Annotated in this window: 93 protein-coding genes and 2 other annotated features (1 of these 95 only partly in view); of the genes, 8 read left to right on the top strand and 85 right to left on the bottom strand. The window is 40.4% G+C overall.

Annotated features, from left to right (window positions below):
* Positions 1–309: ATP-binding protein (locus BUQ87_RS04520; protein ID WP_159434266.1), on the top strand; the 309-nt coding region annotated here is incomplete at its 5' end.
* Positions 310–802: 493 nt separating this feature from the next.
* On the opposite strand, the gene BUQ87_RS04510 is transcribed toward BUQ87_RS04520, so the two are convergent.
* From BUQ87_RS04510 to BUQ87_RS04455, 12 genes are all read right to left on the bottom strand, one after another.
* The gene (locus BUQ87_RS04510) at positions 803–1,441 is read right to left on the bottom strand and encodes a hypothetical protein (RefSeq protein ID WP_038268281.1); all 639 of its coding nucleotides are present in this window, start codon (positions 1,439–1,441) and stop codon (positions 803–805) included.
* A 129-nt stretch (positions 1,442–1,570) separates the two neighbouring features.
* A complete protein-coding gene (locus tag BUQ87_RS04505) occupies positions 1,571–2,704 on the bottom strand; it encodes an acyl-CoA dehydrogenase family protein (protein WP_038268279.1) in 1,134 nt (377 codons plus the stop codon).
* A 146-nt stretch (positions 2,705–2,850) separates the two neighbouring features.
* Positions 2,851–3,891 carry an electron transfer flavoprotein subunit alpha/FixB family protein gene (locus BUQ87_RS04500; RefSeq protein WP_038268276.1) on the bottom strand — a complete coding sequence of 347 codons (1,041 nt, stop codon included), beginning with the start codon at positions 3,889–3,891 and terminating at the stop codon, positions 2,851–2,853.
* 25 nt (positions 3,892–3,916) lie between these two features.
* Positions 3,917–4,705, bottom strand: coding sequence for an electron transfer flavoprotein subunit beta (gene etfB, locus BUQ87_RS04495; protein WP_038268272.1), 789 nt, complete (start codon positions 4,703–4,705; stop codon positions 3,917–3,919).
* Positions 4,706–4,748: 43 nt separating this feature from the next.
* Positions 4,749–5,882, bottom strand: coding sequence for an acyl-CoA dehydrogenase (locus BUQ87_RS04490; protein ID WP_038268270.1), 1,134 nt, complete (start codon positions 5,880–5,882; stop codon positions 4,749–4,751).
* 159 nt (positions 5,883–6,041) lie between these two features.
* Positions 6,042–7,172, bottom strand: a complete 1,131-nt coding sequence (locus BUQ87_RS04485; RefSeq protein WP_038268267.1) for a 2-hydroxyacyl-CoA dehydratase subunit D — start codon at positions 7,170–7,172, stop codon at positions 6,042–6,044.
* On the bottom strand, positions 7,172–8,395 hold the full coding sequence (locus BUQ87_RS04480; RefSeq protein ID WP_038268264.1) for a 2-hydroxyacyl-CoA dehydratase subunit D: 1,224 nt from the start codon (positions 8,393–8,395) through the stop codon (positions 7,172–7,174). Before BUQ87_RS04480 ends, BUQ87_RS04485 begins: the two co-directional genes overlap by 1 nt.
* Positions 8,396–8,410: 15 nt before the next feature.
* Positions 8,411–9,211, bottom strand: a complete 801-nt coding sequence (locus BUQ87_RS04475) for an acyl-CoA dehydratase activase (protein WP_038268261.1) — start codon at positions 9,209–9,211, stop codon at positions 8,411–8,413.
* Positions 9,211–10,452, bottom strand: coding sequence for a CaiB/BaiF CoA transferase family protein (locus tag BUQ87_RS04470; protein WP_038268258.1), 1,242 nt, complete (start codon positions 10,450–10,452; stop codon positions 9,211–9,213). The genes BUQ87_RS04475 and BUQ87_RS04470 overlap by 1 nt, the downstream gene beginning before the upstream one ends.
* Before the next feature lie 105 nt (positions 10,453–10,557).
* Positions 10,558–12,189 (bottom strand): AMP-binding protein, encoded by a 1,632-nt coding sequence (locus BUQ87_RS04465; RefSeq protein WP_038268255.1) that lies wholly within the window; start codon positions 12,187–12,189, stop codon positions 10,558–10,560.
* 445 nt (positions 12,190–12,634) lie between these two features.
* A complete protein-coding gene (gene brnQ / locus BUQ87_RS04460) occupies positions 12,635–13,960 on the bottom strand; it encodes a branched-chain amino acid transport system II carrier protein (RefSeq protein ID WP_038268252.1) in 1,326 nt (441 codons plus the stop codon).
* Positions 13,961–14,210: 250 nt separating this feature from the next.
* Positions 14,211–15,230 (bottom strand): D-isomer specific 2-hydroxyacid dehydrogenase family protein, encoded by a 1,020-nt coding sequence (locus tag BUQ87_RS04455; RefSeq protein WP_052636446.1) that lies wholly within the window; start codon positions 15,228–15,230, stop codon positions 14,211–14,213.
* A gap of 832 nt (positions 15,231–16,062) precedes the next feature.
* Between BUQ87_RS04455 and BUQ87_RS04450 the strand changes: the two genes are divergently transcribed.
* Complete coding sequence (locus BUQ87_RS04450; RefSeq protein WP_038268249.1) at positions 16,063–17,250, top strand: pyridoxal phosphate-dependent aminotransferase; 1,188 nt, start codon at positions 16,063–16,065, stop codon at positions 17,248–17,250.
* A gap of 215 nt (positions 17,251–17,465) precedes the next feature.
* Here BUQ87_RS04450 and BUQ87_RS04445 read toward each other — a convergent pair whose 3' ends face one another.
* The 9 genes from BUQ87_RS04445 to BUQ87_RS04405 form a co-directional block, all read right to left on the bottom strand.
* The gene (locus BUQ87_RS04445; protein WP_038268248.1) at positions 17,466–17,663 is read right to left on the bottom strand and encodes a YwbE family protein; all 198 of its coding nucleotides are present in this window, start codon (positions 17,661–17,663) and stop codon (positions 17,466–17,468) included.
* A 137-nt stretch (positions 17,664–17,800) separates the two neighbouring features.
* Complete coding sequence (locus BUQ87_RS04440) at positions 17,801–18,001, bottom strand: cold-shock protein (protein WP_038268246.1); 201 nt, start codon at positions 17,999–18,001, stop codon at positions 17,801–17,803.
* A gap of 737 nt (positions 18,002–18,738) precedes the next feature.
* Positions 18,739–20,175 carry an adenylosuccinate lyase gene (purB, locus tag BUQ87_RS04435; protein WP_038268243.1) on the bottom strand — a complete coding sequence of 479 codons (1,437 nt, stop codon included), beginning with the start codon at positions 20,173–20,175 and terminating at the stop codon, positions 18,739–18,741.
* A gap of 130 nt (positions 20,176–20,305) precedes the next feature.
* Positions 20,306–22,456 (bottom strand): type IA DNA topoisomerase, encoded by a 2,151-nt coding sequence (locus BUQ87_RS04430; protein WP_038268239.1) that lies wholly within the window; start codon positions 22,454–22,456, stop codon positions 20,306–20,308.
* Between the two features lie 98 nt (positions 22,457–22,554).
* Positions 22,555–23,013, bottom strand: coding sequence for a YbaK/EbsC family protein (locus BUQ87_RS04425; protein WP_038268237.1), 459 nt, complete (start codon positions 23,011–23,013; stop codon positions 22,555–22,557).
* 160 nt (positions 23,014–23,173) lie between these two features.
* Entirely contained in the window at positions 23,174–24,628 is a 1,455-nt protein-coding gene (locus BUQ87_RS04420; RefSeq protein WP_038268234.1) for an alanine/glycine:cation symporter family protein, read from the bottom strand.
* Between the two features lie 98 nt (positions 24,629–24,726).
* Positions 24,727–25,980, bottom strand: a complete 1,254-nt coding sequence (locus tag BUQ87_RS04415; RefSeq protein ID WP_038268230.1) for a serine hydroxymethyltransferase — start codon at positions 25,978–25,980, stop codon at positions 24,727–24,729.
* 251 nt (positions 25,981–26,231) lie between these two features.
* Entirely contained in the window at positions 26,232–26,936 is a 705-nt protein-coding gene (locus tag BUQ87_RS04410) for a response regulator transcription factor (RefSeq protein WP_038268227.1), read from the bottom strand.
* 12 nt (positions 26,937–26,948) lie between these two features.
* Positions 26,949–28,427, bottom strand: a complete 1,479-nt coding sequence (locus BUQ87_RS04405; RefSeq protein ID WP_038268225.1) for a histidine kinase — start codon at positions 28,425–28,427, stop codon at positions 26,949–26,951.
* 277 nt (positions 28,428–28,704) lie between these two features.
* On the opposite strand from BUQ87_RS04405, the gene BUQ87_RS04400 reads away from it, so the two are divergent.
* A complete protein-coding gene (locus BUQ87_RS04400) occupies positions 28,705–29,337 on the top strand; it encodes an SGNH/GDSL hydrolase family protein (protein ID WP_038268222.1) in 633 nt (210 codons plus the stop codon).
* Between the two features lie 155 nt (positions 29,338–29,492).
* Here BUQ87_RS04400 and asnS read toward each other — a convergent pair whose 3' ends face one another.
* From asnS to BUQ87_RS04370, 6 genes are all read right to left on the bottom strand, one after another.
* Complete coding sequence (asnS, locus tag BUQ87_RS04395) at positions 29,493–30,878, bottom strand: asparagine--tRNA ligase (protein WP_038268219.1); 1,386 nt, start codon at positions 30,876–30,878, stop codon at positions 29,493–29,495.
* Between the two features lie 81 nt (positions 30,879–30,959).
* Positions 30,960–31,207, bottom strand: a binding site (T-box leader).
* Positions 31,208–31,283: 76 nt separating this feature from the next.
* Complete coding sequence (locus tag BUQ87_RS04390; RefSeq protein WP_052636444.1) at positions 31,284–31,481, bottom strand: hypothetical protein; 198 nt, start codon at positions 31,479–31,481, stop codon at positions 31,284–31,286.
* A gap of 4 nt (positions 31,482–31,485) precedes the next feature.
* The gene (locus BUQ87_RS04385; protein ID WP_038268216.1) at positions 31,486–32,595 is read right to left on the bottom strand and encodes an RNA ligase RtcB family protein; all 1,110 of its coding nucleotides are present in this window, start codon (positions 32,593–32,595) and stop codon (positions 31,486–31,488) included.
* Between the two features lie 735 nt (positions 32,596–33,330).
* Positions 33,331–34,947, bottom strand: coding sequence for an ABC-F family ATP-binding cassette domain-containing protein (locus BUQ87_RS04380; protein WP_038268213.1), 1,617 nt, complete (start codon positions 34,945–34,947; stop codon positions 33,331–33,333).
* A 125-nt stretch (positions 34,948–35,072) separates the two neighbouring features.
* On the bottom strand, positions 35,073–36,074 hold the full coding sequence (locus tag BUQ87_RS04375) for a CapA family protein (RefSeq protein ID WP_159434265.1): 1,002 nt from the start codon (positions 36,072–36,074) through the stop codon (positions 35,073–35,075).
* Positions 36,075–36,103: 29 nt separating this feature from the next.
* The gene (locus BUQ87_RS04370; RefSeq protein WP_038268210.1) at positions 36,104–38,386 is read right to left on the bottom strand and encodes a DUF3160 domain-containing protein; all 2,283 of its coding nucleotides are present in this window, start codon (positions 38,384–38,386) and stop codon (positions 36,104–36,106) included.
* Positions 38,387–38,723: 337 nt separating this feature from the next.
* Between BUQ87_RS04370 and BUQ87_RS04365 the strand changes: the two genes are divergently transcribed.
* A complete protein-coding gene (locus BUQ87_RS04365) occupies positions 38,724–38,921 on the top strand; it encodes a cold-shock protein (RefSeq protein WP_038268207.1) in 198 nt (65 codons plus the stop codon).
* 55 nt (positions 38,922–38,976) lie between these two features.
* Here BUQ87_RS04365 and BUQ87_RS04360 read toward each other — a convergent pair whose 3' ends face one another.
* The 3 genes from BUQ87_RS04360 to brnQ (BUQ87_RS04355) form a co-directional block, all read right to left on the bottom strand.
* Positions 38,977–39,828 carry a hypothetical protein gene (locus tag BUQ87_RS04360; RefSeq protein WP_052636440.1) on the bottom strand — a complete coding sequence of 284 codons (852 nt, stop codon included), beginning with the start codon at positions 39,826–39,828 and terminating at the stop codon, positions 38,977–38,979.
* Positions 39,829–40,061: 233 nt separating this feature from the next.
* Complete coding sequence (locus tag BUQ87_RS15130) at positions 40,062–40,211, bottom strand: hypothetical protein (protein ID WP_159434264.1); 150 nt, start codon at positions 40,209–40,211, stop codon at positions 40,062–40,064.
* Positions 40,212–40,371: 160 nt separating this feature from the next.
* Positions 40,372–41,688 carry a branched-chain amino acid transport system II carrier protein gene (gene brnQ, locus BUQ87_RS04355; RefSeq protein WP_038268204.1) on the bottom strand — a complete coding sequence of 439 codons (1,317 nt, stop codon included), beginning with the start codon at positions 41,686–41,688 and terminating at the stop codon, positions 40,372–40,374.
* Positions 41,689–42,433: 745 nt separating this feature from the next.
* Between brnQ (BUQ87_RS04355) and BUQ87_RS04350 the strand changes: the two genes are divergently transcribed.
* On the top strand, positions 42,434–43,360 hold the full coding sequence (locus tag BUQ87_RS04350) for an ATP-binding protein (protein ID WP_159434263.1): 927 nt from the start codon (positions 42,434–42,436) through the stop codon (positions 43,358–43,360).
* A 210-nt stretch (positions 43,361–43,570) separates the two neighbouring features.
* On the opposite strand, the gene BUQ87_RS04345 is transcribed toward BUQ87_RS04350, so the two are convergent.
* Entirely contained in the window at positions 43,571–44,749 is a 1,179-nt protein-coding gene (locus BUQ87_RS04345; protein WP_038268198.1) for a pyridoxal phosphate-dependent aminotransferase, read from the bottom strand.
* 262 nt (positions 44,750–45,011) lie between these two features.
* Here BUQ87_RS04345 and BUQ87_RS04340 point away from each other — a divergent pair, with 262 nt between their 5' ends.
* On the top strand, positions 45,012–46,082 hold the full coding sequence (locus BUQ87_RS04340) for a polysaccharide deacetylase family protein (protein ID WP_052636438.1): 1,071 nt from the start codon (positions 45,012–45,014) through the stop codon (positions 46,080–46,082).
* Positions 46,083–46,220: 138 nt separating this feature from the next.
* Here BUQ87_RS04340 and BUQ87_RS04335 read toward each other — a convergent pair whose 3' ends face one another.
* The 4 genes from BUQ87_RS04335 to asnA form a co-directional block, all read right to left on the bottom strand.
* Entirely contained in the window at positions 46,221–46,904 is a 684-nt protein-coding gene (locus BUQ87_RS04335; RefSeq protein WP_038268195.1) for a GntR family transcriptional regulator, read from the bottom strand.
* 100 nt (positions 46,905–47,004) lie between these two features.
* Positions 47,005–48,012: an isocitrate dehydrogenase (NAD(+)) gene (locus BUQ87_RS04330; RefSeq protein ID WP_038268192.1), complete on the bottom strand. Its 1,008-nt coding sequence runs from the start codon at positions 48,010–48,012 to the stop codon at positions 47,005–47,007.
* A gap of 13 nt (positions 48,013–48,025) precedes the next feature.
* Complete coding sequence (locus tag BUQ87_RS04325; RefSeq protein ID WP_038268189.1) at positions 48,026–49,951, bottom strand: aconitate hydratase; 1,926 nt, start codon at positions 49,949–49,951, stop codon at positions 48,026–48,028.
* Between the two features lie 612 nt (positions 49,952–50,563).
* Positions 50,564–51,574 (bottom strand): aspartate--ammonia ligase, encoded by a 1,011-nt coding sequence (gene asnA, locus BUQ87_RS04320; protein ID WP_187655960.1) that lies wholly within the window; start codon positions 51,572–51,574, stop codon positions 50,564–50,566.
* An 80-nt stretch (positions 51,575–51,654) separates the two neighbouring features.
* Positions 51,655–51,918 (bottom strand) — a binding site (T-box leader).
* Between the two features lie 229 nt (positions 51,919–52,147).
* Between asnA and BUQ87_RS04315 the strand changes: the two genes are divergently transcribed.
* Positions 52,148–52,453, top strand: a complete 306-nt coding sequence (locus BUQ87_RS04315; protein WP_074210036.1) for a DUF5665 domain-containing protein — start codon at positions 52,148–52,150, stop codon at positions 52,451–52,453.
* A 126-nt stretch (positions 52,454–52,579) separates the two neighbouring features.
* Here the strand turns inward: BUQ87_RS04315 and BUQ87_RS04310 are convergent, their stop codons facing one another.
* Together BUQ87_RS04310 and rd are read right to left on the bottom strand one after the other, a co-directional pair.
* Positions 52,580–52,957 (bottom strand): desulfoferrodoxin, encoded by a 378-nt coding sequence (locus BUQ87_RS04310; RefSeq protein ID WP_143182396.1) that lies wholly within the window; start codon positions 52,955–52,957, stop codon positions 52,580–52,582.
* 25 nt (positions 52,958–52,982) lie between these two features.
* Positions 52,983–53,144 (bottom strand): rubredoxin, encoded by a 162-nt coding sequence (rd, locus tag BUQ87_RS04305; protein WP_074210035.1) that lies wholly within the window; start codon positions 53,142–53,144, stop codon positions 52,983–52,985.
* A gap of 415 nt (positions 53,145–53,559) precedes the next feature.
* Between rd and BUQ87_RS04300 the strand changes: the two genes are divergently transcribed.
* On the top strand, positions 53,560–54,297 hold the full coding sequence (locus BUQ87_RS04300; protein ID WP_038268180.1) for an NAD-dependent protein deacylase: 738 nt from the start codon (positions 53,560–53,562) through the stop codon (positions 54,295–54,297).
* A 47-nt stretch (positions 54,298–54,344) separates the two neighbouring features.
* Here the strand turns inward: BUQ87_RS04300 and BUQ87_RS04295 are convergent, their stop codons facing one another.
* The 48 genes from BUQ87_RS04295 to smc form a co-directional block, all read right to left on the bottom strand.
* Positions 54,345–55,793 (bottom strand): putative glycoside hydrolase, encoded by a 1,449-nt coding sequence (locus tag BUQ87_RS04295; RefSeq protein WP_052636437.1) that lies wholly within the window; start codon positions 55,791–55,793, stop codon positions 54,345–54,347.
* Positions 55,794–55,832: 39 nt separating this feature from the next.
* Positions 55,833–56,699, bottom strand: coding sequence for a MurR/RpiR family transcriptional regulator (locus BUQ87_RS04290; RefSeq protein ID WP_038268177.1), 867 nt, complete (start codon positions 56,697–56,699; stop codon positions 55,833–55,835).
* 110 nt (positions 56,700–56,809) lie between these two features.
* Positions 56,810–57,583, bottom strand: a complete 774-nt coding sequence (gene surE / locus BUQ87_RS04285; RefSeq protein ID WP_038268174.1) for a 5'/3'-nucleotidase SurE — start codon at positions 57,581–57,583, stop codon at positions 56,810–56,812.
* Positions 57,580–57,762: a hypothetical protein gene (locus BUQ87_RS15125; RefSeq protein WP_038268172.1), complete on the bottom strand. Its 183-nt coding sequence runs from the start codon at positions 57,760–57,762 to the stop codon at positions 57,580–57,582. Before BUQ87_RS15125 ends, surE begins: the two co-directional genes overlap by 4 nt.
* Before the next feature lie 12 nt (positions 57,763–57,774).
* Positions 57,775–58,209: a hypothetical protein gene (locus BUQ87_RS04275; RefSeq protein WP_038268169.1), complete on the bottom strand. Its 435-nt coding sequence runs from the start codon at positions 58,207–58,209 to the stop codon at positions 57,775–57,777.
* Positions 58,172–58,939 (bottom strand): pseudouridine synthase, encoded by a 768-nt coding sequence (locus BUQ87_RS04270; RefSeq protein WP_052636435.1) that lies wholly within the window; start codon positions 58,937–58,939, stop codon positions 58,172–58,174. The genes BUQ87_RS04275 and BUQ87_RS04270 overlap by 38 nt, the downstream gene beginning before the upstream one ends.
* A gap of 107 nt (positions 58,940–59,046) precedes the next feature.
* Positions 59,047–59,574, bottom strand: a complete 528-nt coding sequence (scpB, locus tag BUQ87_RS04265) for an SMC-Scp complex subunit ScpB (protein WP_038268406.1) — start codon at positions 59,572–59,574, stop codon at positions 59,047–59,049.
* Positions 59,564–60,298, bottom strand: coding sequence for a segregation and condensation protein A (locus BUQ87_RS04260; protein ID WP_077216650.1), 735 nt, complete (start codon positions 60,296–60,298; stop codon positions 59,564–59,566). The genes scpB and BUQ87_RS04260 overlap by 11 nt, the downstream gene beginning before the upstream one ends.
* A 7-nt stretch (positions 60,299–60,305) precedes the next feature.
* A complete protein-coding gene (locus BUQ87_RS04255) occupies positions 60,306–60,902 on the bottom strand; it encodes a site-2 protease family protein (RefSeq protein WP_052636433.1) in 597 nt (198 codons plus the stop codon).
* Positions 60,903–60,988: 86 nt separating this feature from the next.
* Entirely contained in the window at positions 60,989–62,653 is a 1,665-nt protein-coding gene (locus tag BUQ87_RS04250) for a ribonuclease J (protein ID WP_038268157.1), read from the bottom strand.
* 203 nt (positions 62,654–62,856) lie between these two features.
* Complete coding sequence (locus BUQ87_RS04245; protein WP_038268154.1) at positions 62,857–63,294, bottom strand: Fur family transcriptional regulator; 438 nt, start codon at positions 63,292–63,294, stop codon at positions 62,857–62,859.
* A gap of 116 nt (positions 63,295–63,410) precedes the next feature.
* Positions 63,411–63,572, bottom strand: coding sequence for a hypothetical protein (locus BUQ87_RS15395; protein ID WP_169738184.1), 162 nt, complete (start codon positions 63,570–63,572; stop codon positions 63,411–63,413).
* Between the two features lie 27 nt (positions 63,573–63,599).
* Positions 63,600–65,462 (bottom strand): ferrous iron transport protein B, encoded by a 1,863-nt coding sequence (gene feoB, locus BUQ87_RS04240; RefSeq protein WP_038268151.1) that lies wholly within the window; start codon positions 65,460–65,462, stop codon positions 63,600–63,602.
* 11 nt (positions 65,463–65,473) lie between these two features.
* Positions 65,474–65,692: a FeoA family protein gene (locus tag BUQ87_RS04235; protein ID WP_038268148.1), complete on the bottom strand. Its 219-nt coding sequence runs from the start codon at positions 65,690–65,692 to the stop codon at positions 65,474–65,476.
* A gap of 203 nt (positions 65,693–65,895) precedes the next feature.
* Positions 65,896–66,153: a DUF1292 domain-containing protein gene (locus BUQ87_RS04230; protein WP_038268145.1), complete on the bottom strand. Its 258-nt coding sequence runs from the start codon at positions 66,151–66,153 to the stop codon at positions 65,896–65,898.
* 20 nt (positions 66,154–66,173) lie between these two features.
* Complete coding sequence (gene ruvX, locus BUQ87_RS04225) at positions 66,174–66,596, bottom strand: Holliday junction resolvase RuvX (protein ID WP_038268143.1); 423 nt, start codon at positions 66,594–66,596, stop codon at positions 66,174–66,176.
* Positions 66,597–66,605: 9 nt separating this feature from the next.
* Positions 66,606–68,741, bottom strand: a complete 2,136-nt coding sequence (locus BUQ87_RS15120; RefSeq protein WP_207647171.1) for a hypothetical protein — start codon at positions 68,739–68,741, stop codon at positions 66,606–66,608.
* Positions 68,742–68,777: 36 nt separating this feature from the next.
* Positions 68,778–69,035: an IreB family regulatory phosphoprotein gene (locus BUQ87_RS04215; protein ID WP_038268141.1), complete on the bottom strand. Its 258-nt coding sequence runs from the start codon at positions 69,033–69,035 to the stop codon at positions 68,778–68,780.
* 129 nt (positions 69,036–69,164) lie between these two features.
* Complete coding sequence (alaS, locus tag BUQ87_RS04210) at positions 69,165–71,804, bottom strand: alanine--tRNA ligase (protein ID WP_038268138.1); 2,640 nt, start codon at positions 71,802–71,804, stop codon at positions 69,165–69,167.
* A 194-nt stretch (positions 71,805–71,998) separates the two neighbouring features.
* On the bottom strand, positions 71,999–73,072 hold the full coding sequence (mnmA, locus tag BUQ87_RS04205) for a tRNA 2-thiouridine(34) synthase MnmA (RefSeq protein WP_038268136.1): 1,074 nt from the start codon (positions 73,070–73,072) through the stop codon (positions 71,999–72,001).
* 106 nt (positions 73,073–73,178) lie between these two features.
* On the bottom strand, positions 73,179–73,616 hold the full coding sequence (nifU, locus tag BUQ87_RS04200; RefSeq protein WP_038268134.1) for a Fe-S cluster assembly scaffold protein NifU: 438 nt from the start codon (positions 73,614–73,616) through the stop codon (positions 73,179–73,181).
* Entirely contained in the window at positions 73,609–74,805 is a 1,197-nt protein-coding gene (gene nifS / locus BUQ87_RS04195; protein WP_038268132.1) for a cysteine desulfurase NifS, read from the bottom strand. Before nifS ends, nifU begins: the two co-directional genes overlap by 8 nt.
* A 12-nt stretch (positions 74,806–74,817) precedes the next feature.
* Positions 74,818–75,258 (bottom strand): RrF2 family transcriptional regulator, encoded by a 441-nt coding sequence (locus tag BUQ87_RS04190; protein WP_038268130.1) that lies wholly within the window; start codon positions 75,256–75,258, stop codon positions 74,818–74,820.
* A 201-nt stretch (positions 75,259–75,459) separates the two neighbouring features.
* Positions 75,460–78,897 (bottom strand): pyruvate carboxylase, encoded by a 3,438-nt coding sequence (locus BUQ87_RS04185; protein WP_038268128.1) that lies wholly within the window; start codon positions 78,895–78,897, stop codon positions 75,460–75,462.
* A gap of 372 nt (positions 78,898–79,269) precedes the next feature.
* Entirely contained in the window at positions 79,270–80,550 is a 1,281-nt protein-coding gene (locus BUQ87_RS04180; protein WP_038268124.1) for a replication-associated recombination protein A, read from the bottom strand.
* A 47-nt stretch (positions 80,551–80,597) separates the two neighbouring features.
* Entirely contained in the window at positions 80,598–81,377 is a 780-nt protein-coding gene (codY, locus tag BUQ87_RS04175; RefSeq protein WP_038268122.1) for a GTP-sensing pleiotropic transcriptional regulator CodY, read from the bottom strand.
* Positions 81,378–81,549: 172 nt separating this feature from the next.
* A complete protein-coding gene (gene topA, locus BUQ87_RS04170) occupies positions 81,550–83,616 on the bottom strand; it encodes a type I DNA topoisomerase (RefSeq protein WP_038268119.1) in 2,067 nt (688 codons plus the stop codon).
* A 94-nt stretch (positions 83,617–83,710) separates the two neighbouring features.
* On the bottom strand, positions 83,711–84,802 hold the full coding sequence (dprA, locus tag BUQ87_RS04165; protein ID WP_038268118.1) for a DNA-processing protein DprA: 1,092 nt from the start codon (positions 84,800–84,802) through the stop codon (positions 83,711–83,713).
* Between the two features lie 4 nt (positions 84,803–84,806).
* Entirely contained in the window at positions 84,807–86,333 is a 1,527-nt protein-coding gene (locus tag BUQ87_RS04160; protein WP_038268116.1) for a YifB family Mg chelatase-like AAA ATPase, read from the bottom strand.
* A 19-nt stretch (positions 86,334–86,352) separates the two neighbouring features.
* Entirely contained in the window at positions 86,353–86,700 is a 348-nt protein-coding gene (locus BUQ87_RS04155) for a YraN family protein (RefSeq protein ID WP_038268114.1), read from the bottom strand.
* Positions 86,701–86,702: 2 nt separating this feature from the next.
* The gene (locus tag BUQ87_RS04150) at positions 86,703–86,981 is read right to left on the bottom strand and encodes an EscU/YscU/HrcU family type III secretion system export apparatus switch protein (RefSeq protein ID WP_038268111.1); all 279 of its coding nucleotides are present in this window, start codon (positions 86,979–86,981) and stop codon (positions 86,703–86,705) included.
* 4 nt (positions 86,982–86,985) lie between these two features.
* Positions 86,986–88,413, bottom strand: a complete 1,428-nt coding sequence (locus tag BUQ87_RS04145; RefSeq protein WP_038268109.1) for a hypothetical protein — start codon at positions 88,411–88,413, stop codon at positions 86,986–86,988.
* 44 nt (positions 88,414–88,457) lie between these two features.
* Entirely contained in the window at positions 88,458–89,237 is a 780-nt protein-coding gene (locus tag BUQ87_RS04140; protein ID WP_038268107.1) for a ribonuclease HII, read from the bottom strand.
* Positions 89,238–89,458: 221 nt separating this feature from the next.
* Positions 89,459–90,397, bottom strand: coding sequence for a TRM11 family SAM-dependent methyltransferase (locus BUQ87_RS04135; RefSeq protein ID WP_038268105.1), 939 nt, complete (start codon positions 90,395–90,397; stop codon positions 89,459–89,461).
* Positions 90,398–90,654: 257 nt separating this feature from the next.
* Entirely contained in the window at positions 90,655–91,605 is a 951-nt protein-coding gene (locus BUQ87_RS04130) for a DUF429 domain-containing protein (RefSeq protein WP_074210034.1), read from the bottom strand.
* A gap of 720 nt (positions 91,606–92,325) precedes the next feature.
* Positions 92,326–93,603 (bottom strand): DUF2254 domain-containing protein, encoded by a 1,278-nt coding sequence (locus BUQ87_RS04125; protein WP_052636429.1) that lies wholly within the window; start codon positions 93,601–93,603, stop codon positions 92,326–92,328.
* Positions 93,604–94,053: 450 nt separating this feature from the next.
* Positions 94,054–94,923, bottom strand: coding sequence for a class I SAM-dependent methyltransferase (locus tag BUQ87_RS04115; RefSeq protein WP_038268103.1), 870 nt, complete (start codon positions 94,921–94,923; stop codon positions 94,054–94,056).
* 70 nt (positions 94,924–94,993) lie between these two features.
* Positions 94,994–95,806 carry a DODA-type extradiol aromatic ring-opening family dioxygenase gene (locus tag BUQ87_RS04110; protein ID WP_038268101.1) on the bottom strand — a complete coding sequence of 271 codons (813 nt, stop codon included), beginning with the start codon at positions 95,804–95,806 and terminating at the stop codon, positions 94,994–94,996.
* Positions 95,807–96,425: 619 nt separating this feature from the next.
* Entirely contained in the window at positions 96,426–97,301 is an 876-nt protein-coding gene (gene ylqF, locus BUQ87_RS04105; RefSeq protein WP_038268098.1) for a ribosome biogenesis GTPase YlqF, read from the bottom strand.
* A 69-nt stretch (positions 97,302–97,370) separates the two neighbouring features.
* Positions 97,371–97,712, bottom strand: coding sequence for a 50S ribosomal protein L19 (gene rplS, locus BUQ87_RS04100; protein ID WP_038268096.1), 342 nt, complete (start codon positions 97,710–97,712; stop codon positions 97,371–97,373).
* 93 nt (positions 97,713–97,805) lie between these two features.
* Positions 97,806–98,498 carry a tRNA (guanosine(37)-N1)-methyltransferase TrmD gene (trmD, locus tag BUQ87_RS04095; protein WP_038268095.1) on the bottom strand — a complete coding sequence of 231 codons (693 nt, stop codon included), beginning with the start codon at positions 98,496–98,498 and terminating at the stop codon, positions 97,806–97,808.
* Positions 98,498–99,016 (bottom strand): ribosome maturation factor RimM, encoded by a 519-nt coding sequence (rimM, locus tag BUQ87_RS04090; RefSeq protein WP_038268093.1) that lies wholly within the window; start codon positions 99,014–99,016, stop codon positions 98,498–98,500. The genes trmD and rimM overlap by 1 nt, the downstream gene beginning before the upstream one ends.
* Positions 99,017–99,063: 47 nt before the next feature.
* Entirely contained in the window at positions 99,064–99,294 is a 231-nt protein-coding gene (locus BUQ87_RS04085; RefSeq protein ID WP_038268091.1) for a KH domain-containing protein, read from the bottom strand.
* A gap of 26 nt (positions 99,295–99,320) precedes the next feature.
* Positions 99,321–99,593, bottom strand: coding sequence for a 30S ribosomal protein S16 (gene rpsP / locus BUQ87_RS04080; RefSeq protein WP_038268088.1), 273 nt, complete (start codon positions 99,591–99,593; stop codon positions 99,321–99,323).
* A gap of 41 nt (positions 99,594–99,634) precedes the next feature.
* Positions 99,635–100,978, bottom strand: coding sequence for a signal recognition particle protein (gene ffh / locus BUQ87_RS04075; protein WP_038268086.1), 1,344 nt, complete (start codon positions 100,976–100,978; stop codon positions 99,635–99,637).
* A complete protein-coding gene (gene ylxM / locus BUQ87_RS04070; RefSeq protein ID WP_038268084.1) occupies positions 100,975–101,340 on the bottom strand; it encodes a YlxM family DNA-binding protein in 366 nt (121 codons plus the stop codon). The genes ffh and ylxM overlap by 4 nt, the downstream gene beginning before the upstream one ends.
* A gap of 149 nt (positions 101,341–101,489) precedes the next feature.
* Positions 101,490–102,749: a signal recognition particle-docking protein FtsY gene (ftsY, locus tag BUQ87_RS04065; RefSeq protein WP_074210033.1), complete on the bottom strand. Its 1,260-nt coding sequence runs from the start codon at positions 102,747–102,749 to the stop codon at positions 101,490–101,492.
* Positions 102,750–102,760: 11 nt separating this feature from the next.
* A protein-coding gene (gene smc, locus BUQ87_RS04060; protein ID WP_038268081.1) for a chromosome segregation protein SMC crosses the window boundary here: on the bottom strand, positions 102,761–105,583 show its 3' portion. Its footprint extends 741 nt past the window's final position; 2,823 of the gene's 3,564 nt are visible here — the last part of the coding sequence; the start codon falls outside the window, past its right edge; its stop codon occupies positions 102,761–102,763.

Below are 105,583 nucleotides of genomic sequence, written 5' to 3'. Positions count from 1 at the left end.
AAAACGCTTCAAAAACCAGATATCCTTGTAATAGATGAACTGGGATACAATGAGATGCATGGTGAGATAGCCCACTACTTCTTTCAAATCGTCTCTGAGCGCTATGAAAAGGGTTCTTTGATAATAACATCCAACAAGTCATATGGCTATTGGGGAGACATATTCGGAGACAATGTAGTTGCGACAGCAATTTTAGACAGGTTGCTTCATCACTCAATGACTATAAATATCAAAGGTGAAAGCTATAGAATCAAAGAAAAGAAGAAAGCTGGATTTTTCAACTCAAGTAGAATGAGTAAAGAAGAATAACCGTATGTGACATTTATGCCGCGAAAGCCTGTTTATAATGAGAAGCAGACCTGTTAGCCTAAAAGATGCATCAACAGGGTACTTAGATGTCTCCGATACTGAAAACAGGTCTGCGAGTCTTATTGTAAACAGGATCGTGGAATAAAATCGACTGAGTTTACGCATAGTTTTCGGTTGAAAACGGTAATTTTCGAACGGAGATTTTCGGAAAAATAGAAACGCTATTGACACTATAATGTTTCTTCTCTTCTCCATCTGTTTTTTCTTTATTTTGCTCATAAGCATACCCCCTCTTCAAAACTAAAATTATAATATCAAATACCATTATTGTCAAGCTTTTAATCAGTATAATTCCTATCGATTATTTCAATTTTGCCATGTAGGGCTATAAATGACCAAAAGGCCGCATACACTATTAAATGCCGGCCTTTTTGCATTATTTGCAACTTAGGATGTATCTTTCGTCAACTCTATTTTCTAAATAAAACCCTTTTTATTTTTTCTTAGCAAAAGCAAGTATCCCTCCCAAGGCAACCGATAGGAACGCTGCTAGCAGCACTCTGTATTCACTTGGCACTATGAATACAATGGTGTGAGCTGGAACCCAGAAAAACGGTATGGTCTTCAAGACTACAAAAGAGATAAACTCCGACCAGTTGACTTTTTTAACTACTGAGTTTATGGTTACGCCCTCTTCTCCATCTAGCCTCATGTCAATATATGTATCCGTCATGCGATGCAGTGACATAAAAGCAGGACCAAAAGTTCCATTCATAACAAGGCTGGTTAGAAAAGCCGTGAAAACAGGAACGCCCATTCCCGGCAAATAGTGACTTTTCTGAGCGGCTACCACACCACCTGCAAATAGCGGCAAAGACATGGTTATAAGCATACCTAGCGCTCCCCACACAATCGCCCTGTATAAAACGCCCCTAGGTAAACTCCATTTTTCAGTGATGATCTTCAGCCCCACTACCTCTCCAAAGGTAGCCAGCACGAAAAATTTAACAAATCCACCCATATAAGGATGCATTGATGAAAATCCTAAAAATTGATCCCTTGTTACTGGAATTAACAGTATTAGAAAAAAGCCTGCAAAAAGTATGCTCCAAAAAAAATTCTTTACTTTCATATGATATCTCCTTCGACATTATTTTTTAAAGAAAATACGAATACCATTTTCTTTAAAAAATGTAGATATAAACAGGGATTGCCCCTTCATTTAGCTTATTGCATATATTCAGTTATATTTTTCAATTTATTATTTCAATAGTTTTGAAGCAATAACCATTTGTTGAACCTGGGATGTACCTTCATAAATTGAAATAACGCGAACATCTCTATATAGTCTTTCGATTGTATATTCTTTAATATAACCATATCCTCCATGAATTTGGAGTGCCTTGCTTACAATATCCTGCGCCGCCTCTGATGCAAAGTATTTCGCCATTGAAGCGTCCTTGCTTGCATCCTGACCAATATCCTTTTTATAAGCAGCATTATATACCAAAAGACGTGCCGCATTCAGCTTCGTTTCCATCTCAGCTAGCATAAACTGTATACCCTGGAAATTTGCTATTGGCTTTTTGAATTGCTTTCTTTCCTTTGCGTATTTAACCGCCTCATCCATGGCTGCCTGTGCTATGCCTATGGCCTGAGCCGCAACACCTATACGTCCTATGTCAAGAGTCTTCATAGCTGTCGTAAAGCCTTGGTTGACCTTTCCCAGTATGTCTGACTTGTGAACCCTTACGTTTTCAAGTATTACATCGCTTGTTGGACAGCCTATCATACCCATCTTTTTCTCTGGCTTGCCCATGGATACGCCGTCAAGCTTTGCATCCACAACAAAAGTGGTAATACCCTTTGTTCCCTTGGACATGTCCGTCTTGGCAAAAATCACAACATAGTCTGCAATAGGCGCTGCTGTAATAAATGTCTTTCTTCCATTTAATATGTAGTAATCGCCATCCTCTATAGCTGTCGTTTGAAGAGAGCCTGCATCAGAACCCGCTCCTGGCTCTGTAAGTCCAAAAGCAAATATTTTTTCCCCGCTGATCATAGGAACCAGGTATTTTTGTTTTTGCTCTTCTGTTCCAGCTATTAAAAACGGCGAGCCCATAAGTGAATTTGGTGAAGACAGGAAAATACTAGCTACCCCTGACTTTCTAGCGATTTCTTCCATAATAATAACATATGAACGAAAATCCGCCTCAGCGCCGCCGTATTCTTTAGGCATTTTTATCCCAAAAAAATTCGCCTTTGCCATTTTTTCAAAGACTTCCCTTGGGAATTCTCCCGTCTCATCCACCTGTGCTGCAATAGGCGCCAATTCTTTTTCAGCAAACGTACTTGCAAGCTTTCTTACTAGTTCATGTTGTTTTGTAAAAAGCATAGTCTCCTCCTTCATATCATAAAGATATTTAAAAGATTTAATTGGCAACAGGTTTAACTTTTTAAATTCCAAAAAATTATCTTCCATTTAACAAAGTAGTGAAACCATTAATGGTTTCACTACTTTGTATTCTATATATTAAATTCTTATGCTGTTTTTAATGCGTTTACTAAATCTTCACCCTTGTCCAGTGCTTCCATAAGCTTAGGAACCACTTCGTATAGGTCTCCTACTATGCCGTAGTCGGCAACATCGAAAATCGGTGCGCTTGCATTCTTGTTTATAGCTATTATTATGTCAGAGCTTTGCATACCAGCTATGTGCTGTATTGCTCCTGAAATACCGCAAGCTATATATATTGTAGGCTTAACCGTAGTACCTGTTTGACCTACTTGGTGAGAGTGATCTATCCATCCCTCGTCCACTGTAGCACGAGAAGCTCCTACTACTCCGCCCATTTTGTCTGCAAGTTGCTTAAGTAGTTCAAATCCTTCGGCTTTTCCTAGCCCTTTTCCTCCAGCTACTATTACGTCAGCGTCTGTAAGCGATACTAGTTCTTTAGCCTCTTTTACAATTTCAACCACTTCTGTTCTTACATCTTCTTTAGCAAGTTTTATATCAAGCGCTATAACTTCGCCTTTTCTTGACTCATCCATTTCTGCCTTGCTCATAACTCCCGGTCTCACAGTAGACATTTGAGGTCTGTGGCCCTGGCAAACTATTGTAGCCATTATGTTTCCGCCAAAGGCAGGACGAGTTTGAAGTATCTTTTTGTCTTCTGGATCTATTTCTAGTTGAGTACAATCTGCAGTAAGTCCTGTATCTACTCTAGCCGCAACTCTTGGAGCTAGGTCTCTACCTATGTGCGTCGCACCCATAAGCACTATTTCCGGTTTTACTTCGTAAATTGCATCTGAAATCACTTTTGTGTATGCATCTGTAGTGAAGTTTTCTAGAAGTGCATTGTCAGCAACATATACCTTGTCAGCTCCGTATGCAATCAGCTCTTTAGCCATATCTTCTGTGTTGTATCCTAGAAGTATTGCGCAAAGCTCGCTACCTGTTTCTGTCGCTAGTTTTCTACCTTCTCCAAGAAGTTCTATTGATACTGGCATTATTTTACCTTGTCTTTGTTCTGCGAATACCCATACATTTTTATATGAAGAAAGATCTTTTACTATTGGCATGGTGTTTCCCTCCTATTTGTATATGTTATATAAGGTGTTTTTGCTTAAGTGCTACAACTAGCTTTTCAGTCATCTCTTGCACTGAGCCTTCAAGCATAACGCCTTGTCCCTTTGGCTGCGGTACGAATGATTTATGAACTCTAGTTGGAGATGCCTTTAGTCCAACTTGGTCGTTTTCTATTCCAAGATGATCAAATCCCCATACTTTTATTTCTTTTTCTCTGAATGAGTCGTATATTCCCTTTACAGTCATATATCTTGGCTCACCTAGTTCTTTTATTGCTGTAAGAAGTATTGGAGTTTTCGCATTTATCACTTCGTATCCGTCTTCAAGCTGTCTTTGTATCTTAAGCTCGTTTCCGTCTATTTCAAAGTTTTGTACATATGTAACCTGGCTTATTCCAAGTCTTTCTGCTATTTGTGGTCCTACCTGAGCAGTATCTCCATCTATAGCCTGTCTGCCTGCGAATATTATGTCGTAGTCGCCCATTTTATTGATTGCTGCCGCTATTGCGTTAGAAGTCGCCCAAGTGTCTCCACCTGCGAATTCTCTGCCGCTTAGATGTATAGCGTCATCTGCCCCCATAGCAAGGCACTCTCTTAGCATATCTTCTGCCTGAGGTGGTCCCATTGTAAGAACTGTAACATTTACATCATCATATTTATCTTTTAGAGCTAGTGCTCCTTCTAGTGCGTTTGCATCATCTGGGTTAAGTATACTTGGAACACCTTCACGGATAAGAGTTCCCTTTACAGGATCTATTTTAACTTCATTTGTATCTGGAACTTGTTTTACACAAACGATAACTTTCATTTTCATCCTCCTCATAATACTATTGATATATTTTAGGCTTTATCTACTTCAAAAGGCTTCCTGCTATTACCATTTTTTGAACTTCCGATGTACCCTCGTATATAGAAGTTATTCTAGCATCTCTGAACAGTCTTTCTATAGTGTACTCCTTGATATATCCGTATCCTCCATGTAGTTGAAGGGCTTTCGATACAACTTCCATAGCTGTTTCAGCTGCGAAGAGCTTAGCCATCGATGCATCTTTTGAAGCGTCTAGTCCCATATCCTTTTTAAGTGCCGTGTTGTATGTTAACAGTCTTGCAGCATTTAGTTTAGTTTCCATTTCCGCCAGCATAAACTGTATTCCCTGGAACTGCGCTAGATTTTTTCCGAACTGCTTTCTCTCTTTGACGTACTTTGTAGCTTCGTCCATAGCTCCTTGAGCTATACCTATCGACTGGGCAGCTATACCAAGTCTACCTGTGTCTAGAGTTTTCATAGCCGTTAGGAATCCTTTGTTTTCTTTTCCTAGAAGCTTGTCCTTATGAACTCTTACGTTTTCAAGTATTACATCACTTGTTTTAGATCCTCTTACTCCCATTTTGTCTTCAGGTTTTCCTACGCTGTATCCTTCCACATTGCTGTCTACTAGGAAAGCACTTATTCCCTTTAGGCCCTTTGTTTCATCTGTTTTAGCGAATACTATAGTGAAGTCAGCTATAGGTGCGTGAGTGATGAAAGTTTTTCTACCGTTTAGTATATAGTAGTCTCCATCCTTTTTAGCAGTTGTCTGTATTGCTCCTGCATCAGAACCAGCTCCCGGCTCAGTAAGACCAAATGCTCCTATTTTTTCCCCTGTTATCATTGGTGTAAGGTAGTCTCTTTTTTGTTCATCTGTTCCAACGCTTAATAGAGGAGCTCCCATTAGTGAGTTTGGTGAAGATACATATGTTCCAGTGCTGGCACATTTCTTGCAAAGCTCTTCCATAACGATAACATAACTTCTGTAGTCAGCTCCAGCTCCACCATATTCTGTAGGTGTAGTTATTCCGAAGAAGTTAGCTTTCGCTAATTTCTGTATTACTTCTTTAGGATATGTAGCCGCTTCATCTACTTCTGCAGCTATTGGTGCCAATTCTTTTTCAGCAAATTCTTTAGCTAGTTTTCTTATTAGTTCATGCTCTTTTTTAAAAATCATGGCCTACTCCTTTACTTTTCACATTATTTTTTAATCAATTGGGTTTGAAGCACTATTTCGTGTGCAACATTGCAGTAAGGATTGAATATTTCTTATATAAGAACTATACCTGGCAGTCAATAAAACTTCCTTTGGTCTACACATTATGTCTGCTTCAGGCTAGTTGCTTAACATATCAGAAAACGTTTGTACCATAGTCCTTGCTTGCTCATAATTTCTCATCTGCTGATCGATTTCAATCATTATCGACGGGATTTCATGCTTGTCAAATGATTTTTTCATAATAGGATAATCATATTCTTCCGGATCACAGAACTTTGTCATAAGTACGATTACGCCGTCTGCATCGTGTTTTTTCACTTGATCCACAATCATGTCTCCACGCTTTTTATCTGGGTCATAAAGCACCGAGCAGCCTTCCATTACAGAAAGTTGTCTTGCAAGTGCTTCCATAGGATCATCACAATTCGGAACATCTGTTCTGAATTGGCGAGATTCATGTGCGATATCATCGGCAACAACAGCTATCTTGTGTTCTTCTAGTATTTTCAAAATGCTTGGACTGTCAGCGATTATACCTGTTGTAACAACCTTAAGCCCATCCCACTCTTTTTGTGGCTGCGCATTGCACTCTTTAACAATCTCCCTGACCATTTTTGTATGCTCTGGCTTTTCCATGAAATACCCACTCTTTATAACTGCGCTTCTTTGAGCAGGTGTTATTAGGTGTGGATACTGCGCTGCCGTATCAACAAATTCTCTCATAGCTTTTCTGTGTTCATTATAGACATCAATGGCTGCTTTCAACTTGTCATCAGTTATTTCATTTCCCGAAATCTCCTCAAGTCTGTTTTTTATATTAGTATATTGAGTCTTTAAGAATTCAACGCCAGCCTCCATCTTTCTATTTTGAGGATGAATCACTGGTATGAACTCAACATTTTTAACTCCTTGCTTCCAGTTTTGTCCCATGCACTTTAGAGAGTCACAAAGCACGGGAATCATAACAGCCGACAGCTGATCCAAGTCTCCTCTAAGGCCCATTTCAAGACTTGTTTGCAAAATGGAACAGATGAATGCAGGAAAATACTCTTTTGCCTGTGAAACCTCTTTCTCTGCTCCCCAAATACCGAAGGGCACCATGTCCGCTGCGTAAACAAGCTCCTCTGGACAGTATATTGGCATGCAGCCTATGGCTTTTTTTCCTTCAGATGCATATTCGTTTAGTCTGTTCATAGGGCTAGATGCGATTTTTCCAAACTCTTCTAAAAGTCCTGCAACTCTACTCATTATAGGTTCCCTCCCTTCTTATTGGCTTCCATAACTTCGTATAGTCCTTGTACTCTAGTGTCATATTGTGCTTCTGAGAAGTTTCTAGGATCTGCCTGATCTCCGTCGAATGTCACTGTAGGGATACCCGTTTCTTCGCGAAGTCTCCTGTCAAGCTCATACATGAATCCACTCCATAGCTTGCAGCTTCTGTTTGTATGAATAACTGCTCCTTCGCATTTGTTTTTAGTAACGGCATCTACTCTCATTTTGAGTGCACGTTCAAAAGAAACTGCATTAGGCACATAAGAGTAAGCCTTCATCATCTCGTCTACATTGTTGTAAATCACACCGAAAGCATCTGCATACACAGTTCCCACCATGTTGATGTTATGCTGCATTAGTGTAGTCAGCTTGTGGCGCAGATACGGCCAGCATGCTATACCTTCGAAAAGTATGCGGTGTTTTTGCTCTCCTCTGTAAGTTGATGTTCCATCTTTAACCGCTTGTGCGTATTCCTTCTCCAGAAGCTGGAATGCATCAACAGATTCCTGTTTTCCACGGGCGCAAACGGCAACCGCCATGTGGTTGAAAAGGTCAAATCCGTTAAGTGGTGAAGGGTCATACTTTGTATATTCAGTCGCCCCAAGCCACGCTTTTGAAGATTCTTGTGAAATTCTCATGACTTCCTCGAATCTCTCCTGTGAAAACGTCTTCCCGGTTATTTCTTCAAGCTGTGAAATCGCATGGTCGAACTGCGCTCTTATATATTTAACTCTGTCGTCAGATGTTTCAAATTCAGTGTTGTATGGTATGTCGATTAGTATCATTGGTATGTCAAGCTCTTTTGATATGTTTTCATACCATTTGATCATCTGGTTGCATATATTGTTACAGCAAAGCACGAAATCCGGCTGAGGCATGTCCATCTCTTTGCATTCCTTGATATCCATGTATGCAAGGCTTATTCTAGCATAGGCGCATATGTCATTTGAGTATCCGTTTGCTTCGGAATGCTCGCACATCTTGAGGCCTGCTCCTTTTGCAGATATTGCCGCTGCCTGGTTTTCAGGATATACTACTGGTACGCCCAATGTCTCACAAATTTCTTGAGGGAAGTTAGAGGCACACCAGCCAACCTTCTCACCTCTGTTTTTCGCATCCCATGCATTTTTGTAATGCTGGTCTAAAATATCTCTCAAGAGATATTTCGCCTTAACTGGCTTTTCATTTGTTTCTGACATCTTTTTCACTCCTTATTATGCAGACTTATTTTTGTCCTCTAAAAGTTCATATGCATATAGTGCTGCTCCCAGGGCACCCACAAGCTGTGCCATAGGCGTTGTCTCTATGGAAACATCTAGTTCCCTCTCAAGAGCCTTTACAACTCCTGCGTTTTGGGCAACCCCTCCAGTCATAACAACCTGAGAAGCAACTCCTACTCTTTTGGCAAGTCCCGCTACCCTGCTTGCAACAGAGTTATGTATGCCTGCCACTATATCACTTATAGCCACCCTATTTGACAGGTGAGATATTACCTCCGACTCGGCGAACACTGTGCAGGTTGAGCTTATATCCACAGGATTTTGCGACTGCTCACCAGTCTTTGCAAGGTCTGATATGTCAACCTCAAGTACATGTGTCATAACATCCAGGAATCTACCTGTACCTGCAGCACATTTATCATTCATGACAAAGTTCATCAGTTTCCCGCTGGGAGAAATTTTAAGTGCCTTGGCATCTTGTCCACCAATGTCTATTATGGTTTTAACATCAGGGAATATAAAATGTGCACCTTTTGCATGGCAGCTAAGCTCGCTCATTTGCTTGTCGGCATGCGTAAATGTATTTCGTCCATATCCCGTCGCCACTACTGCCGTTATTTCCTCCATGCTCTTGTTGGCCTTTTCAAGAGCCTCAGCCACAGCCCTCTTGGGGCCGCTCGTTCCAGCCCCAACAGATATGACCGCACTGCCCTCAACATAAGAGCCGTTCTTTAATATGATGCATTTTGATGCCGTAGAACCAATGTCTATTCCCATCGTGTATTGATCTGACATTACTTATCGCTCCATTTGTAAACTAGTTTGTTTTCTTCCATTGCCTTTATTTCTTCTTCGCTGTATCCCATCTCTTTAAGTATATCTATTGAGTTCTCTCCAAGAAGAGGTCCTCTTTCGTATTTGCTAAGACCAGTTTCTTCGAATGTAACTGGAAGACGTACTAGAGTTCTTGTATTGCCGTTGTCGTATTTCATTTTGTATAGATAGTCATTGGCCCATGCCTGCTCGTCTTCTAGGAGCTCTTCCCAAGTTTGTGCTATCGCAAAAGGAATGTCTGCTTCTCTGAATATAGCATCCCATTCATTTTTATCTTTTTGAACGAGTTGAGCTGCTACTATGTCGCACATTTCTCCAGCTCTTCCCTCTCTAGTAAGATTTTCTATCTTGCTGTATCTTTCATCTCCTATAAGGTCTTCTCTTCCTATTGCTTTCATGTATCTGTCGTAGTACAGGTCGTAAGGTGGCATGCAAGTTTGTATGAAGTGGTCATCCTTTGTCTTTTGCGCTACAAGGAAAGGATTTTGCGTTTGCTTGCGGTTTATAGGATATTGAAGGCCGTGGTCAGGGTACTGAGCCGCCTGAAGCATCATTCCTACAGTGTATATCGCACTTTGGAAAAGACCTGTAGAAACCTTTTCTCCCTTGCCTGTCATCTTTGCACGGTAAAGGGCTGCCATCGTTCCTGCCGCTAGGAACATACCCGCCTGGTGGTCTCCCAGTCCTGGTATAACGTTCATAGGCACAGTTCCTTTTTCATAAAGTGTTCCTGTTATGCCTCCTCTTGCAAAGAAAGCTGTAAAGTCAAAGCCTGGAAGGTCCTTGTCTGGTCCCTTTTCACCGTAGCCTGTTATTTGTGAATAAACCAGCTTAGGATATTTAACCTTTAGCGTTTCATAGTCAAGTCCCGCTCTTTTAAGGGCTCCTGGACGCCAGTTTGTAAGGAATATATCCGCATCAGAAATAAGTTTGAAAAGTACTTCTTTTCCCGCTTCATTCTTCAGGTCAAGCGCTATACTTCTCTTGTTTGCATTTTCAAGGTCGAAAGTTGTATTTTCATATTGGTCTAGAGGTCTTCCCTCTGTTGGAGCTGTATAACGAAGGGCATCTCCTCCTAGTGACTCAACCTTAATAACTTCAGCACCCGAATCTGCCAAAAATCTTCCACACGCCGGCGCAGCTATGAAGTTTGCCAGTTCTACAACCTTGATACTTTCTAATATCTTTTCATTTAAACTCATTTAAGTTCCCTCCTGTTTTTTATGTATTCGTTTCTATGAATTATTCTATATATTTAAATCAAAGTTTCCTATATTTAGACAAAGCATGTCAGAAAACTGATATAGTTAAGAAAATGAAACCTTCTTAAGTCTTTTAATCATCTTTTCTTTTAAAACATACTTTTGTATTTTCCCACTGGATGTAATCGGGTACTTTTTACAAAACTCAATATATTTTGGTATCTTGTAGCGAGCCAGCTTGTCGTTTAAAAATCGCCTGATTTCTTCGATTTCCAAATGACACCCTCTCTCCAGCTGAATAGAAGCTGCTATTTCTTCGCCATAGTGCTTCTCTGGTACACCATAGACTTGAGCGTCCTTGACACACGGGTGCATAAGTAGGCATTCCTCGATCTCTCTGGGGCTTATGTTTTCTCCTCCCCTGATGATAGTGTCCTTAAGTCTTCCGCATATGTGATAATATCCTTGCTCATCTACAAAAGCAACGTCTCCCGTATGCAGCCATCCCTCGCGGTCAATAGCCCTTTTTGTCAGGATCTCATTCTTGTAATATCCCTTCATCACATGGTAGCCCTTCGTGCAAAGTTCCCCCGAAGCGCCTCTAGGGCATTCCTTCCCTGTGTGAATATCCACAATCTTCATTTCTACATAGGGCAAAGGTTTTCCCACGGTCGACACCCTTTTTTCAATCGGATCATCCGCAAGAGTCTGTGTGCATCCTGGAGAGGATTCTGTCTGGCCATATCCGATTTGTACTTCTTTCATTCCTAGTTTATTAATAATTTCTCTTATTGTATCTTCATTACAAGCCGCTCCGGCAACAAGACCTGTGCGAAGTGTAGAAAAATCATATTTGTTAAATTCTTCATGTTCCAGTATTCTGATAAACATAGTTGGCACGCCGTGAAGAGCCGTACACTTCAGATTAGTTATCGCCTTCATGACCTCCACAGGCCTGTAGCATTCTACTAGAACCATCGCTGTCGCACTTCCTATGCACATTAGTATTCCTGCTGACAACCCAAAACAGTGAAAGAATGGAACTGCCAGGCAAAGACTGTCTTTATTGTTTAGCTTAAGAAGCTGTCCAGTGTAACATGAGTTGTTGATCAGGTTATGGTGTGTAAGCATTACTCCTTTTGGACTGCTCGTAGTCCCCGAAGTGAACTGGATGTTAATGACATCATGGGTATCAAGCTCCATCATTCGATGCTCAAACTGCTTATCTGTAGTTTCGCTTGCCGTTTCAATGACCTGTGAAAGCTCTATTGCATTTTCACACTCTTTGTCCCCAAAATGTATGAAATGTTTTAGCTGGCGGCCGGTCTTATTTATCCCCTTTTTAGCCCTGCCTATGATCTCATTTACAATTTCTATGTAATTGATGTCTCTGAAGCCATCCATAAAAACAAGAGCTTTTGCGTCTGATTGTTCAAGCAATCTTTCAACCTCTTCAAGGCGATAATTAATATTCACAGTAATCGTACATACTCCAATCTTGCTTGCAGCCAGAAAACAAAGTATCCATTCGACCTTGTTCGTACTCCAGATAGCCATATGGTCACCTTTTTCCAATCCAAGGGCCATCAGCCCCTTTGCATACTCATCCGACAGCTCGTCCACCATCTTCCAAGTCAGCTTTTTTTCTTCTTTCTGAAACACAATTGCTGTGTCGTTAGAAAAAGTACTTGCAGTATTTTTGAGATATTGTCCGATTGTAATATTTTTCAAATCCATAATAACACCTCGAATTTTTTATTGTGCTTTTGACTTAATCATCCCTAAGCTCAATCTGTAAAAAGATATTCGTAATCACAAGTACACATTAAGTAATTGTAAATTCCATATTATTCATATAGCGTTCTAGAACGCGTTCTATTTTTTTTACAACTTCATTATATGAAATATTCACTTTCCTGTCAATGATAATTTCTAAATTTTTAACAAAATCATTCTTTTTTTTACCAATTGATGCACCGCCTGTGATATGTAAACAATAAACAATATTCCTCGTTCCATAGAAAGATTTCTTGATTCAATTGAGATTGTGAGTTAGGCTCTATACATCTTTACTTGAAATTTTTCATAAAAAAGAGTAACCTAGGTGAAAACTAAGTTACTCTTTTTTATCTTTTGTATTCTCAAGGCAAATTCCCCTTGAGATATGCTGTAACCCCTTTATCTAAGCAGTTCTGTTTTCTCCTGCCAGACCTTCTCCAGGTTGATTTTTCTGTGTCATTTTACCGTAAATCATAAATGCAATACCTAGAACTATAGATGGAACAATCCAAGGGAATCCATTCGCATATAGAGGTAATTTTTGTATCAAAACCATAGGGCCATTCAATATATTGAACGTACTGTTTAGTGTCATAGTCAAGCTGACTATGAAAGCCCCTAGGACAGAACCCCTGTAAGTATGGTCATTTGGTATGTGTTCGTCAAACAATGTTGTTAATATTAAAACAATTATAAGCGGATATACAGTACATAGAATTGGAACCGCTATGCTGATTAGACCTTCCACACCGAAATTCGAAAGAGCAAAACTGCATACTACTACGGCGATTGCCACAGCTTTGTATGATAATTTGCCATTACTTATGCCGCTGAAGTAGTTTGCCGCTGTAGCAGTAAGACCTATTGAAGTAGTCAGGCAGGCCAAAGATACTGCAACCGCTATCGATATTGTACCGGCAGTTCCGAAGATTTCATTTACAAGGCCCAGTAGCAGATCAACTCTTGGCATATCACTGCTGAATATAGCGCTTCCAGCTGCTCCTACATATGTCAATCCACCATATATAAAGGCTAGCAGTGCCGCTGCAACTAGTCCTATTCTGGTAGTCATATGCTGCTGTTTCTTTCTGTCCTTGTATCCCCTAAATATCAAATCCGAAAGCACTATTCCCGCCATAAGCGATGCACCCAGAGCGTCCATTGTCTGGTAACCTTCCTCAAAGCCCTTTAGGAAAAAGTTTCCAGGCTGAGGTGCTACTATCTCTCCTATAGGATTTATCACACACGCACCTATTATAACGGTAAGTATAACTAGCAGTGCCGGAGTCAGATATTTTCCTATCTTGTCAATTACGCCACTTTGATTGATTACAAGCATATATGTGATTACAAAGAAGATTAGCGATGTTATTAGAAGCGGTGAGCTCGGCATAACAGGTTTTATGGCTATTTCGTATACCGTAGCTGCAGTTCTTGGAACCGCGAAAAGAGGTCCTATAACTAGTATACATACTGCTCCCAGTATTTTTGCGAATAGAGGACTTACCCTTTTACCAAGGTCCTCGGCTTTTCCACCTACTTTAGATGTTGCAATTACACCCAGTACGGGCAAAACAGGGTCTGTAAGCAAAAATCCAAGTGCTGCTAGAGGCCAGGCTTTTCCTGCCGCCAGTCCTAGACTCGGTGGAAAAATCAAGTTGCCTGCTCCGAAAAATATTGCAAATAGGGCAAAACCTGCTATGAAAATATCCTTTCTTTCCTTTGTCATTTTATCATCCCCTTCATATTTATGTTCTTTATCTTCTTTATTTTCTGAATTTTGATATTGCATTTCCGATACTCTGATTGCTTTAAAAAACTACACAAGTTGATTTTTTAGGATATTTTGCGAATTGAATCCCATAAAACAGAATTTCAATTCGCAAAATATATAAGTATGCAATGTTCTCTTTGACATTCAGATGCAATATGGAGCTTTCGAATCTTTGAACTGACTTTTCTGTCCTGTTTAGCGCTGCCTATGCAAGGCATTTTGATTTGCTACTGCTGTTTCCCCCAACTTGGCACCTGCTGCTTCCCTGCATTTCAAATTCTTTTAAGCTTATAAGTGCCGTTTCAACCATGTTTGATACAGCTTCATCTGTATAGAATCCACAGTGAGGTGTAAGTACTACATTTGGGAAGCTTCTAAGTTTTGCCAATGTATCATCCTTTAGAATTTCATTCATCTTGTTGTTGTGGAAGACACCAACTTCATGCTCGTATGTATCCAATGCAGCTCCAGCTACCTTTCCAGACTTCAATGCCTCCATAAGATCTTCAGTGTCAATTAGTCCTCCACGCGCCGAGTTCACTATGAAGACACCGTCCTTCATTTTTGCCATGCTATCTTTATTTATCATGTGGTAATTGTCGTCTGTCACAGGAACATGCAGTGTGATTATGTCTGCTTCTTTGTATAGCTCGTCTAGCGATTTGTACTCAATATATTGTTTTGCCGCTTCATTTTCCACCACGTCATAGCCTATTAGTTTAGCTCCAAAACCTGAGAATCCTTTGATTACTTCAAGGCCGATTCTCCCTGTTCCTATAACCCCTATAGTCATGTTTCTCAATTCTACGCCTATCAGTCCGTTTAGCGCAAAGTTTTGAGTATCAACTCTTTTTAGCGCTGTAGGTATCTTTCTTGTAAGGCAAATTGTAATTCCTACAGTCAGCTCAGATACCGAGTTAGGTGAATAGGCTGGTACGTTTGATACTCCTATGCCAAATTCGTCAGCAGCCTCTATGTCTATGTTGTTTACTCCCGCTGATCTGCTGGCCATGTACTTTATGCCATAGTCATTTATCTTATCTAGAGCCTCCCTAGTGGCTTTACAGTTTCCTAGAATCGAAATGGCGTCATATCCTTTCGCCAAATGAGCTACTTCCGGTCCAAATGATTGCGGTATTAATTCAACTTCATGCCCATACTGCCCTGAAAATTTTCCAAATGATTCAACTTCATCCGGTCTTACACAATAAGCTAAGATTTTCATAAATATCCCTCCACCTACGAATTAATTTTTTGATACTTAACTTTTATTAGAAAGGACTGACCTCAGCCCCGTTCTAGCCTAATCTGATTATGTCGTTAGCCAGGTCTCGTATTATTTTTCTGTATGTTTTTATAAGCAATGCATGACAACGTTTTCCAAAATGAGACACAGGCACTATTGGAAGTGCCTCGGCAAATCACATTCTGATTATTTAAAATAGAATCTGATCAATTTGCATGGTGAACATTCAATTGTTGATAAGCATTGAATGCAACTGATAGCCACAAGCCTTATGTATCTTGATATGCAGATATTATTCTGGATTCTAATTTTTGGAATCACTTCCCGACAATTGAAGGATAACATATTGTTTACTATTTGTCAAACACGTTCTACTTTTTTTAGGGTATTTTTTCCGGTACATTTTCTGAAGCGGTTCTATTTTTATCATTCGAAAAATTTCAAATTACATCAACCCGCATCAAATCTGCATAAATATTTTTCAATATGACATTTTAATACGCTAAATTGTTCGAAAATTCAAATTTCAAGCATAGGTATTAGCATATATATTAATTATGTAGTGTTTTCTGAAAATTATATAATTGCAGATCTTGAATACTATAAAAAATCAAAAACAGTATTAATATTAAGATATATGGTGATATAGTGAGTATTAGCGGCCACAACTTCATATTTTACTGTTTTTTCGCTATTTTGGCACCTTGCACAACATTTGTCATATTGTTACACTGTAGCCACATCAATACCACATCATTTTTTGCCAAAATATTATCAATGCTAAATACTTTTAGAGGAGGAGTGAAACTATATGGTATCAAAAGAAATGTATGAATTGGGGTCAAAACGATCTGTAATTAGAGACTTATTCGAGTACGGAATGCAACAGGCTGCAATTGTTGGAAGAGAAAATGTATTTGATTTCAGTATTGGAAATCCAACTGTTCCAGCGCCAGAATGTGTAAAAGAAACAATGCTAAAATTGCTGGAAACATCAAAATCACAAGAAATTCACGGTTATACATCTGCACAGGGTGATTTTGAAGTAAGAAAAGGGCTGGCTGAGTATATGAACAACACATATAATTGTCAGTTGAAAGCAGATAATTTCTACATAACATGTGGTGCAGCAGCTTCATTAACTATTACACTTAAGGCTCTTACCAAACATCCAGAAGAAGATGAATTTATAATTATTGCACCATATTTCCCAGAATATAAGGTTTTTATAAAAAATGCAGGTGCAAAGGTTGTGGTAGTGCCAGCAGACACAGAAAATTTCCAAATTAAGATGGATTCATTAGAAAAAGCTATTACCCCTAACACAAAAGGGATTATAATAAATTCTCCTAACAATCCATCTGGAGTTGTTTATTCAGAAAAAACATTAAATGATTTGGCAAATTTATTAAAAAAGAAATCTGAAGAATATAATAAGCCCCTGTACCTCATATCTGATGAACCATACAGAGAAATAGTTTATGATGACATACAAATCCCATATATACCAGCTTATTATGAGAATACAATTATATGTTACTCATACAGCAAATCACTTTCACTTCCGGGAGAGAGATTGGGTTATATTCTGGTTCCTGAGAGTGTGGAAAATGATAAAGATATATACACAGCAGTATGTGGTGCCGGACGTTCTCTCGGATATGTATGCGCACCAAGCATGTTCCAGAAAGTCGTTTTGGGTTGTCTCGGAAAAACATCAGACGTAGCATTGTATGATACAAATAGAAAATTGTTGTACGACGGGCTGAATAACATGGGTTATGAATGCGTTAAACCAAATGGTGCGTTCTACTTGTTTGTAAAATCACTAGAAGAAAATGCTGTGAATTTTTCTGAAAATGCAAAGACATTTAATCTTCTTGTTGTACCAGCAGATGATTTTGGATGCCCTGGATATGTTAGAATTTCTTATTGTGTGGATCCAGAGATGATAAAAAGATCTTTTGATGCATTCCAAAAATTAAAAGACCTATATTAATATCGGATACAATTGAATTGCATGAATTTTAATCGAAAAGCTCTTTCAAACATCAATATTGCCAATTTTCAAAAAAGCCAGAACTATTATAAAATACAAAAAAGCCAGAACTATTTTGAATTGTAAAATAGTTCTGGCTTTTTTGTATTTTATAACGGATAAAGTTTATTCAATCTCATACTTTTTCAAGCGCGGCATATATACAATTTCAGTAATTAGTCTTCGCATATCTCTTTTACGCGTCCGACTATCCCGCTGGTAAGGCGAACCTTTATTCCATGAGGGTGTACTGATGAGTTGGTGAGAATCCTCTCAACAGTCCCCCCTGTAAGCTTGCCTGTTCGCTGATCCTGTTTTTGAACCACCATAACTTTAAGTCCACATTTTATATTCGTCCTTTTATTTCCGTCCATTATCAACACTTCCTCAGTTCAAAACTTGTAGTGAACCTTACTCTCTTAGCCTTAACAATGCTTTAATTAATGAGAAGGTTCTTGTCATTAAAAAAGCCTTGGAGATTATTCTCCAAGGCTCTGATGTCTAATTATAATTAAGCAACTGTTACGTTTGCTGCTTGAGGTCCTTTTGGTCCGTCAACTATTTCAAAGTTAACTGACTGTCCTTCTTCAAGAGTTTTGAATCCGTCTATTTGTATAGCTGAGAAATGTACGAATACGTCTTCTCCACCATCAACTGTTATGAATCCGAATCCTTTTTCTGAGTTGAACCATTTAACTATTCCTGTTTTCATTAGTAATTCCTCCAAAAATTTTATTTCCTTTAATTCTTTGTAAAAATATTTATTCTATTGCAGAAACCGCGGAAATAAAATTTTCTGTTTATTTTCCGTTTCATGAATCATATTTACAATCAGAATCAAGGTACTTTTATAGTATAGCATCTAATACCTTATAAGGCAAGTGTATTTGTAAATTAATTATATATTTATTATAAAAAAATCACAATGAAATATAAAAAGATTCTTCCAATCCCCATGTCTCAAGCCCTGTATATATTCATTCGAAATAGGCCTTAAAGCCTGCCGGCTTTAAGTATATATAATCAACCGTATAAATCCAAAGACCCGCATGATTTCTTTAATCTCTTCTTTGATTAAAGCACACCTCCGGCGGATTTATCCGAACATTGAGTCGGCTTTTGTTTTTATATCCCCGGAGAGAATCTGCATTTTAGCGAATTTAATCTGTGTTTTCTGTATTTTCGTTCGCCTATGCTGCGATCCATCCTTTTCAACACATTAATTTTACATATTCATAGTCAACGTTATTCGATTAAATTCGCCTCTAAGGGATGTTTTTTCCAATATGAGCCAGAGGTATAAAGCTCTCCAATCTCGCCTTAGGAGGACGTTATATCATCTAAAGACATGCGTCATACCTGTATTCAAGTATTATACATATTGAAAAGGCACGCCATATTTGGCATGCCGCTTTTTTATAGAAACGTTAACCAACTGTATTATGCTTTTTACACCTTAAGGTCTACATCTATTCCAAGCTCATCCTTATGCTTTTCAAGGATAGGTTTTATTTCCTCTTCCACAAACTGGTCAACCTGCTGGGGAGCTCTTCCCGTGAATTTTTTAGGGTCTATTATTTCAAGTATCTCTTCTTTTGACATTTTGAATGAAGTATCATCGATTATCTTGTCTATAAGGTTGTTGTCAAGGCCTTGGTTTTTAACCCTTTCCCCAACCTCCATAGAATATATTCTTATCTTTTCATGAAGCTCCTGCCTGTCTCCGCCTCTTTTAACAGCTTCCATGAGTATGTTTTCAGTCGCCATGAAAGGAAGTTCCTCGTTTACATGCTTTCTTATCATGTTCTCGTATACCACAAGGCCGTTTGTGACATTTATTCCTATTTCAAGTATCGCATCTATTGCAAGGAATGATTCCGGTATGCTCAGTCTCCTGTTTGCAGAGTCGTCAAGAGTTCTTTCGAACCACTGAGTCGAGAATATAAGAGCCGGATTTAGGCTTTGAGACATAACATATTTGCAAAGCGAAGAAATCCTTTCGCTTCTCATGGGGTTTCTCTTGTATGCCATGGCTGAAGATCCTATCTGAGACTTTTCAAAAGGCTCTTCCACTTCCTTGAGGTTTTGAAGAAGTCTAAGGTCGTTTGTCATCTTGTGCATAGACTGAGCTATTGAAGAAAGTGTTGAAAGAACCTGGCAGTCTTGCTTTCTTGAATATGTCTGCCCAGTTATTGTGAACTTCTTTTCTATTCCCATGTTCTTGCACACAAGCTCGTCAAGCTTTTTAACCTTTTCATGGTCTCCTTCGAAAAGGCTTAGGAAGCTCGCCTGAGTTCCAGTAGTTCCCTTAACGCCCCTAAGCTTTAGGCTCTCAAGTCTGTATTCAAGTTCGTCAAAGTCCATTATAAGGTCCTGCAGCCAAAGGCAAGCCCTCTTTCCTACCGTGGTAAGCTGCGCCGGCTGGAAATGTGTGTATCCAAGAGTAGGCATTTCCTTGTACTTGAGTGCAAAATCCGAAAGGTTCTTCATGAGGTTTGCAAACTTAACCATCACAAGTTCTATCGCCTGCTTCATTACTACTACGTCAGTGTTGTCACCTACATATGCGCTTGTAGCGCCAAGGTGTATTATCCCCTTTGCATTTGGGCAAAGCAGTCCGTAAGCCTTTACGTGAGACATTACATCGTGTCTTGTCTCTTTTTCAAACTTTTTAGCGTCGTCAAAATTTATGTTTTCAATATTGCTTTCAAGCTCTGCTATCTGCTCGTCAGTTATTTGAAGTCCAAGTTCCTTTTCAGCCTTTGCAAGTGCAACCCAGAATTTTCTCCAAGTCGAGAACTTGTTTTGAGCTGAAAATATGAAGCTCATCTCTTTGCTTGAATATCTCTCTATAAGAGGATTTTTATAGCTATCGTATCCTGACATGTTTTTAGCTCCTTTACTCTGTTTTCTTTATTTTCCTTAACTTCACCTAGATATTATAACATATGATTCGGTTTTTTTTGCATTTATTTGTCTTTTTATATCCATAAAAAAATAAAGTTCGTATATGCATTTATATAAATTCCATTTCCCATTTGAAATATTCGTCTTTTTCGCTTTTCACATACCTGATGTATGCATCGAATGTGTTTCCTCTCTTGCTCTTAAATCCTACTCCCTTTACCATTCCGTCTTTAAGAAGCTTTTTGACCATGGCCTTTGTGGGCTTTTTGCCAAGGGCTGCAAGATACTTGTCGTCCTTCCATATTACAAATTTACACCCGCCCTTCCAGTTGCTGCAGCCAAATCCCTTCTTACCCTCTATGACGTCGCTTCCGCATGCGGGGCATTTACCAAGGGCTTCATGTTCCACATATTCCTCGGAGCTTTTGATTATTACTGCATTTCCGTTCTTTATCCTCTCGACAGATCTTCTGGTGAAATCGTATATGAGGTCGAGAAAGTCTTGCTTTTTAAACTTGCCTTTTTCAATGTCGGAAAGAGTCTTTTCAAGCCTTCCCGTATATCCAAGATCGAAAAGCTCCTTTATAGGGAATTTTTCAACCAGCTTCTTGCCTGTTTGGGTGCATATAAGGTTTTTGCCATTTGCGCTTATATAGCCCACGTCCTTTAGCTTTTTTATGGTCTCGGCCCTTGTCGCCGGGGTCCCTATGCTAAAACCGCTAAGCACTGCGTCCATCATTTCGTCGCTTTCCTCGTCGTCGAACTTCTTGCCGCAGGTCTCCATTACTCTAAGGAGAGTTTTTTCCGTATGGTGCTTTGGGGGCTTTGTAGAGCTGGTTGTTATTTTAGGGCTCTTGAATTCAAGCTCATCACCTATGCTCACAAGAGGAAGCTCTGCCTCTTTGGTCTCTATCCCTTCGGCCTTTTTCCAGCCTTCATTTATCAGAACCTTTCCCTTCGACACGAATGACCCCTTGATGTCCTCACCTTCTACTCCTGTGTATATCTTGGTCTCCTCGTACTCGCAAAGAGGCATGAACTGGGCTATAAATCTGTTTTTGACGGCAGTGTATACTGTCTTCTCGTCTTGCGACAACTTCTTCGGAACCATGTATGTCGGAACTATGGCACTGTGGCTTTCCACCTTGGAATTGTCGAAATTACGCTTTGTAAATCTGAATTTGACCTCCCCTTCGTAGGGCAGCCCTTTTTTGAGTATCTCAAGCACTTTTTTAGCCCTGCCCTCAAGGCTTTCCTCAAGCACAACGCTAGATGTACGGGGATATGTTATGAACTTTTTCTCGTATAGCGACTGTGCCACTTTTAGCACCTTGTCCGAGGTCCATCCCTTGTATTTGCTGGTTACAAATCCCTGGAGGTTTGAAAGGTTGAAAAGATAGGGTGGATAGTCCTTTTTGTTTTCAACCTGCTTGTCCACAACCACCGCCTTGCCTTTTTTCACGCAAGAGAGCGCCTCATCAAGAGGCTTCTTGTCCTTGAATTTTTCATCCTTGCCCTCTGCATAAGTCCCGCTGAACTCCTCGCCCTTGTCCGTTTTTAAAATCGTCTGCAGCTTGTGGAATGTGTCGGGCACGAACTGCTCTATCTCACGGTCCCTGTCGTATATTATCTTGAGAGTAGGAAGAAGAACCCTTCCGATGTTCAGGGGGCCAACCCTTCCCCTTTGGTATTTCAAAGAGGCCACTGATGTAAGGTTTATACCTATAGTCCAGTCAGCCCACTGCCTGCTTATCCCGGAGTCTTGAAGAGGCTTCATCTCATCGTTGCTCTTTAGCCTTTCCATTCCCCCAGCCACCTCGTCCGCCGTCCACTCGTTAAGAAGCAGCCTGTACACCGGCTTTTGCACTTTTATGTATTCTATTATTATGTCTCCTATGACCTGACCTTCCCTGTCGTAGTCGCATGCGGATATTATCCCGTCAACATCTTCTCTTTCTGCCAGGTGTCTTATTATTTCTATCTGCTTTTTGGCACCCTCGTCTACCTGGCTTCTGTCACCCTGACTAGACTTTATCTTGTATTTGAATTCATCCGGTATGAATGGATACTGGCTTATCTTCCAGCGAGCCATCTCCTCTTTGTAGTCCTTAGCATCGTAAAGCTGGAGAAGATGCCCAAACGCCCATGTTATCAAATAGTCTTCGCCCTCAAGATATCCGTCATTTCTATTTTTGACTCCAAGAGCCTCCGCTATGTTTTTTGCCACTGAAGGTTTTTCCGCTATTATAAGCCTTGCCACAGTATTCCTCCTATTGATGTTTTTATTTTCTTCTCCATTCCAGTATAACATTAACATACAAAAAAACCGGCATTAGCGCCGGTAATATGTGAATTATTTTATTTGGCTACGTCAATCCACTCTGCTCCCGTTATTTCTTGAAGCTGCCGTGGAGTTATCTTGATCATGGCATTAGATTTGCCTGCACCCGGGTATATGAACTCATGGCTCTTTAAATTGACATCCATATATATATCCAGCGAATTTTCAACGCCGAAAGGGCACACCCCTCCGATTGCATAACCTGTCACCCTGTATACTTCTTCCGGTTTTAGCAATACCGGTCTTTTTTCAAAAACTGCTCTAAATTTTTTAGTATCTATCCTGGAATCGCCTCCCGCTACAATTAAAACCACCTTTTCTCGCACATCGCATGCTATAGTCTTTGCAATCTGGCTCACGCTTACGCCCATTGCGGCTGCAGCCTCATGCGCTGTAGCTGTGCTCTCTTCACTTAACACCATATTGCATTCAATACCCTTTTCCTCAAAAAAATTTTTAACCTTGTCTATGCCCATCTAAAATCCCCCAAGCTTTTGTGTGTCAAAATATTTTTTATCGTCACGGATTTTCAGGTTGCCCATAGTTTATTTAAGGAAACCTGTTTACAATTCAATATTTTACAACTGTTTCATTTTAATTGCAAACAGGTTTCCCGCACATGTCTTACCTATACTTTTATTCAGCTGTTTTTTCTTCCGATGGTTTAGCCGAAATCCAAAACTCTGCGTTTTCAATTCCTAGTTCGACAGGATCAAACACAGGCTCTTTTCCGGCCTTGAGCTGGCTTTCGTAGTCTTTCAGCACCTTGAACGCCGGTTTTCTAAGCAGGAGTATTGCAATAATATTAATCCACGCCATCATTCCGACTCCTATATCCGCAAGCCCCCATGCCAGTGTGGCAGTCTTTATGGCCCCATAAAACGTAGCTGCAACTATGATCACTCTAAGAGCCATTACAAGTCCTTTGACATTCAGCTTTTCTTCAAGGTATACGGCATTTGTTTCGGCATTGTAATAAAATGCGAGAAGGGATGTAAATGCGAAAAGCGAAAGTGAAATTGCTACAAACCCGCTTCCGAAAGCCGGGAATACAGATTCGACAGCCAATTGCGTATACTCCGGTCCTATTCCTACCCCGGGAAGGTTGTTTACCAAAAATCCTCCGGCGGAATTTTCAACATTATACATGCCCGTTATCAGTATCATGAATGCTGTGGCGGAACATACAAACAAGGTATCTATATATACCGAAAAAGCTTGGACAAGCCCCTGCTTGGCCGGATGCGAAACTTCCGCAGCTGCTGCAGGGTGCGCTCCCGTACCTTGTCCTGCTTCATTTGAAAATATACCACGTTTTACACCCCAAGATATGGCCATCCCTATTATCCCTCCAAATACAGGATGTACTGCAAAAGCACTTTTGAATATCAGCGCTATTACAGCAGGAAGTTTTGTTATGTTCATAAATATTATCAAAAGTGCGACTATAATGTATCCCGTTGCCATAAACGGAGCGACTATTTCAGCGACTTTTCCGATTCTCTTTACTCCGCCGAATATTACCATTGCAAAAGCTACAATTAAGACTGCGCCGCTTATATATGGATTTATTCCATACGCATTTTCCATTGCAAGAGCAATGCTGTTAGACTGAGTTCCAGGAAGAAGCATTCCAAGCGCAATAAACGTCGCAATTGCAAAAAGCATTGCATACCAGTTTATTCCCAGTCCCTTTTCTATATAGTATGCTGGACCTCCTCTGTATTCTCCATTGTGCTCTTTCTTGTAAACCTGCGCCAGCGCCGATTCGACAAATGCCGAGCCCGCACCCAAAAATGCTATAGTCCACATCCAAAATATGGACCCCGGACCGCCAAGTGCAATAGCAGTTGCAACCCCGGCTATGTTGCCGGTTCCAACACGTCCTGAGACGGATATCGCAAGAGCTTGGAACGAGGACACCCCTTTATCAGACCCCTTTTCCCCTACCAGAAGATTGAACATGTGTTTAAAATGACGCACCTGCAGAAATCTCATTTTGATAGAAAAATACACTCCGGTACCAAGACAAAGATAAATAAGAGCTTTACTCCAGATTATACCGTTCAAAAAACCAACCAGCTTAAGCATAGAATTCCCCCCTTTTCAACGACAGTTTAAAATAGTGAGACAGCCATATTTGCAGATCTGTTTTGTCCGCAAATACGGCCCTTTAAATCAAAATGTTCTTATTCCTCTATATAATCCTTATACAAAGGGAATTTTTTGGACATTGCCACTGCTCGCTCTTTGACGTCGTCTAAAACAGCCTTGTTGTCTATGTTTTGTGCAACCATGCCTATAAGTTTTGCTATTTCAACCATTTCAGCTTCCTTCATTCCTCTAGAGGTCATAGCCGCTGTTCCTATTCTCACTCCGCTTGTCACCATAGGTGAACTCGGGTCAAATGGAATCATGTTTTTATTCACAGTTATTCCCGCATATTCAAGAGCCTGATCAAGCTCCGCCCCTGTAAGGCCTTTCGAGCGCACATCCACAAGAACTATGTGGTTGTCAGTGCCTCCCGAGACAATTCTAAATCCCCTGTTTTCAAGTTCATTGGCTAGAGTTTTTGCATTCGCGATCACCTGCTTTGCATACTCCTTGAATTCATCCGACATTGCAATCTTGAACGTGAATGCCTTCGCAGCCATAGTTTGGAGTATAGGACCGCCTTGAACCCCAGGAAATACTGCTTTGTCAATTTTATCTGCATATTCTTTCTTGCAGAGTATAAATCCTCCCCTTGCTCCTTTTAGCGTTTTCGTTGTAGTTGCCGTTACAAAGTCTGCATGAGGAACAGGATTCGGATGCACTCCTCCCGCGACAAGTCCTGCGACATGCGCCATGTCAACCAGAAAATATGCATCTACCGATTTTGCAATTTCAGAAAATCTCTCATAATCTATAAATCTGGGATACGAACTCGCCCCTGCTACTATAAGCTTTGGCCTGTGCTCTTTTGCAAGCCTTTCCACCTGGTCATAGTCTATAGTCTCCGTGTCTTTTTTTGATCCATAGTGTATGAATTTATATGTTCTTCCCGAAAAGTTGATCTTGTGGCCATGAGACAAATGCCCTCCCATCGCAAGATCCATCGCTAAAACCGTATCTCCCGGCTTTAGCACAGCCGTGTATACGCATTCATTGGCGCTCGATCCTCCGTTAGGCTGAATATTGGCGTGACCTGCTCCGAAGCATTTTTTGGCTCTTTCTATTCCAAGTATCTCAGACTTGTCTATAACGCCGCATCCAGCATGGTATCTTTTCCCAGGAGACCCTTCTGCCGTCTTGTTTGTAAGTATGCTTCCCTGAAGCTCGAGTATCTCAGCTGGCACAAAATTTTCAGATGCTATCATCTCTATCCCCGTTCTTTGTCGAGCTAGTTCTTCTTTTATTATTTCATATAACTCCTTGTCTGTATTTCTCACCGTCTTAAGCATTGTAACCCCTCCCAACAATTTATTTTCAATTCCAAATAACCAAATGCATAATCGTTTACATTTACATTGTCTCATTTTTCTGAATTTTCTAAAATTAACTAATTTGATTTAAAATTATACAAATCGAACAATATACATCTGTTTTTTAATAATTTTGGAATTTTGAGAAATACAGGCAATAAAAGCATCATGTCTAGCGGCTGATTCTATAGAGCGAAAAAGTACAGCAGCTGTAGCCGCTGTACTTTTTATTAAAACACATCTTTCTTGACCTTATATTCTCCCGGAGTCACTCCTGTGAATTCCTTGAATTTCCTATAAAAATAATTCGAATTTTGGTAGCCTACCATTTCCGATATTGCATTTATCGAATGCTCAGAATCCAGTAAAAGCCTTTGAGACCTTTTTATCCTTATCGAATTAAGGTATGCGATAAAGCTCAAGCCCATGTATTTTTTAAAAAGCCTCGTTATGTGCGCCGGACTAAGGTAAAATTCTTCCGAAAATCCATTCAAAGTCAGCTCTTTCGCATAATTTTTGTCTATATAGTCCGCCATCTCGTTCATCAATTGATTCGGGGTGTATTTGTAGCCGATAACACGCTTTACAGCTTCCGTGAACTTTTCATGATCCACCGGCTTTAGTATTATGTCTTTAGCTCCCAGTCTCAGCGCCGTTTGAGCATATTCAAAGTAATTATATGCTGTAACCACAATGAATTCCGTATTGTTTTTTTCCTCTGCCTGGGCTTTTTTAATGACTTCAAGCCCGCTCATGACCGGCATCCTGACATCCATAAACACTATATCGGGTCTCATTTCCAAAATCATGTTCAGTGCACTGTCTCCCGAGTAGGCTTTTCCTATTATCTCAATAGGCAGTTCGCACTTTTGTATAAGGTGTTCTATTATTTCAGCACACAGCTTCTCGTCGTCAGCAATTAAAGCCTTTTTCAACCAAGCCACCCCCTATAATTTTCTTTCGGCGGGAAACGAAATAATAATATCCGTTCCTTTATTTTTAAAACTTACAATGTCGAATTTGAATTTGCCTCTAAAAAAAAGCTCCAGTTTGGAATAAATCATCATTATACCGCTAAATTCATGCCTTCCCTTGCTTTTTATCTGCTCTAAAAGAAATTTAACCTCCCGCTCATCCATTCCTTCTCCGTTGTCTTTAATCTCCATTGTTATTTCATCATTCTCATGCGATACATTTAGATTAATTCTCATATTCTCCCTATTGTTTTCAAATCCATGGTTTATTGAGTTTTCAACCAGAGGCTGCAAAACATTAACGGGTATCAAAAATTCGTCCAGCCCATTTTCAATCGAAATATCAAACTTGAGTTCATCCCCAAATCTGAGTTTTTGCAAATCCACATAGTTTGTCAAATATTCGATTTCATCTTTTATAGTCCCAAAGCTCGATTTTCTTTTAAGCTGATGCCTAAATAGATTCGAAAGACTTATTACTGACTGATAGGTATTGAAAGCATTTTCCCTAAGCGCAAGAGACGCTATTGCGTTGAATGTGTTAAATAAAAAATGGTTATTTATTTGTATACTTAAAAGCTTTTCTGTTTTAACCTTTAGGCTCCCTTCCAAAACGCGCCTGTCTTCCTCAGAATATATACGAGCTATATTTGAAGCAATCTGTCTCATAAATCGAATTACGGCCCCTGATGTGCTTTGCGGGGATTCGTAGTAATCAGCTTTGTCTCCATATCTCCTCTTGCCCGTGTTTTTCATGAGGTGCCCGCCCTGCAGATACCCGGCTACGCTTCCATTTACAACTATAGGAATTTTATAAACCTCCACGCCATTCTCACATAGATACGCTGTGTGATTCGTATTTTCTGCAAAGAATTGCTTTTTATTGTAGCCTGTATACAGCTTGCAGTTATATATTTTCTTATCTATGCTACATTTTTCAATACAGGCCAGGGGGTAATTTTTCGCAAGTACAAGAGGTGTATTATCCGAATCGAAAACTGAAATCGTCATCCTTAGCGGAAAAACCGTACTATCCAGCATGCTTTGTATTTGATCTTTAATGCTTTCAAGACTGAAACAGTCTTGAGAAACCTCTTTACACCGCCCATAGGCATTGTAAAGATCTACATTGTAATAAACCGGTATCGAAATCAATATATGTATAAGAGGTTCACACCCGTTGTTATAGCTTTCATGCAACGCTCCGGCCTCTATGTGGAAAAACAGCCCAGGCTTCATTTCCACCCGCCTGCCATCGATGTACTGAACCCCTTTTCCCGATATCACATATAGAAACTGCTCCTCTCCATAGTGCCTGTGCTGGCTTTGATTTTTGCCCGGCAATATCGTTGTAAGACCCATGTACATGGAGTTCATGGACTTGTCAAATTCAGGAGAGTATATCCACTTTATAGTTCCCCAGTTAAAATACTGCACATTCTTGTCCCGCATAACGAGTTCCTCCCAATAAAACTATGATGCAAACTTCTTAAAAATAAAAAAGCAGCAGTAAAAGGTATACCCATATTTATAGAATTTATTAATCGATCCATTCAAATTCGTGCTTATTCGCTATGCATGAACCGCTTTTCCTTTCAATGAGTCAAATATATTCATTGATTAAAAATTTTATTTATGCCTATAATTACAATTATATTTCAAATTCTTCACCGCTTGACAAAATGATACAGCTTGTAGTTTTTACTTTATTCCAAGGGAGGGGATCTATATGAAAACAATTCTTTGCTATGGCGACTCTAACACATGGGGGTGGAATCCCCATACCGCGCGCAGATATCCCAAAGAAATGCGCTGGCCCACAATTTTGCAAAGAAAGCTTGGAAATGAATTCGATGTAATCGCCGAGGGACTCCCCGGACGTACTACGGTTTGGGATGATCCCGTGGGCGGAGAGTATAAAAACGGCAAGAAATACCTGCTTCCATGCCTGCATTCTCACAAGCCCGTGGATGTCATAGTTATAATGCTCGGGACTAACGATTTGAAGCACAGGTTTTCTTTAGAGGCCGTAGACATCGCCCAAGGAGTGGAGATGCTTGTCGACATCGTAAAGACAAGCTGCACAGGACGTGATTCAAAATCCCCGCATGTCCTGGTTGTCATTCCCCCTCCCACAGAGTGCATAGACACAGAAGACTCCGTAACTATAGGAGGCAGAAGAAAAAGCCTTGATTTTCCTGTTCAATTTACAAATATTCTAAATAACCAGTGCCATCTTCTTGATGCCGGCGGGATAGTAAAGTCAAGCTCTATAGACGGGGAGCATCTTGAACCTCAATATCACGACAAGCTTGCAAATGCCGTATTCGCAAAAATAAAAGAGATTTTGCAGTCATTTTAGCACTTTTTTGCAAAAATAAATAAGGGTCGTTTGAAAACGACCCTTAAGACTGTTGACCTACCAATTAAAGAGAGCCTTTTCAAATTGCAAAAGGCTCTCTTTTTATCGATTATTAAACTCCATCGACCGAGTTCATTTTTTAGTTATGCCTTTCCTTAGAACTCTGCAGAACCCGGAGTCCTTGGGAATGGAAGCACGTCTCTAATGTTTGCCATTCCAGTAAGGTACATTATAAGTCTTTCAAATCCAAGTCCAAAGCCTGAGTGCTTAGTCTCTCCGTATTTTCTAAGCTCAAGGTACCACCAGTAGTCCTCTTTTGAAAGGCCCATATTCTCTATCTTTTCAACAAGAACATCGTGCCTTTCCTCTCTCTGGCTTCCCCCTATTATCTCCCCCACTCCAGGAACAAGAAGGTCCATCGCAGCAACAGTCTTGCCGTCTTCGTTGAGTCTCATGTAGAATGCCTTTATTTCAGCTGGATAGTCAGTTACGAATACCGGCTTGTTGAAGACTTTTTCTGTTATATATCTTTCGTGCTCTGTCTGAAGGTCCATTCCCCACTCTACTGGGTAGTCGAATTTGTGCCCAGAACTTTGCAGTATCTCTATTGCCTTTGTATATGTCACTCTCTCAAAGTCAGAATTCACTATGTTGTTCAGCCTGTCAAGAAGCCCCTTGTCTATGAAAGAGTTGAAGAATGCTATTTCCTCTGGAGCGTTTTCAAGCACATCGTTTATAACATATTTTATCATGTCTTCAGCAAGGTCCATGTTGTCCACAAGCTCTGCAAAAGCTATCTCTGGCTCTATCATCCAAAACTCTGATGCGTGTCTTGCCGTGTTCGAGTTTTCAGCCCTGAAAGTAGGTCCGAATGTGTATATGTTTCTGAAAGCAAGAGCGAATATCTCTCCCTCAAGCTGTCCGCTAACCGTAAGGCTCGCCTCTTTTCCGAAGAAGTCGTTTGAATAGTCGATTTTTCCTTCTTCAGTCACAGGAGGGTTTTTCATGTCAAGAGTTGTAACCCTGAACATCTCTCCCGCACCCTCGCAGTCGCTGCTTGTTATTATCGGAGTGTGAACGTATACGAATCCTCTGTCCTGGAAGAACTTGTGTATAGCGTGAGCCGCTACCGACCTTACCCTGAACACCGCCGAGAATGTGTTGCTTCTTGGCCTGAGGTGAGCTATTGTTCTAAGGTATTCAAGAGTGTGTCTTTTCTTTTGAAGAGGATAGTCAGAGTTTGACATTCCCTCAATAGTTACAGCCTTCGCCTGTATTTCAAAAGGCTGTTTAGAGTTTGGAGTCTCAACTAAAAGTCCTTCCACCTTTATAGAAGAGCTTATAGCAAGCTTTCCTATTTCAGCGAAGTTTTCAAGTGAGCTGTCAAAAACAACCTGTATGTTTTTGAAAAAGCTTCCATCGTTGATCTCTATGAACCCTACATTTTTAGAAGATCTTATTGTTCTTACCCATCCCGATATTGTAACTTCCTTGTCTATATATTCTTTCGGGTTTCTATACATAGTTTTTACTAAAACCATTGCATAACTCCTCCTTTATATATTGATCTTATTTGTTTTGACGGTGTATATTCAGGCAATAAAAAAAGCCTCCATCCTCAACAAAGGGACGAAAGCTGTATTTCGCGGTACCACCCAATTTCAATGTGCAAATGCGCACATACACTCGGATATCATTTAACGCTGATAAGGCGTCCAGGCCTACTCTACAGCTACCTCACAAGTATGAGGCGCGTGTTCGGGTGGAGACTCCGGGATGTTCTTCAACTGCTGTGCCAGGGTCGAACTCACACCATAATCGACTCGCTTTGCCAGGCAAATGCACCTACTCTTCCCATCAATGTCTTTCCATTTAAAAAATTGTCTATAATAAAGATTATATTATTATAAAAAGGTGTTGTCAATCTTTGTATTGAAACTTGCTATTTATATCTCTTTGAATTGATCTCCCCTTAGCCTCAAAAACACGGACTTGAACGTGTCCTTTTTATAACCTTTTGAGTAGTCGAGAACTTCCACTTCTATTCCCCTTTGCATGCATTCTTTTTTCAAAAGCTTCGTATAGAGATATACGAAGCTACAGCATTCCACTGGCGCAAGCCCTGCGCTTATCTGTACCCACATGATGCTAACCCTTGTAGGTGACAAGAGGATTAAGGCTTGCCACAAGAGTTATCATATTCTCATGGAGCATGTCCTCTATCACCCTTTCAATGTCCTTGTACGCCTGGGGAGCCTCTTCGTAAATGAGCTTCTTGTCGCTGCATACAATATTGCTCCCTACATCCCCGCCCCTCACTGCCCTTTTGGAAATGACGTTTTCAAGCCTCTCCTTGCATGAAAAGCGCGACCATTTTCTCCCTGCACCGTGGGATATCGAAAAAGCGTAGTCACTAAGGTTTTCCGAAGGCTTCACTATATATGACTTGCTGCCCCTTGATCCTGCAACCACTATGCACCCCACGTCTGATGGGGCGGCCCCTTTCCTGTGTATGAAAAGCTCTTCTCCGAATTCGTCTCTATATGAGCTCACGCCGTTATGAACGCTGTTTAAAATAAGTCTGCTCTCGCTTGTACCTATATGATTGCACACACTGCTAGCCACAATCATCCTGTTTCCCATGGCAAAAAATACTGCCCTTTTGTGGTCATCCATGTACTCATTGAAGCCTTCGATTCCCTGCAAAAGCCCTTTGCCGCCCATGTTCTTTTCAATGTGTTTTCTGAGTATGTGCTCTCCGTAGCTTCTTGATCCGCTGTGAACCAGCAGATACACTTCGCCCCTTTTTATTCCGAGCTTTGAAAGCTCGTCATTGTCGTGCACTTCGCATATTTCCTGAAACTCGGCAAAGTGGTTGCCGCTGCCTATTGTCCCGAGCTTTCTTTTAAACTGTTCATCAATATCTTCAAGCTCCGGTATTATTTCACAGCAAGGTTCCATGGCATCCAGCTGGAGTTTTTCAAGCTTTTTGACCACCTTTGAAACCTTGAATTTCTTCCTTGCAATCCCCGTTGAAAAGAGAGACATTCCGCAGCCTACATCATTCCCTATTATATGGGGGTATACTATCCCCTTTGTAACAAATGCCGCACCCACAGGGGTCTTTCCCACATGAATGTCCGGAAGGCCTACAGCCCTAACCATTCCGCCAAGTTTCGCCACGCTTTCAAGCTGCTCTATTGCGCTGCTTTCAATCCAAGACTTTTCTCTTTTAACTATCTTTATTGTCGTTTCCATATTCTCTTGTTATTCTCTCCTTTAAGTTTTCACTTTTGATTTGCCCTTGGCAGCCATATAGAGAGAATATAGCGATTACATTAAAGTTGAGTATATTCTCCCTTTATATTTGCTATTGTCATCCTCATGACTATCACATCCTTTCAAAATTTATGCAGTTGATACATTACCTATTTTATCATATGATACCTGGCGTATCACTAATTTATCGCCGGTTAAACCTTATAATAAACTTAAATTTGATAGCATAACCTACCTGCCAATGCAAATAAACAGTATGATTTTGTTAAAGGAAAAACTGCTTTCTAAGGTACTCAAAATCGGAGGATTTCATATGAAAACATTAAAAATTTTAGCAATAACACTGCTTGTTAGCAGCTTAGTTGTTCAATATTTTGAAGTGAACACGGTGCACAGAGATATTGATTTAAAATTCATATTATGGATATTACTGCAGATATCCTTCCGTTGTCAATGGCAGTGAAAAATCCCGATCCCAAAATGTTAACACCGCACGCCAAAAGGCTCCACGCAAATAGCTTCAGCCCGTGGCTGGTGATTTCAAGCGTTTTAACATCCGATGATAGACGCCTGGACGATTTCCGACGAATCGAAATACATTACAGAAATACAAATTCCAATAAAACCTACACAAAAATGATCATATAGCAAAAGACGGTGCCGCATTCAAGCAGCACCGTCCATTTATCTGTATTTAGTTATTCGTTTTCATGATTACTTGTACATCTTTGCTATTTCGCTTTGAAGAGCATCATCCTCAAGGTACTCGTCGTAAGTCATACACTTATCTACTACACCCTTAGGAGTGATCTCTATTATCCTGTTAGCAACAGTTTGAACAAACTGGTGGTCGTGAGATGTGAAAAGTATTGTCCCCTTGAAGCTTATAAGACCGTTGTTTACAGCCGTTATAGACTCAAGGTCAAGGTGGTTTGTCGGCTCGTCAAGAAGAAGCACGTTTGCGCTTGAAAGCATCATTCTCGAAAGCATGCATCTTACCTTCTCTCCTCCTGAAAGAACGCTCGCCTTTTTAAGAACCTCTTCTCCAGAGAAAAGCATCCTTCCAAGGAACCCTCTTATGAAGCTTTCAGACTTTTCTTCTGAAAACTGTCTAAGCCAGTCCACAAGGCTGTAATCCACACCTTCGAAAAACTCAGTATTGTCGTTTGGAAGATATGCCTGAGAAGTAGTGACTCCCCATTTGAAGTTTCCGCTGTCAGCTTCCATTTCTCCCATCAGTATCTTCAAAAGGACAGTCTTTGCGATTTCATTTTTTCCTACGAAGGCAATCTTGTCGGCTTTGTTCACTATGAAGCTGACATTGTCCAGAACCTTTTCGCCGTCTATAGTCTTTGTAAGTCCTTCAACAAGAAGAAGGTCGTTTCCAGCCTCTCTTTCAGGAGTGAATCCTACAAAAGGATATCTTCTTGAAGAAGGCTTTATGTCGTCTAGTGTAAGCTTGTCAAGCTGCTTTTTACGGGAAGTCGCCTGCTTTGCCTTTGATGCATTAGAGCTGAACCTTGCTATGAAATCTTGGAGCTCTTTTATCTTTTCCTCAGTCTTTTTATTCTGGTCCTTCATCATCTTAAGGGCAAGCTGGCTCGACTCGTACCAGAAGTCGTAGTTTCCAACATACATTTGTATCTTGCTAAAGTCTATGTCAACCATGTTAGTACACACCTTGTTAAGGAAGTGTCTGTCGTGAGACACTACTATCACAGTCTTTTCGTAGTCCATTATAAAGTTTTCAAGCCAGTTTATAGACTTTATGTCAAGGTGGTTTGTAGGCTCGTCAAGAAGAAGTATGTCTGGATGTCCGAACAGGGCCTGAGCAAGAAGAACCTTCACCTTCTCAGCTCCCGTAAGCTCTTTCATCTTCTTTTCGTGAACATCCCTGTTTATTCCAAGGCCTATAAGAAGCATTGCAGCCTCTGCCTCTGCATCCCATCCGTTAAGCTCCGCAAACTCTCCCTCAAGATCTGCAGCCTTCATTCCGTCTTCTTCCGTAAAGTCTTCCTTTGCGTAAAGCGCGTCCTTTTCCTGCATTACCTGGTACAGTCTCTCGTGGCCCTTTATTACAGTAGTCAAAACGTCGAACTCGTCAAACTCGAAGTGGTCCTGCTTTAAAACGGCAAATCTTTCGCCAGGAGTTATTGAAACGTCTCCAGTGTTTGGCTCTATCTCACCTGAAAGTATCTTAAGGAAAGTCGACTTTCCTGCTCCGTTGGCTCCTATAACGCCGTAGCAGTTACCGTGAGTGAACTTGATGTTTACATCTTTAAAAAGTACCCTGTCTCCGTATCTCAAACTTACATTATTTGCACTAATCATATTCTTCAAAAAACTCCTTTATAAATAATCTATAGAATCGCTTATAATCCACCAAATTATTATAACATAACAATGGAAATGATTCTAATAATTATAGTGCAAATTATGTTATTATCACACATTCTTCAAAAATATCGACTCTCAGCCCACTTTCCAAGCTCGCCTTGCGCCCCCATTCCATTCGAATAGATCATGAGCCTTTTGAATATATAGTCCCTTTCAGCTCCATATGCAGGCCGCGGCTGGGCGTTTTCTATTTTCACAGGAATAATTTTTATGTTTTCGCATCCGTTTTTTGATATATCCAACTGCAGTATAGCAGAAATATCAGTTCCCTTAGGGGCCTGCCTGTCAAACACAAAATTACCCATGCTGTAGAATATGTATTTGTCCATGTACTTTTCCACGCTCTGAATCACATGTGGATGGTGGCCTACAATCAAATCCGCGCCGCTTTCCACCATCATATGTGCCAGGTCCCTTTGGATTTCACTTGGATAATTTTCGTATTCATTTCCCCAGTGTACTGTAATGATTAAAAAGTCGCAATCCTCTTTCGCCATTGAAACTTCGTCCTTTAGGCTTTTAACGTCTATCCTTGCGACGTCATAGTCCTCCTCGCTAAATATGAAACCTTCCGGCGGAAAAACCGAGTATCCCAAAATTCCTATCCTCACTCCCCTTATTTTTTTGACCACATGCGCCCTCGCCTTTTCCCTGTTTTCCCCAGCTCCCAAAGTGCTAATGCCTTGATAATTCAGTATATCGATAGTATCCTTAAGCCCATTATTCCTTTGATCCATTGAATGGTTGTTGGCGAGGTTTAAAACGTCAAACCCCGCCTTTTTAAGCTCCCTTGCATTTTCTTTCTCAGCCATAAACACTATGTCCAGCCTCTTTAGCGCTGGGTTTTCAATGCTGGTTATAGGGCATTCCAGGTTCCCAAGTGTTATGTCGTCTTCTAAGAATATTCTGCTGACCTTTTCATACGGATGCCCATAGCCTCTTTCGTCCATAACCCTCTCGACCCCTCTGTCAAGCATTATATCGCCCACTATGCTTACGGTAGCTTTGCCGCTTTCACAATATGCATACAGGGCTATAGTCACGAGGGCTAAGACCGACACAATGATTTTCTTATTAGCTTTTGTCATATTTAGCAGCCCGACGAATAAGGCTCTGCGGGAACAGGTATTTCAAGATCGTCTTCCACCATGTATCTTTTCATCCACTCGGGCTGACTCGGCTTTTCGCCTTCCTTTATCATGTCCTGCCACTCCTCGTCTGTGAGCCTTTTGCCCTCATTTAAAAACTCATGGTAGCTAAACACCGCGCCTCTTGTAATATAAAGCTTGTCTCCAATGGGAACCACAACGTATATCTCATGAGCCGGCCCTACCCCAACCTCGAAATAACCTCCCTGGCTGAACTGGTTTGGCGCCACTGTGTGTACGTCCGATATTACAGCCATATTCTTGTCCGTTTCAGAAGTTATTTCAAACCACCTAACGTCTCCGTCACCTGCAAATGAGCTTGTCAAGTACTCGAGCATTCCTCCGTAAGTCAGAAGTTGGTAGTACTCGTCCGATGTAAGCTCTTCTCCCTCAAGTTCTTTTACCGAGCATCTTATAAGAAATTCCAGCAGATCGTCAAAGTCCTGAAGCCTGCTTTCGACAGTCCCGTCCAAAAAGCCCCTTTCCTTAAGATTGGCCCTGGAATACCTGTTGAGCCAAAGGAGCTTTTCGTAAACCTCTATGCTCGGCTCCACATATCCCTTTATCTGGGGAGGCTCTTCCCCTCCCCCGCATTCCGCTCCGCTTTGCTTTCCATAGAGAACTGTATCGTGCTTTAGCTCAGACCAGCTTCCAAGTGCTGTGCCAAGGGCTTTGTCAGTCCAGGCTTCGTTTGTCATGAATGAAGGATACCCTTCTTCGTATTCTGTCAAAAATCCCTTTAGGGTCCACAGCCAGCCGTAGTACATGTTAGATTTCCATGTGCTCTCTGTAGTACTGTCCATTTCACGCTTCATCTTCTCAAGTGCAGGGATGTATCCGTCCCAATTTGTATCCTCGTTATAGAATTCAGTAAGAATGCTGTACGCCCTGTAGGAGCCAAGCGCCGCCATTACGTCTAGTCCATTTGGAATCGGCCTTGCAAGTGGTTCCACCATGTTTTGTATTATTTCCGAATCAGGTATATACCTTTGGCCCATAAACCTGAACTGCTTCCCTACAGGAGTGTCAACGGAAGTGTATTTCGCCTGTATCTTTGGGCTTGGGAGGTACTTTGCTTTTTTGAAAAGCTCGTCCAGCTTTTTGCTGTCAATCAGCCTTTCTATGTCGGGCTGGCTTCCGTACACACCGACGAGCAGGTCTTTGTAGTGACGGATGTTCAAGTCGTCGGCAGCCCCTACATAAAACGATGTTGGCTCGTATATATTCTTCCATTTTTCAAAGTCATTTTCGTCATCGGACTCAATATCAGGTTCAGTCAAAGAGGCATAAGTTATAAGCAGAGCCTGAAGCGTCTGCTCTACATTGGGCTCCTTTTCCTCTTTGTCCTTGTATAGAGGGAATGGCGCCTGTCCGTACCACATCATGGCCTTGAAGTACCTTTTTAAGTCCTCGCTTCTGGTATAGTGCCCCCTGGGTCGGTATTGGCTGTAGTCAAGCTGGTACGGGAATATGTTTGACCTTTCAAATCCTCCTTCGGACAGTATCTGATCGGCTTCACTCTTTGCCATTGCCTTCGCCTTTTCAGGCATGCCAGATGGAAGCTCATTTTGGAGGAGCAGCTCTGCCGTTCCAAAGAACGCTATGTTTTTAAGAAGTGCACCTTTCACCTGCTCATCTTTAATCCTATTATGCATTTCAATGGACTTTTGGAGCATATTGCCAGTGAGCTCCTCGACCTGGTCCAGAAGCTTTTTGCTCTCGAGTGTCCTGAGCGAATAGTCGTAAAACACGTGGTATACCTGAAGCACCGAGTCCGTGGTTACAAACGTTGGGATCTTCTTGTACTCGTTATGCTCGTATATGTAAAACAGCTGCTCTTCAAGAGTTGGCCTTACAAAAAAACCATTTTCCACAAGCATTTCCCTTTGCATTGTGCTCATCTGCGGAAACTGGTCCAGATTTGCTATGTTTGAAAGGTCTCCCTTGACCGCATAGGGTTTCAAGGACGGTGTGAACTGGGTCTTTTCAAATGGAATATCGATAGTCCTTGCCCAATCCTTTTCCACATTCGAAAGCTTCACCAAATCTCCGCTGTTTTTTTCATCTGCTATTGCAGCCTTGCCCCCGTTCGTCCCATCCTTGACCAAAGACTTCTGGGCATGCGCATTTTCGTTGTGTATGTCTTTTTCGGCACAGCCGGTGGCCGTCACGATAGCTACCAAAATCAGACACATACAGGCTAAGCCCTTGCCTCTACTTATCATGTTACCCCTCCTCAATATGCGATTCATGTCAAATATATACTTTGATAATATAGTTATACCGCAATAGCTTATTTTTAAAAGTGACAATCTCATTTATAAAAACAGACAAATAAACCAAGACAATTTAAAATAATAAAAATATTAATAAAAACATTTGCTATATCTTCTATCATATGATACTATTAGGTAGAATCTTAATTAAAGTTTGTAGAAAATATTTGAATTTAAAAATAAAATTAGAATTTTGTCGGTATTAATCGTATTAACTCTAAATTTTTAAATTGACTTACTTTGTACGAAATGATTTAAGAAAAAATAAAATTTGGAGGTATCGACTATGAACGGTACAGTAAAATGGTTTAATGCAGACAAAGGATTTGGATTTATAACAGGAGAAGACGGAGTAGATGTTTTCGCACACTTCTCTCAAATTCAAAAAGACGGTTTCAAAACACTAGAAGAAGGCGAAAGAGTTACTTTCGACCTAGCTCAAGGTGCAAAAGGACCTCAAGCTGAGAATATAGTAAGCATATAATTCTATATAGCATATCAAGGACATGAATATAAAATTCATGTCCTTTTTTTATTGTTCACTTTTCGCCATGCAATTTCAAAACTCCCTCTTCTCCATGTTCAACCTCAATCCATTCGGCCTTGCCATCTACATCGATTTGAGCCAGCAGACGGCTTGCTCCTGATTTATCCACTCTCTTTTTAAGCCCTGTAATCTCATCATATGCTGTTGAGTATGCAGTGCTTTCAAATCCAAACCCCTTCCATGAGTATGCATTTAAAAGCTGGCTTCCGTTTTCCAAATACTCTATGGCAATAAGTTCTTCTCTTTTGTCTCCATCCAAGTCGTAAAAAAGATATTCACTAAAAGGCCTTGAAAGGCGGGAACCTCTCCACATTGGATTTATTGAATCTTCACTCCAGTAATAAATATAAGGGCGCTCGGCCATAACCGGGTGAAATCTTGTCTTTTTGTACATTGTTATCGATATTTCAAATATCCCGTCTCCGTCTACATCACTGGTATTTATATCATGCGGGTTCATGTCCTTCATGCTCTTTGTAAGTTCTTTGCATATTTCCCCGTCAGGGGATATCCCTATGACCTGCAGCTCATTTCCGTAATATTCATCTGAATCCCCTGTAATGATTAAGAGTTTGTCATCCAAAGTATTAGTTATACTTGATATGCAGTAGTCGAATATCTTCTTTTCCTCTCCCGGCATGTATATGCTTTCCGTTTTTCCATCCTGCGAAAGCATGCGGGCATGGTTTTCCAAAATTTCCACTTCGAATTTACCGTTTGAAGTGCAAATGACATTGCTTTCTTCGCCACATCCATTGTTGCCAGTCCATAAGGCAGTAGCAAAAATTAAAATCCCAAAAACTGCAGTGGTTACAGCTAATATGATTTTATTTTTATATTTCAACATATCATCTCCCACGTTACATCTGAACACGTCACAGCACTATGTACTTCCTGCCATATTCAACTATAATATACAAGACCATTATACCCCATACAACTGTAACCTGCGTAAATTCGGATTAATATTAACGCTTAGCGAAAGGCATGCTGATGATATGAATCAGCATGCCTTTTTGGAGATTTACAAACAAAAAGACCTCCTGATTTTCAGGCGGTCTTTTTGTTTAATTCGGTTTATACGATAGGAGCATGTCCATTTGAGATGTCTATTCCAAGACCCATGAGCCCTCCCATGACTATTACTGCAAGAAGGGTTATCATCATAGCTACATCCTTTTCTCCCTTGTGGAGGTTAAGCATAATCACATATGTAAAAAATGCCATTATTCCTCCTAGTAAAGCCACAATATAGGAGACAATTCCAAATCGGTCTATATACCATTTTATAAAATAATGAAATATTACAAATCTAGGGCCTAAAAATTCCGATGTGTAGAAATTCATATTAACTTCCTTTCGTAAGGATTGCATAAAAACAAATTTACTACAAAACCGAACTTTCTTCCCTGCTTTTTTCTCTGTCAGACATTAGCATTGTAGTTATGACAGCTCCTGCAATTGAAGGAGTTATCCATGCAAATCCCGCTCCTGAAAGAGGAAGGCTGCTCATCAATTTTCCTATGAATGCTGTGTTTACTCCCATTGCTGAAATCCCATCAAAAAGACTTACAAAAAGAGCTCCGTAAACTGCGCCCAGATACGCTTTTTTGTTTTTAATCAAATTGTCAAACAGGTTCATTACTATAAGCACTATGGCAACAGGATAAACCGTCACCAAAAGAGGAACTGCAAGCTTAACTATATTCTCTATTCCAAAGTTAGAGAATATTGCACTTACTACCACAGTAGCTATTACCACCGCTCTGTACGAAAGCTTCCCATTGCTTATCTCTTCAAAATAGTTTCCTACAGTTGCAGTGATACCAACTGCTGTAGTAAGGCAGGCAACAGAACATGCAATACCTATGCCTATTTTTCCGACAGAGCCCAGAGCGCTTTGTGTTATTCCAACTACCAAATCTGCTCTTGCTATGTCAGATGGATATACTCCACTTACTGTCGATCCAAGGTAAAGAAGACCCCCGTAAACAAATGCAAGCCCTACTGCAGCTATAAGTCCTGCTCTCATAGTCAGCTTTATTTGGTCTTCTTTCTTTTCGTATCCCTTTTCCTTAAGCGTAAGCATTAATATTCCACCAAAGACTAACGCACAAAACGCATCCATCGTCTGATATCCTTCTGTGAATCCTACTGAAAATGGATTTCCAAGCCCTGTTTCAACAGGCATTCCTGCAGGGGAAACCGTTCCTTTTATTATTATCGCACCTATTATGCATAGCAGTATAGGTGTAAGCACCTTTCCTATCTTGTCAACTATGCCAGATGGCTTTATTACAAGAAAAAGAGTTGCTGCAAAATATACAATTGATACTACTATAGGATTTGCTCCTGGCATTGAAGGTCTTATCCCAAGCTCAAAAACTGTGGCCCCGGTTCTTGGTATTGCAAGAAGAGGTCCAAGCGCAAGTATTATCACCGTTCCAAGTATCTTGCTGAAAGTTGGGTTGACTTTACCCGCAAGATGGTCTATAGTACCGCCGGCCTTAGATACAGACAGAACTCCAAGCAGAGGCATTCCCACCCCTGTAAGTAAAAATCCCACAAGACATGCAAGCCATCCCTTTCCCGAAGCCAGTCCAAGCGCCGGTGGGAATATTAGATTTCCTGCTCCGAAAAACATTGCAAATAGGGCCATCCCCACCACAAAACTATCCTTTGTCTGATTCATCTTTCGATTCATTTTCTACCTCCTGATTATTTTGCTATTAATTTTTTAAAATAATAAATATTTACTAAACAGCTCAACATTTCTTTATTTTCAGACTTTTTAAATAAATTGTTAAATTCATATTAAATCATCCACTTCAAAAAGAATCAATAATTTCAAATATTTTTCTTCAAAAAAATATATTGCGTTCTAATTCCCGGGTTTAACTCCCCAGATTAGGCATCCCTCAAACACAGCCCATAGGGTTTTCGCTAATTTTCATGCGTTTAAGATCCAACGATGGCGCATATAAAGTCTGAGAATTAGTTAAATTAACCACAAGGGTCTTGTATACAGCATTCATATTTTGGTATACTACAAGCAAAACAATTTTATACTATTTGAAACTTTTTAAAACTTTAAAGGGGGATGGTCTAATGTGGGCAATCTAAAAGGAGTACTTAAAACGGGCGTCATTGTAGCTTTAGCGTCACAAATATACATCAATCTATTCACATCCGACTTTAATATATCTTTCGGATTAATACTTTTTCCGGTGTTCCTGTTTCTTTTCAGGAAATTGAACCCCTATCAAACAGGAATGATTTCAGCGCTGTTTGTATACATATTAAGAATTTTTGCGTTTTCAGTTAGGTATGGCGAGTATTCTACTGCATTGCTTGCATATTTACCCGAACTGTTTTCTTATGTGAGTTACGGTATATTCTATCATTTCCTAAATAGAAAAAATATTCAAACTGATTTAACAAAGTTTTTTATGAATCTTATAATTTGCGATTTCTTTTCAAACCTTATAGAGCTTTATGTGCGAATGCAATGGAAGCTTTTCGACTCTGAACTTTCCATAGTCGGAATGATTTTCATGATTGCAATCGCAAGAACCACAATTATATGCATCATAATTGTGGCTTTGCAGTATCACAAAATACTCATATTGCAACAGGACCATGAAAACAGGTACAGAAAGCTTCTTTGGATAACATCTCAGCTCAAGACTGAGATGTACTGGATGGAGAAGAATATGGATCACATAGAAAATGTAATGTCAAACGCATACTCTCTATTTGAAAACATATCAAATGATGAATGCCGTGATGAGTGGGCTGATATGTCTGTAAATATAGCCAGGGACGTTCATGAAATAAAAAAAGAATACGGACTCATATTTCGTGGAATCGAAGAGGTGATAGACAACAAGCTCCACGATTCGGGAATGAACTTTAAAGATGTAGTTAAAATACTAAAGGACAGCATGCTTATACAGGCGAGTTCGGAGGGAGACAACATATCGCTTGAATTCAACATTTCTGAGAATTTCTATACGGACAAGCACTATCAGCTTATGTCTATATTCAGGAATTTGATAATGAATTCCATGGAAGCTATCGGCCCTAGAGATAACGGAAAAATAGTTTTTAGGCATACAACCGACAGTGAAAATCATATTTTTTCAATATGTGACAACGGCTGCGGTATAAAAACGGAAGACAGTGAAAATATATTCTCGGCGGGTTTTTCTACAAAGATAAATTATGAAACCGGTCAAATAAACAGAGGTCTTGGATTAAGCCTTGTCAAGGATATAGTCGAAAAACAGCTTGGTGGAAAAATCGAAGTGAATTCAAAACATTCTCAAGGTACAGAGTTTAATATTACCATATTGAAACAAATTTTAAATGTTTGATTAATTTGAATATATTCACTACAAAAGCGCTTGGACATTAGTCGGAATACTCGAAAAATTATATAATTAAACATTTGGAGCAGTATAATGATATGGCAAAATCAAAACAAGGCTATGTTCTGATCTGGTATTTGTAATCCAGATCAGAACATAGCCTTATTTTTTTGGAGTTAATTAATACAGACAAAACTTAACTATTTAGTACCCTGTCTATTTGAACTCAGCCGCCAGCCTTTCAAATGCCGCTATGGACCTTTCTATCATGTCAAGCTCCACGCAGTACGAAATCCTGAAATATCCAGGACAGCCAAACCCGCTTCCGGGTACGAGCAAAATATTGTGGTTTATTGCCCTCTTTACAAATTCCACATCGTCCTCCATGAGCGCCTTAGGGAACAGGTAAAAGGCCCCTTGAGGCTTCACGCATTCAAATCCAAGCCTTTTAAGATTTTCATACAGCATGTCCCTTTTAAGCTTGTAGTCCTCAATGTCCACCTGCGCGTCAAGCGCATCATATATGACCTTTTGGAAAAGCGCAGGGGCATTTACAAACCCAAGAGTCCTGTTGCAGAAAGTAAGCGCGTTCATAAGCGTCTCTATTCCATCTATTCTGCTGCTTGCAGCCACATACCCAATCCTCTCTCCGGCAAGCCCCAGTGACTTGCTGAAGGAATTCACCACGAATGAATTCTTGAATATTGAAAGTATGCTCGGAACAACTGCTCCGTCATAAACTATCTTGCTGTAGGGCTGGTCAGAGATCACATATATATCACCCTGCTCGGCTTCCTTCTTTTCTATTATCTTTGCCATCTCCACCAGTTTTTCCTTGCTGTATATCACTCCGGTAGGGTTGTTCGGGTTGTTTATTATAACTGCCTTTGTCTTTGGAGTTATGCTTTTTTCAAACGCCTTAAGGTCCGGCTCGAAATTCGACGTGTCAGACGGTACTATTACAGTCTTCCCTCCATGGTTGTCCACATAGAAATTGTACTCCACAAAATAAGGTGCAAATACTATTACCTCGTCATCTGGATTTAAAATTGCTTTTAAAACTACATTAAGTCCTCCAGCAGCGCCGACTGTCATAATCACATTTGACGCTGAAAGCTCGACTTTGCTTTCCTTTTGAAGCGATTTTGCTATTTTTTCCCTTACGTTCTCATATCCCGCATTGTTCATATACTTGTGGGTTCCCCTCTCCCCGCTTGTCACATGCTTTTTAAGAGAATCTAAAACCTCTTTCGGCGGCTCCGCAAACGGATTTCCAAGACTGAAATCATATACATTTTCGGGCCCGTATTTTCGGGCCAACTTTGCCCCCTCTTCAAACATAGCCCTTATCCAAGATGATTTTTCAAGACTTTTTACAACCTTTTCAGAAAACATGAAATCCCCCCTATATTTATTTTGTTGTTTATCGTATAGACTACATTCTATTACAAATGCAGCCCCAACGCCATAACATTCTACTGAATTTTTTTAATATTTCGAATCTTGCGAATGGGAAACCTTATACAAGACCATGATTTTGTTTTTTTAAACCCATCTGCCGGATTTTAAAAAATCAGTCTATCTTGATATAATTGTGATATTATAATTATATGAAAATATTTCTTTTTCAATCATAAAATTTTTAAGAGGTGTCATAATGAAAAGATATTTATCTCTTGCAGTGGCAGTAGGAATGCTTTCCTTTACAGGATGTTCAAACATACAAGATAATGCAAATGCGGATGAGAGCTCGCAGATAGTCCAGCATCAACCGGCTGAAAAAGATGCTACTTCAGAAAAAGATCAGGCGAAAAGACTTTCTGGATCGGAGCTTCAGGAACTTTCGGTAAACGAACTGGGAGAGGTCATGGTTCTTATGTACCACAGCATAGGATATCCTGAAACTACATGGACAAGGACTCCCGAAAACTTTGAAATGGACCTTGAAGAACTCTACAGCAGGGGCTTTAGAGCTATAAGCCTTACAGACTATGCAAGCGGAAACATAGCTGTGAAAGCAGGATTTACACCTGTTGTTATAACGTTTGACGACGGAAACGAAAATAATTTCAAATACATAGGAGGAGAAGATGGCAACCTTGTCATAGATCCTGCATGCGCAGTAGGCATTATGGAAAATTTCAAGAAAAAACATCCGGACTTCAATGCCACTGCGACATTTTTTGTAAATGCAAACCCCTTTAGAAACGAAGCTCAGGCAAAGGACAAGATCAGTTTCCTAATCCAAAACAATTACGACATAGGAAACCACACCTTCGGACATGCTGACCTTTCTAAAACCGATTCAGAAGAGACAAAAAAACAGCTTGCAAACATTGTAAAGCTTGTAAACAGCTATGCTCCAGAATACGAAGTAAGCACACTTGCTCTTCCCTTTGGAGGGCTTCCCGACGAGGACAACAGAGCAGCGGTATACTCTGGAACATATGAAGGAGTATCTTATGAGAACAAATGCGTGCTGAGGGTTGGATGGGATCCTTACAAGTCTCCATTCCACAAGCAATTTGACGCACTCAACGTACACAGGGTAAGAGCGAGCGAGACCAACGTAGACAACGTGGGTCTTTACGACTGGCTCAAAAGATATGACGAGGGCAAAAAAACGAGATTCATAAGCGATGGAGACCCTTCAACAATAGCAATCCCCGAAGGGTTTGCAGAAGTACTGAGAGAAGATATTTCAGACATGGAAGTTATAACATACTAAAACCTTTATAAAACAAGACATAAATAGCAGGTTATCAAAACCTGCTATTTTAATAAGTAAAAACAGGTGAAAGCACATTAGTATATTTTTATTTGAACATTTTAAAAGGGCCTTTCGGCCCTTTTAGTTTTATACTGATTATTCACTATCGTTTTCGCTCTCGCTCACCTTTATGGCATTTTGCTTAGAAGTGTTTATATGTTTTGCAAGCACAATCTTGGCTTTTTCAGCATCCCTTTCAAGGAATGCATCAAGTATCTCCTTATGCTCGTCAAGAGCGCTGTCCAGTCTTCCAGGAGTCTTTAAAGACTTGTTTCTCGTAGTCTTTATATAGTACTGGAAGTCCTTCAGTATCTGCTCAAGATATCTGCTCTTTGTAGCCTTGTATATTATCTCATGGAACTGAGAATTAAGCTCAGATATTTTAAGCACGTCTTTTTTTATGGTGTAAAACTCCATAAGCTCGTAGAGCTCCTTAAGCTTATCCAAATCGTCATCTGTCATTCTTTCCATTGCCCAGTCAACGGCTATAGCCTCTATGGCAAGTCTTATCGTGTATATGTCGCTTATATCCTGCTTAGATATGCCCTTTACAATAACTCCCCTGTTGGGAATGTTTTCAACAAGACCTTCAAGCTCAAGCTGCTTTAGTGCTTCTCTTACAGGCGTCCTGCTGACTCCAAGCTCGTCTGCAAGCTTTATCTCAACAAGCTTTTCATCAGGAGAGTATTTCCCTTCAAGTATGTTGTCTCTCAATATGTTGAATATTTTTGAACTTAAAGATGATTTATTCTTTTCTTTCGAAAATAAATTAGAAACCATAAAAATTTTTCCCTTCCGAACTGTTATAGTTGTACTCATCGATAATGCTATTTTCATGGTCATTGTATTATATTTAGAACATAAAGTCAATCTATTTCGACTATTTTTGAAGACTTATTTGTCTGCAAATTTCGGCAGTGATCTCCTTTGTCGAAGCCGTTCCGCCAAGGTCCCTAGTCTTGACTTTTCCTTCTTCCATTACTGCCCATACAGCCTTTCTTACCATCTGTGCCTTTTCCTTTTCTCCTATATAATCAAGAAGCATGGCTCCCGACAGTATGCACGCTATAGGGTTTGCAAGATTTTGCCCAGCTATGTCAGGCGCACTTCCGTGTACGGCCTCGAATATTCCTATGTCATCTCCTATGTTAGCTCCCGGAACCAGGCCAAGCCCGCCTACAAGCCCTGCACAAAGGTCTGAAACGATATCCCCGTACAGGTTAGGAAGAACAAGTACGTCGTACTTTTCAGGATACATTACAAGCTGCATGCACATATTGTCAACTATTACCTCTTCGTACTCGATTTGAGGATACTTTTCAGCCACTTTTCTGGCGCATCTTATGAAAAGTCCATCTGTTATTTTCATTATATTTGCCTTGTGAACAGCAGTTACTTTTTTCCTGCCGTTTTCAATTGCATATTTGAATGCGAATTCGGCTATCTTGGTAGATGCCTCTTCGGTTATCACCTTTATAGCCTCCGTAACGCCTTCTGTAACCTCGTGCTCTATTCCAGCATACAGGTCCTCCGTGTTCTCCCTCATTATAACAAGGTCTATATTGTTGAATGGAGACTTAACGCCAGGTATGCTCTTTACAGGCCTTACATTGGCATAAGTCTTATATTTTTGCCTTAGAGTTACATTTATGCTCTTGAAGCCTTTTCCCACAGGGGTTGTTATAGGTCCCTTGAATGCAATCCTGTTTTTATTTATACTTTCAATAAGCTCATCTGGTATGAAAGTTCCCTTTTCCTTATAAACAGTCTCGCCCGCATTTACCTCTTCCCATTCTATCTGTGCTCCCGTTGCATCTATCACGTCCCTTGTTGCGTATGCAACTTCAGGCCCTATTCCGTCTCCTGGTATTAAAGTCACTTTAACCATAGTCTTTTGCCTCCTATATAAGATTAGTCTTGGCGTAATTAAGATATCCGCCTCTTCTAAGTATTTCAATGTCTCTTTCAGATCCTTCGAATAAAACTTCTATGCTATTTCCGCCAGCCTTATCTTTTAAGGTAAGCTTTCCTTTTGGAAGGTCCTCAAGTATGTTCGATATTTCAATTTCATCCATGAACCCTATCTTTTCATAGTCATCAGTATTTGCAAACTCAAGCGGTATTATACCGCTGTTAATAAGGTTTGCCTTGTGTATCCTTGCAAACGACTTGGTGATTACAGCTTTTATGCCAAGGTACAATGGCGCAAGTGCGGCATGCTCCCTGCTTGATCCCTGTCCGTAGTTGTCTCCTCCTACTATGAACCCGCCGTCATTATCCATGCATCTTTGAGGGAACTCAGTGTCTACAGTGCTGAAAGAGTAATTCGAAAGATACGGTATATTCGATCTATATGGCAGAAGCTTTGCATTTGAAGGCATAATGTGATCTGTTGTTATATTGTCTTCTACCTTCAGTACAATTTTGCCCGACATTGAATCCTCAAGCTGTGAATTTATAGGGAATGGCTTTATGTTAGGTCCCATAACAACTTCTACGCTTTCTCTGTCCTCTTTAGGGTATACAAACAGATTTTCACTCTTTTCAAATATTTCTGGCATTTCAAAATCTATCTCATCAGTTATTACCCTTGGGTCCTCAAGGTATCCGTGTATTGCTGAAATTGCTGCAACTTCAGGACTCACAAGGTAAACCTGTGCGCTTTCAGTTCCACTTCTTCCATAGAAGTTTCTATTGAATGTTCTAAGCGATATCGCATCAGTCTTAGGCGCCTGCCCCATTCCTATGCAAGGCCCGCACGCACATTCAAGTATTCTGGCTCCTGCTGCTATCATATCCGCAAGTGCTCCATTTTCAGCAAGCGCCTTTAGTATTGCACTTGAACCTGGCGATATGCAAAGACTTACATCTGGATGAACACTCTTGCCCTTTAGTATTCTTGCCACCTTCATAAGATCCGAATAAGAAGAGTTAGTGCAGCTTCCTATTGCAACCTGGTCAACTTTAAGGTTTATAAGTTCTTTTACAGGTCTCACATTGTCCGGGCTGTGAGGCTGTGCAACAAGCGGCTCTATATCTTCGAGGTTTATTTCTATGACCTCGTCGTAATATGCATCTTCGTCAGCCTTCATCTCCTTGTAGTCAGCCTCTCTTCCCTGGGACTTAAGATATTCTAATGATCTCTCGTCACTCGGGAATATAGATGTAGTGGCTCCAAGTTCAGCACCCATATTAGTGATAGTAGCTCTGTCAGTAAGGGAAAGTGATTTTACGCCTTCTCCAGAATACTCCACTATTTTTCCAACTCCGCCTTTTACGCTAAGCTCTTTTAGGACATATAGTATTACATCCTTTGCAGAAACCCACGGCTTAAGCTTTCCATTCAGTTTAACATTAAGCACCTTTGGCGCCTTCATGAAATATTTACCTGTTGCCATAGCAACGGCAACATCAAGCCCTCCTGCTCCTATAGCTATCATTCCAAGCCCACCACCTGTAGGAGTGTGGCTGTCCGATCCAAGAAGCGTAGATCCAGGCTTTCCGAAATTTTCAAGTTGAAGCTGATGGCATATTCCATTTCCTGGTTTTGAGTATACTATGCCGTACTTTGCTGCAACAGTCTTTATAAATTCATGGTCATCGGCATTTTCAAATCCCTGCTGAAGCGTATTATGGTCTATGTAAGCCACTGATCTTTCAGTTTTTATATCCTTTATTCCCATGGCTTCAAGTTGAAGGTAAACCATTGTCCCAGTTGAATCTTGAGTAAGCGTCTGGTCAATTTTAATGCATATTTCCTGTCCTGTCTCAAGCTTTCCTTCAAGTAGATGATCTTTTAATACTTTGTAAGTTAAATTAAGTCCCATACTCTCACCTCTTTATAATCTTTGTATTTTTAATAATAAAACCCAGTTTGATTTGTATTGACCCATTGCCGTTATATTTCTAAGGGCATCGCTCAAAGCTTATAATTTTTCATTAGTATAGATGATACCCTATAAAAAATAAAATCATCAATATAATATTTTATATCAATGTATGTTTTTGTATTTTGCATTTCCAAAGATCGATGTATTTATGTATACAATTATACACAAATAGGCTTTGTCAGTCAACATTCGATATGTATTTTTATATAAAAAAATAATTTATCCCGCTTTCAAAATTGCATATTTCATTCATCTCAATATATTCAACATTAACATCCCGCCTAAAGCTTTCTTTATTTTTCAATACATCGCCCACTCACCGCAGTGATTTTATTGTATTTTTGTATGCATTTTTAGAAATGGTTCGTTATAAATCTTGCATTTTTCAGTATGTCTCTGCATGAAAAGCAGAATTCTAAAGCACATATGCATTGCGTGATATTCTATATCAAAAAATCCCGGATATCATATGATATCCGGGATTTTTCCTATGTCAAAATAATATTTTAATAATAGCTTACGGCTCTCATATGCACTAATATCGTAAGCTTACAGAAGGAATATCTTCGAATCCTTAAGAGTCTCTCTCATGTACTCAGGCCAAGCTGAAGCTTGAACTTCTCCTATATGAGCCTTTTTAAGGAAGAACATGCATATTCTCGACTGTCCTATTCCTCCACCTACGGTGTATGGAAGTCTTCCCTCAAGCAGCATCTTATGGTAGTCAAGCTCTTTTCTCTCATGGCATCCTTCAATATCGAGCTGGTTTTCAAGAGCCGCCTCGTCAACTCTTATTCCCATTGAAGAAAGCTCAAACGCTCTTTCAAGCACAGGGTTCCAGAAAAGTATGTCTCCGTTTAGAGTCCAGTCATCATAGTCTGGTGATCTTCCATCGTGCTTTTCACCTGATGCAAGCTTGTGGCCTATCTCCATAAGGAATACTGCTTTTTTATCTCTTGTTATTGTATCTTCTCTCTGCTTTGAAGTAAGGTCTGGATACATGTCTTCAAGCTCCTGAGTAGTGATGAAGAATATTTCCTCTGGAAGCACTTTTTCAAACTGAGGGTATAGCTTATATATATATTCCTCAGTGTCTTTAAACACACTGTATATTCCCTTTACTATGTCTCTTAGGTTTTCTTTTGTTCTTTGCTCTTTTGAGATTATTTTTTCCCAGTCCCACTGGTCAACGTATATAGAGTGTAGGTTGTCAAGGTCTTCATCAGTCCTTATTGCGTTCATGTCAGTATATAGACCCTCTCCTAACTCAAACCCGTATCTATAAAGAGCCATTCTCTTCCATTTTGCAAGTGAATGTACTATTTCAAGTCTAGCACCTGGGTCAGCTTTTATTTCAAATGAAACTGGTTTTTCTATTCCGTTAAGGTTGTCGTTTAGTCCGGTTTCCGGCTTTACAAAAAGTGGTGCAGAAACTCTTGTAAGGTTAAGCTCTTGAGCGAGCATTCTTTCAAAATAGTCTTTTATTCTCTTTATTGCCACTTCAGTTTCTCTAAGCGTAAGTCCTGGCTCGTAGCCTCTTGGTATTATAGTTCTTTCCATTTTCAATTCCTCCATTCAAATAACATTACAATTTATAATATAAATTTTATTTAGAAAATAAAAAAACCCTTCTATCCCCACGAAGGGACGAAAGGTTATGATTTCGCGGTACCACCCTAATTGACTAGAAACAAATCTAGCCATCTCACTACAACACGGAATTCCTGCAGGCATTCGATGCTGTTCAATTTATAACGGATTGAAGCCGTCTAAGCCTACTCTCTTGGCGATTTCGGTTAGAAACTCGGGGATGTTCTTCAATACAGATTCAATGCCGAAATCCCACCATAATCGGCTCTCTTTAAATGAATTTCCATACATACTCTTCCCGTCACAGTCTTTAAATATCAACTTTCTATAAATTATATATTCCATCTGTCCATATGTCAACCATCAAAAAAATTTTTTATATATAAATATAGAGTTGAGGGTATATATTTATTGTATAAATCATTTCTGCCATATCTGTTGTAGATTCAAAGCCCGTATAGGGTTATAATGAAAATATACTTATTCCAAGTAGTCTACGCTTTTAATTCGCCTTAAATCCATTTCAACTGGAGGTTTTATAATTTGGAAGACAATAAAGGCAATGGTGAAAACAACAGGATTTTAAACCCTGAGCTCCAAGACAAAATAGACGAGCTGGCAGTAATAATAGACAAGAGCAAATTAAAGGATTATGTCGATTTGATAAATGATCCATTAAGGCTTATATATGTGAATTTTATAATGGGGCTTGCCCGAGGGCTTGGAATGGCAATAGGTTTTTCCGCCCTTGCAGCCCTTGTGTTTTATATATTGAGAAGCTGGGTAAACCTTCCTCTCATAGGGCAGGGTATAGCCAAGCTTTTGGATATAATAGACGCATACAGATAAAATGGATCCTCCTAAAATTCAGCAACCCAAACGCAGAATTTATGCGCATCGGGGTTTTTCTATGCATTTAATGCAATATTTAAGCCGCCCGTTACACGGGCGGCTGTCTTTTATAAATTAACTCTCTTAAGCTTTCCAAAGTCCGTGGAGATTGCAATACTCCCTTACTTCCATCACATCGTCTTTTTTTACATTGAACATTGCAGATGGCTCTTGGCCAGGCTTTAGCTCTGCCCTTAGAACCTGCTTTTCAGTAAGAACCTCTATGAATTGTATATAGTGGTTGTCCTCCATCGGGTGGGGCACGCTTCCAACCTTCACCATTACTCCTCCGGCAGTTTCCTCCACTACAGGCACATGTTTTTCTTTGGCCTTGTCTTCAGACTTGGCCTCAAGTTTTTTCATATCTTCTCCGCAGCATACAAGAGCCGGTGCTCCTGCACATACTACTTCAACAACATTTCCACAAATATCACATTTATATATCTCTCTTAATTTAATCAATTTGAATGTCCCTCCCATCAATTTTTTACTCTTCTTCTTTGAACATGTCCTTGCCCACTCCACACAGAGGGCACAGCCAGTCTTCTGGAATATCTTCAAATGCAGTTCCAGGGCTTACTCCACTGTCAGGATCCCCAACCTCTGGGTCATATACATAGCCACAAGCCAGACAAACATATTTTTTCATGTGATTACCTCCCCGTATATTGTTAAGTACTTAGCTCTTTTTATTATTACCCTTATATATTTTGTTAAAACATACATTGTAGTGACTGTAAATTCTCATAATCCAATTCCTTCAACCCTACGCCACTGTAAAATATTGACATTTCAACTGGTGCTTGTACTGTCCCATTCGATTTAAGACTAACAGAATTTTTGCGGCGTATCTTTTGAGAATACTTTTGCGGCATGCCGCAAAATTTCTGTTCGTTTTAAATTGTAGGTTTTAATCTTTTTGCATTTTGTTTTTGTTGATACATTAGTATCATTTACGATAATATTATTTAAAGTATACTCCCTTTAGCATGCTTGTAATTTACTCTCTTGTTCTCTAGAATTGATGGTATACTGTGTCTATAAAAAGATAAAGGAGTGGTATAATGTCTTCAGTAAATAAGCTTTCAGATATGATCGCAGAAAGTAGCAACATAGTCTTCTTTGGAGGTGCAGGCGTTTCAACCGAAAGCCAAATACCCGATTTTCGCTCTGGAAACGGCCTTTACAAAACCTCAAATGACAAATCGTATCCGCCGGAGGTCATGCTCAGCCACAGCTTTTTCATGTCCCACACAGATGAGTTCTTCGAGTTTTACAAGTCTAAAATGATATATGGAAATGCCCAGCCCAACATGGCCCACATATCTCTTGCCAAACTCGAAAAGCTTGGCAAGCTAAAGGCCGTAATAACCCAAAACATAGACGGGCTCCATCAAATGGCCGGTTCCCAAAATGTACTTGAGCTTCACGGCTCAATTCACAGGAATTACTGCATGGGCTGTAATTTATTTTACGACCTGGGCTACATTATATCCAGCAGTTCGAATGTTCCAAGGTGCAAAAAATGCGGTGCAATTGTAAAACCGGACGTAGTCCTCTATGAAGAAGGGCTCGACATGGATATTGTCAAATCTGCAATATCCCATATAAAAGAGTGTGACCTGCTCATAATAGGGGGTACCTCCCTTGCCGTATATCCTGCGGCAGGACTTGTGGAGTATTTCAGTGGCTCCGGCATGGTGCTCATAAACAAGACTCCAACCCCTTTTGACTACAAGGCCGACCTTGTGATAAGCGATCCTATAGGCGAAGTACTCGGAAAAGCGGTTGAAAATCTTTAAAGCCAAACAAAAACACCTGGATTTCCAGGTGTTTTTGTCTATTTGTTCTATTTTATGCTATATCTGTTACCCGCATTCCAAAGTAGGTATTCATATACCCCATTGTCATTCAGGGCCTTTATCTGAAGGTTCACTTCATTAGTTCCGTATCGTATGTGTCCCTTAACCCACGTAGCGGTAAAGTCCTGTATCCACGGCCTTATTGTCGCAGGAGTCTGCAGGTTTGAATTCCTTACAACAGAATCGTATGTGCCCTTGTATACTGTCTCATAAGGCTTTGCATCAGGAACCGCAAGCCCGTAAACTCCACTTCCATAGTGGCTTGGATACATCATAGGGCATATATAGTCTGTCACATTGCTTATGGCTTCCCAGTGCTGTCCCAGTCCCATGTCGTCTGAAACAGAACCCACAAGGCCGAACACATCCGCCGAGATATATACTTTCTTTGGTGAAAGCTGCTCTTGTGCAAATTTAAGGTATTTTTGTATTGCTTCAGGCTTGAATTCGTTATTTGTATTTCTATAGTCAAGCTTTGAATCCATCTTTCCTCCGTTCGATGCAGGGAATCTCACATAGTCAAACTGGATCTCGTTAAATCCGGCATCCGCAGCCTCTTTTGCAACTTCTATATTGTAGTTCCAAAGCTCTCTGTCGTATGCAGATACCCATTTGAGTCCATCGCTGCTTACAAATGTCTGTCCTGTGCTTTTATCTAGTATGGACCTTTCAGGATAGTCATTCGAGTATGTAGGGTCTTTAAATGAAACTATCCTGGCTATAAGATATATATTTTTTTCCCTAAGCTTTTGAGTGAACGCCTTTATGTCTTTTATAGGAGCCTTTTCATTCGCGTCAGGAGCATATTTTTCCGCCGCATTAGTCTTGAAAAGCATCTTGCCCAAATCATCTTTCACATCCACTACAAATGCATTGATTTCAGTATTTTCTGCAAGCTGTATAAGGTTTTCCAAATTGGCGCCTGCTGCCGAGTGAATAGTTACATATACTCCTTTTACTTTCACTCTCGGATTTCCCTCGTATTCTAAAGTCTTCTCGAAGGGGCTAAGGTCCAGATTCTTAAGGTTTCCAGTGAGCAAGTCTTCAAGCTTCTTCACCGTGTACTCAGCAGCTATCCATCCCTGCACATCGCCCGAGATATCCTTGTAGTTTATCTTGTACCAAAGTGTCCCTGCCTCGTCTGTTTTTTCCTCGAGTATCTCGACTCTCGACCCCTTTGGAGCCTTTGCCATTATCTGTGCGCTGCCTACAGGCTCCTGCCTTACATTAAGCTTGCTTGCGCTTATATATGCCATATTTTCCGGTTCTGCAGCCGCATTTCCGGCTTCCTTTTGAGCATTAGCCTCTGTTTCATTCTGCACCATCTGGTCCTTGCCTTCACTTCCGCCTGCGGCCTTATTGGCGCCCGTGCAGCCTACAATAAGTGTCATGCAACAAACTATAGTAGCCGCAATAATCCCATATTTCTTTTTCATTAAGATTCTCCTTTCAAATTATCTCCATGCCGTTTATGGCTACTCTTTGTCGTCATATATGTGGTATTCTTTCCATACGTGTTCAAGCTTGTCGAAATATCTCTTTATTTTGTCCTTCTCCCTCATCCCCAGAGCCACTATAAGCGCATTTATAAGACTCAAAGGCGCTACAAGCGAATCCACAAAAGACGCCATATTGCTCTTTGCTATCAGTGTGTTGTCTGAAAGGGTTGCTATTGGTGAAAGCTGGCTATCTGTAAGCGATACGACTTTTGCCCCTTGCTTTTTGGCAAATTCAAGCACCTCATAAGTCTTTTTAGAATATCTCGGAAAGCTTATGCCTATTACAAGATCCTCTTCGTCTATTTTTATTATCTGCTCGAACACATCGCTTATTCCGTAACTTACCACTATTACATTGTCCAGTATGAGGTTCAGATAAAAGCCCAGGTACTCCGTTATTGCAGTGGAGCTTCTAAGCCCAACTATGTATATCCTCTTTGCAGAAACTATATCGTCTATTACGTTTTCAAATGACTTGGGATTTATCTCATCTAAAGTGTTTCTTATGTTTTCAATGTCAGACTTTAATATCTTGTTTAGTACAGCCCAGTCATTCGAATAATCCCTTGACATTTCAACCCTTTGAACTGTTGTAAGCTTTGTTTTTATAAGTTCTTGAAGCGATTTTTGCAGCTTCGGGTACCCGTCGAATCCAAGCGCGCTGGCGAATCTGACCACCGTAGACTCGCTGACCCCAACCTTTTCTCCAAGCCTTGATGCAGTCATAAATGCCGCCTTGTCGTAGTTATCCATTATGAACTGTGCTATGAGTTTTTGACCCTTGCTTAACTTCGGAAAATTCTGCTTTATTATTTTTATAAGATCTTTCTTTTCATCGTTCATAAGAAACCCCTTCTCTTTAAATATTATTTTATGGCTCTAAAGCTTGAAAAAATCAAGTTAATAAGATAGATATTATCAGATAACCCTCTGTAGCACAATCTACCAAAGTACTATTCTTTAAATAAGTCGGCTATCTTTTCCATTTTTTCATAATTGGTCAGGTCGCTCTTAAGCGGCGTCACAGAGACATATCCCTGCTCCACGGCCGAAATATCACTGTTCGGGTCTTGTATAACACTCCTTATGCTGCCGCCCATCCAGTAGTATATGTTTCCTCTAGGGTCCCTTCTTTCCTCGAATGCGTTTTCATACTTCCTTATTCCAAGCCTTGTAAGCTTATACCCCTTGATATCTTTTCCATTCATGTTCGGAAAATTGATATTTGTCACTGTGTCTTTAAACATCGAGTCGGATTCAATATTGTTTTGTATGAAATCCATGGCCTTTTCTGCAACCCTTTTGTATTCATCGGGCGATATGTCCCTTCCATCATATGAAATTGCAATTGAAGGCTTATTCAGTATGAATCCTTCCATTGCTGCCGATACCGTCCCTGAATATACCACGTCCGTCCCAAGGTTGGATCCGTTGTTTATACCGCTTATTACGATGTCTATATTTACGTCCTTTAGTATCGCCTCTATTCCAAGCTTTACGCAGTCCGCCGGCGTTCCATTTACCGCATAAGCCTTAACAGAGTCCAGGCCGTGAAAATTCATCTCTCTGGCCTTAAGCGGCGTGTGCATTGTAATGGCGTGTCCTATGGCGCTTTTTTCGCTGTCGGGAGCCACTACAAACACATTACCATATTCAAGCGCCTCTTTTGCAATTGCATATATTCCATGAGCATATATGCCGTCGTCGTTAGTTATAAGTATGTTCATTTTTTCCTCCAAGCTGTATATACTAAATTTTTTCTATTGCTATCACTATTCCCATCACGGATATATATCATCTCCGGAATGGGACTTTGTTTTGAAAGCCTGTCCATGGTGTTTTCAATCACCATATCTTGTATGTCAAATGCATATATCTTTCCCGAAGGCTTTACCAGTTTTGCCAATTTAATCGCGTGTTATTTTTTCGCACTGTGGCATGCATGCTCGAAGAACTCAGGAAGCTTTGTGTATATGTATCTGGAATAGTCCACATCCATGCTCAGTACAAAATCCCTGTCTGAGAGCTCTTTGAACCTTATTTTCTTGTAGAAATCCTCGTCTGCATCCTTTTGAATGAGAAAAATTTTGACTCCCTCAATGTCGGCCATATTCAAGAGCGACTTTATGAGCCCGTCCTTTAGTTTGTCTAAAAACGGACCTCCTTCAAACACTACCATGTATTCCAAAAAAGCGGTTATCTCTTCCCTTTTGTATTTAGCCGCTCCAAGCAAATTTTTGCCGTCATATATCGCCATGGTGTTTTCAAGATCTGAAATCTCTATTCCTCGCTCTAGGAGTTCTTTTGAAATCGAATCAAAATCTTCTGCCCTTGCCCTTGTTATCTCTATCATTCCTATCTCCCCTTGTACTTTTTTTATGGAGCAGCTTGCCTAGTTCTTCGCTGCTTAAATAGCGCCACTCTCCGCCTTGCAGGCCTTCCAGTTTCAAGTCGCCTATAGCAGTTCTTTGAAGCCCGAGCACTTTGTGTCCTATTGCATCGCACATCTTTCTTACCTGTCTGTTCTTGCCCTCGTGTATTTTTATTTCAACGATACTCGTGCTTTTATCCTTGCTCTGCGATATTATGCTTATGCTGGCCCTTGATGTCACAAACCCTCCTATGTCGACTCCACTCCTGAACTTTTCCAGCTCTTCACCGCTTGGAACGCCTTCGATTCTTGCAACATAAGTCTTTACTAGCTCATGCTTTGGGTGTGTTACGGCATATGTAAGCTCTCCGTCATTTGTAAGTATCAAAAGTCCCGAAGTATCGTAGTCCAGCCTTCCAACAGGATATACCCTGTACTTCACTTTCACAAGGTCTATCACACTTTTTCTGCCAAACTGATCTCTTGCCGTGGATATGTACCCCGTAGGCTTGTTTAGCAGTACATACACCTTTTTTTCTTCAACCCCTATGGCCTTTCCATCGACCTTTACGCTGTCACTTTCAGGATCTATTTGCAAGCCCGGCTCTGTAACCTTTTTGCCGTTTACATATACCCTGCCTTCTGTGACTAGGTCATCCGCCTTTCTCCTTGATGCTACTCCACAGCTTGCTATATATTTATTAATTCTCATATACACTTCTCCTCAATTAAATGTTCATTTCCATTATATATCTACATGCACTTTTATTCAAACAAGACTTCTATACATAAAAAAGAAACCTGATGTATTCAGGTTTTTTATTCGACGTCCTCTTCGAAACTGTCGATATCGGGAAGCTCTTTTATTGATTCAAATCCAAATATCCTCAAAAACTCGTCCGTAGTCTTATATATTATGGGGTTTCCTATTCTCTTAAGCCTTCCCGCCTCATGTATGAGCGAATTGTCCAAAAGTGTCCTTATGGGCTTGTCGCTTTTTACTCCCCGTATCTCCTCTATCTCTATCTTGGTAACAGGCTGCTTATATGCGATTATTGAAAGAGTTTCTATTGCCGCCTGAGTCAGACTCTTTTTCTTTTGAGGTCTTAAAAGCTTCCTTATATGCGCATCATATTTCGGATTTGTAACCATTTGGTATTTGTTTTCAAGCTTTACTATATTAATGCCGCTGTCTGAATTTTGGTATTCTTCAATAAGGCTTTCAATCTCCTCTTTCACCCTTTTTCCATCTATATCCAAAATTGAGCTTATCTCATCAATTTTCATGGGCTCTGAATATACAAACAGAAGCGACTCTATAATACCCTTTATTTCTTTACTCTCCATATTCATCCACCCCTCTTATGAAAATAGGCATTGCGAATCCTTCCTGGTAAAGCCTTGCCTTTCCCTTTCGCACCATCTCAAGCGCACACAGGAATGTGACTATTGTCTCCTCGATATCCAGGCTGTATACGAAGCTGCTCAGTGGAATCTCTTTTTCAGAAGAAATTTCCCTTGCAATTATGTCAGCCTTTTCTTCAATCGAGTACATCTTTTTCTTGTACGTTTTTTCAATAAGCCTTGCCTCTGTCTCCTCGTACTTTAATATTTCCAGTATGCTTTTTAGCATCATCTCCACAGTAAGGGCTGTAAGGTCGAACTCCTCTTCAACGAGTATCTCCTCTTTTTTCCTCATGAACACCTCTCCAGACGATGAGGCCCTGTCCCGTAAAAAATGCGATGCCTTTTTAAACTTTTTATAGACGGCAAGCTTTTCGGCAAGCGGAATTCTCGGGTCTTCCTCGATTTCCTCGTCCTCTTTTGTATAGAGCAGGTATTTTGACTTTATCTCAAGAAGCTGTGCAGCCATGAGTATGAATTCGCTGGCAAGCTCAAGGTCGAACTCCCTGGCCTTTTCGATGTATTCAAGAAACTGGTTTGTTATTTCAAATATAGGCACATCATATATGTCTATCTTCTCTTTTTTTATAAGGTCGTATAGAAACTCCAAAGGCCCCTCGTACACCTTCAGATGGAAGTTTATATTCATCCCATTCTCCTCGTTCATATTGTATTTAAGCTATGCTGAAAAGTATCCTCTGCAAAACGCCTGCAATCGGGTATATTAAATGCCCCACTGTTCCAGTATACATGAGCACTAAAAGCAGCAGCATTCCAAACTTTTCATACTCCCAGTAGTAGCTTTGCACGCTTCTTGGAAGCAGTGCAAGTACTATTTTAGACCCGTCAAGAGGTGGGATCGGTATCAGGTTGAATGCTGCAAATATTATGTTGAACCTTACCGTATACGCCAGTATTTCATTCAGCGCATACATGTCAAGTGTGACTCTTCCTACTTTGTATAGTGTCAAAAACACTACCGCGCATATCATGTTGAATACAGGGCCAGCAGCAGACACTATTATCATTCCAAGCCTTTTGTTTTTGAAATTGTTTTCGTCCACAGGGACAGGCTTTGCCCATCCAAACCTAAATATTAAAAGCATTATTATCCCAATTGGGTCTATATGCTTTATGGGATCAAGTGTAAGCCTCCCGTGTCTTTTCGCGGTGTCGTCTCCCATTGCATATGCTGCCAAAGCATGGCCAAACTCATGTATTGATATAGCCAGAAGTATCGCCGGCACCGTCTTTAAAATTTCAATTAACAATGTAATCCTCCTCAGTTTGCATTTGCAAATTCATTTAAACGAGAACAAGGCATAAGCCACTATGCTCACGCCTTGTCTTTATTATATTATACTTCCATTATTATAGGCAGTATCATAGGATTTCTCTTTGTCTTTTGATACAGGAAGTTTCTAAGCTCATCCTTTATGAGGTTCTTAAGGTATGACCACTCTTTCATCTGCCTGTCTGAGCAGTCTTCAAGAGATTTTCTCACTATGAGCTTTGCGTTTTGCATAAGGTCTTCAGACTCCCTCACATATACAAATCCTCTTGATATTATATCCGGACCTGCAACTATTTCTCCGCTTTCTCTAGATATAGTGACTACAACCACCATGAGTCCGTCTTCCGAAAGATGTCTTCTGTCCCTTAACACTATGTTTCCTACATCCCCAACGCCAAGTCCGTCTACGAGTATATTTCCTGAAGGCGCAGTCCCTGCAAATTTTGCTGAATTCGGCTCCACTTCAAGTATTGCACCGTTTGAACCTATCAGTACGTTTTTCTTAGGCATTCCAAGCTCTACGGCAAGCTCACCGTGCTGTTTGAGATGTCTGTATTCTCCGTGTACCGGCATGAAAAACTTAGGCTTTATAAGTCTGTGCATAAGCTTTAGTTCTTCCTGGCATGCGTGCCCAGATACGTGTATGTCTGCAAGCGCCTCATATATTACCTCGGCACCCCTTTCAAAAAGCTGGTTTATAACCCTTGAGACAAGCTTTTCATTTCCCGGTATGGGATTTGCAGAAATTACAACAAGGTCTCCCGGCTGCACTTCAAGCTTTCTGTGCTCTGCTGCAGCCATTCTCGAAAGCGCCGACATAGGTTCTCCCTGCGACCCCGTAGTGATAATTACAAGCTCGCTTTCATTGTAATTGCCCATATCGTTTATGTCTATGAGTATTCCTTCAGGTATCTGAAGATAGCCCAGTTCTCCAGCAACTCCAACTACATTGACCATAGACCTTCCCGATACAACCACTTTCCTGTGGTATTTGTGAGCCGAATTTATTATCTGCTGAAGCCTGTGAACGTTTGATGCAAAAGTTGCAACTATTATCCTGTTCTTTGCTCCGCCAAATATTTCATCCAGATTTGAGCCGACTGTCCTTTCAGACATTGTAGCTCCTGGCCTTTCAACATTCGTACTGTCCGCCATAAGGAGAAGGACTCCCTTGCTTCCAATCTCGGCTATCCTTCCAAAGTCCATAAGGTCCTTGTCTATAGGAGTGTGGTCTATCTTGAAGTCTCCAGTGTGGAATAGTATTCCCATGTCAGTATGCACCGCAATCGCGCATGCATCAGGTATGCTGTGGTTGACCCTTATGAATTCAACTTCAAAATTGGATTTTTTTATGTTTTGCCCCGGCTTTACAACCTGAAGCTTAAGATTGTTTATCTTGTGCTCTTTAAGCTTGAACTCCACAAGACCCAGTGTAAGCTTTGTTCCATATATAGGAACGTTTATCTTCTTTAAAACATAAGGAAGCGCCCCTATATGGTCTTCGTGTCCGTGTGTCAGGAATATAGCCTTTACCTTGTCCTTGTTCTTAAGCAGATAGGTAATGTCAGGTATGACTATGTCTATCCCGAGCATCTCGTCCTCTGGGAAGCTAAGGCCGCAGTCTATTATTATTATCTCGTCCTTATACTCTATGGCCGTCATATTTTTCCCGATTTCATTAAGCCCTCCCAAAGGGATAATTTTCAGTTTTGATGAATTTTTTTTCATTTTTTCCTCCCGCAAATTTTAACATTTTTAGCATATACATGTAGTTATTGATTCCGCTCATCATTCGAAAAGGCAATAGGAATTAGGCCGGTCCTCTATCACCTTGCTTCTAATATATTTTAGCATAAAAACAATAACTGTTCAAAATAAAAAAAGACCATATTTACAGGCCTTTTAAATATCACAAGATATATAAAATGCAATTACTTGCAATTTTTACATATACCGAATACTCTCAAGTCATGATCTTTTATCTTGAAATCATAGTTTTTTTCTATGGTCTCCTCAAGCATATCCAAAAGATCTTCCCTGACCTCGATTACAACACCACAATTGTTGCATATAAGATGGTGGTGGTTGTGGTCGTCTTCGTTATTTAAAGAAAGCTCGTATCTCAAGCATCCATCATTCAAATCCAGTTTTGAGACAACATTTATGTCGTCGAGTATCTGTACTGTTCTATATACAGTAGCCAGTCCTATTTCCGGACAGCTTTGCTTTACCAGATTGTATATCTCCTCTATGCTAAGGTGTCTTCCTGTTGTACCCACAACAGTATCAACTATACTCCTCCTTTGAGGTGTAAGCTTGAATCCCTTGGCTTTTAATTTTTCTTTTATTATATCAAAATAATTTTCCATATTTTCACCCTTATTTTCAAGTAAAAAACGATATCACTTATATAAAGTATATTGTAACAGTAAAACTTTGTCAATAGCTTATTCTCAATAACATGTGCATTCTCATGTGAGCATCTCTATTTCACAGATTTACATCCGCTAACACCCGAGTGAACGCTGCATTTTTTGCAGTTTCCACTGCATTTGAACAGTTCCTTAAGATCTGTAGAACACCTTGGACATTTTAAAGTGCGGATATCAGTTATCTGATATCCGCATGTTGGACATTTTTTATTCATTATATATTCTCCCCCATAGCCTTTTGATTAAAGGATTATGCCTGCAAGAAGCCCTCCTACAAGGAATGATATTATGAAGCTTCCAAACCATATAAGCGCCGATTCAAGAGGGCTCCTCTCCTTGAATATTACCAATATGGCCGCTATGCACGGTACAAACAGCGTTATTACAACAAGAGAAACAAGAAGCTGAGCAGGGTTTAATACTCCTTCTGCCGCAAGTGTGCTCAGTCCCGCAGCTCCGAAATCTCTTCTTATTATACCCATTATAAACGTCTGTGTAACTCTCGGGTCAAGCTTTAAAAATCCTGAAGTCACAGGTGCGAAAAATTCTATCATGACATCAAGCGCTCCAGTGTGGTTTAAAACTGTAACTATTACTCCTCCTAGCACAAACAGCGGCGCAGCCTCTTTTATGAACATCCACGTCTTTAAAACAGTCTTTTTAAGCAGATTCTTAAGCTTTGGAATCCTAAGCGGAGGAAGGTCTATAAGAAGGTCTGTAGACTGTCCCGGAAGAATCTTGTTCAAAAGCGCTCCTGTGAGCCCAAATACAAGCACTATTGTGACTGTATATATTATCATGTATTTCAGTCCAAGGCTTGCTATAAGCCCTGCTATTACCCCTAGCTGTGCAGAACACGGGATTGCAAGCCCCAAAAGCATTGTGGCTATGAATCTTTCTCTTTTCGAACCGAGTATCCTAGTGGTTACTGTGGCCATTGTTACGCATCCGAAACCCAAAATCATAGGGATTATAGCACGTCCATTAAGCCCTATATAGTTGAGACTCTTGTCTACAAGCGCCGCTATCCTCGGAAGATATCCGGAATCCTCTAGCACTGACAGGAAAAAGTAGAATCCTACCACAAGAGGTGTAAGCAGCCCGAATATATATACCGGAGCCATTGTGAGCACTCCAAACTCCCCTATGAGAAGCTTTCCTGTGAATGTCGACTCGCTTACAAAATTGCTCATTATTCCATATATGAAATTATAGTAATAAGTTCCCATTATGACTTCTTCAGTCACTCCAACAACTGTCTGTGCGACAAATACTCCTATTATCTGATATAGTATATACAGCGTCGCGCACAGTATGGGGATTCCCGTAAGAGGTCTCAGCATCATTTTCCCAAGATTTTGGGAGAAAGAGGACTTCTTATGGCCATCTACTATTATACTATCCACTATTGAATCGACTCTAAGCCTTCTTTGCTTGTATATATCGTCCCTGAGCTTTGGCACATCCACCGCAGCGCACCTTTTGATTATGTTCTCATCCTCTTCAAGCGCCAAAAGCCTCTCAGAGTCCATGTTCGAGTATTTTGCCACCTGCATAAGGTTCTGCGTTACAACCTCAAGCCTGTTTCCCACTCTTGCGCTTCCAAGAGCCTCCTTGACATCCGAAAGGCCCTTTCCCTTTATCGCAGTTGTCGGTATCACATTTACCCCAAGCTTCTGAGAAAGCAGCTCGACATCGATTTCCACTCCATGTCTTTTGACATCGTCCATCATATTAAGGGCCACTATTACAGGTTTTCCCATGTCTATTATCTGCTGGGTCAAAAACAGGTCTCTTTCAAGGTGGAGTGCGTCTACAACGTTAAGTATTACGTCTGCATTAAGTATTACATCCCTTGCAACCCTTTCCTCGTCGTTGAACGACGATACTCCGTAAACTCCCGGAGTGTCCATTACAACATATTTGTCAAATCTCCCTGAACTTATGTCAACTGTAGTCCCTGGAAAATTCGAAACGTCCACGTACATTCCAGTCAAGTAGTTGAAAAATACTGATTTTCCTACATTGGGATTTCCTGCGAGAACTAGTTTTATATCGTCTGAATCTATTTCTATATTAGGTGTAAAGTTATGACAACTTGACATTCATATACCTCCTAAAGCGCTTTTACTCTTATTGTCTTGGCCAGATTTCTTCCTATTGCTATCTCTTGAAATCTATTTTGAAGAACAACCGGTCCTGAAGGGATTTTTTCAAAGCATGTGAGCTTTGCGCCTTCATATATCCCAAGCCTTATCGCCTGCGATCTTATTCCCGGATCTGGAATATTCATTATTTCTATCTCTTGTCCCCTGTTTATTTTATCTAGTGTCATATGGCCCTCCAAATATTTATTTTTTATTGGAATCTATAATCATTATCAATTAACTACTTATATTTTATACTAATTGATAATAGGTGTCAATAAATATTTTGTTCTTTGATAAAAAAAACACAATTTACAGCAAAATAAACGCCCTCTTAATTGAAAAAGAGGGCGTTTATTTTGCTATTTTGAAATTTTTCCAGCAGTAAATGCTATTGCATCTCTTCCTGCATAAGTACCTCGTATGCACTCACTACAGTCTCGTACTCCTCGTCGTTGTCTATCGAAACAAGAACTTCCTCTCCGTCTTCATCCTGCTCAATTTTAAATATTACAGCTTCCCCTTCTTCCATCTCTTCCACTGGGGCAAGTATTGCATACTCGCTTCCCTCTGCCTCAAGAGTCATTATTATTTCAAATTCAACTTCGTTTCCATCCTGGTCAAGTAGCGTTACTATGTTTTCTTCCATATCAGCACCTCTTTATTATATTATTTTTTCATATTTTCCATGTCGAGATATCCCTGCAGTATAAATACCGCCGCAAGCATGTCTACGACTTTCTTCCTCTTTTTCCTGCTCACATCAGCCTCTATAAGAGTTCTGTGGGCTGCAACGGTTGTAAGCCTTTCATCCCAAAAATCGACTTCTATGTCAATTTTCTTTTTCATCCTCTCCACGAATTTGAGCACTTTCTCTCCCTGAGGGCCAAGTGTCCCATTCATGTTTTTCGGAAGCCCTACCACCGCTTTTTTGATTCCATTGTCTTTCACTATGGCCTCAAGCTCCAAAAAGTCCTTTTCATAACTTGACCTTCTTATGGTCTTTACGCCTTGGGCCGTCAGTCCCATAATGTCGCTTACAGCAACACCTATGGTCTTGTCTCCCACATCAAGTCCTATCTTTTTTTCCATAAATCCTCCCTAGCTGCCTTGCTGTGCATTTTCATGCGCAATCTTTTCCATTATGAGCAAAAGAACCGATATTATTACAAAAGATATGCTGGTGGCTGCAGAAACAACTCCAGAGTCGTTTACCGCGAACCCTACAAAGCTTCCCACTATAATTGATATCCATCCCTTTTTCAAAAACTCTTTTTCGTTGCAGACCCTTTTGAGTATTCCAAAAGGCCTGTAGAATAGCACTCCCACTATGAAAAGCGCCATTATAAACACCTTGCTCCATATTGATCCGCCTATAAGACTGGCATTCATAGCGAGCTTTCTGCTCATTATCTGGATTATCACTACCGGCCCTCCAGATATTATGCTCTGTATTGCACCTGCAAGGTGCGACTTGCTTCCAATCAAAAATATGTCTATAAATGCCATTCCAGCCACTACGACGCATACAAAGGCTGATATTGCAACTAGCTTTTTAAAGTCGATTTTTACATTGTACATCCTGAGTACAAAGAAAAGAAAGCAAAATGATGCGGTTATAGTTCCACCTACATTTGCGCCCATTTTAGGGAATCCCAGTATTACTATGGTGATTGCAAGCATTATGATCGCAGCAGCCTTTTTTATCTTTTCCTTTTGCAATAGCCCTGCAACAGAAAGCAGGCTGGCTCCTATCAGTATTCCCATGTACTCGTTTCCAACCCCGTAGTATCTCGCTCCTATCATAGCGTCATATCCGAATATAGACCTTTTAATGAGTTCCTGGCCTGTAGCTGCATCTGCAAGTATTCCAATGCCTGTCATCATGCTTATGACCATGAACCTTTCTATATTTCCCTTAATAAGCTTTTTGAGCGCGATGTACAGTATCACTGTAAGAGATATTATTATAGCCAATACAGGAGATTTTGAGGTGGCTCCAAATATCGGCTCAACCAGTAGCACAAACGGCATCACAACAGTAAGCTGCAGCACCTCCGAGAGTACACTGAAAACCTTTTTAGGAATCATACCTTTTATCAGTATGCATATGAATATCGATATCCAAAGGAGCATCTCAAACACCGCATAGCTGTAGAGCACTGGCATCCTGAGCTGATATGTAGTGCTCATCTTTTCAAATTCAGACCCTAAAAACTCAGTATTGTCGCTTCTTTCTATCTTTTGTATGCTTCTTCCAACCATGAAATCTGACTTTATTCCAAAATAGTCAAGCACATCGGCCGCTATGTCCACATTTCCTATTACGCCTTCTCTCCTTGTAGTATTGGAGTATAACACGCCCTTTCCCTGCCCTTCAAAAATGAATGCGGGAGAAAGCCTCTTATAATTTTTATATTCCAAAAGAGTAGGATATGGAGACACTATATATATCCTGTCCTTAGCATCTGCCAAATCTGACATTACATAGGATATATAATCACTTATGTTGCCGTATATCTTATTTTGCATTTCACCGTATGTCTTTTGGTTCAGGTTTTCCCTGTAAAGGTCCAGCCTGCTTGTATCCCCAAGTTCAATAGCCAAAACATCAGACTTCGAGTAATAGTCCCTCGTATATTCTTTCAAAGCCTCGTAATCTGTTCTCATTCCAAATGGCATGTAATCATCCTGAACATTTATGCCGTCTATCTTTCCGCTTTCTATACTGCCATTTTCATCCATGGCCAAAAGAGAGGCATAGCTGTGATTTTTTTCTGGAATGTCTGAATTTCCTATTACACTTATGGTCTTTCCATTTTTACTCAGCTCTTTTTGGAGAATCCCCAGATAGGCTCCGTACTCCCCAGACTCATTGCTGCTTTTGAGCATGTTTATGTTTATGTTGTTTATATGCTTTGGCTCGATGCCAGTTCTTCTTTTGAATATGACTCTATTTTCATCGTCCGAAGTGACAAAGTCTATGTCTTCAGGCTTTAAATACGCCCTTGTTCCCCATCCAATGGATGCATACGACCTTATATCGCTGGTTCCCTTCGAACCTTTGATATTCATAAGCGATACATAGCCCCTGCTTTCCAATTCCTCTTTTATAGACTTTATTTCGAGCATATCCTCCATTCCCGTCCTGCTAAGCATTATGAGTATTACTTTTCCGCTTTCATTCTGGGCATAGCTGCTTGCAAAAATAGACTGCAAAACAAAAAGGATAGTCAAAAAAACTGCGGTAAATCTTCCCTTCACACTATATACCTACTTTCCCTGCAAGTATGACTTTAAAAGTTCCTCTATAAGTTCATCTCGCTCCACTTTTCTTATTACGCTTCTGGCACTCTTATGGCTTGTTATATAAGTCGGGTCTCCTGATAGTATATATCCTACAAGCTGGTTTATGGGATTATATCCCTTTTCTACAAGTGCCTCATACACTATTTCAAGCACCTGCTTCGGAGTCATATTTTCGTCTTTTACCGCCTCAAATTTCATTGTGTTTTTATTCTCAAAAGTCATATTATCACCTTCTAATATAATAAATTTTACCTCTTATGACATTATAACACACCACAATGACCTTAGTCTTGAATTAGTCGAATAAGGAGCAGAATAAACTGCTCCTTATTAATTTACATTAAATGTATTCTATTTTAGCTGAGACTTTATTATATCCGCAACTTTCGAAAGCGCCTCATCGACTTTAGAAGGGTCTTTTCCACCGGCTTGAGCCATGTCTGGCCTTCCACCGCCGCCTCCTCCAGTCATTTTTGCAACCTCTTTAACTATGTTTCCTGCGTGCACTCCCTTGGCCATAAGGTCCTTTGTCGCAGCGCATACAAAGTTTACCTTGTCTCCATCTATATTCGCAAGAACTATCACAGCAGATCCCATTTTGTCTCTAAGTTTGTCGGCACTGTCTCTTAGAGAATCCATGTCAGTGTTTTCAAACTTATAAGCTATAAAGCCTACTCCGTCAACGCTCTCTTTATTATTCAATATGTCGTCTATTGAGCTTGAAAGCAGCTTAGACTTCATTGAGCTTATCTCTTTCTCCATGTCCTTCATCTGGCTCATAACTGCGCCTGACCTGTTTACAATATTGTCCTCCTTGGCCTTTAGCACAGAGCACACTTCCTCTATAAGGGCCTGCTTTTGGTTAAGCATGTTGTAAACCGCCATTCCCGTTACAGCCTCTATTCTTCTTACTCCGGCTGCAACTCCGCTTTCAGAAAGTATTTTGAAAAGTCCTACCTGCGAAGTGTTTTCAAGATGAGTTCCTCCACAAAGCTCCATTGAGTAGTCTCCCATTTTTACAACCCTTACCCTGTCTCCGTATTTTTCTCCAAACAGTGCAGTTGCTCCCATTTTCTTTGCCTCTTCCAGTGAAGCGTCTATGACGTCTACCTTGTGAGCCTTAAGTATGTTTATGTTTACTATTCTCTCAACCTCAAGAAGTTCTTCTTTTGATATCGACTCGAAATGAGTAAAGTCGAATCTAAGTTTTTCGTGGCTTACAAGGGATCCAGACTGCTCTACGTGAGTTCCAAGTACATGCTTAAGCGCAGTGTGAAGCATGTGCGTTGCAGTGTGGTTTCTTCCAGTAGCCATTCTCATCTCTTCAAGTACAAGTGCGTCTACCCTCTGGCCTGTTTTTATCTGGCCGCTTTCAACTACCACTTCATGGTGTATTCTTGCATTTAGACCTTTTTGAGTATCTGTAACTCTTGCCTTGAATCCACCTGATATAAGCTCTCCCTTGTCGCCTGCCTGGCCTCCGCTTTCAGCATAAAAAGGAGTCTTGTCCAGTATTATTGTTACCTTTTCGCCTTCAGATGCAGAGTCCACAAGCTCATTTTCTTTAACTATTACAAGCACTGTAGATTCCATCTGCAGCTTTTCATATCCCATGAATTCGCTCTTTATGCTGCTGTCAAGGCTGTCAAATACGTCTTCCTTCCAGCCTGCGCCTTCCATGTCTCCTCTTGCGCTTCTCGCTCTTTCCCTTTGCTTTTCCATTTCAGATTCAAAGCCCTCTTCGTCCACATTTAGGCCTTCTTCTTCTGCAATCTCCTTTGTAAGGTCTACAGGGAATCCGTATGTGTCATAAAGCTTGAATGCGTCTTCTCCTGATATGGTATCGCTTCCTGAAGCCTTTACATTTTCCATATGGTCTTTAAGCATGTCCATACCCTGGTCTATTGTCTCCTGGAATCTGTCTTCCTCTATTCTAAGTATCTTTTTGATGTAATCTCTTTTTTCTATAAGCTCAGGATATGCGTCTCCGCTCACCTCTATAACTTTTTCCATAAGGTTTACAAGGAATGCCCCTTCTACGCCAAGAAGTTTTCCGTGTCTTGCCGCTCTTCTAAGAAGCCTTCTAAGCACGTATCCTCTTCCCTCGTTAGACGGAAGAACTCCATCTGCTATCATGAATGTAACGGCCCTTACGTGGTCTGTTATTATCCTTATAGACGTGTCGTTTTTGGCGTCTTTTCCGTATTCTGCCCCTGAAATTGCAAGTACGCCGTTTAGTATGTGCCTTATTGTGTCAACTTCAAATATAGTGTTTACATCCTGCATTATGCATGCCATTCTTTCAAGGCCCATACCCGTATCTATGTTTGGGCTTGGCAGCGGATGGTATACTCCCTCTTCATCCTTGTCGAACTGAGTGAACACGTGGTTCCAAAACTCAAGGTATCTGTCGCAGTCGCATCCAGGCTTGCAGTCTGGGCTGCCGCATCCGTACGCTTCGCCTCTGTCATAGTAAAGCTCCGAGCAAGGTCCGCAAGGTCCCACTCCTATCTCCCAGAAGTTGTCCTCTTTTCCCAGTCTCACCATTCTTTCGGCAGGAATTCCAACTTCCTTGTTCCATATTTCAAACGCCTCGTCGTCATCCTCATATACGCTTATCCAAATTTTGTCAGCCGGTATTTCAAGGTGCTTTGTAACAAACTCCCATCCCCAGTTTATTGACTCTCTTTTGAAATAGTCTCCAAAAGAGAAGTTTCCAAGCATTTCAAAGAATGTGGCGTGTCTTGCCGTAACGCCTACATTTTCTATATCACCTGTTCTTATACATTTTTGGCATGTAGCCATTCTCTTTTTAGGAGGCTCTTCCTTTCCCATGAAATATGCCTTCATAGGGGCCATTCCCGCATTTATAAGCAGTAGACTGTCGTCTCCCTGCGGTACCAGCGGATAACTCTGTCTTACATAGTGGTCCTTTGATTCAAAAAAATCAAGAAATCTTTTCCTTATTTCATTTAAACCTAGCTTTTTCATTTGCTACCTCCCTAAGAAACAAGCATGTAAAAATAAATCCCTCGCCTCCTGCTTCTCAAAGCGAGGCAAAGGACTATTATATAGAGCATGCTTGCAGCATTTGTCTTTATTTAGTAAGTCATACTTTAAATATTAATACATACAGTTTAATTATGTCAATATCATAAGGATAAAATAAAGTTGTATACTACATATTATATGGCCTTTTCTATTATTCCTCCGCCAAACACATAGTCTCCCTTGTATATTACAACTGACTGGCCAGGGGTTATGGCCCTTTCAGCGTTTTCAAAGACTATTTTGACCTTGTCCCTGCCTATCTTGTATATGTTTGCCTTTTTGGCCTTTGCGCTGTATCTCACCTTTGCGTATACAGTCATTCCGTCTTCAATCTCGTCGCAGTATATGAGATTGAAGTCTTTTGCTATGAGGCCCTTTTTGAAGACGTCTTCATTGTCTCCTATTATGACCTGGTTTTTCTTTGCATTTATGCCCACTACGTATGCCGGCTTTCCAAGCGCTATCCCAAGGCCCTTTCTCTGGCCTACCGTATACTTTACTATGCCCCTGTGTTTTCCAAGCACTTTTCCGTTCTTGTCCACGAAGTCTCCGCAAGGTATGTCCTTTTGGGAATACTCTTTTATGAACCTGTAGTAGTCATCGTCTTCCACAAAGCATATTTCCTGGCTGTCAGGCTTGTTTGCGGTCACAAGGCCTATCTTTGCGGCGATTTCCCTTATCTGGTCCTTGTTGTAGTTTCCAAGTGGAAGCAGTGTCCTCTCCAGCTGGTACTGCGTCATGTTGTATAGCGCATATGTCTGGTCTTTTTCATCCGTATCGGATTTTTTGAGAAGGTATCTGCCGCTTTCACTGTCATGCTCGACCTTCGAATAGTGCCCCGTGGCCACATAGTCGCATTCAAGCATTTGGGCCTTCTTTAAAAACGCGTCGAATTTTATGTGCTTGTTGCACGCTATGCAAGGGTTTGGAGTTTTCCCGTTCAGGTATTCGTCCACAAAGTAGTCTACGACCTTCTCTTTGAAAACGTCCCTCATGTTGAGCACATAAAACGGTATTCCAATCTTTTCGGCAACCATCCTCGCATCTTCAACAGCCGACAGCGAGCAGCAAGCCTTTTCTCTTTCAGCTTCGCCGTCCCAAAGTTTCATAAACACTCCTATTACATCGTATCCCTGCTCTTTTAAAAGGTATGCAGCAACGGAACTGTCCACGCCGCCGCTCATTCCTATCATTACTCTTTTTTTCATAAAACCACCCATCTTCATAATATAAGCCTACTTCACATAATATTACAACAAACGCTAACTTTAATCAATAAAAAAGACCTGCTGACTATGCAGGTCTTTTGAAATCTTACTCTTCTTCGTGGTCGTGATCGTGATGAACATCTTCAAATTCTATGCCGTCAAGCTCTTCTATGTGGATATTGTGCCTGTTGGCATAGTCTAGTAGAGCCCTTTTTATCGTCTGCTCTGCAAGAACCGAACAGTGTATCTTAGGTCCCGGAAGTCCTCCTAGGGCCTCTACAACATCCTTGTTTGTAAGCGCTAGGGCTTCCTTTATAGTCTTTCCCTTTACCATTTCAGTAGCCATACTTGAGCTTGCAATTGCCGATGCGCATCCGTAAGTTTGGAATTTCACATCCACTATTACATCTCCTTCTATTTTAAGGTAAACCTTCATTTCGTCTCCACATGCCGGGCTTCCCGCTTCTCCTATGCCGTCTGCATTAGGTATTACACCTACGTTTCTTGGATTTACAAAATACTCCATAACCTTTTCATTATACATGAGCTTTTTCCCCTTTCATAAACTTATCGTATAGAGGAGACATTCCTCTTAATCTTTCAACTATTTTTTCAAGATGGCCTACAACATATTCTATGTCCTCTTCCCTTGTCATATCTCCTATTGAAAGTCTGAGTGAGCCATGGGCTATCTCATGCGGAAGCCCTATGGCCATAAGGACATGCGACGGATCCAGTGATCCCGAAGTGCATGCCGAGCCACTTGATCCTGCGATTCCTACAATGTCAAGACTTAGAAGTATTGCTTCTCCCTCTATGAATTTAAAGCAGAAGTTTGCATTCCCAGAAAGCCTCTTTGTAGGGTGGCCATTTAATATAGTGTGAGGTATTCTTTCCATTACAGAATTTATAAGCTTGTCTCTAAGCTGCGTAGTCTTTTTTATGTGCTCGTCTATGTTTGAAGTTGCAAGCTCTACTGCCTTTGCAAAAGCCATTATTCCTGCAACATTTTCAGTTCCTGCCCTTTTTCTTCTTTCCTGGGCTCCTCCGTGTATAAGCGGGTGAAGCTTTATTCCCTTTCTCATATAGAGGGCTCCTATTCCCTTAGGCCCGTATATCTTGTGTGCAGTTATGGCCATAAGGTCTACCCCGAGTTCCTGTACGTCTATTTCTATATTTCCAAGCGCCTGAACAGCATCAGTGTGGAAGAACACTTTCTTTTCCTTTGCTATCTGGGCAATCTCCCTGATCGGCTGAACGCTTCCTATTTCGTTGTTGGCATACATAACCGTTATGAGTATGGTAGTGTCCTTTATGGCATTTTTAAGATCTTCCATTTTTACTATTCCATACTCGTCCACATCAAGGTATGTAACTTCAAAGCCGTGATGCTTTTCAAGGTATTCGCAGGCGTGAAGCACTGCGTGGTGCTCTATTTTAGATGTTATTATGTGATTTCCCTTGTCTTTGTATGCAAAAGCTATTCCCTTTATTGCCATATTGTCCGCTTCAGACCCTCCGCCTGTAAAGAATATGTCTTCAGGCTTTGCATTTATTGCCTTTGCGATAGTGGCTCTAGCCTCTGTTATGGCATTTTTCACGCTTCTTCCGAAAGAGTGAACGCTTGACGGATTCCCGAATTCTTCATTAAGATATGGAAGCATAGCTTCGACAACTTCTTTTTTTATTGGTGTAGTTGCTGCATAATCCATATATATCTTTCTTGTTTCCATATAATTCAGCTCCTATCTTTTAATTTTGATTTCTATCTGCATTTTTTTGTGATGGTCTTTTACCATGTCTTCAAGAGTTATTCCATCCATTACTGAATCTATGCTTTTTTTCATTTTTTCCCAGACTTCTTTTGTTACGCAAATCTCTGCGTTCTCACATGAATCCTCATCCACAACGCATTCCGATGGTACAAGCGGCCCTTCAAGAACCCTTATTACATCCCCAACAGTTATCTCACCTGACTGCTTTGCCAGAAGGTATCCTCCCTGAGAACCCCTTACGCTCTTTACAAGCTTCGCCCTTTTAAGCGGTGACATGATCTGTTCAAGGTACTGCTCTGAAACGTTTTGCTGCTTTGCTATATATTTTAGGGCCAATGGACCCTTGCCTTCATTGAGAGCAAGTGCAAACATTGCCTTAAGTCCATATCTTCCCTTTGTAGATAAAATCAAAAGATCACCTTCTTTCAATCCCTAGTAAACCGATAGGAATTCTTAGGTAAAGTATATTACAGCGTCTCTTTTTTGTCAACATTCCCAAGTTGTTTTTTTTGAAAACCTTTTCACAATCTGCTGCAGTCCACTTGTATGCCTGTTTACGCGCAAAAGCCGCCGGGTAATCCCGGCGGCTCTATTTTGATGACATTTATATTTTTACTGTTCTTTAAGCGATATTAGAAGTTGCTTGTCTGAAACCATTTTTCCTTCTTCTACATATACTTTTTCTATTACACCATTGCACTTTGAAACTATTGTAGTTTCCATTTTCATGGCTTCTATAACTATAAGAGGCTGGTTCTCTTCTACTACGTCTCCCTCTTTTGCTATAATCTTTATTACTTTTCCTGGTATGCTCGCGCCCACCTGAAGCTTGTCTGACATGTCAGCCCTTAGTATGTGGTCTTCAGCAGACTGCGCATTCATGTCTTCTATTTCTACTTCTCTTCTTATTCCGTTAAGTTCGAATGTCACTGTCTTCATTCCGCTGCTCTTTGCATCGCCGATGTCTATAAGTCTTATAGATAGAGTCTTTCCTTCTTCTATCTCAACTTCGCATTCCTCTCCCTTTCTAAGTCCGTGGAAGAACACATGGCTTTCCAGTCTCGAAATGTCAGTGTATTCACTCATGTAATGTTTTAGGTAGTCCTCGTAAACCTTAGGATACAGGCAATAGCTTATTACATTTCTCATGTTTGCATCTTTTATTCCATGCTTTTCTTTAAGGTATTCCTTTATCTTGTCAAAATCTTCATCTTCAAGAAGTTCTCCAGGTCTTGAAGTTATAGGCTCTTCTCCCTTTAGCACTATGTCCTGAAGCTCTTTTGGGAATCCTCCGACAGGCTGTCCTATCATACCCTTGCAGTAGTCGACTACAGAGTCTGGGAATGAAAGGTTCTTTCCTGCCTCATATATGTTTTCATTGTCAAGCTCATTTTTCTCCATGAATATTGCAAGGTCCCCAACCACTTTAGATGATGGCGTAACCTTTATTATATCTCCAAGAAGCTCATTTGCCATTTTGTATTTTTCCTTGACTTCCTTGAATCTTCCTCCAAGTCCAAGGCTTTCAACCTGAGGCTTAAGGTTCGAATACTGGCCTCCAGGAATCTCATACTTGTATATCTCCGCAGAAGACGTCTTAAGGTCACTTTCAAATCCGTGGTACACGCCTCTTAGCTGCTTGTAGTACTCATCCAGTTTTCCTATGTTCTCCATGCTAAGGCCAGTCTCTCTTTCCGAGCCGCCAAGAGCCTCTACAAGGCTGTTTAGAGACGGCTGGCTTGTAAGACCTGACATAGCTTCAAGTGCACAGTCTACAACGTCCACACCCGCATCCGCAGCCATCATAAGCGTTGCTATTCCGTTGCCGCTTGTGTCGTGAGTGTGAAGGTGAACTGGTAGCGAAGTTTCCTGCTTAAGCGCCGTTATAAGCTTGTGTGCGGCATATGGCTTTAGCAGTCCTGCCATGTCCTTTATTGCTATCATGTGGACTCCAAGGCTCTCAAGCTCCTTGGCCATGTTAACGTAGTATTCAAGGTTGTATTTTGTCTTGCTCTCATCAAGTATGTTTCCCGTGTAGCAGAGCGAAGCCTCTACAAACTTTCCTGTCTTCAGCGCTTCTGCTATAGGAAGCTTCATGTTCTCAACCCAGTTAAGGCTGTCGAATATTCTAAATACGTCTATTCCTGCGTCTGCAGACTCTTTTATGAACTGCTTTATAACATTGTCCGGATAGTTTCTATATCCCACGGCATTTGAAGCTCTAAGAAGCATCTGGAACATAACATTAGGGATGTTTTCTCTAAGCTGCTCAAGTCTTCTCCATGGCGACTCCTTAAGGAATCTGTATGCAACGTCGAATGTAGCTCCTCCCCACATTTCAAGAGAGAACAGGTCGTTCATGTATTTGCTTGTAGCTTCCGATACCTTAAGGAAGTCGTTAGTTCTGAATCTTGTAGCCACAAGCGACTGGTGGGCATCCCTCATTGTAGTGTCTGTGATAAGAAGTTTCTTTTGGTCTTTCACCCACTGTGCATATTTTGCTGCTCCCATTTCCTGAAGCATATCCCTAGATCCCTTTTTCACATCAAGCATAGATACGTCTGGCGCAATTACGTTTTCAAAGTCGTGCTTTTCGCCTTTTCTTTCATTTACCATTACGTTTCCTATGAAGTTAAGTATTCTTGTAGCCCTGTCTCTTCCTTCCTCTATCTCAAACAGTTCTCTTGTGTCATCCACAAATTTTGTATCGCATTGTCCTTCAAGGAATTTTTCATGGCTAAGTACGTTAAGAAGGAATCCTACGTTTGTCTTTACGCCTCTTACACGAAGCTCTTTAAGCGAACGCATGGCCTTTCTTGCTGCACCTTTGAATGTTCTGTCCCACGATATTGTCTTTACAAGAAGACTGTCGTAGAATGGAGTGATTTCAGATCCTGAGAATCCATTTCCTCCATCAAGTCTTATTCCAAATCCTGAACCAGTTCTGTAAACGTCTATCCTTCCAGTATCTGGCATGAAATTGTTTTTAGGGTCTTCAGTTGTTATTCTTGACTGTATAGAATAACCATTTATTTTTATGTCATCTTGTGATTTTATGTTTATTTCAGGTCCTGAAAGCTCGCATCCCTGAGCTACCAGTATCTGGCTTTGAACAAGGTCTATTCCAGTTATCATTTCAGTAACAGTGTGCTCAACCTGTATTCTAGGATTCATCTCTATGAAGTAGTGATTTCCCGCATCGTCAACTAGGAACTCAAGAGTTCCGGCATTTGAATAGTCAACATGCTTTGCAAGTTTTACGGCATCTTCACATATGCTATGTCTTAAATCATCAGAAAGAGAGAATGCTGGAGCATACTCGACTATCTTCTGGTGTCTTCTTTGTACAGAGCAATCCCTTTCGTAAAGGTGAACTATGTTGCCGTGCTTGTCTCCAAGAATCTGAACCTCTATGTGTTTTGGACTTCTAAGGTATTTTTCAATGAACACCGCAGAGCTTCCAAACGCCTTTTGAGATTCGCTGACAGCACTTTCAAAACCAAGCACCAAATCATCTTCTTTTTCTATTATCCTCATACCTCTTCCGCCGCCGCCATTAGACGCCTTTAGTATTACAGGATATCCTACCTTTGCCGCTACTTCCTTAGCCTCTTCCACATTCATTATCTGGTGGTCGACCCCCGGAATCGTTGGAACTCCAACTTCAGCTGCCATTTTCTTAGAGCTTATCTTGTCTCCCATTTTTTCCATGGTCTCTGCCGAAGGCCCTATGAAAGCTATGCCGTTTCTTTCGCATTTTTTCACGAATTCAGGGTTTTCAGAAAGGAATCCATATCCTGGGTGTATTGCATCTACGCCTTTTTTCTTGGCAAGATGTATTATCCCGTCAATGTCAAGATATGCCTCTATAGGCCCTTTTCCCTCTCCTATAAGGTATGACTCATCTGCTTTTGTTCTGTGAAGACCATATTTGTCTTCTTCTGTATAAACACCCACTGTTCTTATTCCAAGCTCTGAACAAGCTCTGAATACTCTTATAGCTATTTCACCACGATTTGCCACAAGAACTTTTTTAAATTCTCTAACCACACTTATCAACTCCTAATTCAAAAATTATGACTTTTTGTTCGTATAATGGCGTATATTTTTTATTGTATCGACAATATACTTCATTTTGATAAATTTATTAGAATGATATCATAAAAAACCTAATATTTCAATATCCTTATCAGGATATTATAGAATAAAAAAGTATTTTATGCTATTCTTTTTTTATTTATGACCTGTTTTTATCCATTTCACTTTATTTTGTGACATATTAAACAATAATCCATTTGTATGGCACCCGCAAGTCGTTGTCGCCTGTTTACATACATCACAGTTTGTTTTACCGGACAAAAAAATTTAATCAAAAAATATTTCTCTAATCAAATTTACCCTGTTTTCAGCGCACTGAAACTATTACACCCCTTTTTTCTTTATTGAATTTAAATATTCAAATGCGCTTTTTTCAAATTTATTGTCCGCCGGTGTATAGTATTTTGAATTTTGAATGTTTTCAGGCATGTACTTTTGATGTACATACGAGTTTTCATAATTGTGTGGATATTTGTACCCTACTCCCCTACCCATATTTTGTGAGCCTCTGTAGTGACTGTCCCTTATGTGCATTGGAATTTGTCCTATATCCTTGCTTTCAATATCGCTAAGAGCCCTGTCTATGGCTGTAAGAACCGAATTGGACTTCGGAGACGACGCCAGAAGTATCACCGCCTGTGCAAGCGGAATTCTCGCTTCCGGAAATCCAAGCTGGTTTGCACTGTCTGTGCAGGCCTTCACTATGCTTATGGCATTCGGATATGCAAGCCCTATGTCTTCAGACGCTATTACAATGAGCCTTCTTGTTATCGACTGCAAGTCCCCCGCCTTTATGAGTCTTGCCAGATAGTGAAGCGATGCATCCACATCGCTTCCCCTTATAGACTTTTGGAATGCGCTGAGTATGTCATAGTGGTTATCACCCGACCTGTCGTAACTTATCATCTTTATGTCCAGGCCGTTTTCTATAGATGATGAGACCAAAGTCAGCTCCATGTCTTCGCTTATATCCAGCGAAAACATCGCCGCCTCCAGTATGTTTATGGCCTTTCTAAGATCTCCATTTGAAAACACAGCTATTTTTTCAAAAGCCTCTTTTTCGTAGTTTATTGTATATCCGTCAAACTCATCCTCTTCAAGAAGCCCTATGGCCTTTTGCAGCCCCTTTACTATGTCACTTGTCCCTAGCGGCTTGAATTCAAACACTATAGACCTGCTTAAAAGCGCATTATAAACATAGTGGTGCGGATTTTCAGTAGTGCTTGCTATAAGGGTGATTTTCCCATTTTCAATGTATTCAAGTATTGTCTGCTGCTGTTTTTTGTTGAAGCTTTGTATTTCATCTATATATAGTATTATTCCATTGACATTCGATATCTCATTGCTTTTGGATATCACCTGCTTTATGTCTGAAACTGATGAAGTCGTTGCGTTTATATTAAAAAACTCCATATCGAGGGTATGTGAAATTATATTTGCAAGGCTAGTCTTGCCCGTTCCAGACGGCCCATAAAGTATCATATTCGTAATCCTTTTGGCATTTATCATATTTGCAAGCGCTTTCCCTTTTCCTATTATATGACTTTGCCCTATCATATCCTCAATTTTTGCAGGTCTCATTCTCTCTGCAAGCGGTTTTAGCATTTAAATCCTCCTAAAAAAATAAAAGTAGGGAAACCCTACTTTCACTCTTAACCTTTAAGTTTTTTAAGCTCATCCATAAGCTTGTCATTCAGTATCTTTATGTGAGTTCCCTTCATTCCAAGAGACCTGGATTCAATCACTCCAGCACTTTCAAACTTTCTAAGTGCATTTACTATTACAGACCTTGTTATTCCCACTCTGTCGGCTATCTTGCTTGCCACGAGAAGCCCTTCCTCTCCGTCAAGCTCGTCGAATATGTGCTCCACGGCTTCAAGCTCCGAATAAGAAAGCGTTCCCACAGCCATTTGAACCACGGCCTTTTTCCTCATTTCCTCTTCAAGCTCGTCACTCTTTGCCCTTAGTATCTCAAGACCTACTATTGTAGCACTGTACTCGGCAAGCACCAGGTCCTCGTCGCAAAACTCTTCATCGTATCTTGAAAGAAGCATTGTTCCAAGTCTTGTTCCACTTCCCATAAGAGGCACTATAGTTGCAAACTTGTTGTAGCTTTCTATATCGTATTTGAAAACCTTCAAGAACTCGTCTTTTGTAAGGTTGTATACCGTCTGGTTTATCCTCATAAGGTTTTCAGAATATTCCTCCGGGAATTTTTCCTCTCCGGTCTCCTCGTCCACTATAGTTGAGCTGTCCGAAACATGCGTAAGCTCAAGTCCAAGCACCTTTCCTGCCGTATTCACTATATATACGTTTGCATTTAAGACCTCACTCAGTATTTTGCACAGTTCTGAAAATGAAACAGGATTCGATCCCGATTTTTGAAGAATCCCGTTTAATTTTCTAGTTTTACTCAGCAATTCGCTAGCCATAAAAATCCTCCTCGGTTTTGTTTTTTACTTTAAGTGCATCTTCCACTATATAAATATTACCTGTTCGTTTATTTTTAAACGTAGTTTTCGACTTTAAATGTATACAAAGCACAACTGAATATTATCATACTGTCGCGGATTTATCAATATCAATTTATTCTCAAATGTCTAATTATTTTAAATCTTTTTCATAGTCGCAATCTTTATTCGAGCATTTTACGTATTCTCTCTTCTTTGTTCTTTTTTCCACAAGATATTCCGAGCACTGCGGACAGTTCTCGCCCGTAGGCTTTGCCCACGATACAAAATCGCATTCAGGATATTCTGAGCATCCATAAAAAACTCTGCCCTTCCTGCTCCTTCTTTCCACAACCTCTCCCTTTTGACATTTAGGACATATTGTGCCGGTCTTGTTCAGTATTGGCTTTGTATTTTTACATTCAGGGTAGTTCTTGCACGCCATGAACTTACCGTATCTTCCGTATTTGATGACCATATTCGATCCACATTTTTCACAGATTTCATCAGTTTCCTCTTCCATTGAAACCTTTTCTATAGTCTCTTCCGCCTTCTTGAGCGCCTCTTCAAGAGGTCCGTAGTACTCCTCGACAATCTTTTTCCACTCAAGGCTGCCTTCCTCGATGAGATCGAGCTTGCTTTCCATGTCGGCCGTAAACTTCACGTCTATTACATACTCAAAGTTTTGCTCCATTATCTCATTTACTATCTCTCCTAGTTCGGATGGAACAAGGCTATTTGCCTCTTTTTCAACATATCCTCTTGCAAGTATTGTAGATATTGTAGGCGAATACGTACTCGGTCTTCCTATTCCAAGTTCTTCAAGCGTTTTTACGAGTGATGCTTCCGAATACCTTGGCGGCGGCTGAGTGAAATGCTGCTTCGGAAGGGTCTCCACCATTTTAAGCACTTCATTTTCATCTATGTGAGGAAGTATTGTGTCTTCCTGCTTTGCGAATGTATATACCTTTAAAAAACCTTCAAACTTAAGTTTTGAGCCATTTGCCTTAAAGCTGTATCCGCCTGCATTTGCAATTATGCTCTGACCCTCGTATACTGCATCAGACATCATTGATGCCACAAACCTTTCCCATATGAGCTTGTAAAGCTTGTACTGCTGAGGCGAAAGCGAGTCTTTTATCTGGTCAGGCGTCTTTTCGACATATGTTGGCCTTATGGCCTCATGAGCGTCTTGAACCTTTTTTTCATTCTTTTTGGGGCTTTTTTTATAGCCTTTGAAATACTCAGTCCCTATATTTTCAACTATGAAGCCCTTTCCTTTTTCAAGTGCCTCATCGGATATTCTTGTGGAATCGGTCCTTATATATGATACAAGTCCTACCGTTCCCTCTCCTTTGACTTCTATCCCTTCATATAGCTGCTGGGCTATCATCATAGTCTTTTTAGTCGAAAAATTAAGCCTGCTTGAGGCTTCCTGCTGAAGCGAACTTGTTGTGAAAGCCGCAAGCGACTTTCTCTTTCTCTCCTTTGTCTCTATCTGCTCCACTGCAAGATTTTCGCCTTTTATCTGCGAGAGTATCTTGTCCATTTCCTCTTTGTTGTTTATGTCTATCTTCTTTTTTGAATCCCCATGGAATTTAAATTCGACATTCTCCGAATTCTTGTTTTCCACTGTCACTTGGAGCGTCCAGTATTCCTGCGGCTCAAACGCTTCTATCTCCCTTTCCCTGTCGCATATTATCTTCACTACTGCAGACTGAACCCTTCCTGCGCTGAGGCCTTTTCTAAGCTTTCTCCACAAAAGAGGGCTTATCTGGTATCCAACAAGCCTGTCAAGAACCCTTCTGGCCTGCTGTGCGTCTACAAGGCTCATGTCTATTTCCCTCGGGCTCTTTATGGCCTTTTTTATGGCATCCTTTGTTATCTCGTTAAACTCTATCCTACATTTATCCTTCTCTTCAAGTTTGAGTATGTTTGCCAGATGCCACGAAATCGCCTCGCCCTCTCTGTCGGGGTCGGTCGCGAGATATATCCTGTCTACCTTTTTCGCCTCTTTTTTTATTTCATTTATTGTAGGCCCCTTACCCCTTATAGTTATATACTGGGGCTCGAAATTATTTTCTATATCCACACCAAGCTTGCTTTTAGGTAAGTCCCTTACATGTCCTATGGAGGCCTTGACTTTGTAATTTTTCCCTAGAAATTTTCCTATCGTCTTAGCTTTGGCTGGTGATTCAACTATAACCAAATTCTTTGCCATTAAAAGGTACACCTCCGAAAATTATGTTTCAAAATATTTATTTGAAAATAAATAGCAATTTGAATATACTGCATAGCCATCTATTTCAACATGCTTATATTGTTACAGAATATACATTCCCTCCTAATTCTAATACTATACCTTTAATTTGTAAAATATTCAACACCCCAAGTATATCCTTTATGCAAATGCCTGTACTTGCACATATAATGTCCACATGCATGCTCCCGTTCGTTTCCAACAGATCCACTATCTTTTTCTCGAGTTTTGAAAGTTTTACATTTTCTTTAAATTCCCTTTTATGTATGCATGTTTTTATACCATACTCTTCAAGTATGTCCTGCGCGCATGTGACAAGTTTTGCCCCTTCTTTTATTATGGAATTTGTCCCTTCGCTCATTCTGGAATTGATATTTCCCGGAACTGCAAATACATTTTTCCCCTGCTCAAGTGCGTAGTCCATTGTTATTAGAGATCCGCTCTTTTTAGCAGCTTCAACTACTAATACTCCGTTTGAAATTCCGCTTATTATCCTGTTTCTCATTGGGAAGAATCCTGGAATAGCGTCCGTTTCCGGCGGGTATTCCGATATGACAGTTCCATTATTTTCAATTATCCTCTCCATAAGACCTTTGTTCCTGATAGGATATGGCCTGTCAAGAGAAGATCCCAGCACTGCCACCGTTTTTCCCGCTCCCGCCATTGCGGCCTCATGACTGCATGAGTCTATTCCAAAGGCCATTCCGCTTACCACGCTTACCCCCTGCTCTGAAAGTTCTTTCGAAAACTTCCTTGCGCAAATCGAGCCGTATCCCGTAGGTCTTCTGGCGCCTACAATTGCAATCGAAAAATCATCAAGCCTCTCCCTGTTGCCCTTGTAGAAAAGAACATACGGCGGGTCAAATATATTTTTGAGCTTGCCCGGGTAGCCTTCTTTGTCAACAGTCACATATCCAATCTCATATTTATCCAGCTTCCCCTTTATATCTTCCAAATACGTCTTGGTCTTATATTTGATGATGTTTTTCATAGCCTTTTCAGATATAAAATCCATGTCTCTTATATTTCTACTGTCGCAGTCCAAAATCTTATTTATATCACCTATGTACTCCTCTATATTTCGTATTGTCTTGTATCCAACCCCATCTATACACCATAATAAAAGGTAAATGTCGCTTTTGTCCATAATACTACCTCCAGTAAGAATAATACGCTTTTCTAAATGAAAAAGCCTCGGATATGTGGCTTATCTGGACAGCCTTGCTCCCTTCAACGTCTGCAATGGTTCTGGCTACTTTTAAGAGCTTATAGTATGATCTTATTGTCAAATTGAACTTTTCAAAAATTTTTTTCAAAAACTCTTTTGAATCATTGTTTAAGCAGCAGAATTCTTCAATCTGGCTTGATTGAATTTCGCTGTTGCTTTTCATGTCCAGTCCGGCAAATCGTTTCTTTTGAACTAGCCTTGCCATTTCAACTCTTGATTTTATGTCTGAAGACTTTTCTTCACAGGACTCGTTTGTGAGCTGGGAATAGTCCATGGGAATCATTTCTATGAACAAGTCGAATCTGTCAAGAAGAGGCCCCGACAGCCTGTTTAAATATCTGGCGACTTCGTTTTGACTGCACTTGCACTCTATGCTCGGATGACCATAATAACCGCAAGGACATGGATTAAGCCCTGATACGAGGAGAAACTTCGAAGGATACCTAGCGCTTATTTTAAGCCTTGTTATGTCTACAAAGCCATCTTCTATGGGCTGCCTTAGACACTCAAGAGTTTTTTTGTCAAATTCCGCAATTTCGTCCAAAAATAAAACGCCTCTGTGAGAAAGTACAACCTCTCCCGGCTTGGCGTCTCTTCCTCCGCCTATTATGGATGCCTGAGTGGCTGTATGATGAGGCGATCTAAATGGTCTTTTGTCCACAATTCCAATATTGTCATCCAAAAGGCCGCTGCAGCTGTATATGCGGCTTATCTCTATGATCTCAGAATCCGTAAGATCCGGCATTATTGACGCAATCCTTCTTGCAATCATTGTCTTGCCTGAGCCCGGAGGCCCTATCATGATCATATTGTGGTTTCCTGCGGCCGATATCTCCGCAGCCCTCTTTGCCGCATAATTCCCCTTAACCTGACTGAAGTCCTCTTTGAAATTTCCGCTTGAAACATTTATTTTCCTAGTCTCAAGAGGGTTTATCTCCTCTTCCCCCTTTAAAAAATCTGCAATATGGCTTAATCTTTCTGACGCATACACTTTTATTCCATCTACAGCAGATGCCTCTTTGACGTTTTCAAGCGGAACAAACGCATTTTTGTAGCCAAGCTCTTTAGCCTTTATTAGCATTGACAGCACACCCTTTATAGGCCTGAGTTTACCGTCAAGCGAAAGCTCTCCAAGGAATACGCTTTCCCCCGAAAGAGCCTCGTCCAATTGCATGCTGCACCCTATTATGGCCACTGCCATCGCCAGGTCAAAGTGAGTCCCTTCTTTTTTTATATCTGCAGGTGACAGGTTTACAAGTATTTTCTTGTTTGGAAAATTCATGCCGCTGTTTTTTATTGCGGATTTTATTCTCTCCTTGGCTTCTTTTATGGATGCATCCGGAAGACCTATTATAGTGAATCCCGGAAGGCCTTTTCCAACATCTATCTCCACATCCACGTTGAAAGCCTCTATCCCGCAAAGTCCCAAGCTGTAAAACTTCTTAAACATTTTGGCTACCTCCGTACACTTAAAAAGCTCCTTCTATGTGGTTTATTTTCTTTTGCGCAATATACACCTCTATTACGTCAAACCTGATTTCCTCATCAAATATGCCTTCTTGAGCTATATAGCAGTTTGCAGTCTGCATTATCTTTTTAATCTTTCTATGGTCAACTGCCTGCGCCGGATATCCAAATTGTATAGAACTTCTTGTCTTGACCTCTACAAATACTATGCATCCTCTGTCACTTGCTATTATATCTATTTCACCAAACCTTTTTCTGTAGTTCCTCTCGATTATTTTATATCCTTTTTTGCTCAAAAAGTATTCTGCTATATCCTCTCCGACCCGTCCAATTTCAACATTGCTATTCATAATTACCTGCCTTTTTTATCCCTGTCCATTTCATATATGAACGCAAGTATTTTGGCTACGGCATCATACATGACTTCGGGTATCTCGCTCTCTACTTCAAGCTGCATGAGGCTTTGCGAAATACTTTCATCCTCAAGCACCTTTATGTTGTTTTCCTGCGCCTTTTTAATTATGTTCTCGGCGACAATACCCACTCCCTTTGCCACAAGCCTTGGCGCCGAATCCTTATCCATGTCATACTTTATGGCCGTCGCGATTTTTATACCCCTTTTAACATTCATATAATCACACCCATATGTCAAAATTAGGAAAGTTCTGGTCGTCCTGCCCTATTACGCTCACCACGTCGCATTCTTCAATCTTCTTGAAATTCACGCTTATATTTTTGAAATTAAGGCCTTGAAGCATCTCATATATCATTGCAGAATTCGACTTAAACTTTTTAACGGCCTTTTCATCTTCGAGGCCAAATATCACTTCAATCCCCTTTATATCTGAATATTCAAGCCTGCAGGATACCTTCTTGAACCTTTCTGTGTCAAGCGAAAACAGCACGGAATAGCTTTCATGGTCTTTTTTGCTCTTTTTCCCTTTTTTGTTTTCAGTCATTTCCACAAGCCTTTTGGATTGGCCATCATTTATTGGTATTTGAACGTATGCTCCAGTCTTGGATATGTCGTACAGGAATTTAAGCTTATTGTTTGCCGTTTCCATTTCAAAAGCCTCGTCCTTGTCCATTTCAAGTCCGCCAAGCAGTCTGTCTATCGCCTCTGCGGCCTCTTTCAAAATCTCCTTTTTGCCCGCCAGTTTCGAGCCATCACCGTCCGTATTTTCAGTTAAATTTTTAATAATATTTTGAAGTCCTTCTTTTTGCAAAGCACCGCCACTGCCGTTCTCTTTTGCTCCTAGTGCAGGGTCTGTTTCCCCGTCTCCATTATATCCGTCTTTTCTGCCGCCATCGCCTTCATCTTTGACTCTCATTTTAAAGACCTTGTCAAACAGGTTATCCAGGGAATCCAGCACGCTAAATATGTTTTCACCATTGTATAAAAATGAATTGAGCGCATTAATGTTTGCCATGTTCATTGCCTGTCCATTTTTATATAGGAATATCAGGTCCTTTTTTTCTATTGAAGAAATGTCCGTTTTATTAGATAATTCTTTAACATTGTCTCCTTTGTTTCCTATGACTATTTCCCTTACCACGTTCTTTATGTCCTTTTGGATTATGTTTTCAATTTCTCCCTTTAAGTCCATGCTGTTGCTTTGGATTACAAATTTCAGTTTTTCAAACGAATTTATATTTTCCTTTATGTTAAAAAAATTCTCTTTGTTTACAGTAACCTCGCTTTTCATCATTTCCTTTGCTATCTCTCTGTTTTGGCTTGTATCCTGTATGTTCATGGACCTGAGCAGCTTTGAAGCCTTCATGTTCATCTCTCTTTGCTGCGCCGTTCCCTGTATTTGGGGCCTTATTACTATCTCATTTTCACTCTTCACTATTTTAAAAATGAGTTTTTCGCCCAGAAAATTTTCAAGGGGTATATTGCTCTTTACCGAAAGCTGCCTTCCGTTTTCAAGCACCAGTTTTACATTGTTCATGTTGGATTCAACTACAGTGGCCTTTATCTCGCCCTTGTTCAAAAGCTTGTCGACTTCAGCCATGTTTTTACTATATACGCCCCTAAGCAGGTTATTCGGATTTATCTTCATCTGTTCACCGCCCTGTACACATAGTGCTCATATGAATTTTTATTCTACCTTTTCCCCATTATCGACTTTAAAAAAGACATTCTGTGTATGTCAATTATACCGTGCTTTTGTATTGCCTCGTAGTGCTCCTTCGTCCCATACCCCTTGTGCTTTTCAAACCCGTATTCAGGATACTTTTTATGATATTCAAGCATAACCCTGTCCCTCGAGACCTTTGCAAGTATGCTGGCTGCGGCTATTGATATGGAGTTGCTGTCTCCCTGTATTATAGACCTTTGTGGTATGTCCACTTCAGGCAGCTTAAGCGCGTCTATAAGGAGGTAGTCGGGCTTTGTCTTTAGACCATCCACAGCCCTTTTTATTGCCAGCTTTGTGGCGTTGAGTATGTTATAGCTGTCTATCTCGCCGTGATCCGCAGATCCAATCGAATAGTCTATTGCCTTTTCCATTATCTCATCAAATAGCAGCTCCCTTTTCTTTTCGCTGATCTTTTTAGAATCGTTTATGCCCTCTATGAATACGTCCTTGTCGAATATGACAACCGCCGCGTATACCGGCCCCGCCAAAGGCCCTCTGCCGGCCTCGTCAATGCCTCCTACGGCCGTGTATCCCCTTTCAAACAGGGCATACTCGTTTCTCTTCAGCCACTCCACCCTTTCCCTTTCATGCCTTTCATTGTCCAGCTGCTTTGCAAGCCCTTCAGCCAATTTCTGTACGCCTTTTCTGCTGTCTTTTCTCAAGACATCTATGTATTCCAGGTATTCTTCCATTTTTATATTTTTTATCTGCTCTTTAACTTGAGCAACGCTCATATTTTCAAACATTATAACATCTCCTTTATGTTATGATATCACAATCATGCAGGCCTTCACAAATGAGCAATGCAGCCCATTGTCATAAGCGACATAAAAAAACCCTCTGATCATGATATTCTTTATATTTACAAAGATATCATGATCAGAGGGTTTTTGCACTACATAATAGGTCAATTGACTTTCCACTACCTATTGCACACTATTCCTAATTATAAGTCCATGTTCTCTTTTTATTCACAAACCCATATGAACCGTGTAAATTTCTTATTCACGCTTTTTATGATTTTGCAGGCATCAACGATTTTAAGCTGCTGTTCAGAAAGCAGAGACGTAATATCCTCTGACGAGACAATCACCGCTCTATCGGATATTCTCTTGGCATTTTTAATGATGTCTCCCTGCTCTTGTCTTGTTATTTGACTGCGTAGGCCATATGGCAAATCCACAATTGAAGCATCATAATGCTCAGTAATATCTTGAATGGCCTGATTGCTAACTTTCGCTGCATATCCGAAGTGTTCAAGATTACGAGTCGCGCTTCTCGCCATTTTTTCATTGATGTCGGAACCGGCTATTTTGCAGCCGGCAAAGCACCCTTCCAGCAGCACTGTGCCCGCTCCGCAGCAAGGGTCAATGATACTCCTTGAAGCATCCCCCTGCCCTGCTATATTAACAAGCACCTTCGCCATGTTTGCCTTTAGTGAATTCGAGTAGGTGTGAGGCCTTTTATCGTGCCTGCGCCATAGCCCATTGTTCCTAAGCAGCTCGCCAAAATACCAAAGTCCCTTATGAAAGGTTGTTCCGTAAGTCACTTGATGCACTTCGCCTTCTACAGGCTCTTTAAACTTGCCGCAAAGCTCTTTATACAGGGCCTTTCTGCCTTCTGCATAGGGGTCACCGCTCGCCAGTTTCAAATACTTTATGACAGAGTTTTTAGTCGTGTTTTCGTCCCGCTCCACTCTTAATAGCAGTTCCTCAAAAGTCGGCGTCTTGTGCCTGATCTCCAGTCGGTTTTTTATATAAGGGCTTGTGGACGGATTCACTGCCACGTCCGAGAAAAATACCTTTTCTTTAGGTGACGTCTTGAATAACGTCCTTGCCTCGATTGCCCAAAGTGTTTCTTCATGTTCCGGATAATTTACATTGTACAAGTATGTCTTATCTTTCATTATGCCTCCCGCAAATACTTTTTAGTCAGCTTCTATTTTATCATATTGGCGTGAGGTTCTGGTTAATACATGCGCTATTAATTATAATTACCTAGCCTGCCACCTCCATATGTGGCTGCTGCGACTACCTTTTTGCGTTGATCACCCTATCCAATCTATATTTCCGTAATGCCTTATATATTCAATATTATCTGTACAATATTATAAAGGATGTTCAAATAGGCAATGTTGAAACACCTCTGTGCCATACATCGATTTTATTGTTTTTCAAAACACTCCTTCTTTATCCTTTCAACTTCTCTTTCGAATTTTCTAAATGCCTTTGCCTGTTTTTCACTATCTAGCTCGATCGTTTTGGCTAGCTCTCCTAATTGAATGGTCAGTTTTGCTATATCTGCACTATTAAACATTCTTCCGGCACACATACATTCAGTTTTAGGCTTTTCAGAGCTGCATAAAGAATTTTTGTTAACTGCTATAGGAATTGTAATAAATCCATTTTCTACATCGCCAAATGTCTTCTGACCAGCAATTCCTTTATGTATCGAATAAATTCCATAAGCACTAATAAAAGCATCTACTTTATCTTCAATGTGCTTGTGATTATTTTTGTCTATGTTTATTTCACCAATGCCCAATTTCGATACGAGTCCTTGGACATGTTTCTCTTCTTCTTCAATTAATCGGAATCTCTCCAATATACGTTCCATTTGATATCTTGTTTCTTCATAAGCCACTTTCCTCTTAATCTTGTATTTAACGGGATAAATCTCCGGGAATAAGCCGCAGCAAACTGCCGAAGGGAAAGTCTCAATTATTGTCGATTTGCCAGGAATACTGTTTTCTGAAACCGTTACTGAAGGAACTTCTTTTTTGATTAGATTCATTAATACTTCGCCACGAATCTGCCCATATGTCCGGCTTAGATAGCTACGGCTTGCCACAAATAAAGATACATTGTGTCCATGAATTTTTTCGCTCATCAAATCTCGTTCAGCTTGTCTAGATCCAGACTCGTTTTTCACTATTAGGGGCGCATCTATAGCTATACTTACTGGCTCATGGCTACATCTTTTAATTATAGAAACAATATCTTCGTCACTCAAAATTGCCGATTTGAGATATTCGACTTCTCCTGATTCATTAATAACGCATACTCCCGTTTCATTCTTATAGGTCCATGCCAAATCAATGCCTATGAATCTCATAATTACCTCCAGTTAAAATTCTAGTCCCATATAATTTTATCTGTTATTTTCACAATCAACAACCATAACTTTCCACATTTCTTTACTCAAAATTTGATTAATGCATTTTAAAAACTTTAAAATTCAATTATAGCTGACACACCGTCTCCACATGTGTTGACTACTGACGACTGCTAATTTAACTATGCAACACTGAACTTATATCTGCCACAAGTCTTTCAAAGGACTCCATTGATTGTTCCACACTCTTGGTATTCTCCAGTGACATCATTCGCTTTTCAAGCTCGACCATCTGTCCGTCCAAAACCTCTGATGCCATATCGTATTCCGACTTGGTTATGTCACCGCTAGTGTACTTTATGCTAACATCAGGAAAACTCGTCTAATGGGAATCGTTCTACCTTGTGACACTCAATCGAGAAATCTTCTCACAAAATATTTGCTATATATAGAGCCATTTTCCAATATGCTTATATACAATTGCGCATAAAGCTAATTCATTTAAGCATGATTAGATATTTCTGCGAAATGGTAAGGCCCTACAAAAAAATATCCCTCAGAATAGTCTGATTTGCTTGGCTTTATCAGCCAGAGCTTTTTGCCACAGTCCTTGCAGAAGATTTTATCTAAAAACAAATGCTTCTTCGGAGTTGCTGGATTGTCAACACTTAATTGTTCAATTACTCAAAATAAAAAGAACGGCATGATGCGGCCGGTTTTCTATTTTAACGCTTCCTTTTCATATTTTAATACATTGTAATCCAAACCTTTTTTCAAGCTTTTATCAATATGATCCCAAACATAGTCGGCAAAACAAATTATTATGCCTTTGTTCTTATCTGTTGCATTTTCCATCGCATACCTTAAAGCCTTGAATATGGATAAAACAATAGATACATCACACTTTCCGTAGTTCACAATCTGGTAGAAAGTAAAATACAGCTCTTTTTCAAAATCAATCGCTTCAAATACAACTTTTAAATTTTCTTCATCATCCTCAAAAACTATATATCCATTTTCCAAGTCAGATATGAGCCCCAACAAAACACCCAATATCCTTATGCAGTGGTTTGCCGTATTGGGGTCGTTCACTCCCGAAGATATCGCTCTTAAAGCTATTTCAACTATTTTTTGCATGGAAAAATCAAAATCTTGAAGCTCATTTCTATACTTTCCTATTGTTATGCAATTCAACAGCTTCTTAGATAGTTCTTCATCTATAGTAATATTGTCTTTGGAATATATCGAAAAAACCACAGCGTTTTCTGTTACAAACTGTCCTATGACTTTTTCAAAAACAATTGTCGCAGACAGATCCTTTGCAATTATGTGAATCTTCAAATGATCGACAAGTTGAATATATCCGATTTGATCGTTTGTGAGCTTGAAAACAAATTTATAGTCTTCAAGCCCCATATTCTCTCTGATTGCCCCTTTTTTCAGCAGACCCTTGTATTCATTTATCCTTTCCATTGAACCTCTGTAAAGACTGTCTATTAGGTTTTCCGCCTGAATCAAAGCCGCCACATGATGTATGAATATAGCAAAATATGCAAGGCAGGTTATGGAGTATATTACTCCTATGGTGGCCGAAATCACCATATATTCAGAAATAGCAGCCCTCATGAACAATAGCGAAGATATGGAATATATGAATCCTCCCATAAAAACACCAAGAATTTTCATGGTGGTCTTATCACTAATGAAGTTTTCCAGCGTCCTTAATGAAAACTGTGAAGAATACATTGTCAAGACCACCATGGTGATTGTAAAAGTAAAAGTAGTCATGGTGAGAAGAGAACCAGCTATGGTGGCCAATATCGTCTTTGCCAGGTCAACGCTTGTGAATAGAACTTTAGGCAAGTAATTCTCGACATTAAAAAAAAGCCTCGAATCTATAATTATTATGAAAACAGCCACGATTAAGGACATTGTGCTGTACGAAATAGGATAAATCCATATGCTCCTTTTTATTTTTATCAATATTTTATTAATCATAATCCACCTCCAAAACCTTGTAGTTATAGAAAATTCACAGTCTTTAACAGCATTATCCTTTTCAAAAGTTAATCAAAAATCGATAAATTTACTGATAATACTTGTTTACCCTCTATTTGTGCAAAAAAACCGCCACATCGAGTTTTCTGTTTTGGGCCTCAGAAGCTTGTTTGTGCTGCATGATCCAGTAAGATCATACTCAGCTATTATATCTTTTCTAGGTTTTCCATTTAAATATAGTTGAACCATTTGATTCTTGAAGTCATCAGTGAATTTTCGACGTTCTCTGTTCGGCATAGTAATCTCTCCTATTTGTTTATTTATATTTTTAGATTACCGCACCTTAACTTTTCTGTCTTGTTTAGTGTAGCCTATCCAGTGATGGAGCCGCAGAAAGTGCACCTTATCTTAACCCACCATCTCTTTACACACTAAATATAGTTGCATTTCTTAGATCACTTCGGCAAGACTAATACGCTCGATCGGCATAACATCCATCACTCTACCGATTGGTGTTAGATATCTTTCTTGATACTCTGCGCTACCCACATCTTCAATCAAGTTAAGACCATTTGCTTTCAGATAATCACACATATTTTCCGGACTTAAGCCGTTAATCCATTTGATTCCAAACTTTTCTATCAGTTTAATGATATTCTTGTATTTGGGGAACGCCTCTGGATTTGTCAAATACTCCTTGAGTACATAAGTAAACACAACTCGGTTTCCTGCATTTGTCGATGCAATGTATTCAAACGTATCGACCAATGCTTCTTCAGATATATATTGCGAGACACCTTCCCAGATAAAAATCGTCTTTTTTGTCTTGTCATATCCAGCTCTAACAAGTTCTTCCTCCAGGCTCTGGACATTAAAATCTATCTGAACAAACCTCACATTGGATGGAACGCCAGCGGAAAGTCTGGCCATTCTCTCTCGAAAGCTATCAATCACCTCTGGTTGATCAATGTGATAATATTCAAGCTTACCTATATTCTCAATCCTTAAACATCTGGTATCATAACCGCCACCAAGATTAACGACAGCTTCAAAACCATCTTCAATCGCCTTTAAAAGAGCATCGTCTATATATCTGATTCTGCAAACAATACCACCATTCACACCAGGTGACAGCTTCTCACTAAGCCCCATAATCCAGTTATATAATCTCTTCGATTTCATAATACGAATAGTGAATTGGTTAAAAGATGTAACAAATTTATCAGAATATGGATCATCAAAAAGTCTAATCTCTGGTGGCAACATGTATTCACATGCTCTGACCACTGCGTTTTTCTCTGCCATCTTTGTACTTTTCATCCAAGAAACCTCCTTAGTCAGTGGATTTCCACGATATTTGAAAAATTTATAATGACCATTGCCATAGTCTTTATTTCCATAGAAATGCTGTAGCTCTTTTTCCAAGGATATAATCATCAAACACTTTAGCAGCAACACCTTTAGATAATCCAACACATACTAATAAAGGTAACAAATGCTCTTCTCTAGGATGACAGTACCTTGCCCCAGGGATATTTTCCCAGTGTATAAAGTCTTCCCTCTTTTTTTCTTCGTTTTTTTCACCACAGCAAATCTCAATAAGTTTGTCTTGAAACTCATCGTTAAGTGGATCTACAGTATTTTTTCCTTCAAAGTCAAAGCGTCTCATATTATGAAATGAAAAACCAGAACCAATTATTAGTAAGTTTTCTTCAAGTAACGGTCTTAATGCCTTCCCAACATTAAGATGTGTCAACGGATCAAGATTATGGTGCAGTGAAATTTGTATGACAGGTATATCAGCATTTGGATACATCATCTTCAATGGTATATACGAACCATGGTCATAAGGTCTTTTGTCGTCTAATCGATATTTAATGCCATTCTTCTTAAATAGTTCAGCAATTTTAAAAGCTAACTCACTATTTCCTTTGCATGGATATTTAACACTATATGCAGCTTCTGGAAATCCATAGTAATCGTACATAATCTCAGGTTCACTACCACTTTGAATTGTAACTACGTCTTCCTCCCAATGAGCACTGAACACTATAATTGAATCAGGCCTCTGTATTTGATATGGAAGATTTTTCATAAATCGAATCATTTTATCATGAGAAGGGTCATCCAACATTGGCAGCGGACCTCCTCCATGTGAAAAATATATAATCTGACCATTATGATTTACATTATCTTTGCACATACATACTCTCCTTCCACATCAAGTATATTTAATATTATAAATGGGCGTCATCATAATTCCGGCGCTTCTCTGGACGTTTGGATAGATAATCGTCCCTCTTGCAAGCTTTCTCGCGAGGGCTTGCCATCTAACAAATCAACCTTTTTTTACTGCGATGTAAAAAACATGTCATAATAAATATCTACCCAGCATTATTCATGTCTCCCACTTGTAGTACAGTTCACCTTAAACAATCCTCAAGCATCACACCTTATTTAATCAACTTTGGCAATGAGCAACACTCAACACAAATCATGTGCGCACACACCCACGCATAAAAGAATCCAGCCGGAATGGTTAGGCCGATTTTATGTAGTTTTGAAAGATTTCTCATCGAAATGCAAAGCTGAATCCGCTGGAATTTTGGACTGTCTGAGCGAAGCGAGTTTTCAAAATTCCCGGATTCAGCGCGCATGAGATGTCAGAAATCTCAAAACGTAAGATTATCGGCTGTTCATTCCGCTGGATTCTCTATTTGCACATTTTCAACCGTCTCCGTATTTCGCATTGTCATTAAAGGTTTTTATACAAAAAAAGAGAAGGCATAAGCCTTCTCTTCCTCGTTTTATTCCGTTCTACCCTATTCTGTTTCCTTTTCTATATCCTTCGGTCTCTCAAGGGTTATTTTCCCCATTGAGCCGCTTCTGAACTCCTGCAGCACTATGTTAGCTATTCTAGTGTAGTCGTACTCCCTGCCTGGCAGTATGCATCCTCTTTTTTTGCCTATGGTCTCCATTGTATCCAGCGGAGTCTCTCCAAGTTCGTCAAGCTTGTACTTTGCGGCAAGCTTTTCAGGCTCTATGTCCGTGAGCCTCTCTATTAGCCTTAGCGCTATAGTTTCAACGTCAAGAACGTCGTCCTTTATGGCACCCGTGAAAGCTAGGTTCAAGGCCACCTTCTCGTTATCGAACTTCGGCCATAGTATTCCCGGAGTGTCAAGCATCTCAAGGTCTCCCTTAAGCCTCACCCACTGCTTTCCCTTTGTTACTCCGGGCCTGTTTCCTACAGTGGCGCTCTTTTTGCCTGAAAGCTTGTTTATAAGAGAAGATTTTCCTACATTCGGAATTCCAACTATCATCATCCTGACAGCCCTTTCCTTTCTTCCCTTTTCAACAAGGCTTTGCATCTTGTCCTTAACGGCTTCCCTGCATGCCTTTGTAAGAGAGTCTATGCCCTTGCCGCTTACAGAGTTTATAAGCACTACCCTGGCGCCTGTGCCCTCGAAATATTCCTTCCACTCCTGCGTCTTGGCAGGCTCAGCAAGGTCAACCTTGTTAAGCGCTATGACTTTGGGCTTGTCCCCTATTATCTTGTCTATTTCAGGGTTCTTGCTGCTCATAGGTATTCTGCTGTCCATTATTTCAACAACCATGTCCACGAGCTTGAGGTTTTGAGCAATCAGCTCCCTCGTCTTTTTCATATGCCCAGGATACCAGTTTATATTCATGCTGTCCATATATATCACATCCTAATATTTTTCAGGAAATTTAAAAGGGACTGAATATCCAGTCCCATTAAAGTCTTACTATTTAGCAGGCTTAACCTTTGCAGCCTTACCAACTCTGTCACGTAGGTAGTTGATCTTAGCTCTTCTAACTCTACCTCTTCTTGTAACCTCTATCTTCTCGATTACTGGAGAGTGTACAGGGAATATTTTTTCCACACCTACACCGAAAGATATTTTTCTAACTGTGAAAGTCTCTCTGTTTCCTCCGCCTTGTCTCTTGATAACAACGCCTTCGAAAATCTGGATTCTTTCTCTTTTTCCCTCTGTTACTTTGATGTGCACCTTTACTGTGTCTCCTGCTGAGAATACAGGTAGATCGCTTTTAAGTTGCTCTTTTTCAATGCTTCTTATTATGTCCATTATTACTCCTCCTGATATACAACGTTCTTATCCTTGCTTCCGATAGAGGAACGTGCAAATTTTAACCTTTTAAATTATACCATAGACTGCGGTTTATTTCAAACCTTTTTTCAAAAGCTCGGGCCTTCTTTCCCTGGTTATGGCGTATGATTGCTCCTTTCGCCATTCGTCTATATTCTTGTGGTTTCCCGAAAGCAGTACATCGGGCACTTTCATGCCCATGAACTCCTGCGGCCTCGTATAGTGAGGATATTCCAGTAGGCCTTCCATGAACGACTCGTCCATGAATGACTCCTGCTCTCCAAGAACCCCCGGAATCATCCTTGCAGTCGCATCCATCACAACCAGCGCCGGAAGCTCTCCCCCTGTAAGCACATAGTCCCCTATAGAAATTTCTTCGGTTACTATGCTGTCTATTATCCTCTGGTCGACCCCCTCATAATGCCCGCAGAGGAATATTATGTCTTCTTTTTGAGAAAGCCTTTTTGCCATGTCCTGGTCGAATGTCTTCCCCTTTGGCGAAAGATACACCACATGGGGATTTCGTATTCCTTCCCCCTCTAAAACGGCCTCATAGGCGCTGTATATGGGCTGAGGGGTCATAACCATTCCCGCCCCTCCCCCGTAAGGGTAGTCGTCCACCTTTTTATGCTTGTTCTGTGAATAATCCCTTATGTTGAGTGTCTTTACGCCTATTATGCCGTTTTCTATGGCTCTCTTTATAATGCTCTCCGACACATAGTTTTCTATCATCTGCGGAAATAGGGTCAGGAAATAAAAATTCATTATATCATCCCCTCTATGGGGTCTATTCTTATAATCCCTTTCTCCATGTCTATTTCCTTTACAAATTCATCTACTACAGGTATTAGCACCTGCTTGTTTTCACTGTCTCTTACAGAATATATGTCGTTTGCCCCTGCCGTTTGTATCACATCGTCAACATCGCCAATATATTCGTCTTCCATGGTGTACACTTTCATGCCTATTATATCTTCTATATAGTATGTGTCTTCTTCAAGCTCTCTGTCGTCCTTGTCTACATACAGATATACGTTTTTAAGCTTTTCTACGTCGTTTATGTGGTCTATTCCACGCAGCTTGAGTATGACCATATTCTTTTTGTATCTTACCTTTTCTATTTTCACCTTTTCCGAAAAGTTTTCACCCAAAAACAACGAATCTATCTCCTCAAATCTTTCCTTGTAATCCGTAAGCGGATAGACCCTCATTTCTCCTCTTAGGCCCTGGGTGTTCACTATCTGGCCTATTTTAAGGTAGTCAGCTATAAAAATCGCCTCCATTCAAATTAAATCACAAAAAAAGGATTAGTCTACTAATCCTAATCCTTTTACTGTACTATTTCAACTATTACTTTTTTATTTTCCTTGGTTGCTGCAGCTTTCACAAGAGTTCTTATTGCTTTTGCAATTCTTCCTTGCTTGCCAATTACTTTGCCCATATCATCCGGTGAGACTTTAAGCTCTATCAAGAGTGACTGAGCTCCTTCGACTTCGTTTACAACCACTTCATCAGGATTGTCAACTAAAGCCTTGGCAACTAATTTAACTAACTCGCCCATCTGCTTCACCTCCTGGAAAAAACGGATTATTCGCCTTTTTTAGCTGCTTCGAACTTTTCTATTATTCCGTTTTTCTTGAAAAGACCTTTAACTGTTTCTGTAGGCTGAGCTCCTTCTTTAAGCCACTTTACAGCTTTCTCGTCGTTTATTTTAACTTGCTTTGGCTCTGAAACTGGGTTGTAGTATCCTATTTCCTCTATGAATCTTCCGTCTCTTGGTGCACGAGAGTCTGCAACTACCACTCTGTAAAAAGGTTTTTTGTTTGAACCCATTCTTCTAAGTCTTATTTTTACTGCCATATTTATTGTACCTCCTCAAATTTTATCAATCTATAATTTATTTAAAAGAAAGGAAATTTCATATTTCCGCCCTTTTTGAAACCCTTTTCCATGTCGGCAAACTTCTTCATCATCTTCTTTGTCTGCTCAAACTGCTTAAGCAGCCTGTTGACTTCCTGAACCGATGTTCCGCTTCCCTTTGCTATTCTCTTTCTTCTGCTTCCATTTATTATCTCAGGGTTGTTTCTCTCATCCCTTGTCATAGACTGTATTATGGCCTGAATCTTTACTATTTCCTTGTCGTCAAAGTCTATGTCCTTGAGCTGCTTTGCAGATCCCATTCCCGGTATCATCTCAAGCACCTTGTTCAGCGGCCCAAGCTTTTTGACCTGCTCAAGCTGGTCCAAAAAGTCCTCGAATGTAAACTGCTGTTTTCTTATTCTTTGCTCAAGTTCCCTTGCCTTATTTTCGTCTATGTTGGCCTGAGCCTTTTCAATAAGCCCTAGTATGTCGCCCATTCCAAGTATTCTCGATGCCATCCTGTCCGGATAGAAAGGCTCAAGCTCATTAAGCTTTTCACCCATACCTACAAACTTCACAGGCTTTTGAGTCACGGCCTTTACTGAAAGCGCAGCCCCTCCTCTTGTATCACCGTCAAGCTTTGTAAGTATCACTCCGTCTATGCCAAGGGCCTCATTGAAGCTTTCGGCCACATTAACGGCATCCTGTCCTGTCATTGAGTCTATTACAAGAAGTATCTCATGCGGTCTTAATTCCGATTTGATGTTTACAAGCTCGTCCATGAGCTGTTCATCTATGTGAAGCCTTCCTGCTGTATCTATTATCACGACATCTCTGCCGCTATCCACTCCGTGTGCAAGACCCTGCTTTGCTATTTCCACAGGACTGACCTTGTCTCCCATTTCAAACACAGGGATGTCGAGCTGTCCTCCGACAACCTTAAGCTGTTTTATAGCTGCAGGCCTGTATACGTCACAGGCTACCAGAAGCGGTTTTTTGCCCTGCTTTTTCAGGTAATTCCCAAGCTTTCCTGCGGTTGTAGTCTTACCTGCACCTTGAAGTCCGACAAGCATTATAACCGTAGGCGGCTTTGAAGAAAAATTTATTTTGCTTTGCACATCCCCCATGAGGGATGTAAGTTCCTCATTTACTATCTTTATCACATGCTGTCCGGGAGTAAGGCTTTCCATAACTTCCTGGCCAACTGCTCTTTCCTTTACCTTGTCTACGAACTGCTTTACAACTTTAAAGTTGACATCTGCCTCCAAAAGAGCAAGTTTTACTTCCCTCATAGCATCTTTTACGTCTTTTTCAGAAAGTTTGCCTTTGCTCTTGAGTTTGCCAAGCGTATTTTGAAGTTTTTCAGCTAAACCCTCAAAAATCATTTTAACAACTCCCTGCAGTGGTTCATTAATTTTTGGATGTCTTGTTCCAATTCTTCTGTTTGGCACTTTTGCGCTTTTGCCTGGATATTCTCAAGCCCCTCGCAAATGGCCCTTATCCCATTGTTTTTATTATCAAGCATCTCGACAAGCCCTAGCTTTTCCTCGTAGCCTTTAAGTATTTTTTCGGCCCTTTTCAGAGTATCATATACGGCTTGTCTGGATATCCCAAGATTTTCACTTATCTCACTGAGCGAATAGTCCTCATCGTAATAAAGACTAACCACATCTCTTTGTTTCGATGTCAAAAGCTCCCCATAATAGTCAAACAGTATGGACAGCTCAACCAGTTTATTCAAATCCATATTTCCACTTCCCATCACTAAAATGACAAGATTATTGGATAACAGAGACTAATATCTTCCAATCTGCTGATCATTCTCTGTAAAGCTCTTAGCCTTTACAGATGTATTTTATATTAGATTGGCGCTGTTGTCAACACTTTTTAGGTTTTTTATTCAAAAAGCGCGTCTACAAAGCTTCTTGCATCGAAATCCTGAAGGTCGTCAACCTTTTCTCCTACCCCTATGAGCTTTACTGGCACCTCTATTTCAGACTTGACTGCAAATATGACGCCTCCTTTTGCGGTTCCGTCCAGTTTTGTAAGCACTATGCCCGTTATATCTGCCACTTCATTGAACACCTTGGCCTGCTGAACCGCATTCTGGCCTGTAGTTGCATCCACAACAAGCAGAACTTCCCTGTGTGCATCTGGATACTCCCTGTCTACTATCTTGAATATCTTTCCAAGCTCGTTCATAAGGTTCTTTTTATTGTGAAGCCTTCCTGCGGTATCACATATCAGCACATCGGCTTTTCTCGACTTTGCCGCTTGTACGGCGTCAAATATTACAGCCCCAGGGTCTGCGCCCTCGCTGTGGCTGACTATGTCAACGCCTGCCCTTTCGGCCCAAACCTCAAGCTGGTCTATGGCTGCAGCCCTGAATGTATCTCCCGCGGCTATCAGGACTTTTTTTCCTTCTCCCTTGAACCTGTTTGCCATTTTTCCTATTGTGGTAGTCTTTCCTACTCCGTTCACGCCTATTACCAGTATTATGGCCGGAGTCCCTTCTATAAGCTTTTTGTCTTCATCTGCGGAAAGCATCTCAACAAGGACTTCCTTAAGCTCGTCCCTTACATCGCTCGCCTCTGTGACCTTGTTTCTTTTCACCCTGTCTTTGAGGCTTTCTATTATCTTCATTGTGGTTTCAAATCCCATGTCAGAGGTTATAAGCACCTCTTCAAGCTCCTCGAACAGCTCCTCGTCGACTTTTCCATATGACTTTAATACAGTGTCTATCCTTTCGGTTATTCCCTTTTTAGTCTTTGAAAGACCTTCCTTAAGCCTTGCAAACAGGTTGAATTTAGAAGGCTTTTCTTCCTCTTCCTCTTGGACTTCCTCTACAGGCTCTTCTGCTTCTTCCTGCTCTTCTTCAACCTGAACATTTTCCTCTTCTGGTTGAATTTCCTCTATGGCTTCATGCTCTTTTGGAATTTCCGCCGCATATTCTTTTTGCTCGATCTCCTGCTTTGCTTCTTGCTCTGACTCCTTTTGAACTTCTGCTTCAGACCCATCAGGCATTTCGCTTATATCAACTTTAGCTGCTTCCTCCCGAGGTGTTTCTTCGACACCAGAGTCCACTATTTCCTCTTGGCCTTCATCCTTTTTCTCTTCGCTCTTTTTGCCCAGCTTTCGAAATAATTTTTTAAACATTAAGTGCCCTCCTAACCAATTTTTTCTTCTCTTTCAAAATCCTTTACCTCTTCCAGCTTCAAAGTCAGTATGTTTGAAATTCCGCTTTCTTCCATTGTTACTCCGTATATATAGTCCGAAACCTCCATGGTACCCATCCTGTGCGTTATTGCTATGAACTGGGTCCTGTCTGAAAGCCTCTTTAGAAACTCCCCGAATCTGTATATATTGGAATCGTCAAGAGCGGCTTCAATCTCGTCAAGTATGCAAAACGGGGTCGGTCTCGTAAGCAATATTGCAAATATTACCGCTATCGCAGTAAGTGATTTTTCCCCGCCAGACATGAGGTTTATGTTCTTGAGGTTTTTGCCCGGAGGCTTTGCCACTATTTCTATGTCACTTTGCAGTATGTCAGCCGGATCCAGCAATTTCAAACTTGCGCTTCCTCCGCCGAAAAGCTCGCAAAATACCTCTTTGAACCTTTCATTTATACTTTCAAATTTTTCCTTGAATTCATTCACCATGCTCGATTCCATGTTTTTTATTATTCCAGTGAGATTTTCCACTGCATTTTCAAGGTCCTGCTTTTGCTCTTTATAAAAGTCATGTCTTTCTTTGACCTTGCCATACTCATCTATTGAATCCAGGTTTACGTTTCCTATTTCTCTAAGCGAGGCTTTAAGCCTTTTGATTTCCTGCTGGCTTATATTCAGGTTTTCGTCTTTAAGCTCAAGCGCATCTTCATATGTCAGCATATAGATGTCCAGCATTTTTTCAAATATGTTTTCCTGCTTGCTTTCAGCTTCCTGAATCTTGGTCCTCACATTAAGCTGCTGCTCTTTTTGAGCCATGTATTCGCTTTCATATGAATTCATTGCTTTTTCCACTGCATCTTTCTTAACGTCTGCTTCTGACTTTTGCGAAAGCAGTTTTGAAATCTCAGTTTTCATTTTCCCAAGCATCTCATTGTCTTTTTCAACCTGCTCCCTAAGCTGCGATGTACTATATTTAATTTTTTCCATCCCACTTTGAAGTGACATGCTTTCATTTTTTCTCTGCCTTATAAGCATTGCATACTTTTCAATTTCCCCGTCTACTCTCTCTTTTTCCCTGATGCTGTTTGAACGTTCAGACTGGAGCTTTGTCATTTCAATTACAACTTCATTTAGTGATATTTCATATTCTTTTGTATTTGTAGCACTGTCCCTCGAGCAGCTTGAAAGCTCTTTTAGCCTTTCCTGGCTTTTTTCTATTTCAGTTTCCAAAACCTTTATATCTTCGCCAAGCTTTTCTCTCATCGCCTGTATGCTGGATATGTTTTCTTGTATGCTCCCCTGTTCTCTTTCGAGCCTTGCTTTCTTTTCATCCAGCTCCTTGATTCCTGACGCTGCATTTGCAGCCTTGTTTTGAAGGAGCATAATACTTTTTTCATTTTCCTTTATGCTCTTTTCATGCTGCTCAATCTGGATACGTTTTTCATCCATTTTGCTCTTTAGCTCAGCTTCCCTTGTAATATTTGAATTCAGGTCTCCATCGAGCTTTTGAAGCATATCTGAAATTTCCTGTATTATTCTGCCCCTTGAAAGTATTCCGTCTGAATTTTTTCTAAGGGCCCCTCCTGTCAGCGATCCTCCAGGGTTTAGCACCTGTCCGTCAAGCGTAACTATCTTGTATTTATGTCCTGTTTTTCTTCCTGTTCTTATTGCACAGTCCATATCCTTTACTATTATGACTCTTCCCAGAAGGCTATCCCTTATACAGACGTACTCTGAGCTGCACTCCACAATGTCGCTTGCCACGCCTAATATGCCCTCGTCCTTTTCAAACTCCGGCTTTTTGAATGACTTCTTGCTGAATATGTTGAGAGGAAGGAATGTAGCTCTTCCAAAATTATTTTTTTTCAGGTATTCTATCGCTTTTTTAGCAGCATACTCGTCACTTGTGATTATGTTTTGGATAGCTCCACCAAGCGCCGTTTCTATTGCTATCTCGTATTCTTTTTCAACACCCAGTATGTTTGCAACAACATCCTGCACTCCGGCTATGCCGCTTTTTAGCACTTCCTTTACGCCTCTGTTAAATCCCTCGAGCTGCCTCTCCATGGATTCGTATATCTTGAGCTTGGACGAATTGCCCTTTATGTCCAGGTTTATCCGGTTTATGTCCTTAACTATAGTTTCAATATCCTCAGAATGCCTTGCCTTTTCATTGTCCAGGCTTTCTCTAAGGCTTGAAATCTCATTCAACTGGTCTGACGCCGACTTCACTTCAGCCTCTATGCTGCCTAGCTCCTCTGTTTTGTTGTCTTTTTCACTGCCAACTTCGTTTATTTCAGCTTCTATGGCGGATTTTCTTTCTCTCATGGCTTCAACCGACGCTTCAAGGCTTGATATTTTAAGCAGTTTCTTGTTTTTCTCGTCTACGATGTCTAATATGCCATCCTTAAGGTCTTCCATTTCGGTCTCGGCTTTTTCAATAGTTTCATTGTGGTTTTTTATGTGAGCCTCAATGGATTTCCTTTTCTCGCTCAATTCGTCTATCTTTTTGCTGTATTCATTTATATACTCTTTTATCTTTTCTGAATCCGCTTTACTCTTTTCAGTGCTTTTTTCAAGTGACTCGGCTTCGGATTCATTTCTTATTATGCCCGCTAATATGCTCGATTCCTTTTCCTTCAATATCCCTATTTCTGATTTTTTTCTTTCCAAAAGCTCCATAGTCTCATATTCTTCCTTTTGGAGCTTTTGATGCATATGGGATATTTCATCGCAGAGCTTCTTAAGCTTCTCAAGCTCTTCATGGTCACTTTCTTTTTTTGCACGTATACTGTCAATTTGCTCTATAAGCTTTTTTTC

The sequence above is a fragment of the Peptoclostridium litorale DSM 5388 genome (genome assembly GCF_900141635.1).
Lineage (GTDB): Bacteria > Bacillota > Clostridia > Peptostreptococcales > Peptostreptococcaceae > Peptoclostridium > Peptoclostridium litorale.
This window is presented reverse-complemented; position numbering and strand designations above follow the sequence as displayed.

Coding starts and splice junctions, on each gene's coding strand:
- BUQ87_RS04510 (WP_038268281.1), bottom strand. CDS start 1,441: ATGAAAGTAAAGAATTTTTTTTGGAGCATACTTTTTGCAGGCTTTTTT.
- BUQ87_RS04505 (WP_038268279.1), bottom strand. CDS start 2,704: ATGCTTTTTACAAAACAACATGAACTAGTAAGAAAGCTTGCAAGTACG.
- BUQ87_RS04500 (WP_038268276.1), bottom strand. CDS start 3,891: ATGCCAATAGTAAAAGATCTTTCTTCATATAAAAATGTATGGGTATTC.
- etfB (WP_038268272.1), bottom strand. CDS start 4,705: ATGAAAGTTATCGTTTGTGTAAAACAAGTTCCAGATACAAATGAAGTT.
- BUQ87_RS04490 (WP_038268270.1), bottom strand. CDS start 5,882: ATGATTTTTAAAAAAGAGCATGAACTAATAAGAAAACTAGCTAAAGAA.
- BUQ87_RS04485 (WP_038268267.1), bottom strand. CDS start 7,172: ATGAGTAGAGTTGCAGGACTTTTAGAAGAGTTTGGAAAAATCGCATCT.
- BUQ87_RS04480 (WP_038268264.1), bottom strand. CDS start 8,395: ATGTCAGAAACAAATGAAAAGCCAGTTAAGGCGAAATATCTCTTGAGA.
- BUQ87_RS04475 (WP_038268261.1), bottom strand. CDS start 9,211: ATGTCAGATCAATACACGATGGGAATAGACATTGGTTCTACGGCATCA.
- BUQ87_RS04470 (WP_038268258.1), bottom strand. CDS start 10,452: ATGAGTTTAAATGAAAAGATATTAGAAAGTATCAAGGTTGTAGAACTG.
- BUQ87_RS04465 (WP_038268255.1), bottom strand. CDS start 12,189: ATGGATTTGAAAAATATTACAATCGGACAATATCTCAAAAATACTGCA.
- brnQ (WP_038268252.1), bottom strand. CDS start 13,960: ATGACAAAGGAAAGAAAGGATATTTTCATAGCAGGTTTTGCCCTATTT.
- BUQ87_RS04455 (WP_052636446.1), bottom strand. CDS start 15,230: ATGAAAATCTTAGCTTATTGTGTAAGACCGGATGAAGTTGAATCATTT.
- BUQ87_RS04450 (WP_038268249.1), top strand. CDS start 16,063: ATGGTATCAAAAGAAATGTATGAATTGGGGTCAAAACGATCTGTAATT.
- BUQ87_RS04445 (WP_038268248.1), bottom strand. CDS start 17,663: ATGGACGGAAATAAAAGGACGAATATAAAATGTGGACTTAAAGTTATG.
- BUQ87_RS04440 (WP_038268246.1), bottom strand. CDS start 18,001: ATGAAAACAGGAATAGTTAAATGGTTCAACTCAGAAAAAGGATTCGGA.
- purB (WP_038268243.1), bottom strand. CDS start 20,175: ATGTCAGGATACGATAGCTATAAAAATCCTCTTATAGAGAGATATTCA.
- BUQ87_RS04425 (WP_038268237.1), bottom strand. CDS start 23,013: ATGGGCATAGACAAGGTTAAAAATTTTTTTGAGGAAAAGGGTATTGAA.
- BUQ87_RS04420 (WP_038268234.1), bottom strand. CDS start 24,628: ATGCTTAAGCTGGTTGGTTTTTTGAACGGTATAATCTGGAGTAAAGCT.
- BUQ87_RS04415 (WP_038268230.1), bottom strand. CDS start 25,980: ATGCTTAAGACGGTGAGAAATACAGACAAGGAGTTATATGAAATAATA.
- BUQ87_RS04405 (WP_038268225.1), bottom strand. CDS start 28,427: ATGCGGGACAAGAATGTGCAGTATTTTAACTGGGGAACTATAAAGTGG.
- BUQ87_RS04400 (WP_038268222.1), top strand. CDS start 28,705: ATGAAAACAATTCTTTGCTATGGCGACTCTAACACATGGGGGTGGAAT.
- asnS (WP_038268219.1), bottom strand. CDS start 30,878: ATGGTTTTAGTAAAAACTATGTATAGAAACCCGAAAGAATATATAGAC.
- BUQ87_RS04390 (WP_052636444.1), bottom strand. CDS start 31,481: ATGTGGGTACAGATAAGCGCAGGGCTTGCGCCAGTGGAATGCTGTAGC.
- BUQ87_RS04385 (WP_038268216.1), bottom strand. CDS start 32,595: ATGGAAACGACAATAAAGATAGTTAAAAGAGAAAAGTCTTGGATTGAA.
- BUQ87_RS04380 (WP_038268213.1), bottom strand. CDS start 34,947: ATGATTAGTGCAAATAATGTAAGTTTGAGATACGGAGACAGGGTACTT.
- BUQ87_RS04370 (WP_038268210.1), bottom strand. CDS start 38,386: ATGATAAGTAGAGGCAAGGGCTTAGCCTGTATGTGTCTGATTTTGGTA.
- BUQ87_RS04365 (WP_038268207.1), top strand. CDS start 38,724: ATGAACGGTACAGTAAAATGGTTTAATGCAGACAAAGGATTTGGATTT.
- BUQ87_RS15130 (WP_159434264.1), bottom strand. CDS start 40,211: ATGGCATTTTTTACATATGTGATTATGCTTAACCTCCACAAGGGAGAA.
- brnQ (WP_038268204.1), bottom strand. CDS start 41,688: ATGAATCGAAAGATGAATCAGACAAAGGATAGTTTTGTGGTGGGGATG.
- BUQ87_RS04350 (WP_159434263.1), top strand. CDS start 42,434: ATGAATCTTATAATTTGCGATTTCTTTTCAAACCTTATAGAGCTTTAT.
- BUQ87_RS04345 (WP_038268198.1), bottom strand. CDS start 44,749: ATGTTTTCTGAAAAGGTTGTAAAAAGTCTTGAAAAATCATCTTGGATA.
- BUQ87_RS04340 (WP_052636438.1), top strand. CDS start 45,012: ATGAAAAGATATTTATCTCTTGCAGTGGCAGTAGGAATGCTTTCCTTT.
- BUQ87_RS04335 (WP_038268195.1), bottom strand. CDS start 46,904: ATGGTTTCTAATTTATTTTCGAAAGAAAAGAATAAATCATCTTTAAGT.
- BUQ87_RS04330 (WP_038268192.1), bottom strand. CDS start 48,012: ATGGTTAAAGTGACTTTAATACCAGGAGACGGAATAGGGCCTGAAGTT.
- BUQ87_RS04325 (WP_038268189.1), bottom strand. CDS start 49,951: ATGGGACTTAATTTAACTTACAAAGTATTAAAAGATCATCTACTTGAA.
- asnA (WP_187655960.1), bottom strand. CDS start 51,574: ATGGAAAGAACTATAATACCAAGAGGCTACGAGCCAGGACTTACGCTT.
- rd (WP_074210035.1), bottom strand. CDS start 53,144: ATGAAAAAATATGTTTGTCTGGCTTGTGGCTATGTATATGACCCAGAG.
- BUQ87_RS04300 (WP_038268180.1), top strand. CDS start 53,560: ATGTCTTCAGTAAATAAGCTTTCAGATATGATCGCAGAAAGTAGCAAC.
- BUQ87_RS04295 (WP_052636437.1), bottom strand. CDS start 55,793: ATGAAAAAGAAATATGGGATTATTGCGGCTACTATAGTTTGTTGCATG.
- BUQ87_RS04290 (WP_038268177.1), bottom strand. CDS start 56,699: ATGAACGATGAAAAGAAAGATCTTATAAAAATAATAAAGCAGAATTTT.
- surE (WP_038268174.1), bottom strand. CDS start 57,583: ATGAACATACTTATAACTAACGACGACGGCATATATGCTCATGGAATA.
- BUQ87_RS04275 (WP_038268169.1), bottom strand. CDS start 58,209: ATGATAGAGATAACAAGGGCAAGGGCAGAAGATTTTGATTCGATTTCA.
- BUQ87_RS04270 (WP_052636435.1), bottom strand. CDS start 58,939: ATGAGAATTAATAAATATATAGCAAGCTGTGGAGTAGCATCAAGGAGA.
- scpB (WP_038268406.1), bottom strand. CDS start 59,574: ATGGAGAGTAAAGAAATAAAGGGTATTATAGAGTCGCTTCTGTTTGTA.
- BUQ87_RS04260 (WP_077216650.1), bottom strand. CDS start 60,298: ATGAACGAGGAGAATGGGATGAATATAAACTTCCATCTGAAGGTGTAC.
- BUQ87_RS04250 (WP_038268157.1), bottom strand. CDS start 62,653: ATGAAAAAAAATTCATCAAAACTGAAAATTATCCCTTTGGGAGGGCTT.
- BUQ87_RS04245 (WP_038268154.1), bottom strand. CDS start 63,294: ATGGAAAATTATTTTGATATAATAAAAGAAAAATTAAAAGCCAAGGGA.
- BUQ87_RS15395 (WP_169738184.1), bottom strand. CDS start 63,572: ATGAATAAAAAATGTCCAACATGCGGATATCAGATAACTGATATCCGC.
- feoB (WP_038268151.1), bottom strand. CDS start 65,462: ATGTCAAGTTGTCATAACTTTACACCTAATATAGAAATAGATTCAGAC.
- BUQ87_RS04235 (WP_038268148.1), bottom strand. CDS start 65,692: ATGACACTAGATAAAATAAACAGGGGACAAGAGATAGAAATAATGAAT.
- BUQ87_RS04230 (WP_038268145.1), bottom strand. CDS start 66,153: ATGGAAGAAAACATAGTAACGCTACTTGACCAGGATGGAAACGAAGTT.
- ruvX (WP_038268143.1), bottom strand. CDS start 66,596: ATGGAAAAAAAGATAGGACTTGATGTGGGAGACAAGACCATAGGTGTT.
- BUQ87_RS04215 (WP_038268141.1), bottom strand. CDS start 69,035: ATGACTTTTGAGAATAAAAACACAATGAAATTTGAGGCGGTAAAAGAC.
- alaS (WP_038268138.1), bottom strand. CDS start 71,804: ATGAAAAAGCTAGGTTTAAATGAAATAAGGAAAAGATTTCTTGATTTT.
- mnmA (WP_038268136.1), bottom strand. CDS start 73,072: ATGAAAAAAAGAGTAATGATAGGAATGAGCGGCGGCGTGGACAGTTCC.
- nifU (WP_038268134.1), bottom strand. CDS start 73,616: ATGTATAATGAAAAGGTTATGGAGTATTTTGTAAATCCAAGAAACGTA.
- nifS (WP_038268132.1), bottom strand. CDS start 74,805: ATGGAAACAAGAAAGATATATATGGATTATGCAGCAACTACACCAATA.
- BUQ87_RS04180 (WP_038268124.1), bottom strand. CDS start 80,550: ATGCTAAAACCGCTTGCAGAGAGAATGAGACCTGCAAAAATTGAGGAT.
- codY (WP_038268122.1), bottom strand. CDS start 81,377: ATGGCTAGCGAATTGCTGAGTAAAACTAGAAAATTAAACGGGATTCTT.
- topA (WP_038268119.1), bottom strand. CDS start 83,616: ATGGCAAAGAATTTGGTTATAGTTGAATCACCAGCCAAAGCTAAGACG.
- dprA (WP_038268118.1), bottom strand. CDS start 84,802: ATGGACAAAAGCGACATTTACCTTTTATTATGGTGTATAGATGGGGTT.
- BUQ87_RS04160 (WP_038268116.1), bottom strand. CDS start 86,333: ATGTTTAAGAAGTTTTACAGCTTGGGACTTTGCGGGATAGAGGCTTTC.
- BUQ87_RS04155 (WP_038268114.1), bottom strand. CDS start 86,700: ATGAATAGCAATGTTGAAATTGGACGGGTCGGAGAGGATATAGCAGAA.
- BUQ87_RS04150 (WP_038268111.1), bottom strand. CDS start 86,981: ATGAATGTTAAAAGGGGTATAAAAATCGCGACGGCCATAAAGTATGAC.
- BUQ87_RS04145 (WP_038268109.1), bottom strand. CDS start 88,413: ATGAAGATAAATCCGAATAACCTGCTTAGGGGCGTATATAGTAAAAAC.
- BUQ87_RS04140 (WP_038268107.1), bottom strand. CDS start 89,237: ATGTTTGAAAATATGAGCGTTGCTCAAGTTAAAGAGCAGATAAAAAAT.
- BUQ87_RS04135 (WP_038268105.1), bottom strand. CDS start 90,397: ATGAAAGATAAGACATACTTGTACAATGTAAATTATCCGGAACATGAA.
- BUQ87_RS04130 (WP_074210034.1), bottom strand. CDS start 91,605: ATGAGATTCATAGGCATTGATTTGGCATGGACCTATAAGAATGAAACG.
- BUQ87_RS04125 (WP_052636429.1), bottom strand. CDS start 93,603: ATGATTAATAAAATATTGATAAAAATAAAAAGGAGCATATGGATTTAT.
- BUQ87_RS04115 (WP_038268103.1), bottom strand. CDS start 94,923: ATGAAAAGTACAAAGATGGCAGAGAAAAACGCAGTGGTCAGAGCATGT.
- BUQ87_RS04110 (WP_038268101.1), bottom strand. CDS start 95,806: ATGTGCAAAGATAATGTAAATCATAATGGTCAGATTATATATTTTTCA.
- ylqF (WP_038268098.1), bottom strand. CDS start 97,301: ATGGACAGCATGAATATAAACTGGTATCCTGGGCATATGAAAAAGACG.
- rplS (WP_038268096.1), bottom strand. CDS start 97,712: ATGGACATAATAAGAAGCATTGAAAAAGAGCAACTTAAAAGCGATCTA.
- trmD (WP_038268095.1), bottom strand. CDS start 98,498: ATGAATTTTTATTTCCTGACCCTATTTCCGCAGATGATAGAAAACTAT.
- rimM (WP_038268093.1), bottom strand. CDS start 99,016: ATGGAGGCGATTTTTATAGCTGACTACCTTAAAATAGGCCAGATAGTG.
- BUQ87_RS04085 (WP_038268091.1), bottom strand. CDS start 99,294: ATGGGCGAGTTAGTTAAATTAGTTGCCAAGGCTTTAGTTGACAATCCT.
- rpsP (WP_038268088.1), bottom strand. CDS start 99,593: ATGGCAGTAAAAATAAGACTTAGAAGAATGGGTTCAAACAAAAAACCT.
- ffh (WP_038268086.1), bottom strand. CDS start 100,978: ATGATTTTTGAGGGTTTAGCTGAAAAACTTCAAAATACGCTTGGCAAA.
- ylxM (WP_038268084.1), bottom strand. CDS start 101,340: ATGGATTTGAATAAACTGGTTGAGCTGTCCATACTGTTTGACTATTAT.
- ftsY (WP_074210033.1), bottom strand. CDS start 102,749: ATGTTTAAAAAATTATTTCGAAAGCTGGGCAAAAAGAGCGAAGAGAAA.